The 114951-nt window shown below is 73.3% G+C and carries 98 protein-coding genes, 1 tRNA gene and 4 pseudogenes; 65 read left to right on the top strand and 38 right to left on the bottom strand.

Annotated elements, in window-relative coordinates:
• Positions 1 to 128 precede the first annotated feature (128 nt).
• On the top strand, positions 129 to 3668 hold the full coding sequence (gene dnaE / locus ACZ63H_RS17860) for a DNA polymerase III subunit alpha (protein ID WP_469865993.1): 3540 nt from the start codon (positions 129 to 131) through the stop codon (positions 3666 to 3668).
• 94 nt (positions 3669 to 3762) lie between these two features.
• On the opposite strand, the gene ACZ63H_RS17855 is transcribed toward dnaE, so the two are convergent.
• Entirely contained in the window at positions 3763 to 3930 is a 168-nt protein-coding gene (locus ACZ63H_RS17855; RefSeq protein WP_467934620.1) for a hypothetical protein, read from the bottom strand.
• Positions 3931 to 4153: 223 nt separating this feature from the next.
• Here ACZ63H_RS17855 and ACZ63H_RS17850 point away from each other — a divergent pair, with 223 nt between their 5' ends.
• The 4 genes from ACZ63H_RS17850 (at position 4154) to ACZ63H_RS17835 (ending at position 7976) form a co-directional block, all read left to right on the top strand.
• A complete protein-coding gene (locus ACZ63H_RS17850) occupies positions 4154 to 5374 on the top strand; it encodes an NYN domain-containing protein (RefSeq protein WP_469865990.1) in 1221 nt (406 codons plus the stop codon).
• 62 nt (positions 5375 to 5436) lie between these two features.
• Entirely contained in the window at positions 5437 to 6447 is a 1011-nt protein-coding gene (locus ACZ63H_RS17845; protein WP_467934618.1) for an ABC transporter ATP-binding protein, read from the top strand.
• Between the two features lie 64 nt (positions 6448 to 6511).
• A complete protein-coding gene (locus ACZ63H_RS17840; protein WP_469865988.1) occupies positions 6512 to 7333 on the top strand; it encodes an ABC transporter permease in 822 nt (273 codons plus the stop codon).
• A 34-nt stretch (positions 7334 to 7367) separates the two neighbouring features.
• Positions 7368 to 7976 carry an AAA family ATPase gene (locus tag ACZ63H_RS17835; protein WP_469865986.1) on the top strand — a complete coding sequence of 203 codons (609 nt, stop codon included), beginning with the start codon at positions 7368 to 7370 and terminating at the stop codon, positions 7974 to 7976.
• 14 nt (positions 7977 to 7990) lie between these two features.
• Here the strand turns inward: ACZ63H_RS17835 and ybaK are convergent, their stop codons facing one another.
• The 4 genes from ybaK to ACZ63H_RS17815 form a co-directional block, all read right to left on the bottom strand.
• Positions 7991 to 8491 carry a Cys-tRNA(Pro) deacylase gene (gene ybaK / locus ACZ63H_RS17830; protein WP_469865984.1) on the bottom strand — a complete coding sequence of 167 codons (501 nt, stop codon included), beginning with the start codon at positions 8489 to 8491 and terminating at the stop codon, positions 7991 to 7993.
• 20 nt (positions 8492 to 8511) lie between these two features.
• Positions 8512 to 9252 carry an LON peptidase substrate-binding domain-containing protein gene (locus tag ACZ63H_RS17825; protein WP_469865982.1) on the bottom strand — a complete coding sequence of 247 codons (741 nt, stop codon included), beginning with the start codon at positions 9250 to 9252 and terminating at the stop codon, positions 8512 to 8514.
• Positions 9253 to 9263: 11 nt separating this feature from the next.
• A complete protein-coding gene (locus tag ACZ63H_RS17820; protein ID WP_469865980.1) occupies positions 9264 to 10307 on the bottom strand; it encodes a hypothetical protein in 1044 nt (347 codons plus the stop codon).
• 211 nt (positions 10308 to 10518) lie between these two features.
• Positions 10519 to 12102 (bottom strand): oxidoreductase, encoded by a 1584-nt coding sequence (locus ACZ63H_RS17815; protein ID WP_469865978.1) that lies wholly within the window; start codon positions 12100 to 12102, stop codon positions 10519 to 10521.
• A 276-nt stretch (positions 12103 to 12378) separates the two neighbouring features.
• On the opposite strand from ACZ63H_RS17815, the gene hisD reads away from it, so the two are divergent.
• The 10 genes from hisD (at position 12379) to ACZ63H_RS17765 (ending at position 20078) form a co-directional block, all read left to right on the top strand.
• Positions 12379 to 13704, top strand: coding sequence for a histidinol dehydrogenase (hisD, locus tag ACZ63H_RS17810; protein WP_469865976.1), 1326 nt, complete (start codon positions 12379 to 12381; stop codon positions 13702 to 13704).
• A 14-nt stretch (positions 13705 to 13718) separates the two neighbouring features.
• Positions 13719 to 14825, top strand: a complete 1107-nt coding sequence (locus ACZ63H_RS17805; protein ID WP_469866030.1) for a histidinol-phosphate transaminase — start codon at positions 13719 to 13721, stop codon at positions 14823 to 14825.
• Positions 14822 to 15415, top strand: coding sequence for an imidazoleglycerol-phosphate dehydratase HisB (gene hisB, locus ACZ63H_RS17800; RefSeq protein ID WP_146468424.1), 594 nt, complete (start codon positions 14822 to 14824; stop codon positions 15413 to 15415). Before ACZ63H_RS17805 ends, hisB begins: the two co-directional genes overlap by 4 nt.
• A 3-nt stretch (positions 15416 to 15418) precedes the next feature.
• The gene (locus ACZ63H_RS17795; RefSeq protein WP_030605407.1) at positions 15419 to 15583 is read left to right on the top strand and encodes a hypothetical protein; all 165 of its coding nucleotides are present in this window, start codon (positions 15419 to 15421) and stop codon (positions 15581 to 15583) included.
• Positions 15574 to 16218 (top strand): imidazole glycerol phosphate synthase subunit HisH, encoded by a 645-nt coding sequence (gene hisH, locus ACZ63H_RS17790; RefSeq protein WP_469865974.1) that lies wholly within the window; start codon positions 15574 to 15576, stop codon positions 16216 to 16218. The genes ACZ63H_RS17795 and hisH overlap by 10 nt, the downstream gene beginning before the upstream one ends.
• A gap of 3 nt (positions 16219 to 16221) precedes the next feature.
• Positions 16222 to 16947, top strand: a complete 726-nt coding sequence (gene priA / locus ACZ63H_RS17785) for a bifunctional 1-(5-phosphoribosyl)-5-((5-phosphoribosylamino)methylideneamino)imidazole-4-carboxamide isomerase/phosphoribosylanthranilate isomerase PriA (RefSeq protein WP_469865972.1) — start codon at positions 16222 to 16224, stop codon at positions 16945 to 16947.
• A complete protein-coding gene (locus ACZ63H_RS17780; RefSeq protein ID WP_469865970.1) occupies positions 16944 to 17339 on the top strand; it encodes a RidA family protein in 396 nt (131 codons plus the stop codon). The genes priA and ACZ63H_RS17780 overlap by 4 nt, the downstream gene beginning before the upstream one ends.
• A 6-nt stretch (positions 17340 to 17345) precedes the next feature.
• Positions 17346 to 18101: an imidazole glycerol phosphate synthase subunit HisF gene (gene hisF / locus ACZ63H_RS17775; RefSeq protein ID WP_469865968.1), complete on the top strand. Its 756-nt coding sequence runs from the start codon at positions 17346 to 17348 to the stop codon at positions 18099 to 18101.
• 115 nt (positions 18102 to 18216) lie between these two features.
• On the top strand, positions 18217 to 18804 hold the full coding sequence (locus ACZ63H_RS17770) for an ArsR/SmtB family transcription factor (protein WP_469865966.1): 588 nt from the start codon (positions 18217 to 18219) through the stop codon (positions 18802 to 18804).
• Positions 18805 to 18845: 41 nt separating this feature from the next.
• Positions 18846 to 20078 (top strand): MFS transporter, encoded by a 1233-nt coding sequence (locus tag ACZ63H_RS17765; protein WP_469865964.1) that lies wholly within the window; start codon positions 18846 to 18848, stop codon positions 20076 to 20078.
• 9 nt (positions 20079 to 20087) lie between these two features.
• Here ACZ63H_RS17765 and ACZ63H_RS17760 read toward each other — a convergent pair whose 3' ends face one another.
• Positions 20088 to 20723, bottom strand: a complete 636-nt coding sequence (locus ACZ63H_RS17760; RefSeq protein ID WP_469865962.1) for a TIGR03085 family metal-binding protein — start codon at positions 20721 to 20723, stop codon at positions 20088 to 20090.
• A 130-nt stretch (positions 20724 to 20853) separates the two neighbouring features.
• On the opposite strand from ACZ63H_RS17760, the gene hisI reads away from it, so the two are divergent.
• The 11 genes from hisI to lgt all read left to right on the top strand — a co-directional run bounded on the left by hisI (position 20854) and on the right by lgt (position 29706).
• The gene (gene hisI, locus ACZ63H_RS17755) at positions 20854 to 21255 is read left to right on the top strand and encodes a phosphoribosyl-AMP cyclohydrolase (RefSeq protein ID WP_467934598.1); all 402 of its coding nucleotides are present in this window, start codon (positions 20854 to 20856) and stop codon (positions 21253 to 21255) included.
• Between the two features lie 11 nt (positions 21256 to 21266).
• Positions 21267 to 22745, top strand: a complete 1479-nt coding sequence (locus tag ACZ63H_RS17750) for an anthranilate synthase component I (RefSeq protein ID WP_469865960.1) — start codon at positions 21267 to 21269, stop codon at positions 22743 to 22745.
• Between the two features lie 52 nt (positions 22746 to 22797).
• On the top strand, positions 22798 to 23436 hold the full coding sequence (locus ACZ63H_RS17745) for a TIGR02234 family membrane protein (RefSeq protein WP_469866028.1): 639 nt from the start codon (positions 22798 to 22800) through the stop codon (positions 23434 to 23436).
• A 138-nt stretch (positions 23437 to 23574) separates the two neighbouring features.
• Positions 23575 to 23832 carry an HGxxPAAW family protein gene (locus ACZ63H_RS17740; RefSeq protein ID WP_358689470.1) on the top strand — a complete coding sequence of 86 codons (258 nt, stop codon included), beginning with the start codon at positions 23575 to 23577 and terminating at the stop codon, positions 23830 to 23832.
• A 101-nt stretch (positions 23833 to 23933) separates the two neighbouring features.
• A complete protein-coding gene (locus ACZ63H_RS17735; protein ID WP_469865958.1) occupies positions 23934 to 24443 on the top strand; it encodes a DUF2752 domain-containing protein in 510 nt (169 codons plus the stop codon).
• Between the two features lie 136 nt (positions 24444 to 24579).
• On the top strand, positions 24580 to 25389 hold the full coding sequence (trpC, locus tag ACZ63H_RS17730; protein WP_469865956.1) for an indole-3-glycerol phosphate synthase TrpC: 810 nt from the start codon (positions 24580 to 24582) through the stop codon (positions 25387 to 25389).
• Between the two features lie 20 nt (positions 25390 to 25409).
• A complete protein-coding gene (gene trpM, locus ACZ63H_RS17725) occupies positions 25410 to 25577 on the top strand; it encodes a tryptophan biosynthesis modulator TrpM (protein ID WP_469865954.1) in 168 nt (55 codons plus the stop codon).
• Positions 25578 to 25684: 107 nt separating this feature from the next.
• On the top strand, positions 25685 to 26968 hold the full coding sequence (gene trpB, locus ACZ63H_RS17720; protein WP_469865952.1) for a tryptophan synthase subunit beta: 1284 nt from the start codon (positions 25685 to 25687) through the stop codon (positions 26966 to 26968).
• Positions 26965 to 27783, top strand: a complete 819-nt coding sequence (trpA, locus tag ACZ63H_RS17715) for a tryptophan synthase subunit alpha (RefSeq protein ID WP_469865950.1) — start codon at positions 26965 to 26967, stop codon at positions 27781 to 27783. The genes trpB and trpA overlap by 4 nt, the downstream gene beginning before the upstream one ends.
• A 102-nt stretch (positions 27784 to 27885) precedes the next feature.
• On the top strand, positions 27886 to 28659 hold the full coding sequence (locus tag ACZ63H_RS17710) for a DsbA family protein (RefSeq protein WP_469865948.1): 774 nt from the start codon (positions 27886 to 27888) through the stop codon (positions 28657 to 28659).
• Between the two features lie 81 nt (positions 28660 to 28740).
• Complete coding sequence (lgt, locus tag ACZ63H_RS17705; RefSeq protein WP_469865946.1) at positions 28741 to 29706, top strand: prolipoprotein diacylglyceryl transferase; 966 nt, start codon at positions 28741 to 28743, stop codon at positions 29704 to 29706.
• 121 nt (positions 29707 to 29827) lie between these two features.
• Here the strand turns inward: lgt and rbsK are convergent, their stop codons facing one another.
• Positions 29828 to 30721, bottom strand: a complete 894-nt coding sequence (gene rbsK / locus ACZ63H_RS17700; RefSeq protein ID WP_469865944.1) for a ribokinase — start codon at positions 30719 to 30721, stop codon at positions 29828 to 29830.
• Positions 30718 to 32076, bottom strand: coding sequence for an ADP-ribosylglycohydrolase family protein (locus ACZ63H_RS17695; protein WP_469865942.1), 1359 nt, complete (start codon positions 32074 to 32076; stop codon positions 30718 to 30720). The genes rbsK and ACZ63H_RS17695 overlap by 4 nt, the downstream gene beginning before the upstream one ends.
• Positions 32077 to 32352: 276 nt before the next feature.
• On the opposite strand from ACZ63H_RS17695, the gene ACZ63H_RS17690 reads away from it, so the two are divergent.
• The 3 genes from ACZ63H_RS17690 to ACZ63H_RS17680 all read left to right on the top strand — a co-directional run bounded on the left by ACZ63H_RS17690 (position 32353) and on the right by ACZ63H_RS17680 (position 39592).
• Positions 32353 to 33084 (top strand): VIT1/CCC1 transporter family protein, encoded by a 732-nt coding sequence (locus ACZ63H_RS17690; RefSeq protein ID WP_467934582.1) that lies wholly within the window; start codon positions 32353 to 32355, stop codon positions 33082 to 33084.
• 540 nt (positions 33085 to 33624) lie between these two features.
• Positions 33625 to 38136 (top strand): glutamate synthase large subunit, encoded by a 4512-nt coding sequence (gene gltB / locus ACZ63H_RS17685; RefSeq protein ID WP_469866026.1) that lies wholly within the window; start codon positions 33625 to 33627, stop codon positions 38134 to 38136.
• Positions 38129 to 39592: a glutamate synthase subunit beta gene (locus ACZ63H_RS17680; protein WP_469865940.1), complete on the top strand. Its 1464-nt coding sequence runs from the start codon at positions 38129 to 38131 to the stop codon at positions 39590 to 39592. The genes gltB and ACZ63H_RS17680 overlap by 8 nt, the downstream gene beginning before the upstream one ends.
• 162 nt (positions 39593 to 39754) lie before the next feature.
• On the opposite strand, the gene ACZ63H_RS17675 is transcribed toward ACZ63H_RS17680, so the two are convergent.
• Both ACZ63H_RS17675 and ACZ63H_RS17670 read right to left on the bottom strand, forming a co-directional pair.
• Positions 39755 to 40636 carry a hypothetical protein gene (locus ACZ63H_RS17675; protein ID WP_469865938.1) on the bottom strand — a complete coding sequence of 294 codons (882 nt, stop codon included), beginning with the start codon at positions 40634 to 40636 and terminating at the stop codon, positions 39755 to 39757.
• 64 nt (positions 40637 to 40700) lie between these two features.
• Positions 40701 to 42455, bottom strand: coding sequence for a glycoside hydrolase family 35 protein (locus tag ACZ63H_RS17670; RefSeq protein WP_469865936.1), 1755 nt, complete (start codon positions 42453 to 42455; stop codon positions 40701 to 40703).
• A gap of 127 nt (positions 42456 to 42582) precedes the next feature.
• Here ACZ63H_RS17670 and ACZ63H_RS17665 point away from each other — a divergent pair.
• The 6 genes and pseudogenes from ACZ63H_RS17665 to ACZ63H_RS17640 all read left to right on the top strand — a co-directional run.
• Positions 42583 to 43455: pseudogene (locus tag ACZ63H_RS17665) on the top strand (helix-turn-helix domain-containing protein); the annotation flags it as partial.
• Between the two features lie 51 nt (positions 43456 to 43506).
• Positions 43507 to 43869 (top strand): chorismate mutase, encoded by a 363-nt coding sequence (locus tag ACZ63H_RS17660; protein ID WP_469866024.1) that lies wholly within the window; start codon positions 43507 to 43509, stop codon positions 43867 to 43869.
• 114 nt (positions 43870 to 43983) lie between these two features.
• Positions 43984 to 46476, top strand: a complete 2493-nt coding sequence (pepN, locus tag ACZ63H_RS17655) for an aminopeptidase N (protein ID WP_469865934.1) — start codon at positions 43984 to 43986, stop codon at positions 46474 to 46476.
• Between the two features lie 116 nt (positions 46477 to 46592).
• Positions 46593 to 47420 (top strand): NAD(P)H-binding protein, encoded by an 828-nt coding sequence (locus tag ACZ63H_RS17650; protein ID WP_469865932.1) that lies wholly within the window; start codon positions 46593 to 46595, stop codon positions 47418 to 47420.
• A 173-nt stretch (positions 47421 to 47593) separates the two neighbouring features.
• Positions 47594 to 48970, top strand: coding sequence for a pyridoxal phosphate-dependent decarboxylase family protein (locus ACZ63H_RS17645; protein ID WP_469865930.1), 1377 nt, complete (start codon positions 47594 to 47596; stop codon positions 48968 to 48970).
• Positions 48967 to 50379, top strand: coding sequence for a lysine N(6)-hydroxylase/L-ornithine N(5)-oxygenase family protein (locus ACZ63H_RS17640; protein ID WP_469865928.1), 1413 nt, complete (start codon positions 48967 to 48969; stop codon positions 50377 to 50379). The genes ACZ63H_RS17645 and ACZ63H_RS17640 overlap by 4 nt, the downstream gene beginning before the upstream one ends.
• A 151-nt stretch (positions 50380 to 50530) precedes the next feature.
• Here ACZ63H_RS17640 and ACZ63H_RS17635 read toward each other — a convergent pair whose 3' ends face one another.
• Positions 50531 to 52345 carry a bifunctional metallophosphatase/5'-nucleotidase gene (locus ACZ63H_RS17635; protein ID WP_469865926.1) on the bottom strand — a complete coding sequence of 605 codons (1815 nt, stop codon included), beginning with the start codon at positions 52343 to 52345 and terminating at the stop codon, positions 50531 to 50533.
• Positions 52346 to 52572: 227 nt separating this feature from the next.
• Here ACZ63H_RS17635 and pyk point away from each other — a divergent pair, with 227 nt between their 5' ends.
• The gene (gene pyk, locus ACZ63H_RS17630; RefSeq protein WP_469865924.1) at positions 52573 to 54009 is read left to right on the top strand and encodes a pyruvate kinase; all 1437 of its coding nucleotides are present in this window, start codon (positions 52573 to 52575) and stop codon (positions 54007 to 54009) included.
• A gap of 16 nt (positions 54010 to 54025) precedes the next feature.
• Here the strand turns inward: pyk and ACZ63H_RS17625 are convergent.
• Together ACZ63H_RS17625 and ACZ63H_RS17620 are read right to left on the bottom strand one after the other, a co-directional pair.
• Positions 54026 to 54813, bottom strand: a pseudogene (locus ACZ63H_RS17625) (helix-turn-helix domain-containing protein).
• 84 nt (positions 54814 to 54897) lie between these two features.
• Positions 54898 to 54980: transfer RNA gene (locus tag ACZ63H_RS17620), tRNA-Leu, on the bottom strand.
• A gap of 96 nt (positions 54981 to 55076) precedes the next feature.
• Here ACZ63H_RS17620 and ACZ63H_RS17615 point away from each other — a divergent pair.
• The gene (locus tag ACZ63H_RS17615) at positions 55077 to 55736 is read left to right on the top strand and encodes an ANTAR domain-containing response regulator (protein ID WP_469865922.1); all 660 of its coding nucleotides are present in this window, start codon (positions 55077 to 55079) and stop codon (positions 55734 to 55736) included.
• 210 nt (positions 55737 to 55946) lie between these two features.
• On the opposite strand, the gene ACZ63H_RS17610 is transcribed toward ACZ63H_RS17615, so the two are convergent.
• Both ACZ63H_RS17610 and ACZ63H_RS17605 read right to left on the bottom strand, forming a co-directional pair.
• Complete coding sequence (locus ACZ63H_RS17610; protein WP_469865921.1) at positions 55947 to 56438, bottom strand: PaaI family thioesterase; 492 nt, start codon at positions 56436 to 56438, stop codon at positions 55947 to 55949.
• 48 nt (positions 56439 to 56486) lie between these two features.
• Positions 56487 to 58799 (bottom strand): FdhF/YdeP family oxidoreductase, encoded by a 2313-nt coding sequence (locus tag ACZ63H_RS17605; protein WP_469865920.1) that lies wholly within the window; start codon positions 58797 to 58799, stop codon positions 56487 to 56489.
• Positions 58800 to 59580: 781 nt separating this feature from the next.
• On the opposite strand from ACZ63H_RS17605, the gene polA reads away from it, so the two are divergent.
• From polA to ACZ63H_RS17590, 3 genes are all read left to right on the top strand, one after another.
• On the top strand, positions 59581 to 62307 hold the full coding sequence (polA, locus tag ACZ63H_RS17600; RefSeq protein ID WP_469865919.1) for a DNA polymerase I: 2727 nt from the start codon (positions 59581 to 59583) through the stop codon (positions 62305 to 62307).
• A 346-nt stretch (positions 62308 to 62653) separates the two neighbouring features.
• Complete coding sequence (locus ACZ63H_RS17595) at positions 62654 to 62899, top strand: hypothetical protein (RefSeq protein ID WP_469865918.1); 246 nt, start codon at positions 62654 to 62656, stop codon at positions 62897 to 62899.
• On the top strand, positions 62892 to 63968 hold the full coding sequence (locus tag ACZ63H_RS17590) for a response regulator (protein ID WP_469865917.1): 1077 nt from the start codon (positions 62892 to 62894) through the stop codon (positions 63966 to 63968). Before ACZ63H_RS17595 ends, ACZ63H_RS17590 begins: the two co-directional genes overlap by 8 nt.
• Before the next feature lie 516 nt (positions 63969 to 64484).
• On the opposite strand, the gene ACZ63H_RS17585 is transcribed toward ACZ63H_RS17590, so the two are convergent.
• Positions 64485 to 65372 (bottom strand): DUF4184 family protein, encoded by an 888-nt coding sequence (locus ACZ63H_RS17585; RefSeq protein WP_469865916.1) that lies wholly within the window; start codon positions 65370 to 65372, stop codon positions 64485 to 64487.
• Positions 65373 to 65690: 318 nt separating this feature from the next.
• On the opposite strand from ACZ63H_RS17585, the gene ACZ63H_RS17580 reads away from it, so the two are divergent.
• Entirely contained in the window at positions 65691 to 67496 is a 1806-nt protein-coding gene (locus tag ACZ63H_RS17580; RefSeq protein WP_469865915.1) for a lytic transglycosylase domain-containing protein, read from the top strand.
• A gap of 325 nt (positions 67497 to 67821) precedes the next feature.
• On the opposite strand, the gene hrpB is transcribed toward ACZ63H_RS17580, so the two are convergent.
• On the bottom strand, positions 67822 to 70335 hold the full coding sequence (gene hrpB, locus ACZ63H_RS17575; RefSeq protein ID WP_469865914.1) for an ATP-dependent helicase HrpB: 2514 nt from the start codon (positions 70333 to 70335) through the stop codon (positions 67822 to 67824).
• Between the two features lie 136 nt (positions 70336 to 70471).
• A complete protein-coding gene (locus tag ACZ63H_RS17570) occupies positions 70472 to 71308 on the bottom strand; it encodes a class I SAM-dependent methyltransferase (RefSeq protein WP_469866022.1) in 837 nt (278 codons plus the stop codon).
• Positions 71309 to 71675: 367 nt separating this feature from the next.
• On the opposite strand from ACZ63H_RS17570, the gene rpsA reads away from it, so the two are divergent.
• Positions 71676 to 73169, top strand: coding sequence for a 30S ribosomal protein S1 (gene rpsA / locus ACZ63H_RS17565; protein WP_469865913.1), 1494 nt, complete (start codon positions 71676 to 71678; stop codon positions 73167 to 73169).
• An 82-nt stretch (positions 73170 to 73251) separates the two neighbouring features.
• Here rpsA and ACZ63H_RS17560 read toward each other — a convergent pair whose 3' ends face one another.
• Positions 73252 to 74223 (bottom strand): right-handed parallel beta-helix repeat-containing protein, encoded by a 972-nt coding sequence (locus ACZ63H_RS17560; protein ID WP_469865911.1) that lies wholly within the window; start codon positions 74221 to 74223, stop codon positions 73252 to 73254.
• A gap of 189 nt (positions 74224 to 74412) precedes the next feature.
• On the opposite strand from ACZ63H_RS17560, the gene ACZ63H_RS17555 reads away from it, so the two are divergent.
• The 3 genes from ACZ63H_RS17555 to ACZ63H_RS17545 all read left to right on the top strand — a co-directional run bounded on the left by ACZ63H_RS17555 (position 74413) and on the right by ACZ63H_RS17545 (position 76471).
• A complete protein-coding gene (locus ACZ63H_RS17555; RefSeq protein ID WP_469865909.1) occupies positions 74413 to 75351 on the top strand; it encodes a PAC2 family protein in 939 nt (312 codons plus the stop codon).
• A gap of 72 nt (positions 75352 to 75423) precedes the next feature.
• Positions 75424 to 76041, top strand: a complete 618-nt coding sequence (coaE, locus tag ACZ63H_RS17550; RefSeq protein WP_469865907.1) for a dephospho-CoA kinase — start codon at positions 75424 to 75426, stop codon at positions 76039 to 76041.
• 49 nt (positions 76042 to 76090) lie between these two features.
• Positions 76091 to 76471: a tetratricopeptide repeat protein gene (locus tag ACZ63H_RS17545; protein ID WP_469865905.1), complete on the top strand. Its 381-nt coding sequence runs from the start codon at positions 76091 to 76093 to the stop codon at positions 76469 to 76471.
• A 65-nt stretch (positions 76472 to 76536) separates the two neighbouring features.
• Here ACZ63H_RS17545 and ACZ63H_RS17540 read toward each other — a convergent pair whose 3' ends face one another.
• The gene (locus tag ACZ63H_RS17540; protein WP_469865903.1) at positions 76537 to 76833 is read right to left on the bottom strand and encodes a DUF6343 family protein; all 297 of its coding nucleotides are present in this window, start codon (positions 76831 to 76833) and stop codon (positions 76537 to 76539) included.
• Positions 76834 to 77056: 223 nt separating this feature from the next.
• Here ACZ63H_RS17540 and ACZ63H_RS17535 point away from each other — a divergent pair, with 223 nt between their 5' ends.
• On the top strand, positions 77057 to 77749 hold the full coding sequence (locus ACZ63H_RS17535) for a class I SAM-dependent methyltransferase (protein ID WP_469865902.1): 693 nt from the start codon (positions 77057 to 77059) through the stop codon (positions 77747 to 77749).
• A gap of 146 nt (positions 77750 to 77895) precedes the next feature.
• Positions 77896 to 78351 (top strand): DoxX family protein, encoded by a 456-nt coding sequence (locus tag ACZ63H_RS17530; RefSeq protein WP_469865900.1) that lies wholly within the window; start codon positions 77896 to 77898, stop codon positions 78349 to 78351.
• 113 nt (positions 78352 to 78464) lie between these two features.
• Here ACZ63H_RS17530 and ACZ63H_RS17525 read toward each other — a convergent pair whose 3' ends face one another.
• The gene (locus tag ACZ63H_RS17525; RefSeq protein WP_469865898.1) at positions 78465 to 79166 is read right to left on the bottom strand and encodes an RNA-binding S4 domain-containing protein; all 702 of its coding nucleotides are present in this window, start codon (positions 79164 to 79166) and stop codon (positions 78465 to 78467) included.
• 121 nt (positions 79167 to 79287) lie between these two features.
• Between ACZ63H_RS17525 and ACZ63H_RS17520 the strand changes: the two genes are divergently transcribed.
• Positions 79288 to 79983, top strand: a complete 696-nt coding sequence (locus tag ACZ63H_RS17520; protein WP_469865896.1) for a uracil-DNA glycosylase — start codon at positions 79288 to 79290, stop codon at positions 79981 to 79983.
• A 54-nt stretch (positions 79984 to 80037) separates the two neighbouring features.
• Here ACZ63H_RS17520 and ACZ63H_RS17515 read toward each other — a convergent pair whose 3' ends face one another.
• Entirely contained in the window at positions 80038 to 80505 is a 468-nt protein-coding gene (locus ACZ63H_RS17515; protein ID WP_469866020.1) for a GNAT family N-acetyltransferase, read from the bottom strand.
• A gap of 57 nt (positions 80506 to 80562) precedes the next feature.
• Positions 80563 to 80790 (bottom strand): annotated as a pseudogene (locus tag ACZ63H_RS17510) (Rid family hydrolase); the annotation flags it as partial.
• A 360-nt stretch (positions 80791 to 81150) separates the two neighbouring features.
• Between ACZ63H_RS17510 and ACZ63H_RS17505 the strand changes: the two are divergent.
• The 4 genes and pseudogenes from ACZ63H_RS17505 (at position 81151) to ACZ63H_RS17490 (ending at position 84621) form a co-directional block, all read left to right on the top strand.
• Positions 81151 to 83178 (top strand): FUSC family protein, encoded by a 2028-nt coding sequence (locus ACZ63H_RS17505; protein WP_469865894.1) that lies wholly within the window; start codon positions 81151 to 81153, stop codon positions 83176 to 83178.
• 89 nt (positions 83179 to 83267) lie between these two features.
• Positions 83268 to 83485, top strand: a pseudogene (locus ACZ63H_RS17500) (amidohydrolase); the annotation flags it as partial.
• Positions 83486 to 83619: 134 nt separating this feature from the next.
• Positions 83620 to 84264, top strand: a complete 645-nt coding sequence (locus ACZ63H_RS17495) for a DUF899 domain-containing protein (RefSeq protein ID WP_469865892.1) — start codon at positions 83620 to 83622, stop codon at positions 84262 to 84264.
• Between the two features lie 180 nt (positions 84265 to 84444).
• Positions 84445 to 84621 carry a hypothetical protein gene (locus tag ACZ63H_RS17490; RefSeq protein ID WP_467934536.1) on the top strand — a complete coding sequence of 59 codons (177 nt, stop codon included), beginning with the start codon at positions 84445 to 84447 and terminating at the stop codon, positions 84619 to 84621.
• 15 nt (positions 84622 to 84636) lie between these two features.
• Here ACZ63H_RS17490 and ACZ63H_RS17485 read toward each other — a convergent pair whose 3' ends face one another.
• Together ACZ63H_RS17485 and ACZ63H_RS17480 are read right to left on the bottom strand one after the other, a co-directional pair.
• Positions 84637 to 85119 carry a hypothetical protein gene (locus ACZ63H_RS17485; protein WP_469865890.1) on the bottom strand — a complete coding sequence of 161 codons (483 nt, stop codon included), beginning with the start codon at positions 85117 to 85119 and terminating at the stop codon, positions 84637 to 84639.
• Positions 85116 to 85907: an ATP-binding protein gene (locus ACZ63H_RS17480; protein WP_469865888.1), complete on the bottom strand. Its 792-nt coding sequence runs from the start codon at positions 85905 to 85907 to the stop codon at positions 85116 to 85118. Before ACZ63H_RS17480 ends, ACZ63H_RS17485 begins: the two co-directional genes overlap by 4 nt.
• 188 nt (positions 85908 to 86095) lie before the next feature.
• On the opposite strand from ACZ63H_RS17480, the gene ACZ63H_RS17475 reads away from it, so the two are divergent.
• Entirely contained in the window at positions 86096 to 86956 is an 861-nt protein-coding gene (locus ACZ63H_RS17475; RefSeq protein WP_469865886.1) for a helix-turn-helix domain-containing protein, read from the top strand.
• On the top strand, positions 86957 to 87211 hold the full coding sequence (locus ACZ63H_RS17470) for a DUF397 domain-containing protein (protein ID WP_467934531.1): 255 nt from the start codon (positions 86957 to 86959) through the stop codon (positions 87209 to 87211).
• A 183-nt stretch (positions 87212 to 87394) separates the two neighbouring features.
• Here the strand turns inward: ACZ63H_RS17470 and pdxR are convergent, their stop codons facing one another.
• The gene (pdxR, locus tag ACZ63H_RS17465; RefSeq protein WP_469865884.1) at positions 87395 to 88834 is read right to left on the bottom strand and encodes a MocR-like pyridoxine biosynthesis transcription factor PdxR; all 1440 of its coding nucleotides are present in this window, start codon (positions 88832 to 88834) and stop codon (positions 87395 to 87397) included.
• A gap of 47 nt (positions 88835 to 88881) precedes the next feature.
• Here pdxR and ACZ63H_RS17460 point away from each other — a divergent pair, with 47 nt between their 5' ends.
• Positions 88882 to 89433, top strand: a complete 552-nt coding sequence (locus ACZ63H_RS17460) for a carboxymuconolactone decarboxylase family protein (protein WP_469865882.1) — start codon at positions 88882 to 88884, stop codon at positions 89431 to 89433.
• Between the two features lie 148 nt (positions 89434 to 89581).
• On the opposite strand, the gene ACZ63H_RS17455 is transcribed toward ACZ63H_RS17460, so the two are convergent.
• Positions 89582 to 91069, bottom strand: coding sequence for a glutamate synthase subunit beta (locus ACZ63H_RS17455; RefSeq protein ID WP_469865880.1), 1488 nt, complete (start codon positions 91067 to 91069; stop codon positions 89582 to 89584).
• Positions 91070 to 91704: 635 nt separating this feature from the next.
• Between ACZ63H_RS17455 and ACZ63H_RS17450 the strand changes: the two genes are divergently transcribed.
• The gene (locus tag ACZ63H_RS17450; RefSeq protein WP_469865878.1) at positions 91705 to 92337 is read left to right on the top strand and encodes a nucleoside/nucleotide kinase family protein; all 633 of its coding nucleotides are present in this window, start codon (positions 91705 to 91707) and stop codon (positions 92335 to 92337) included.
• A 73-nt stretch (positions 92338 to 92410) separates the two neighbouring features.
• Here the strand turns inward: ACZ63H_RS17450 and ACZ63H_RS17445 are convergent, their stop codons facing one another.
• Complete coding sequence (locus ACZ63H_RS17445; RefSeq protein ID WP_469865877.1) at positions 92411 to 93538, bottom strand: magnesium and cobalt transport protein CorA; 1128 nt, start codon at positions 93536 to 93538, stop codon at positions 92411 to 92413.
• Between the two features lie 177 nt (positions 93539 to 93715).
• On the opposite strand from ACZ63H_RS17445, the gene ACZ63H_RS17440 reads away from it, so the two are divergent.
• Complete coding sequence (locus tag ACZ63H_RS17440; RefSeq protein ID WP_469865875.1) at positions 93716 to 94510, top strand: methyltransferase domain-containing protein; 795 nt, start codon at positions 93716 to 93718, stop codon at positions 94508 to 94510.
• A gap of 39 nt (positions 94511 to 94549) precedes the next feature.
• Here the strand turns inward: ACZ63H_RS17440 and ACZ63H_RS17435 are convergent, their stop codons facing one another.
• Together ACZ63H_RS17435 and ACZ63H_RS17430 are read right to left on the bottom strand one after the other, a co-directional pair.
• Positions 94550 to 95485 (bottom strand): carbohydrate kinase family protein, encoded by a 936-nt coding sequence (locus ACZ63H_RS17435; protein ID WP_469865873.1) that lies wholly within the window; start codon positions 95483 to 95485, stop codon positions 94550 to 94552.
• Positions 95470 to 96375 carry a pseudouridine-5'-phosphate glycosidase gene (locus ACZ63H_RS17430; RefSeq protein WP_469865871.1) on the bottom strand — a complete coding sequence of 302 codons (906 nt, stop codon included), beginning with the start codon at positions 96373 to 96375 and terminating at the stop codon, positions 95470 to 95472. The genes ACZ63H_RS17435 and ACZ63H_RS17430 overlap by 16 nt, the downstream gene beginning before the upstream one ends.
• Before the next feature lie 99 nt (positions 96376 to 96474).
• On the opposite strand from ACZ63H_RS17430, the gene ACZ63H_RS17425 reads away from it, so the two are divergent.
• Positions 96475 to 96903, top strand: a complete 429-nt coding sequence (locus ACZ63H_RS17425) for a VOC family protein (RefSeq protein ID WP_469865869.1) — start codon at positions 96475 to 96477, stop codon at positions 96901 to 96903.
• A gap of 43 nt (positions 96904 to 96946) precedes the next feature.
• Here ACZ63H_RS17425 and ACZ63H_RS17420 read toward each other — a convergent pair whose 3' ends face one another.
• Entirely contained in the window at positions 96947 to 97501 is a 555-nt protein-coding gene (locus ACZ63H_RS17420; protein ID WP_469865867.1) for a methylated-DNA--[protein]-cysteine S-methyltransferase, read from the bottom strand.
• Between the two features lie 40 nt (positions 97502 to 97541).
• Entirely contained in the window at positions 97542 to 98414 is an 873-nt protein-coding gene (locus ACZ63H_RS17415) for a glycerophosphodiester phosphodiesterase (protein ID WP_469865865.1), read from the bottom strand.
• 277 nt (positions 98415 to 98691) lie between these two features.
• Between ACZ63H_RS17415 and ACZ63H_RS17410 the strand changes: the two genes are divergently transcribed.
• The 5 genes from ACZ63H_RS17410 to ACZ63H_RS17390 all read left to right on the top strand — a co-directional run bounded on the left by ACZ63H_RS17410 (position 98692) and on the right by ACZ63H_RS17390 (position 105019).
• On the top strand, positions 98692 to 99570 hold the full coding sequence (locus ACZ63H_RS17410) for an MHYT domain-containing protein (protein ID WP_469865863.1): 879 nt from the start codon (positions 98692 to 98694) through the stop codon (positions 99568 to 99570).
• 40 nt (positions 99571 to 99610) lie between these two features.
• Positions 99611 to 101749, top strand: a complete 2139-nt coding sequence (gene uvrB / locus ACZ63H_RS17405; RefSeq protein ID WP_469865861.1) for an excinuclease ABC subunit UvrB — start codon at positions 99611 to 99613, stop codon at positions 101747 to 101749.
• 168 nt (positions 101750 to 101917) lie between these two features.
• Positions 101918 to 102496 carry a TerD family protein gene (locus ACZ63H_RS17400; RefSeq protein WP_469865859.1) on the top strand — a complete coding sequence of 193 codons (579 nt, stop codon included), beginning with the start codon at positions 101918 to 101920 and terminating at the stop codon, positions 102494 to 102496.
• 269 nt (positions 102497 to 102765) lie between these two features.
• On the top strand, positions 102766 to 103755 hold the full coding sequence (locus ACZ63H_RS17395) for a TerC family protein (RefSeq protein ID WP_469865857.1): 990 nt from the start codon (positions 102766 to 102768) through the stop codon (positions 103753 to 103755).
• Between the two features lie 163 nt (positions 103756 to 103918).
• Positions 103919 to 105019 carry a calcium:cation antiporter gene (locus ACZ63H_RS17390; protein ID WP_469865855.1) on the top strand — a complete coding sequence of 367 codons (1101 nt, stop codon included), beginning with the start codon at positions 103919 to 103921 and terminating at the stop codon, positions 105017 to 105019.
• Between the two features lie 27 nt (positions 105020 to 105046).
• Here ACZ63H_RS17390 and ACZ63H_RS17385 read toward each other — a convergent pair whose 3' ends face one another.
• Positions 105047 to 106318, bottom strand: a complete 1272-nt coding sequence (locus ACZ63H_RS17385; RefSeq protein ID WP_469866018.1) for an MFS transporter — start codon at positions 106316 to 106318, stop codon at positions 105047 to 105049.
• Between the two features lie 208 nt (positions 106319 to 106526).
• Here ACZ63H_RS17385 and aroQ point away from each other — a divergent pair, with 208 nt between their 5' ends.
• Complete coding sequence (gene aroQ / locus ACZ63H_RS17380; protein WP_469865853.1) at positions 106527 to 107000, top strand: type II 3-dehydroquinate dehydratase; 474 nt, start codon at positions 106527 to 106529, stop codon at positions 106998 to 107000.
• 69 nt (positions 107001 to 107069) lie between these two features.
• Here the strand turns inward: aroQ and ACZ63H_RS17375 are convergent, their stop codons facing one another.
• The 5 genes from ACZ63H_RS17375 to ACZ63H_RS17355 form a co-directional block, all read right to left on the bottom strand.
• A complete protein-coding gene (locus ACZ63H_RS17375; RefSeq protein WP_469865851.1) occupies positions 107070 to 107837 on the bottom strand; it encodes an amino acid ABC transporter ATP-binding protein in 768 nt (255 codons plus the stop codon).
• Between the two features lie 25 nt (positions 107838 to 107862).
• On the bottom strand, positions 107863 to 108789 hold the full coding sequence (locus ACZ63H_RS17370; RefSeq protein ID WP_469865849.1) for an amino acid ABC transporter permease: 927 nt from the start codon (positions 108787 to 108789) through the stop codon (positions 107863 to 107865).
• A complete protein-coding gene (locus ACZ63H_RS17365; protein ID WP_469865847.1) occupies positions 108786 to 109670 on the bottom strand; it encodes an ABC transporter substrate-binding protein in 885 nt (294 codons plus the stop codon). Before ACZ63H_RS17365 ends, ACZ63H_RS17370 begins: the two co-directional genes overlap by 4 nt.
• A 405-nt stretch (positions 109671 to 110075) precedes the next feature.
• Positions 110076 to 110732, bottom strand: coding sequence for an MBL fold metallo-hydrolase (locus tag ACZ63H_RS17360; RefSeq protein ID WP_467934504.1), 657 nt, complete (start codon positions 110730 to 110732; stop codon positions 110076 to 110078).
• Between the two features lie 124 nt (positions 110733 to 110856).
• Positions 110857 to 111543, bottom strand: a complete 687-nt coding sequence (locus ACZ63H_RS17355) for a maleylpyruvate isomerase family mycothiol-dependent enzyme (protein ID WP_469865845.1) — start codon at positions 111541 to 111543, stop codon at positions 110857 to 110859.
• A 224-nt stretch (positions 111544 to 111767) separates the two neighbouring features.
• Between ACZ63H_RS17355 and uvrA the strand changes: the two genes are divergently transcribed.
• Positions 111768 to 114818 (top strand): excinuclease ABC subunit UvrA, encoded by a 3051-nt coding sequence (gene uvrA / locus ACZ63H_RS17350; RefSeq protein ID WP_469865843.1) that lies wholly within the window; start codon positions 111768 to 111770, stop codon positions 114816 to 114818.
• Positions 114819 to 114951 lie beyond the last annotated feature (133 nt).

Raw genomic sequence — 114951 nt, 5'->3', positions numbered from 1 at the left:
CTGCCGACTCCAACGCACGACGGTACGCGCACGTGCCCGGCGACTGTCAGCGGCGAGGCATAGACTTCGACGCTGACCCCAGAACTGTCCGCCAGACCGTCGCCCAGTGTTTCCCCGGAGGCTCAACCGTGTCGAAGCCGCCCTTCACGCACCTGCACGTCCACACCCAGTACTCGCTGCTGGACGGTGCCGCGCGGCTGAAGGACATGTTCAATGCCTGCAATGAGATGGGCATGACGCACATCGCCATGTCCGACCACGGCAACCTGCACGGCGCGTACGACTTCTTCCATTCCGCGAAAAAGGCCGGAATCACCCCGATCATCGGGATCGAGGCCTATGTCGCCCCGGAGTCCCGGCGCAACAAGCGGAAGATCCTCTGGGGCCAGCCGCACCAGAAGCGGGACGACATCTCCGGCTCCGGCGGTTACACCCACAAGACGATGTGGGCGGTGAACAGGACCGGCCTGCACAACCTCTTCAGGCTCTCCTCCGACGCCTACGCCGAGGGCTGGCTGCAGAAGTGGCCCCGGATGGACAAGGAGACCATCGCCAAGTGGTCCGAGGGCATCGTCGCCTCCACCGGCTGCCCCTCCGGCGAGGTGCAGACCCGGCTGCGCCTCGGCCACTTCGACGAGGCCCTGAAGGCCGCCGCCGAGTACCAGGACATCTTCGGCAAGGACAAGTACTTCCTGGAGCTGATGGACCACGGCATCGAGATCGAGCGCCGGGTCCGCGACGGCCTGCTGGAGATCGGCAAGAAGCTCGGCATCCCCCCGCTGGTCACCAACGACTCGCACTACACCTACGCGCACGAGGCGGGCGCCCACGACGCCCTGCTGTGCATCCAGACCGGCAAGAACCTCTCCGACCCCGACCGCTTCAAGTTCGACGGCACCGGCTACTACCTGAAGTCCACGGACGAGATGTACGCCATCGACTCCTCGGACGCCTGGCAGGAGGGCTGCGCCAACACGCTCCTCGTCGCCGAGATGGTGGACACCGCCGGCATGTTCGAGAAGCGCGACCTCATGCCCAAGTTCGACATCCCCGAGGGCTACACCGAGGTCACCTGGTTCAAGGAGGAGGTCCGCCGCGGCATGGAGCGCCGCTTCCCGGGCGGTATCCCCGAGGACCGCCAGAAGCAGGCCGAGTACGAGATGGACACCATCATCTCGATGGGCTTCCCCGGCTACTTCCTCGTGGTCGCCGACTTCATCATGTGGGCCAAGAAGCAGGGCATCGCGGTCGGCCCCGGCCGAGGCTCCGCCGCCGGCTCGATCGTCGCCTACGCGCTCGGCATCACCGACCTCGACCCGATCCCGCACGGCCTGATCTTCGAGCGGTTCCTCAACCCCGAGCGCATCTCGATGCCCGATGTCGACATCGACTTCGACGAGCGCCGGCGCGTCGAGGTGATCCGGTACGTGACCGAGAAGTACGGCGCCGACAAGGTCGCCATGATCGGCACCTACGGCACCATCAAGGCCAAGAACGCGATCAAGGACTCCGCGCGCGTGCTGGGCTACCCGTACGCGATGGGCGACCGCATCACCAAGGCCATGCCCGCCGACGTCCTCGGCAAGGGCATCCCGCTGTCCGGCATCACCGACCCCGCGCACCCCCGCTACAGCGAGGCCGGCGAGGTCCGCGCGATGTACGAGAACGAGCCGGATGTGAAGAAGGTCATCGACACCGCGCGCGGTGTGGAGGGCCTGGTCCGGCAGATGGGCGTGCACGCCGCCGGCGTGATCATGTCCAGCGAGACCATCACCGAGCACGTCCCGGTGTGGGTGAGGCACACCGACGGCGTGACCATCACCCAGTGGGACTACCCGAGCTGCGAGTCGCTCGGCCTGCTGAAGATGGACTTCCTGGGCCTGCGCAACCTCACGATCATGGACGACGCGGTCAAGATGGTGAAGGCCAACAAGGGCCTCGACATCGACCTGCTGTCCCTGCCGCTGGACGACCCCACGACCTTCGAACTGCTCCAGCGCGGCGACACCCTCGGCGTCTTCCAGTTCGACGGCGGCCCCATGCGCTCCCTGCTCCGGCTGATGAAGCCGGACAACTTCGAGGACATCTCCGCCGTCTCGGCCCTGTACCGGCCGGGCCCGATGGGCATGAACTCGCACACGAACTACGCGCTGCGCAAGAACGGGCAGCAGGAGATCACGCCGATCCACCCGGAGCTGGAGGAGCCGCTCAAGGAGGTCCTGGACGTCACCTACGGCCTGATCGTCTACCAGGAGCAGGTGCAGAAGGCCGCCCAGATCATCGCCGGCTACTCGCTCGGCGAGGCCGACATCCTCCGCCGCGTGATGGGCAAGAAGAAGCCGGAGGAGCTGGAGAAGAACTTCGTCATCTTCCAGGCCGGCGCCCGCAAGAACGGCTACAGCGACGAGGCCATCCAGGCGCTGTGGGACGTGCTGGTCCCGTTCGCCGGCTACGCCTTCAACAAGGCCCACTCGGCCGCGTACGGCCTGGTGTCGTACTGGACGGCGTACCTGAAGGCGAACCACCCCGCCGAGTACATGGCCGCCCTGCTCACCTCCGTCAAGGACGACAAGGACAAGTCGGCGGTCTACCTCAACGAGTGCCGCCGCATGGGCATCCGGGTGCTCCCGCCGAACGTCAACGAGTCGGAGGCGAACTTCGCCGCCCAGGGCGACGACGTGATCCTCTTCGGCCTGTCCGCCGTCCGCAACGTCGGCACCAACGTCGTCGAGTCGATCATCAAGTGCCGCAAGGCGAAGGGGAAGTACACCTCCTTCCCCGACTACCTCGACAAGGTCGAGGCGGTGGTCTGCAACAAGCGCACCACCGAATCGCTGATCAAGGCCGGCGCCTTCGACTCCATGGGCCACACCCGCAAGGGGCTCATGGCGCAGTACGAGCCGATGATCGACAACGTGGTCGCGGTCAAGCGCAAGGAGGCCGAGGGCCAGTTCGACCTCTTCGGCGGCATGGGCGAGGAGACCAGCAGCGAGCCCGGCTTCGGACTGGACGTGGAGTTCTCCACCGACGAGTGGGACAAGACCTACCTGCTCGCCCAGGAGCGGGAGATGCTCGGTCTGTACGTCTCCGACCACCCCCTCTTCGGTCTGGAGCACGTCCTCGCCGACAAGGCCGACGCGGGCATCTCCCAGCTCACCGGCGGCGAGCACGCCGACGGCGCGGTGGTCACCATCGGCGGCATCATCTCCGGCCTCCAGCGCAAGATGACCAAGCAGGGCAACGCCTGGGCCATCGCCACCGTGGAGGACCTCGCCGGCTCCATCGAGTGCATGTTCTTCCCCGCCACCTACCAGCTCGTGTCGACCCAACTCGTCGAGGACGCCGTGGTGTTCGTCAAGGGCCGGCTCGACAAGCGGGAGGACGTGCCCCGGCTCGTCGCCATGGAGCTGATGGTCCCGGACCTGTCCAACGTGGGCGCCAACGCCCCCGTGGTGCTCACCATCCCGGCGGTCAAGGTGACCCCGCCGATGGTCAGCCGCCTCGGCGAGATCCTCAGCCACCACAAGGGCGACAGCGAGGTCCGGATCATGCTCCAGGGCCCGCGCAAGACCACCGTGCTGCGCCTGGACCGGCACCGGGTCAAGCCCGACCCGGCCCTGTACGGCGACCTGAAGGTGCTCCTCGGCCCGTCCTGCCTGGCCGGCTGAGGCCCGCACCGGGAACGCGGCGGCCACCGCGGCGGAAAAGGGGCGCACCCGTCACGGGTGCGCCCCTCATATGTGCCCGGGCTCCAACTGCCCTTTAGTTGTGGCCGAAGCTCTTCTGCTTCTTGCGCGCGCCCTCCGCCGGGCCGCCCTGGATGTGGGAGACCGGCGACTCGTGCTCCTCCGCCGGGGGCCGCTGCGGGTGCTCGCCCTGCTGCGCGCGGTTCTTCGGGCCGGCCTGCTTGCGGTTCTTGTTCTTGGCCATGGTGGTGCCTCCTGTGGGGAATCTAGGGGCCAGGGCCGGGACCAGATTCACATATGCCGACAACAGTCGCATGTCGGATAATTACCGTCTGTGACAGGGCGGGTGGACGGACCGGAACCGGAAACGCCACGCCGAAGATCGAGTTCGGGCCGTTAAGCTCCGCGCGGTCGGGCAGACTCGAAGCAAGTCCGAAGCAAAGCCTCCCGGGAAGAGGGTGAGTCGCGTGGACCGCTGCATCGTCCTGGTGGACGCCGGGTACCTGCTGGGCGCCGCCGCCAGCCTCCTCGCGGGTGAGCCCTCGCGGTCCCGGATCACGGTCGACCACACCGCGCTGATCCAGGCGCTGCGCGACCGCGCGGAGTCCGACACCGAGCGCCCGCTGCTGCGCATCTACTGGTTCGACGGCGCCCCCGACCGGGTTCCCCAGCCGGAGCACCGACGGCTGCGGGTGATGCCCCGGGTCACCGTCCGGCTGGGCGCCCTGACCCGCAGCGACGGACGCTGGGCGCAGAAGGGCGTGGACGCCGCCATGCACGCCGAACTGACCGAACTGGCCCGCAACCGCGCCTGTTCCGACGTCGTCCTGGTCACCGGCGACGGCGATCTGCTGCCCGGCATGATGGCCGCCAAGGAACACGGCGTCGCCGTCCACCTGTGGGCCGTGCAGGCCGCCGACGGCGACTACAACCAGTCCGAGGACCTGGTCGCCGAGGCCGACGAACGGCGGGTGCTGGACCGCGCCTGGATCACCCAGGCCGTCCGCGCCAAGGAGCTGACCGGCGTCTGCCCCCCGCCGCCCGCGCCCCGCCCCGAGATCGCCGCGATCCTCTCCGCGCCCCTGCCCGAGTCCGCGCTCACGGCGGCCGAACGGCCCGCCGAACAGCCCGCGCACCCCCCGGCCGCCACGGTGACGCGGAACGGCGCCCCCGAACGGGTCCCCGCCGCCAAGGGCGTGCCCACCCCCAAGGACCTGGCCGCGCTGCGCGCACCCGGCGCCCCGGCCGCGCAGCACCCGACGACCGCGACCCTGCGCTGGTCCTCCGACAAGGGCTGGGTCGACCGGCCGGGGGTGGCCGCCGAGCCCCCCGAGGCCGCCTCCCTGCCCACCCTGGCCCAGCTCACCACCGCCGAACAGCGGTGGGCCGACCGGGAGGAGGACATCACCACCGTCGGCGGCGATCCGTACGAGGTGGGACAGGTCTTCGCCCGCCGCTGGATCTCCCGCCTCGGCGACCAGGGGCACTTGCAGCGGCTGTCGCAGATGTACCCGCGCATCCCGCACCGGATCGACGGCGAGCTGCTGCGGTACGCGGCCCGGTTCGGGCTGCTCGCGCACAAGGACGACCAGATCGACGAGCACGACCGTTACGCCATTCGGGCGGGGTTCTGGCGCGAGTTCGACATCCCGGCGGCGGCCGAACAGCACGCGCCCGCCGCCGACTGAAGCCGCGGAGCCGCCCCCAAAGGCGAGTAAAGCGCCCGGACCCCGTACTCTCGTCCCTTGTGATGACGCGCGCGGGAGAGGCACTCGGGTACGACGCGGTCGTACGCGTGCGCGGGCTCGGCAAGACCTACCCGGCCGTCCGGGGCCGGCGGGGCACCCCCGGCACCCCCGAGGTGCGGGCCACCGACGGGGTGGAGCTGGACGTGCGGCGCGGCGAGGTGTTCGGGCTGCTCGGCCCGAACGGCGCCGGCAAGTCCACCCTCGTCCGGCAGCTCACCGGGCTGCTGCGGCCGGACACGGGCAGCGTCGAGATCCTCGGCCACGACATCGTCCGGCACCCCGAGCGGGCCGCCCGGATCCTCGCCTACCTCGGCCAGGAGTCCAGCGCCCTGGACGAGCTGACCGTCTCCCTCGCCGCCGAGACCACCGGACGCCTGCGCGGCCTGGACGTACGGCGGGCCCGCGCCGAACGGGACGCCGTGCTGGAGGAGCTGGGGCTGACCCCGATCGCCGGCCGGGCGCTGAAGAAGCTGTCCGGCGGGCAGCGGCGGCTCGCCTGCTTCGCCGCCGCCCTGGTGGGCCGGCGCCCGCTGCTCGTGCTGGACGAGCCGACCACCGGCATGGACCCGGTGGCCCGGCGCGCGGTGTGGGCGGCCGTGGACCGGCGGCGGGCCGAGCACGGCACGACCGTGCTGCTGGTCACCCACAACGTCATCGAGGCCGAGACGGTGCTGGACCGGGTCGCCGTGCTCGACCAGGGCCGGGTCATCGCCTGCGACACCCCCGCCGGGCTCAAGGCGCGGGTCGCCGGCGAGGTGCGGGTGGAGCTGGTGTGGCGCGAGCGGGCGCCGCTGGAGGTGCCCGAGGTGGCCGTGCTGCGCGAGCGGGCGGCGGAGTCCGGCCGGCGCTGGACGCTGCGGCTCGCGCCCGAGGAGGCCCGCGCCGTCGTCGCCACGGTGACCGGCGGGGCCGCCTTCGCCGCCCTGGACGACTTCACGCTCGCCACGCCCAGCCTGGAGGACGTCTATCTCGAGCTGGGCGGGGCGGCCCGGCAGGGACTGGTGAGGGCGTGAGCGAACGGACCCCGCAGCGCGTCGGGGTCTGTGCCGCCGCCGTAGGGAAGAGGAGCAGCTCGTCGTGAGTGTCGTACCCGCCGAGGTTCTGCCCGGCGGCCCCCGGGCCGTACCGGAGCCGGCGCCGCACGCGGCCGAGCTCGGGCCGCGTGCGCGGCTGTGGCCGTCGCTGGTGGCCGTCTACCGGGCGCAGCTGTCCCGGGCCCGGGTGGCACGGATCCCGCTGCTGTTCGTGGCGACCTTCCAGTCCGTCGGCATCACCGTGATGATGCGCGGGGTGGTCGACACCGGCCGCGAGGCCCAGTCCGTGGTGGCCGGGTCGTCGGTGCTGGTCGTCGCCTACGTGGCGCTGAACCTGCTGTCGCAGTACTTCGGGCAGCTGCGGGCCAGCGGCGGACTCGACCACTACGCCACGCTGCCGGTGCCGCCGGCGGCGGTGGTGCTGGGCGCGGCGGCGGCCTACGCCTCCTTCACCGTGCCGGGCACCCTGGTCACCGCCGTCTTCGGCTGTGTGCTGTTCGGGCTGCCGCTGGCCAACCTGTGGGTCCTGCTGGCGGTCGTCCCGCTCGCCGGGGCCGCGCTGGCCGGGCTCGGCGCCGCCTGCGGGCTGCTCGCGCCCCGGCCGGAGCTGGCCACGCTGCTCGGCCAGCTGGGCATGTCGGCGGCGCTGCTGCTGGGGGTGCTGCCGGCCGACCGGATGCCCGAGGCGGTCCGGCTGGCCCGCGACCTGCTGCCCTCGACCTACGGCGTGGAGGCGTACGCGCGCACCTTCGGGGACCACCCCGACTGGGCGCTGGTCCTCGTTGACCTGGGCGTGTGCGCGGGCGTCGGCGTCATCTCGCTGGCCGTGGCGACCCGGGCCTACCGCAGGGCCGCCGTCCGGTGACGCGGCGCACGGCGCGACCTGGCACGATGGCAGGGTGACCGCACCGTTGACTCCTCCGCCGCACGACGACTCCGCGCACCAGGTCCGGCAGTCCCCGCCCCCCGCGGGGCACGGGCGGGACGAGGACGGTCCCGGGATGCGGACGGAGCTGCGGGAGGCCGCCGTGATCACGGTGGCGCTGGCGCTCGCCGGGGTGCTGCTGGGGCTGCTGTGGTGGTGGCTGGCGCCGCGGGTGCCGCTGGTCGGCGACGTGCTGGACAAGAACTGGGTCGTCTATCTGAAGGACAGCGAGGGCGAGCAGGCCGTCGGGGTCGACGGAACGTTCACTCTGCTGGGGCTCGGCTTCGGTCTGCTCAGCGCGGTCGTCGTCTTCCTGCTGCGCCGGCGCGGCGGGGTGCCCCTGGTGGTCGCGCTCGGACTCGGGGGCCTGCTCGGGTCCCTGCTGGCCTGGCGGCTCGGGATGTGGCTCGGCCCCGACGCGGACGTGCTCGCGCACGCCCGGGCCGTCGGCAAGGGCGTGACCTTCCCGGCGCCGCTGAAGCTGTCGGCGAAGGGCGCGCTGCTGGCCTGGCCGCTCGCCGCGCTGCTCGCCCACCTGGGCCTCACCGGGCTGTTCGGCCCCCGGGACCCCGAGACGCCGTAGCGGCGCGGCCCCGGTCAGCCCTTCCCGATCGGCGCCAGGACCGCGTCCGTCAGCTCGGCCAGGTCCTTCGGGGCCAGTTCGACCTCCAGGCCCCGGCGGCCCGCCGAGACGCAGATCGTGGGGTGGGCCCCGGCCGAGTCGTCGAGGACCGTGCGGAGCTTCTTGCGCTGGCCGAGCGGGGAGATGCCGCCGCGGACGTAGCCCGTGGTGCGCTCGGCGAGCGCCGGGTCGGCCATCGCCGCCCGCTTGCCGCCCACCGCCGCCGCCAGGGCCTTCAGGTCCAGCGAGCCGGCCACCGGGACCACGCCGACCACCAGGGAGCCGTCCACCTCGGCCACCAGGGTCTTGAAGACCCGGTCGGGGGAGACGCCCATGGCCTCGGCCGCCTCCTCGCCGTAGGAGGGGTGGGCGGGGTCGTGGTCGTAGGCGTGGACGGTGAAGTCCACGCCCGCCGCCGTCAGGGCCACCGTCGCGGGCGTGCCCCCGGACTGCTGCTTCTTCGGCTTCTTCGCCATGCTCGCTCTTTCCGGTCCCCTCAGTTCAGGCTCGTCGGCGTCCGCGTCAGCTCGAACGCGGGCAGCGACGGCAGGCTGCGGATGATCGACGTCTCCGCGCGCAGGAGTCTCAGCTCGTCCCGCAGCCGGGAGGCGGTGTCCGGAGCCTGGAGCAGCCGCTGCTTGGTCGGCGTGTCGTGCACCATGGCCGCGGCCACCAGGTACGACACCACGCCCGGGTCGTCCGGCAGCTCCGTGCCGCCGGACAGCGAGCGTTCCCGGGCACCCGCCAGCCGCTTCTGGTAGCGGCGGAAGGACCGCAGGACGTCCTCGGCCAGCGCGCCGGCCTCGTCCCCGGACTCCTCCGCCAGCTCCTCCAGCTCCGCGGTCAGATACGGGCCGGAGGCGTCCACGGACAGCAGCCGCACCCGGGTCGTGCCGGTCGCCAGCACCTCGAAGGTGCCGTCGGGCCGTTCCCGGATCGTCGCCGCGTCCGCCACACAGCCCACCCCGTGGAAGGCCCGCAGCGGGTCGGCTCCGAAGCCGGCGGCCGGGCCCCGTTCGGGCTGTGCGGTGGGATCGGGCATGCCCGGGGCGCTCGGCGCGACCTCGTGGCCGTCCCGGATGGCGACGACGGCGAACCGGCGCGGTTCCTCCTCGGGGGCCTTCAGCAGATCGCGCATCATGGCGCGATACCGCTCCTCGAAGACGTTCAGCGGCAGCACGAGACCCGGGAACAGCACCGAGTTCAGCGGAAAGAGCGGCAGACGGACGGTGGTCACGGCGCCCCAGCCTAGTGGTCCGCGGCGCGGGCGTGTCCGCCGTGGCCGCCACCGGGCTCCGGCGGCGCCCCCAGCAGCCCGGCCAGGACGCTCCGCGGAGCCGCCGTCTCCAGGTGCTCGCGCAGCCGCAGGAAGTGGCCGAGCGGGTCCTCGGAGAACCGGTCCCAGGGGAACGACGTGGCGTACGGGCCGATCAGCCGGAGCTCGGCGCGGGCGTCCTCGAAGCGCTCCAGCCGCAGCAGGAGGTACAGCAGCTTGTTGCGCACCTCGGCCGGCGCCGGATCGGCCGCCGGCAGGCGCGCGGACAGCGCCATCGCCCGGTCGGCCGCCGCCTCCAGCCGGGCGCGCGGCACCGTCGCGCCGCAGCCGTCGGTCAGATAGCCGAAGGCCGCGCGGGCGGGCAGCGCCTGGACCAGCGAGTCGGCCGGGGCGTCCTGCGCGGCCCGGTCGGCGAAGTCGAAGCACTCGCGGTGCGAACCGTGCCAGGAGGCGGCCAGATAGCGCAGGGCGGCCACGTGGCAGCCGTAGTGGTGCGGCGCGCGCCGGACGGCCGCCTCCCACAGCTCCTCGAAGTAGCGGTGCCCGGCCCGGGCGCCGCGCGCGTGGTCGAGCGCGATCCGCCAGGGCACCGGGTCGCGGTCTTCGGCGCGGGCGGCGGCGGTGATCAGCGGGCTCACCTCGCGCAGCAGCTCGGCCCGGGCCGGGGAGGGCCAGGCCCGGTCCACCGCCAGCTGGGCCCCGACCAGCAGCGCGCCGGCGTCGCCGGGGGCGGCGGCGCGCCACTCCTCGTACCACTCCGGGCGCGAGCGGGCGAAGGCGGCCAGACGGCGGGCGTACCGGTCCCGGTGCTCCCAGTCGGCCGCCGCCCGGGTCTCGGCGAGCAGGCCGGCGGCGACGGCGTACTCGCCCCGGCCGGCCGCGACGAGCGCGGGCGAGAGGCGGTCGTCGGGCGCGTCGAGCACGGCCTCGTCCCCGGCCGGTGGCCGGTGGGCCGGGCGCGCGGGGCGTTTGGTCATCCGGCGGGCGGGGCGGATGAACGAGGGCAGCAGAGCCATGGTGCCGACCATTGAAAGTCCGCAGGTCGGGGCGGCGCCAGAGGGACAAGGCAAGTCGTGGAAGGTTGTACGGCCGACGGTAAAGGTCCCGTAAAGGGTGAATGTGCACCTTGTGCAGAGGTGGTGAGCTTGTGCGGGTGTGGTGAGAGTGACGGGTGGTTTCCGGAGCGGCACACTCCGCCGCCCGCCGGGTCCGTCCGCCGCCGGCCCGTCAGCTCCGGCGCAGCAGCCGGGTCGCGCCCGCCGCCACCGTGGTCGCCAGGACCCACCCGGCGAGGACCATCGCCGTCGCCAGCCACTGCCAGCCGCCGCGCAACTGCCACTGCCCCACCTGGCCGAGGTCGATCACCGGCAGCAGCAGGTCCAGCGTGAACAGCGCCGGGCTCCACTCGGGATGGCCGCCGGAGCTCATCGGCGGGTGGTGGGCGTGCGCGAACGCCAGGGTGCCCGCCGCCCACAGCACCGCCATCCAGACCGCGGCCCGGCCCGGCCGGTAGCCGTAGGCCACCGTCCAGTCCTGCGCGAACCCCCAGACCTTGGCGGCCGGCGGCAGCGTCTCGCGCCGCCGGCGCTGCTTGGCGAGCAGCACCTCGCGCGCGTCCTCGTCCTCCCCGGCGGAGCGCAGCACCGAGGCCAGCCGCTCGTAGGGCTCCGGGGCGTACTCGGCGGTGGCCGCCGCCACCCAGTCCAGGCGCCGGGCCAGCGGGAAGGGGCCCTGCGGCACCAGGTTCTCGTAGCTGAACCCGCCCATGTGCAGACTTCCCGCGTCCGGCCAGCTGCTCGCGCGGTCCACCAGGTTCACCACCCGCGCGCCCGACAGCAGCACCTTGCCGCGCTGCGGCTTGTCCCCGAGGAAGCGCAGCTCCGGCGTCTGCACCCGGCGCAGCGACAGCTCCTGGTCGTCGGTGAGGGAGAACCGGGCCCGCTCCAGGTCGACGGCGTCCCCGAACCGCCCGTCGTCCAGCCGCACCCCGCCCCGGCACTCGAACCGCTGGATGCGCGTCCCGTGCGCGGGCGTGGTGCCGCTCAGCGCCGGGCCGCCCACCCCGGCCGGGGTCAGGTAGAGGGTGCGCTCGACCGTGAGCTGGGGGGCGTTCAGGGCGAACCGGGCGTAGGGGTTGGCGAGTCTCGCGCCCCGGAGGCTGAGCGAGCCGCCGACCTGGGCGCCGCGCAGGCTCAGCTCGCCGTGCGACTCCAGCAGCTCCGCCTGGAGGTCCTGGCCGACGGTCATGCCGTCCGCCGCGATGGACCGGTTGCCGCGGTCGCGGTACACGATCGCCTGGTTGAGCAGCAGGTCGGTGCCGATGTGCGCGTCGGTCAGCCGGACGCCGTTCTGGAACCGGCAGCGCGGCAGGTGCAGATCGCCCTCCGTGTGCACCCGGGCCGCCTCCAGGCGCGGCGCCGCGCAGTCCACCAGGCGCACGGTCGTGAACCGGGCCTCGGGCAGCCGGACCTCCTGGTCGAAGCGGCAGCCCGTCAGCTCGACGTACGGCGTCACCTGGCCACCGGCCAGATCCAGCACCCCGGCGATCCGTACGCCGACGAGTTTCAGCGCGGACACCCGGCCGGCCAGCGCCGGCGGGCCGTCCAGCAGCAGCCAGCAGACGATGCGGGCGCGCACGGTCCGCTCCGGGCCCCAGGGATGCCCGCCGTGCGGATCGTCCGCGGCGAAGTCCCCGCTGCTCAGGTCGTACACGCTGCCGTTGCGGAAGGCCTGCCACATGCCCGCCTCGGCCGCGGTCAGGTCGTCCGGCAGGTCGCCCTCGCTGATGCGGACGCCGGCTCCCTCGGTCACCGCACTCCTCTCTCCGTGCCACGCGTTTCGTACAGCCGTTCATGCCCGCTGCGTGACCTGTCGAACACCGCACGTGAAGGGGATCTTCCGGATTCCGGCCACCCTCTGTACCGGCCATTGGCCCAGGAGAAGCGGGCCCACGGCGTGCGGCGGACCGGTTTCCGGGCCCCGGCGCACCCGTTCCGGCCCACGGTGTGCCAGCCATTGGCCCACGCTCTGTATCAGCCACTGATACGCGCGGACGGGTCGCGACGGCGGTCTGAGAGAATTGGGACTGTGATTTCCCGAATCGATCTGCGCGGCGACGCCCTTCCCGAGGGCCCCGCCCTGCGCGACCTGCTGCCCCGAGCCGACTTCGACGTTCAGGCCGCCCTGGAGAAGGTGCGTCCGATCTGCGAGGCCGTGCATCATCGTGGCGACGCGGCGCTGATCGACTTCGCCGAGAAGTTCGACGGAGTACGGCTGGAAAACGTCCGTGTCCCGGCGCACGCGCTCACCGACGCGCTCGCCGCCCTCGACCCGGGCGTGCGGGCCGCCCTGGAGGAGTCCATCCGCCGGGCCCGGCTGGTCCACCGCGCCCAGCGCCGTACGACGCACACCACCCAGGTCGTCCCGGGCGGCTCCGTCACCGAGAAGTGGGTGCCGGTCGAGCGGGTCGGACTGTACGCGCCCGGCGGCCGCTCGGTGTACCCGTCCTCCGTCGTGATGAACGTGGTGCCCGCCCAGGAGGCCGGCGTCGAGTCCATCGCGCTCGCCTCCCCGGCCCAGGCCGAGTTCGGCGGCCTGCCGCACCCGACGATCCTGGCCGCCTGCGCCCTGCTCGGCGTGGACGAGGTGTACGCCGCGGGCGGCGCCACCGCCGTCGCGATGTTCGCGTACGGCACCGAGTCCTGCCCGCCCGCGAACATGGTCACCGGCCCGGGCAACATCTGGGTCGCCGCCGCCAAGCGCTACTTCACCGGCAGGATCGGCATCGACGCCGAGGCCGGCCCGACCGAGATCGCGATCCTCGCCGACGACACCGCCGACCCGGTGCACGTGGCCGCCGACCTGATCAGCCAGGCCGAGCACGACCCGCTCGCGGCGGCCGTCCTGGTCACCGACTCCGCGGAGCTGGCCGAGGCGGTGGAGAAGGAGCTGGCACCGCAGGTCGCGGCCACCAAGCACGTCGACGACCGGATCGTGCCCGCCCTGGCGGGCCGGCAGTCCGCGATCGTCCTCGTGGACGGCGTCGAGGAGGGCCTGAAGGTGGTCGACGCCTACGGCGCCGAACACCTGGAGATCCAGACGGCCGACGCCGCCGCGGTCGCCGACCGGGTCCGCAACGCGGGCGCGGTCTTCATCGGCCCCTGGGCCCCGGTCTCCCTCGGCGACTACGCGGCCGGGTCCAACCACGTCCTGCCCACCGGCGGCTGCGCCTGCCACTCCTCGGGCCTGTCCGTCCAGTCCTTCCTGCGCGGCATCCACATCGTGGACTACACCCGGGACGCCCTCGCCGAGGTCGCCCACCACGTGGTGACGCTGGCGGAGGCGGAGGACCTGCCGGCGCACGGCGCGGCGGTCAAGGCACGGTTCGGCTGGAAGGTACCCGAGAGCAAGTGACAGGCAACCCCTCTGTGTCCCGCTGGGACGAGCTGCCCATCCGTGACGAGCTGCGCGGCAAGTCCCCCTACGGCGCGCCCCAGCTGGACGTGCCCGTACGGCTGAACACCAACGAGAACCCCTACCCGCTGCCCGAGCCGCTGGTCGAGCGGATCGCGGAGCGGGTGCGCGAGGCCGCCCGCGACCTGAACCGCTACCCCGACCGGGACGCGGTCCTGCTGCGCACCGAGCTGGCCAAGTACCTGACGAGGACCGGCGGACACCCCCTCGGCATCGAGAACGTCTGGGCCGCCAACGGCTCCAACGAGGTCATCCAGCAGCTGCTGCAGACCTTCGGCGGGCCGGGCCGCACGGCCATCGGCTTCGAGCCGTCGTACTCGATGCACGCGCTCATCGCGCGCGGCACCGGCACCGGCTGGATCTCCGGTCCGCGCGGCGAGGACTTCACCATCGACCTCGCCGCCGCCGAGCGCGCCATCGCCGAGCACCGGCCGGACGTCGTCTTCGTCACCACCCCCAACAACCCCACCGGCAACGCGGTCCCGGCAAAGACGGTCCTCGCGCTGTACGAGGCGGCGCAGGCGGCCAAGCCGTCCATGGTGATCGTGGACGAGGCGTACGTCGAGTTCAGCCACGGCGCCTCGCTGCTGCCGCTGCTGGAGGGCCGCCCGCACCTGGTGGTCTCCCGCACGATGTCCAAGGCGTTCGGCGCCGCCGGCCTGCGCCTCGGCTACCTGGCCGCGCACCCGGCCGTGGTGGACGCCGTCCAGCTGGTCCGGCTGCCGTACCACCTGTCGGCCGTCACCCAGGCGACCGCCCTGGCCGCCCTGGAGCACACCGACACCCTGCTCGGCTACGTCGAGCAGCTGAAGGCCGAGCGGGACCGGCTGGTCGCCGAGCTGCGCGCGATCGGCTACGAGGTCACCGAGTCCGACGCCAACTTCGTGCAGTTCGGCCGGTTCGCCGACGCCCACGAGGCCTGGCGCAGGATCCTCGACCGGGGCGTGCTGGTCCGGGACAACGGCGTACCGGGATGGCTGCGGGTGTCCGCCGGCACCCCGGAGGAGAACGACGCGTTCCTCGACGCGGTACGGGAAGTCAAGAAGGAGCAGAGTTCATGAGCCGCGTTGGACGCGTGGAGCGCACCACCAAGGAGACCTCGGTGCTGGTCGAGATAGACCTCGACGGCACCGGCCGCACCGACATCGCCACCGGCGTCGGCTTCTACGACCACATGCTCGACCAGCTCGGCCGGCACGGCCTGTTCGACCTGACCGTGAAGACCGACGGCGACCTGCACATCGACTCCCACCACACCATCGAGGACACCGCCCTCGCGCTGGGCGCCGCCTTCAAGCAGGCCCTCGGCGACAAGGTGGGCATCTACCGCTTCGGCAACTGCACGGTCCCGCTGGACGAGTCCCTCGCCCAGGTCACCGTCGACCTGTCCGGCCGCCCCTACCTCGTGCACACCGAGCCCGAGAACATGGCGCCCATGATCGGCGCGTACGACACGACGATGACCCGGCACATCCTGGAGTCCTTCGTCGCGCAGGCGCAGATCGCGCTGCACGTGCACGTGCCCTACGGCCGCAACGCGCACCACATCGTGGAGTGCCAGTTCAAGGCGCTGGCCCGGGCCCTCAGGTACGCCTCGGAGCGCGACCCGCGCGCGGCCGGCATCCTCCCGTCGACGAAGGGCGCGCTGTAACCCATGACCGGTCTGTCGACCCTCCTGATCGTCGTCGGCCTCTTCCTGGTCGGCGGCATCATCTCCTTCGTCAAGCAGAAGATGCCCACCAGCCTGATCGTGCTGCTCTCGATCGGCGCGGCGCTGTGCCTGGTGGCGGGCGTCATGCGGCTGGAGGTGTGGAATTGAGCACCAAGAAGGTCGTCGTCTTCGACTACGGCTTCGGCAACGTGCGCTCCGCCGAGCGCGCCCTCGCCCGCGTGGGCGCCGACGTCGAGATCACCCGTGACTTCGACAGGGCGATGAACGCCGACGGGCTGCTGGTGCCGGGCGTCGGCGCGTTCGACGCCTGCATGAAGGGCCTGCGCGACGCGCGCGGCGACTGGGTCGTGGACCGCCGGCTGTCCGGCGGGCGCCCGGTCATGGGCATCTGCGTCGGCATGCAGATCCTGTTCGCGCGCGGCATCGAGCACGGCGTGGAGGCCGAGGGCCTGGACGAGTGGCCCGGCACGGTCGAGCCGCTCCAGGCCGACGTGGTGCCCCACATGGGCTGGAACACCGTGACCGCCCCGGCCGGTTCGCGGCTGTTCGCGGGCCTGGACGCCGACGCCCGCTTCTACTTCGTGCACTCCTACGCCGTCCACGACTGGTCCCTCCAGGCCCACAACCCGGTGATCGAGGCCCCGAAGGTCACCTGGTCGACGCACGGCAAGCCGTTCGTGGCGGCGGTGGAGAACGGCGCCCTGTGGGCCACCCAGTTCCACCCCGAGAAGTCCGGCGACGCCGGAGCCCAGCTCCTCACCAACTGGATCGGAACCCTGTAGACCATGGCCAAGCTCGAACTGCTTCCCGCCGTCGACGTCCGTGACGGCCAGGCCGTCCGCCTCGTGCACGGCGAGTCCGGCACCGAGACCTCCTACGGCTCCCCGCTGGAGGCCGCCCTCGCCTGGCAGCGCGCCGGCGCGGAGTGGCTGCACCTGGTCGACCTGGACGCCGCGTTCGGCACCGGGGACAACCGCGCGCTGGTCGCCGAGGTCGCCGGGGCCATGGACATCAAGGTGGAGCTGTCCGGCGGCATCCGCGACGACGACACCCTCGCCGCCGCCCTCGCCACGGGCTGCACCCGGGTGAACCTCGGCACGGCCGCCCTGGAGACCCCCGAGTGGGTCGCCCGGGTCATCGCCGAGCACGGCGACAGGATCGCCGTCGGCCTGGACGTCCGCGGCACCACCCTGCGCGGCCGGGGCTGGACCCGCGACGGCGGCGACCTCTACGACACGCTGGCCCGCCTGGACAAGGAGGGCTGCGCCCGCTACGTCGTCACCGACATCGCCAAGGACGGCACGCTCCAGGGCCCGAACCTGGAGCTGCTGCGCAACGTGTGCGCGGCGACCGACCGCCCGGTGGTCGCCTCCGGCGGCGTCTCCTCGCTGGACGACCTGCGCGCCCTCGCCGGCCTGGTGCCCCTCGGTGTCGAGGGCGCCATCGTGGGGAAGGCGCTGTACGCGAAGGCGTTCACCCTGGAAGAGGCCCTGGAGGCTGTGTCGTCATGACGTCCGAAGCCGTACGGCGTGTGCAGAGCGGAAGTCCCTGGGAAGAGTCCTTCGGTTTCGCACGCGCCGTGGCGGCGGGCGACCGGGTGCTGGTGGCGGGCACGACGTCCTTCAAGGGGACGGTGCTGTACGGCGAGGGCGACCCGTACGAACAGGCCAAGGTGGCCTTCACCAGCGCCCTGGAGGCGATCGCGGAGTTCGGCCTCGGCATCGGGTCCGTGCTCCGTACGCGGATGTACCTGACCCATGCGCGGGACGTGGAAGCCGTCGGCCGGGCCCACCAGGAGCTGTTCGGCTCCGTGCGGCCGGTCTCGACCCTGCTGGTCGTCGAGGGCTTCGTCGACCCGCGCATCCTGGTCGAAGTGGAACTAGAAGCATTCAGAGGAGCCTGAGCAGTCATGACCCTGGCGGTCCGAGTCATCCCCTGCCTGGACGTGGACAACGGCCGGGTCGTCAAGGGCGTGAACTTCCAGAACCTGCGGGACGCGGGCGACCCCGTCGAGATGGCCAAGGTGTACGACGCCGAGGGCGCCGACGAACTGACGTTCCTGGACATCACCGCGTCCTCCGGCGACCGGGAGACGACCTACGACGTGGTGCGCCGCACCGCCGAGCAGGTGTTCATCCCGCTGACGGTCGGCGGGGGCGTGCGTACCGCCGAGGACGTGGACAAGCTGCTGCGGGCGGGCGCCGACAAGGTGGGCGTGAACACCGCCGCGATCGCCCGTCCCGACCTGATCCGCGAGATCGCGGAGCGCTTCGGCCGCCAGGTGCTGGTCCTGTCGGTGGACGCCCGCCGCACCCCCGGGGGCACCTTCGAGGTCACCACCCACGGCGGCCGGCGCGGCACCGGGCTCGACGCGGTGGAGTGGGCGCACCGCGCGGCGGAGCTGGGCGCGGGGGAGATCCTGCTGAACTCCATGGACGCGGACGGCACGAAGGACGGCTACGACCTGGAGCTGATCACGGCGGTGCGCGGGCACGTCACCGTCCCCGTGATCGCCTCCGGCGGCGCCGGCAGGCTCGCCGACTTCCCCCCGGCCGTCGAGGCGGGCGCCGACGCGGTCCTGGCCGCCTCCGTCTTCCACTTCGGCGACCTCCGCATCGGCGACGTGAAGCAGACCCTGCGCGCGGCGGGGCATCCCGTCAGGTAGCGAGAGCGCGACAGGCCCCGGCCGGGTGGCCGGGGCCTCTTCGCGCGCTGACGCGAAAGAAAAATTGCGCAAGAAACATTGCGCAGTTTCTCTTTCGCGTCTAGGGTCCGATGACATGCCACGCGAAGAGAACCGCCGGATCACCGACATCGGGACGCTCAAGGCGCTCGCCCACCCGCTGCGCATGAAGCTCTACCGCCTGCTGTTCGTCTCCGAGGCGGCCACGGCCTCCCAGCTGGCCGAGCAGGTGGACGAGGCGGTCTCCCTGGTCAGCTACCACCTGCGCACACTCGCCCGGCACGGCCTGGTCGAGGAGGCCGAGGGGCGTAGTTCCGACGGCCGGGAGCGGTGGTGGCGGGCCGTGTCCGAGGGGGTCTCCATCCGGGACGAGGACTTCCGGGACGAGCCGGAGAAGGCCGCCGCGCACCTCGCGGCCTCGCGGCTGTTCCTGGAGCAGCGTGTGGAGATGTACCGGACCTACCTCGACGCGCGCGCCCACTGGGGAGCCGAGTGGAACGCGGCCTCCGGTGACACCGAGTCCCTGCTGCGGCTCACCCCAGCGGAACTGGCCGCGCTGCACGAGGACCTGACCGGCCTGATCAGGCGCTACGACGAGCAGGGACGCGCCCGCGAGGCCGCCGGCGACACCGAGGGCCGCGAGCACGTCGCGCTGCACGTGTACGGCTTCCCGTTCCGCCCCTGATCCCCGCCTCCGCCTCCGCGCCCGAGAGGACACCCCCCTCCGTGACCGCCACGCTCATACCGACCGCGTCCGTGCGCGCCCACCGCGACCCCAACGTGCTGCGCTGGCTCGGTGCCTACACCTCCTCGATGCTGGGCGACAACATCTACTACCTCGCCCTGTCCTGGGCCGCCGTCCAGGCCGGCACCCCCGCGCAGGCCGGCCTCGTGATGTCCGTCAGCGCGCTGCCCCGGGCCGTGCTGATGCTCGGGGGAGGGGTGATCGCCGACCGGCTCGGCCCGAGGAGGGTCGTGATCGGCAGCGACGCCGTGCGCTGCGCCGCCGTCCTCGCCGCGGCCGCCCTGCTCTTCCTCACCCACCCCGGCCTGTGGCCCCTCGCCCTGCTCGCGTGCGTCTTCGGCACCGTCGACGCCGTGTTCATGCCGGCCGTGGGCGCCCTCCCGGCCCGGATCACCGGCAAGGACCAGCTCGCCCGCGTCCAGGGCCTGCGCGGCCTCGCCATCCGCGCCGCGAGCGTCGTCGGCGCCCCGCTCGGCGGCCTCGGCGTGGCCCTCGGCGGCGCCCCGGCGGCCTTCGCCCTCGCCGGAGCGCTCATCGCGCTCTCGCTGCCCCTGCTGCTGTCCGTGCGCGTACGGGACCTGCCCGCCGGCACCGAGCGAGGCACCACCGCCTGGGCCGACCTGAAGGCCGGACTGCGCCACGTCCGCCGGCACCGCGTCCTCGGCCCCCTCATGATCGCCATCGCGCTCGGCGACCTCGGCTTCGTCGGCCCGCTGAACGTCGGCCTGACCCTGCTCGCCGACCACCGCGGCTGGGGCGCCGCGGGCATGGGCTGGATCCTGGCCGGGTTCGGCGTCGGCGCGGGCACCGCCTCCCTGCTGCTCGCCGCGCGCGGCCGGCTGCCCCGCGCGGGCCTGCTCACCGGGTGCGCGTGCGCCGCGGGCTCCGTGGCCGTCGGCGCCCTCGGCTTCGTCCCCGGCCTGGCCGCCGCCGTCGGCACCGCCCTGCTCGTCGGCCTGCTCACCGGGCTCAGCGGCGCGCTGTGCGGCGCCCTGCTCCAGACCCAGGCCGACCCCGCCTACCTGGGCCGCGTCACCGCCGTCTCCAGCCTCGTCAGCCTCGGCCTCACCCCGCTGAGCATGCCCTTCGCCGCCGCCGCGGCCGGCGCCTTCGGACTCGGCCCGGTCTACGCCGTCAGCGCCGCCGTCTGCGGAACCGGCGGCCTCGTCTTCCTCGCCGTACCGGCCCTGCGCCGCGCGGAACTCCCCGGCTGACGGGCCCCCTCAGATGCCCAGTTCCTTCGACGCGTGCAGCCGGTCGATCGCGTCCCCGTCCCCGTCCAGCTCCACCCTGGCCGCGCTCTGCCGCCCGTACGCGAACATCAGCAGCTCCGACGGCTCACCGGTCACCGTGACCACCGGCGTCCCCCGGTGCGCCACCACCGTCTGCCCGTCCGGGCGGCGCAGCACCAGCCCCGTCGGCGCGCCCTTGCCCAGCAGCCGCGCGGCCCGCTCCAGCCGCGACCACAGCGCGTCCTGGAACACCGGGTCCAGTTCGCGCCGGGTCCAGTCCGGCTGGGCGCGGCGGACGTCCTCCGTGTGGACGTAGAACTCGATGATGTTGGCCGCCTCGTCGACCTGCTTGAGCTGGAACGGCGAGAACCGCGGCGGCCCGGTGCGGATCAGCCGGATCAGCTCCTCGTACGGCTTCGCGGTGTACTCGGCCATCACCTTCTCCAGGCGCGGCGCGAGCCGTTTCACCAGCGTGCCGCCCACCGCGTCCGGGCGGCGCTCGCGCACGATCACGTGCGCGGCCAGGTCCCGGGTCCGCCAGCCCGCGCAGAGTGTCTCGGCGTCCGGACCGGCGGTTTCCAGGAGGTCGGCGAGCAACAGCCGTTCACGCTGGGCGAAGGTCGACATGAAGCCAGCCTACGACCAGGTGATCGCCCCGCCCACCCGTCACCTCCGGGCGGGGCCCCCGCGGCGCCCCCGTGACCGCCCCGTGGACGCGCCGGGCCCGCTGCCGGCGCGGCGCGGCACAATGGCACGCATGACCAGTACGACCGGCAGCCCCCGGCCCAGCAGCCTCGACCCGGAGATCGCCGCGCGGCTCAAGCGCAGCGCCGACGGGCTCGTCCCCGCCATCGCCCAGCAGTACGACACCGGCGAGGTGCTCATGCTCGGCTGGATGGACGACGAGGCCCTGCACCGCACGCTGACCACCGGCCGCTGCACCTACTGGTCGCGCAGCCGCCGGGAGTACTGGGTCAAGGGCGACACCTCCGGCCACGTGCAGCGGGTCAAGTCGGTCGCCCTGGACTGCGACGGCGACACCCTGCTGGTCAGGGTCGACCAGGTGGGCGCCGCCTGCCACACCGGCGCGCGCACCTGCTTCGACGAGGACGTGCTCCTGAAGGACGCGGATTCCGCCGCTCCGGCGTCCGCTCAGTAAGGTCAGCCGCCATGGATCTCGAGACCTTCCGCAAGCTGGCCGGCGACCGGCGCGTCATCCCGGTCACCCGCAAGCTCCTCGCCGACGGCGACACGCCGGTCGCGCTCTACCGCAAGCTCGCCGCCGAACGCCCCGGCACCTTCCTGCTGGAGTCCGCGGAGAACGGCCGCTCCTGGTCCCGGTACTCCTTCGTCGGGGTCCGCAGCGCCGCCACCCTCACCGCCCGCGACGGGCAGGCCCACTGGATCGGCACCCCGCCCGTCGGCGTCCCCACGGACGGCGACCCCCTCGCCGTCCTGCGCGCCACTCTCCAGACCCTGCACACCCCGCACCAGGAGGGCCTGCCGCCCTTCACCGGCGGCATGGTCGGCTATCTGGGCTACGACATCGTCCGCCGCCTGGAGAAGATCGGCCCCGGCGAGCACGACGAGCTGCGGCTGCCCGAGCTGACCATGCTGCTGACCAGCGACCTCGCCGTGATGGACCACTGGGAGGGCTCGGTCCTGCTGATCGCCAACGCGATCAACCACAACGACCTGGACACCGGCGTCGACGAGGCCTACGCGGACGCCGTGGCCCGCCTGGACGCCATGGAGGCCGACCTCTCCCGCCCGGTCGCCCAGCCCCCCGCCCACCTGCCGCCCTCCGCCCTGCCCGAGTACACCGCCCGCTGGGGCGGCCCCGACTACCAGCGGGCCGTGGAGGACATCAAGGAGCGCATCCGCGCGGGCGAGGCCTTCCAGGTCGTGCCCTCCCAGCGCTTCGAGACCCCGTGCACGGCGAGCGCCCTGGACGTCTACCGGGTGCTGCGGGCCACCAACCCCTCGCCGTACATGTACCTCTTCCGCCTCGACGGCTTCGACGTCGTCGGCTCCTCCCCGGAGGCGCTGGTGAAGGTGGAGGACGGGCGCGCGATGGTCCACCCCATCGCCGGCACCCGGCACCGCGGGGCCACCCCGCAGGAGGACCAGGCGCTCGCCGAGGAGCTGCTCGCCGACCCCAAGGAACGCGCCGAGCACCTGATGCTGGTCGACCTCGGCCGCAACGACCTGGGCCGGGTCTGCGAGCCCGGCTCGGTCGAGGTGGTCGACTTCATGTCCATCGAGCGCTACTCGCACGTGATGCACATCGTCTCCACCGTCACCGGCAGGGTCGCCCCCGGCCGCACCGCCTTCGACGTGCTCACCGCCTGCTTCCCGGCCGGCACCCTGTCCGGCGCCCCCAAGCCCCGCGCGATGCAGATCATCGACGAACTGGAGCCCTCCCGGCGCGGCCTGTACGGCGGCTGCGTCGGCTATCTGGACTTCGCCGGCGACTCCGACACCGCCATCGCCATCCGTACGGCGCTGCTGCGCGACGGCACCGCGTACGTCCAGGCCGGCGCGGGCGTCGTCGCCGACTCCGACCCGGTCGCCGAGGACCAGGAGTGCCGCAACAAGGCGGCGGCGGTGCTGCGGGCGGTGCACACGGCGAACCGCCTCGGGCAGTAGGGCGCTTCTCATGGCAACCCCGGGTGTCGGTTCGCCCGGGGTTCAGGCGATAGTGGAGTACGTGACTGCCGTACCTCACCCCCGTTCCCAAGCCGCCGCACCCGCCCGGTCCGGCCGGCGGAGCCTCGCCGCGGCCCTGCTGTTCGGCGCCCTCGGCGCGGCCGTGGCGCTGCTCGCGACCCGGCAGCGCTGGGCGGACGGCACCGCGACGGTGGCCGGCGGCGCGTTCCCGCTGACGGCCAAGGGCAGCGACGTCACGGGCGTCCCCGCGGCCCTCGCCATAGTGGGCCTCGCCGCGCTCGTCGCGGTCTTCGCCGTCCGCCGGGCCGGCCGCCTCGTCGTCTCCGGGCTGCTCGCGCTGTCCGGCGCCGGCATCGCCGCCGCCGCCCTGGCGGCCGTCTCCGACGGCTCCGCGCTGGACGAGCGGGCCGCCGAGGTCAGCGGCGACAGCTCCGCCACGGTCCACGCGCTCAGCCACACCGGCTGGCCGTACGTCGCGGCCGCCGGCGGGCTGCTGATCCTCCTCGCCGGCCTGCTCGCCCTGCGCTACGGCCGCCTGTGGCCGGCGATGTCCGGCCGGTACGAACGCGGTGCCGCCCGCCCCCGGCGCACCGCCCGCCCGGCCGACCCCGAGCGCCCCGAGGAGATCTGGAAGGCCCTGGACCGGGGCGAGGACCCGACCGGCGCCTGAGCGGTCACGGCCGCCCCGGCGGTGTGGCGAACCAGACGCCACCCCCGCGTCCGGCGCGCCCGGGGCTACGCGACAATGGACGGCGAGCGTACGACGCGTAGGTACGACACGTACATGAGCAACAACGAGGAGCAAGTCATGGCGGGCAGCAGCCACGGCCACGGTCACACCCCGGCCGCCTGGACCGGAAGCATCATCGCCTTCATCGGTTTCTGCGTCGCGGGCGCCTTCATGGTGATGGCCCAGCCCGTCGGTTTCTGGGCCGGCATGGTGCTCACGGTCCTCGGCGGCGTGGTCGGCGGCATCATGCGCGCCATGGGCCTCGGCCAGCCGAAGCAGAACCACGCCGTGCAGCGGACGGCCGCGACCCCCGAGCCGGCCGCCGCGGGCCACTGAGCCCGGGCCTTCCCGACAGGCGGTCCGGCATCCCAGGCGATGCGGACCGCCTTTCGCGTTCCCGGCGGGCGGGGCCGCACCGGGCGGGGCACAATGCCCGCGTGAACGCCGACAGCCGTGCCCTCCCGCCGGAGGCGCCCCGCGGCACCCCCCGCCCCGCGCCGCCCCCCGCCCCCCTCGGCCCACCGCGCCCGGCGCCGGCTCCCGCCTCCCTGCCCCGGCGGCTCGCCGTACCCGTCGGGGTGTTCGCGGCCGTGGCCGGGGCCTTCGGGTACGTCGGCGCGGTCGACCCGAACGAACCCGGCCACTATCCGGTCTGCCCGCTGTACCTGCTCACCGGCCTGTACTGCCCGGGCTGCGGCGGGCTCCGCAGCGCGCACGCGTTCGCCCACGGCGACCTGCTCACCGCGCTGCGCGACAACGCCGCGGCCGTGGCCGCCTACCTGGGCTTCGCCGTGCTGTGGACCCTGTGGACCGCGCGCGCCGCGCGCGGCCGGCCACCGCGCACCGGCACCGGCCCCCGCCCCGCACACCTGTGGACCGCCGCCGCCTTGCTGCTGGCGTTCACCGTGCTCAGGAACCTGCCGTCCGGCGGCTGGCTCCGCCCGTGACGCGTCCGGGACGGATGTCCACGGAGTGGGACCGCCGTCAACCGGATGCGAGGCCACCGCACCGCGGCGGATACCATCGCATTGACCACGGCTTTCAGAGCCCGAAGGAACCACCGTCTGGAAGGGGGCCGCTCGCGTGAGTGTGCTCGACGAGATCATCGACGGAGTCCGTGCCGACCTCGCCGAGCGGCAGGCCCGCGTCAGCCTCGACGAGCTCAAGGAGCGCGCGGCCGGCGCCCCCGCCGCCAAGGACGGGGTGGCCGCGCTCAAGGGCGACGGCGTCAAGGTGATCTGCGAGGTCAAGCGCTCCAGCCCCTCCAAGGGCGCGCTGGCCGCCATCGCCGACCCGGCCGCACTCGCCGCGGACTACGAGGCGGGCGGCGCGTCCGTCATCTCCGTCCTCACCGAACAGCGCCGCTTCGGCGGGTCGCTCGCCGACCTGGAGGCCGTCCGCGCCCGCGTGGACATCCCGGTGCTGCGCAAGGACTTCATCGTCACGTCGTACCAGCTGTGGGAGGCCCGCGCGTACGGCGCCGACCTCGCGCTGCTGATCGTGGCCGCCCTCGACCAGCCGGCCCTGGAGTCGCTGATCGAGCGCGCGGTGTCCATCGGCCTGACCCCGCTCGTCGAGGTCCACGACGAGGACGAGGTGGAGCGGGCGGTGGACGCGGGCGCCAAGGTCATCGGCGTCAACGCGCGCAACCTGAAGACGCTGGAGGTCGACCGCGGCACCTTCGAGCGGGTCGCCCCGGAGATCCCCGACCACCTGGTGAAGGTCGCCGAGTCCGGCGTGCGCGGCCCGCACGACCTGATCGCCTACGCCAACGCCGGCGCCGACGCCGTCCTGGTCGGCGAGTCCCTGGTCACCGGCCGCGACCCGAAGGCGGCCGTGGCCGACCTGGTGGCGGCGGGCGAACACCCGGCACTGCGCCACGGCCGCGGCTGAATCCCGCTAGGCTGGCGCCGATGACGTTCACCACGACGACCCCGGACCGGCACGCGCGCCTGGCGCGCGGCTGCCGTCCGCGCGGCTGCCGCGCGCCCGCGCGCCGCGTCCACGGCCGCCGGGTGAGGTACGTCATCGGTGCCGAACCCGGGCAGGTGAACGGGCGTCGATGGCAGCGCGCCCCTTAGGGGCGCGGGGAACTGCGCGACACGCCACGCACGGCACGCAGCCGGCAGACGACCCGAGCCCCCACGGCGATCAGTTTTTCCCACGAAACTCACCGTGAGGTATCCGCATGCCCAGCGAGTTCTTCATCCCCGACCCGGACGGTCAGGTCCCCACGCCCGAAGGCTACTTCGGCGCGTTCGGCGGCAAGTTCATCCCGGAGGCCCTCGTCGCCGCCGTGGACGAGGTCGCCGTCGAGTACGACAAGGCCAAGCAGGATCCCGAGTTCGCCCGCGAACTCGACGACCTGCTGGTCCACTACACCGGCCGCCCGTCGGCGCTCACCGAGGTCCCCCGCTTCGCCGAACACGCCGGCGGCGCCCGCGTGTTCCTCAAGCGCGAGGACCTCAACCACACCGGCTCCCACAAGATCAACAACGTGCTCGGCCAGGCCCTGCTCACCAAGCGCATGGGCAAGACCCGGGTCATCGCCGAGACCGGAGCCGGCCAGCACGGCGTCGCCACGGCCACCGCCTGTGCGCTGTTCGGCCTGGACTGCACCATCTACATGGGCGAGGTCGACACCCGGCGGCAGGCCCTGAACGTGGCCCGGATGCGCATGCTCGGCGCCGAGGTCGTCGCCGTGAAGTCCGGCAGCCGCACCCTGAAGGACGCCATCAACGAGGCGTTCCGGGACTGGGTCGCCAACGTCGACCACACCCACTACCTGTTCGGCACGGTCGCCGGCCCGCACCCCTTCCCGGCCATGGTCCGCGACTTCCACCGGGTCATCGGCGTCGAGGCCCGCCGCCAGCTGCTGGAGCGCGCCGGGCGCCTCCCGGACGCGGCCGTCGCCTGCGTCGGCGGCGGCTCCAACGCCATCGGCCTCTTCCACGCCTTCATCCCCGACGAGGGCGTCCGCCTGATCGGCTGCGAGCCGGCCGGGCACGGCGTCGAGACCGGCGAGCACGCGGCCACCCTCACCGCCGGCGAGCCCGGCATCCTGCACGGCTCCCGCTCCTACGTCCTCCAGGACGACGAGGGCCAGATCACCGAGCCGTACTCCATCTCGGCCGGCCTGGACTACCCGGGCATCGGCCCGGAGCACTCCTACCTGAAGGACTCCGGCCGCGGCGAGTACCGCGCCGTCACCGACGACGCGGCGATGCGGGCACTGCGCCTGCTGTCGCGCACCGAGGGCATCATCCCGGCCATCGAGAGCGCCCACGCCCTGGCCGGCGCCCTGGAGGTCGGCCGGGAACTGGGCCCGGACGGCCTGATCGTCGTCAACCTGTCCGGCCGCGGCGACAAGGACATGGACACCGCCGCGCGCTACTTCGGCCTGTACGACACCGACGCCGAGGTCGCGGCCGACGCCGCCGACACCGCCGAGATCGAGGGGGACGCCAAGTGAGCGGGAACATCCAGCTGCTGTCGGACACCCTCGCGGGCGCCCGGGCCGAGGGCCGCTCCGCGCTCATCGCCTACCTCCCGGCCGGGTTCCCGACCGTGGACGGCGGCATCGACGCGATCAAGGCCGTCCTGGAAGGCGGCGCGGACGTGGTCGAGGTCGGTCTGCCGCACAGCGACCCGGTCCTGGACGGCCCGGTCATCCAGACCGCGGACGACATCGCCCTGCGCGGCGGCGTGCGGATCGCCGACGTCATGCGCACGGTCCGCGAGGCGCACCGCGCCACCGGGAAGCCGATCCTGGTCATGACCTACTGGAACCCCATCGACCGCTACGGCGTCGAGCGCTTCACCGCCGAGCTGGCCGAGGCGGGCGGCGCCGGCTGCATCCTGCCCGACCTGCCGGTGCAGGAGTCGGCGCTCTGGCGCGAGCACGCCGAGAAGCACGGCCTGGCGACGATCTTCGTCGTGGCGCCGAGCAGCAAGGACACGCGGCTCGCCGAGATCACCGCGGCGGGCAGCGGCTTCGTCTACGCCGCCTCCCTCATGGGCGTCACCGGCACCCGCGAGTCCGTCGGCGAGCAGGCCCAGGACCTGGTCCGGCGCACCCGCGCGACCGGCACCGGCCTGCCCGTCTGCGTCGGCCTCGGCGTCTCCAACCGGGCCCAGGCCGCCGAGGTCGCCGGCTTCGCCGACGGTGTGATCGTCGGCTCGGCGTTCGTGAAGCGGATGCTGGACGCGCCCGACCCCGCCTCCGGTCTCGCGGCGGTCCGCGAGCTGGCCGGGGACCTGGCGAAGGGCGTGCGCGGACAGGCGTGACGGACGGGCACGCGGTGTGCTGTACCGCGTGATCCGATCACTCGAACGGGTGGACCTCGGACCGGGGAGGCGCGCTGCGCCTCCCCGGTTCGTTCTGGGGGTGTGAGCGAGAAGAACCGTGACGGAAAGCGCACCGCCCGGGAGCGGCTGGCGGTCGAGCGCGAGAAGCAGAGGGCCGCGGACAAGCGACGGCGGGCGCTGATCGTGGGCGCGAGCGTCGTCTGCGTCCTGGGCCTGGCGGCGGTGATCGGCGTCGTCGCCGCGAACGCCGGCAAGGACAAGGGCTCCGACGCGGGCCCGGCCGTGGCCCCCTCGGGCGCGCAGGGCAAGGACAGCCTCGCCATCCCGGTCGGCGAGGACGGCGCCAAGTCGACGCTCACCGTCTGGGAGGACTTCCGCTGCCCGGCCTGCCAGGCCTTCGAGGTGGCGTACCGGCCGACGCTGCACGAACTCGCCGACGCCGGCAAGCTCAGGGTCGAGTACCACCTGGTCCGGCTGATCGACGGCAACCTCGGCGGCACCGGTTCGCTGCGCGCCGCCAACGCCGCGGCCTGCGCCCAGGACGCCGGAAAGTTCCGCGACTACCACGACGTGCTGTTCGCCGGCCAGCCCAAGGAGACCGACGACGCCTTCGCGGACAACGACACGCTGATCCGGCTGGCCGGCAAGGTGAAGGGCCTGGACACGCCCGCCTTCCGCGCGTGCGTGAAGAACGGCACGCACGACGGCTGGGTGGACAAGTCCCACCAGGCGTTCAAGTCCGGCGGCTTCGGCGGCACGCCGACCGTGCTGCTCGGCGACAAGAACATCTACCAGGACCGCGCGATGACCCCGGCCAAGCTCAAGCAGATGGTGGAGGCGGCCGACCGGGGCTGAGCGTTTCACCCGCCCTGTTATGGACCCGTAGCCGGGCTGCTTGCCGTCCCCACGGCCCGGCACGGTAGCGTCGGACCTGCCATGAACCTTGCCTACATCCCCAGCCCGTCGCACGGGGTGCTGTACCTCGGCCCCATCCCGCTGCGCGGCTACGCCATCTGCATCATCATCGGCGTCTTCGTTGCCGTCTGGTTCGGCAACAAGCGCTGGATCGCCCGCGGCGGGCAGTCCGGCACGGTCGCCGACATCGCCGTCTGGGCCGTGCCGTTCGGCCTGGTCGGCGGCCGGCTCTACCACGTGATCACGGACTACGAGCTGTACTTCAGCGAGGGCCGTGACTGGGTGGACGCCTTCAAGGTGTGGGAGGGCGGCCTGGGCATCTGGGGCGCCATCGCGCTCGGCGCGCTCGGCGCGTGGATCGGCGCGCGGCGCCGGGGCGTCCCGATGCCCGCCTACGCCGACGCCGTGGCACCCGGCATCGCGTTCGCGCAGGCCATCGGCCGCTGGGGCAACTGGTTCAACCAGGAACTGTACGGCCGGGAGACCCACGTCCCCTGGGCGCTGCACATCACCTCCGCCGAGGGCGGCCGGGTGCCGGGGTACTACCACCCGACGTTCCTCTACGAATCCCTGTGGTGCGTCGGTGTCGGCCTGCTGGTGATCTGGGCGGACCGCCGCTTCAAGCTGGGGCACGGCCGGGCGTTCGCCCTGTACGTCGCCGCGTACTGCGCGGGCCGCGCCTGGATCGAGTACCTGCGCGTGGACGACGCCCACCACATCCTGGGCATCCGCCTCAACGTCTGGACCGCCCTGATTGTCTTCCTGCTGGCGGTGGTGTACATCGTGGTGTCGGGGACGAAGCGGCCGGGCCGGGAGGCCGTGGTCGAACCCGCGGTCGCCTCCGCAGGTCCGGCCGGGGAGACGGACGCGGTCGCCGAGGGCGAGGAGAAGAAGCCCCGGGACGCCGAGGAGTCGCCGGAGAAGCCGTCCGGGGAGTCGCCGGAGAAGTCGCCGAAGGACGAGGCGGAGTCGGCCAAGAAGGTCTGACCCGCCGGTTCCACGACGCCGAGGGCGCCCGGAGTGTTCCGGGCGCCCTCGGCGTGTTCGGGGCAGGGGGCACTCCGTCGTGGGGGCCGGTCCGGTCGTCGCACCGCCGGCGGGCGGGTGTTCAGGTGCCGTAGCGGGCCTCGATCTCCGGGCGGTACGGCATCGACGCGGACGCTCCCTGCCGCTCGACGGAGATCGAGGCCGCGGCGGCGGCCCAGGTCAGGGCCTCGCGTACCGGTTTCTCCTCGGCGAGGGCCACGGCGAGCGTGCCGACGAAGGTGTCGCCCGCCCCGGTGGAGTCGACGGCGCTCACCCGGGGCGCGGGGACCACGAGCGGCTCGGTGCCCCGGGCCAGGTACAGGCAGCCCGTCGCGCCCAGGGTGACGACGACCTCCGGCACCCGCTCCAGCAGGGCCGCCGCCGCCTCGCGCGGGCCGGTGCGGCCGGTCAGGGTGAGCGCCTCGTACTCGTTCGGCACCAGCAGGTCGACGGCGCGCAGCAGTTCGGGCGGCAGCGGCCGGACCGGGGACGGGGTGAGCACCGTGCGGACGCCGTGCCGGCGGGCGGCCTGCGCGCCCGCGACGACCGCCGCGAGCGGGATCTCCAGTTGCAGCAGCAGCGCGTCGGCGGTGGCGATCACCCCCTCGTCGCCGGGGGAGAGGTGGTCGACGGTGCCGTTGGCGCCGGGGATGACGACGATCGCGTTGCCGCCCTCGGCGTCCACCACGATGTGCGCGGTGCCGGAGGGACCCTCCACCGTGCGCAGGAAGTCGGTGTCCACCCCGGAGTGTTCGAGGGTGTCGCGCAGCCGGGCGCCGTGGGCGTCGGTGCCCACCGCGCCGATCATCGAGACGGTCGCGCCGGCGCGGGCCGCGGCGATGGCCTGGTTGGCGCCCTTGCCGCCGGGCACCGTGCGCAGTTCCCGCCCGGTCACGGTCTCCCCGCGCCGCGGTGCCCGGTCGACATAGGTGACGAGGTCCATGTTGGTGCTGCCGAGGACCGCGATATGGGTCATGAGCGGGTCGCCTCCAGACGGGTGAGGTGGGCGAGGGTGTCGAAGCCGGTGCCGTCGAACTCGGCGAGGGCGCTGGCGAGCCGGTTCTTCAGCGGGGCCCGCCAGCGGTCGGGGAGCGCGCCGGGGGCACCGGCGAGCAGCCCGGCGACGCTGCCGGCCGTCGCGCCGGCGGAGCCCGTGCCCCAGCCGCCGGAGACGGCACGGCAGACGGAGCCGGAGAAGTCGCCGTCGGCGTGGGTGAGCGCGGCGGCGATCAGCGCGGTGGCGGGGACGGCGTGGGCCCGGTGGTGGGTGGCGGCGTAGCGGGCGTGGAGCGCGTCCACGACGTCCTCGAAGTCCGTGCTGCGGCGGGCCAGCGCGACGGCGTGGTCGACGGCCGACGCCAGCCGGGAGCGGGGCGGCACCACCGCGCGGCCGGCCCGCAGACAGGCGTGGACGTCGTGGGTGCCGGGGGCGGCGGTGGCGATGACGGCGGCGGTGAACATCGCCGCGTAGACGCCGTTGGCGGTGTGGCTGAGGACCGCGTCCCGGTGCGCCTGTTCGGCGGCGGCGGCCGGGTCGCCGGGGTTGGTCCAGCCGTGCGCGTCGGCGCGGACCAGCGCGCCGGTCCACTCGCGGAACGGGTTGCGGTGGCGGGCGGTGTGCGGGGGCTCGACGCCGCAGAGCAGATTGCGGTAGGCGAGGCGCTCGGCGGCGCGGGTGCGGCCGGGCGGGAGCGCGTCGAGCCAGAGCCGGGCCACGTCGTCGGTGGAGAAGCGGCGTCCGTGGCGCCGCAGCAGCAGGAGGTTGAGGAGCAGGTGGTCGAGCTCGGCGTCCTCGGGCATGCCGTCGATGTTCTCGGCGAGGCAGGCGGCGGAGCGGGGGTCCCAGGGGTGGGCGGCGAGCAGTTCGGCGGGGACGCCCCTGGCGGTGAAGTAGCCGGTGAGCGGCCGGTTTCCGGCCGCCTCGGCGAGGGCGCGGACGCCGTCGGGGGGGAGCTGCCCGACGGGTCTGCCGAGGAGGCGGCCGGCGGCCCGGCCGAGCCAGGCGGCTTCGAGGGCGCGCGGATCCGGCGCGGTGGCGGGCCGGCGCGCGGGCCAGTCGGGGCACAGGGACTTGACGCGGGCCAGGTCGGTCGGCTCGTCCTCGGCGTACCGGCCGGGCAGGTCGGCGAGTTCGTCGAGCAGGTCCGCCGCCAGCAGACGCAGATAGCGGGAGGCGCCGGGCGCAGAGGCGCCCGCCCGCCCCGGCGCCTGCGGGCCGCCGGCCGCCCGCCAGCGCGCCTCGACCGCCTTGGGCTCGCGCCCGTCCAGCCGGGCCTGGCGCAGTTCGTGGCCGAGCAGGTCCTCCGGCTGGACCCAGGTCAGACGGAGCACGGGCGGCCTCCGAACGCGGTGCCCGCCCGTCCGTGCGCGCGGTGGCCATTGCTTTGTTCCGCTGTGGGTGTCATGCCCCGAATCATCCAGCCTGGGGCGGGTCGCACGGGCCTGTTTGCGGATGTGTCCCACGGGAGGGTGCCGACCTGCCCCGGGGTCTCGCTTAGCACAGCCTTTCCTTGCTGGCGAGGGGTCGCGCGAAGGCGTAGGTTTGGATCTGTCGAAAAGTAGAACTCGTCCAAAGTTAGCTTTGGCTAAGCTTTCCTGGGGGCCCGCATGGCGATCATCGAAACCGAGGCCGCGCTGCACGAAGCGCACCGCGACAACCACACCCACCGCGACGTCAGCGGGGGATGGCTGCGGCCCGCCGTCTTCGGCGCCATGGACGGCCTGGTCTCCAACCTCGCCCTGATGACCGGCGTGGCCGGCGGCTCCGTGAGCCCGCACACCATTGTCATCACCGGCCTCGCCGGTCTCGCGGCCGGTGCCTTCTCCATGGCGGCCGGCGAGTACACCTCCGTGGCCTCCCAGCGCGAGCTGGTCGAGGCCGAGCTGGACGTCGAGCGCCGTGAGCTGCGCAGGCACCCGCAGGACGAGGAGGCGGAACTGGCCGCGTTGTACGTCGCCCGCGGGGTCGAGCCGGACCTGGCCCGGCAGGTCGCCCGGCAGCTGTCCCGGGATCCCGAGCAGGCCCTGGAGATCCACGCCCGCGAGGAGCTCGGCATCGATCCCGGCGACCTTCCCTCCCCGCTGGTCGCCGCCGTGTCCTCGTTCGGGTCCTTCGCCCTCGGCGCCCTGCTGCCCGTCCTGCCGTTCCTGCTCGGCGCGACCGCGCTGTGGCCCGCCGTGCTGCTCGCCCTCGCCGGGCTCTTCGCCTGCGGTGCCGTCGTGGCCAAGGTGACCGCGCGGGCCTGGTGGTTCAGCGGACTGCGGCAGCTCGCGCTGGGCGGTGCGGCGGCCGGTGTGACGTACGCCCTGGGCAACCTGTTCGGTACGGCCGTAGGATAGGCCGACCGGTACTTATGCGATGGGCCGCATAGGTACCCGTTACTCCCTGGTTTCGACTGCTTTGCCACGGGGCATGAGCCGTAAGCGCTGTGGGCAATGACGCCTGCCGCGCCCCCGCGGGGCGGGCGATGAAGCCCTCCCCGGCCCCCCTCGGGCCGCCGGACGCCGATCCGACCGATCCTGTCCGTCGCGGTCCCCCCACGACGTCGCCGTCACCGCACGGCACCGCCGTCCTCGTACGGCACCGCGCCGTCACCGCACGGCATGCGCCGCCCTCGCGCGGCACCCTCCGCCGCCACCGCGGCGTCCGCATGCTGGAACGGAGTATCCGGTTCCCGGGAACCGCTCCATCATGTAACCTGCACGAAATTTTGATCTCACCGAAGATCTCACGCAGAGGGCCAACGTCGTCCCTCGGCACCTGCCACATGCCACATGACGACGACGGGAGAGCCGATGCGTACGCCGCGCCAGCCGTCCCAGCACTCCACGAACGGCCGAAACTGGTCGTTCATGGATGCTCGCCCTGCTGCGCAGGGTATGTACGACCCCCGCAACGAACACGACGCGTGCGGCGTCGGTTTCGTCGCCACTCTTACCGGCGAGGCCTCCCACACCCTGGTCGAGCAGGCGCTCACCGTCCTGCGCAACCTGGAGCACCGCGGCGCCACCGGCTCCGAGCCGGACTCCGGCGACGGTGCGGGCATCCTCTCCCAGGTGCCGGACGCCTTCCTCCGTGATGTGGCCGGATTCGACCTTCCCGCCGCCGGTTCCTACGCGGTAGGCATCGCCTTCCTGCCGGAGGAGGGAACCGAGGACGCCGTCTCACAGATCGAGACGATCGCCGCCGAGGAGGGCCTGACGGTCCTCGGCTGGCGCGTGGTCCCGGTCGCCCCCGAGCTGCTGGGCGCCACCGCCCGCTCCACCATGCCGGTGTTCCGCCAGGTCTTCGTGACCGACCGGGCCAGCGAGGGCATCGCCCTGGACCGCAGGGCGTTCGTGCTGCGCAAGCGCGCCGAGCGCGAGGCCGGGGTGTACTTCCCCTCCCTGTCGGCGCGGACCATCGTCTACAAGGGCATGCTGACCACCGGCCAGCTCGAACCCTTCTTCCCGGACCTGTCCGACCGCCGCTTCGCCTCCGCGATCGCGCTCGTGCACTCCCGGTTCTCCACGAACACCTTCCCGTCGTGGCCGCTCGCGCACCCGTACCGGTTCGTCGCGCACAACGGCGAGATCAACACGGTCAAGGGCAACCGCAACTGGATGGTGGCCCGCGAGTCCCAGCTGGTCTCCGACCTGTTCGGCCCGCAGGAGAAGCTGGACCGCCTCTTCCCGGTCTGCACCCCGGACGCCTCCGACTCCGCCTCCTTCGACGAGGTCCTGGAGCTGCTGCACCTGGGCGGCCGTTCGCTGCCGCACTCCGTGCTGATGATGATCCCGGAGGCGTGGGAGAACCACGCCTCCATGGACCCGGCCCGGCGCGCGTTCTACCAGTACCACTCCACGATGATGGAGCCCTGGGACGGCCCCGCCTGCGTCACCTTCACCGACGGCACCCAGGTCGGCGCCGTGCTCGACCGCAACGGCCTGCGCCCCGGCCGCTACTGGGTCACCGACGACGGCCTCGTCGTCCTCGGCTCCGAGGTCGGCGTCCTCGACATCGACCAGGCCAAGGTCGTCCGCAAGGGCCGCCTCCAGCCCGGCCGGATGTTCCTCGTCGACACCGCCGAGCACCGCATCATCGAGGACGACGAGATCAAGGCGTCCCTCGCGGCCGAGAAGCCCTACGTCGAATGGCTGGAGGCCGGCGAGATCGAGCTGAGCGACCTGCCCGAGCGCGAGCACATCGTCCACACCCACGCCTCGGTCACCCGCCGCCAGCAGACCTTCGGCTACACCGAGGAAGAGCTGCGCGTCATCCTCGCGCCGATGGCCCGCACCGCCGCCGAGCCGATCGGCTCCATGGGCACGGACTCCCCGATCGCCGCCCTGTCCGAGCGCCCGCGGCTGCTCTTCGACTACTTCACCCAGCTGTTCGCGCAGGTCACCAACCCGCCGCTGGACGCGATCCGCGAGGAGCTGGTCACCTCCCTGCGCAGCTCGCTCGGCCCGCAGGGCAACCTGCTGGAGCCGACCGCCGCCTCCTGCCGGTCCGTCGTGCTGCCCTTCCCGGTGATCGACAACGACGAGCTGGCCAAGCTCATCCACATCAACGCCGACGGCGACATGCCCGGCTTCAAGGCCGCCACGCTCTCCGGTCTGTACCGGGTCTCCGGCGGCGGCGACGCCCTGGCCGCCCGCATCGAGGAGATCTGCGCCGAGGCCGACGCCGCCATCGAGAACGGCGCCCGGCTGATCGTCCTGTCCGACCGCCACTCCGACGCCGAGCACGCGCCGATCCCGTCGCTGCTGCTCACCGCGGCCGTCCACCACCACCTCATCCGCACCAAGCAGCGCACCCACGTGGGCCTGCTGGTCGAGGCCGGCGACGTCCGCGAGGTCCACCACGTCGCCCTGCTCATCGGCTACGGCGCCGCCGCCGTCAACCCGTACCTGGCGATGGAGTCGGTGGAGGACCTGCTGCGCGCGGGGACCTTCCTGAACGGCATCGAGCCCGAGCAGGCCATCAAGAACCTGATCTACGCCCTCGGCAAGGGCGTGCTGAAGGTCATGTCCAAGATGGGCATCTCCACCGTCGCCTCCTACCGCGGCGCCCAGGTCTTCGAGGCCGTCGGCCTGGACGAGGGCTTCGTGGCGAAGTACTTCAACGGCACCGCCACCAAGATCGGCGGAGTCGGCATCGACGTCATCGCCGAGGAGGTCGCCGCCCGCCACGCCAAGGCCTACCCGGCCTCCGGCATCGCCCCGGCGCACCGCGCGCTGGACATCGGCGGCGAGTACCAGTGGCGCCGCGAGGGCGAGCCGCACCTGTTCGACCCGGACACGGTCTTCCGCCTCCAGCACTCCACGCGGACCGGCCGCTACGACATCTTCAAGAAGTACACCTCCCGGGTGAACGAGCAGTCCGAGCGCCTGATGACGCTGCGCGGCCTGTTCGGCTTCAAGTCCGACCGCGAGCCGATCCCGGTCGACGAGGTCGAGCCGGTGAGCGAGATCGTCAAGCGGTTCTCCACCGGCGCCATGTCGTACGGCTCCATCTCCAAGGAGGCGCACGAGACCCTCGCCATCGCCATGAACCAGCTGGGCGGCAAGTCCAACACCGGTGAGGGCGGCGAGGACCCCGAGCGCCTGTACGACCCCGCGCGGCGCAGCGCCATCAAGCAGGTCGCCTCCGGCCGCTTCGGCGTGACCTCCGAGTACCTGGTCAACGCGGACGACATCCAGATCAAGATGGCCCAGGGCGCCAAGCCCGGCGAGGGCGGCCAGCTGCCCGGCCACAAGGTCTACCCGTGGGTCGCGAAGACCCGGCACTCCACGCCGGGCGTCGGCCTGATCTCCCCGCCGCCGCACCACGACATCTACTCCATCGAGGACCTGGCCCAGCTGATCCACGACCTGAAGAACGCGAACCCGCGGGCGCGGGTCCACGTGAAGCTGGTCTCCGAGGTCGGCGTCGGCACGGTCGCGGCCGGTGTGTCCAAGGCGCACGCGGACGTGGTGCTGATCTCCGGCCACGACGGCGGCACCGGCGCCTCCCCGCTGACCTCCCTCAAGCACGCGGGCGGCCCCTGGGAGCTGGGCCTGGCCGAGACCCAGCAGACGCTGCTGCTGAACGGGCTGCGCGACCGGATCGTCGTCCAGACCGACGGCCAGCTGAAGACCGGCCGGGACGTGGTCATCGCCGCGCTCCTCGGCGCCGAGGAGTTCGGTTTCGCGACCGCCCCGCTCGTCGTCTCCGGCTGCGTGATGATGCGCGTGTGCCACCTGGACACCTGCCCGGTCGGCATCGCCACCCAGAACCCGGTGCTGCGCGACCGCTTCGCCGGCAAGGCCGAGTACGTGGTGAACTTCTTCAAGTTCATCGCCGAGGAGGTCCGCGAGCTGCTGGCCGAGCTGGGCTTCCGCTCCATCGAGGAGGCCGTCGGCCACGCCGAGGTGCTGGACGTCGAGCGCGCGGTCGGCCACTGGAAGGCGCAGGGCCTGGACCTGGAGCCGCTGTTCCACGTGCCGGACCTGCCCGAGGGCGCCGTCCGCCACCAGATCGCCGCCCAGGACCACGGCCTGGAGAAGGCCCTGGACAACGAGCTGATCAAGCTCGCCGCCGACGCCCTGGCCGCGGACGACGCGACCGAGGCCCAGCCGGTGCGAGCCCAGGTCGCCATCCGCAACATCAACCGCACGGTCGGCACCATGCTCGGCCACGAGGTGACGAAGAAGTTCGGCGGGGCGGGCCTGCCCGACGACACCATCGACATCACCTTCACCGGCTCCGCCGGCCAGTCCTTCGGCGCGTTCCTGCCGCGCGGCATCACGCTGCGCCTGGAGGGCGACGCCAACGACTACGTCGGCAAGGGCCTGTCCGGCGGCCGGATCGTCGTCCGCCCGGACCGGGCCGCCGACCACCTCGCCGAGTACTCGACCATCGCGGGCAACACCATCGCCTACGGCGCCACCGGCGGCGAGCTGTTCCTGCGCGGCCGTACCGGTGAGCGGTTCTGCGTGCGCAACTCCGGCGCGCTGGTCGTCTCCGAGGGCGTGGGCGACCACGGCTGCGAGTACATGACCGGCGGTCACGCGGTCGTCCTCGGCCCGACCGGCCGCAACTTCGCGGCGGGCATGTCCGGCGGCATCGCCTACGTCGTCGACCTCGACCGCGACCACGTCAACGCCGGCAACGCCGGTTCGGTCGAGGCGCTGGACGAGACGGACAAGCAGTGGCTGCACGACGTGGTGCGCCGCCACGCCGAGGAGACCGGCTCGACCGTCGCCGCGAAGCTGCTGGCCGACTGGGACACGGCCGTGGAGCGCTTCAGCAAGATCATCCCCAGCACGTACAAGGCAGTGCTCGCCGCCAAGGACGCCGCCGAGCGAGCCGGTCTCTCCCAGACCGAGATCACCGAGAAGATGATGGAGGCGGCGATCAATGGCTGACCCGAAGGGCTTCCTGAACCACGGCCGTGAGGTCGCCAAGACCCGCCCCGTCGCCGAGCGGGTCAAGGACTGGAACGAGGTCTACGTCCCCGGCTCCCTGCTGCCGATCATCAGCAAGCAGGCCGGCCGCTGCATGGACTGCGGCATCCCGTTCTGCCACAACGGCTGTCCGCTGGGGAACCTGATCCCCGAGTGGAACGACTACGCCTACCGCGAGGACTGGGGCGCCGCCTCCGAGCGGCTGCACGCGACCAACAACTTCCCGGAGTTCACCGGCCGGCTCTGCCCGGCCCCGTGCGAGTCGGCGTGCGTGCTGGGCATCAACCAGCCGCCGGTCACCATCAAGAACGTCGAGGTCTCGATCATCGACAAGGCGTGGGAGACCGGGGACGTCGCCCCGCAGATCCCCGAGCGCCTGTCCGGCAAGACGGTCGCGGTCATCGGCTCGGGCCCGGCCGGACTGGCCGCCGCCCAGCAGCTGACCCGGGCCGGCCACACGGTCGCCGTCTACGAGCGCGCCGACCGCGTCGGCGGCCTGCTGCGGTACGGCATCCCCGAGTTCAAGATGGAGAAGCGACACATCAACCGCCGCATCGAGCAGATGCGCGCGGAGGGCACCCGCTTCCGCACCGGTGTGGAGATCGGCCGCGACATCAAGGCGACCGACCTGAAGAAGCGGTACGACGCGATCGTGATCGCCGCCGGCGCCACGACCGCCCGTGACCTTCCCGTCCCCGGCCGGGAGCTGAAGGGCGTCTACCAGGCCATGGAGTACCTGCCCCTGGCCAACAAGGTGCAGGAGGGCGACTACGTGGCGGCGCCCGTCTCGGCCGAGGGCAAGCACGTCGTCGTCATCGGCGGCGGCGACACCGGCGCGGACTGCGTCGGGACCGCCCACCGGCAGGGCGCGGCCTCCGTCACCCAGCTGGAGATCATGCCCCGCCCGAACGACGAGCGGCACCCGGTGGACCAGCCCTGGCCCACCTTCCCGATGCTCTACAAGGTCACCTCGGCCCACGAGGAGGGCGGCGAGCGGGTCTACTCCGTCTCCACCACCCACTTCGAGGGCGACGAGGACGGCAACGTCCAGTGGCTGCACCTCACCGAGGTGGAGTTCGTCGACGGCAAGCTGACCGCGAAGCCCGGCACCGAGCGGAAGATCCCGGCCCAGCTGGTCACCCTCGCCATGGGCTTCACCGGCACCGACCGGGAGAACGGCCTGGTCGAGCAGTTTGGTCTGGACCTCGACGCACGGGGTAACATCGCCCGCGACGCCGACTTCCAGACCAACGTGCCGGGTGTGTTCGTCGCCGGTGACGCCGGCCGCGGCCAGTCCCTGATCGTCTGGGCGATCGCGGAGGGCCGCTCGGCCGCCCGCGGAGTCGACCGCTACCTGACCGGGGCCAGCGACCTGCCGGCCCCGATCCGCCCGACGGACCGCGCCCTGGCGGTCTGACGCGCGACCCACCGGACCCGAGGTCCGCAACAGACGTTACGTACAAAGGCGTACGGAACACAGACGGCGCCTGCCCGCCTGTCCCCGACCGGACACTGGGCAGGCGTCGTTGCACGTCCGCCTCCCGGGGGCTCTTCAGCGCGGCCCGCCCGGGGGCCGGGGCTACGTGTCGCACTCCAGTACGGTCCGGCACAGCCCGCACCGGGCCCGTACCCGCCCCCGCACCGGCACCCGGATCCGCTGGTGGCAGGTGGGGCAGGGGAAGGAGACCCGCAGCCCGCCGGCGGGGTCGGCGGCGAAGGCGTACGGGGTGGCCGGCGGGCCGGCGCCGGCGTGCCGGCGGTCGTGGGCGTAGCGGCGGCGGCCAGCCCAGCCGGCGGCGGCCAGCGGCGGCTGCCGCCCGTCCTGGCGGGCCCGGTCCCTGCCCCTGGCGTAGGCGGTGAAGGCCTGCGGGCTGGTGAACCACGGCGACGGGTCCTCGCCGAACAGCAGCGCCCGCTTGGCCAGGACGTACCCGAACTCCTCCGGGGTGAGATAGCCGAGTTTCCGGGAGGAGACCGCGTCCTCCCGGTAGGCGTCCAGCAGCAGCCAGCCCGCGCCCAGGTACGTCGTCGCCGTGTCCGTCAGGATCTCGTTCTCCGCCGTCGTGGGGAAGGCGAGACCCAGGCGGTGCAGATAGACGTGCGCCACCTCGTGGGCGAGGGCCGCGCCGATGTCGGCGCGGTGGGTGCGGAACCGGTCGTTCAGCTCCACGAAGTACTCCGGGCCCGCCGTCAGTTCGACGTTCGCCGCGTGGGTCATCTCCCGGAAGCCGACGATCAGCCGCGCGTCCGGCAGCCGGAAGTGCCGCACGATCTCCCGGGCCACCCGCTGCGCGCCCAGATGCAGGTCGTCGGTGTCGCCGAACGCCACGTCGGCGGGGGCCACGCTGAGAGGGAACGTCTCGATGGTGTCGCGCGACAGCCGCCGGTACAGCGCGGTGACGGCGGCCCGCACCGTCTCCAGATGCGGGTAGCCGTGCTCGACCGGTCCGCCATCTCCCACGCCGGCACCCCCTGAAGCCGCCGGAACCCCCCTCCACTGTAGGCGGGCGGAAGCGTGGGCGGTCCTACACCGGCAGCAGGCGCGGAGCCCCCGCGTCCGGATCCCCCGCGTCCAGGTCCAGCACCCACACCTCGTTCTCGCCCTCCCGCAGCACCGGACCGGGCACGTACAGCGACCGCTGCGGGCCCGCCGACCAGTAACGGCCCAGGTTGAAGCCGTTGATCCAGGCGAACCCGCGCGTCCGGCCGGGCAGCTCCAGGCGGGCGTCGCCGGCCCCCCGGACCGTGACCGAGCCCCGGTACAGGCCGGGCGCGTGCCTGCCCGGCGGCGGGCCGAAGGGCACCGCGGCCACGCCGTCGGCGAACGCGTCCAGATCCAGCCCCCGCGCGCGCACCCCGTGCAGGTACTGCCGCTCGTGCAGGACGCCGCCGGTGATGCCCTTCGGCTCGCCCAGCCGGGGCCCGTAGTTCACCCGGCCCAGCGACTCCACCCACAGCTCCACGCGCGCGGGCCCCGCGACCGGCTCCGGCAGCCGCGGCTCCCGTTCCGTGAGCACCCCGGCCCGCTCCCCGTCGACGTACACCACGGCGAGGTCGCGCAGCCCGCGCACGCTCAGCGGGTACGGCCGGCGCGGGCCGGGCACCTCGACCTCGTAGCGGACCAGACCCCGGGTGACCCCCAGCTCCTCGAACGTCGGCGGCACCGGCGTGACCGTCTCCCGGCCGCCCAGCGCCCCGAGGACCGCGGCCGGGGACGCCCAGCCGGTGAGCCCGGCCGCGGCCGGGGCGCCCAGCACGGGGGGCCGCGGCGGCGGCGCGGGCAGCGGAGCCGGCCCGTACCCGGCCAGCACCTCGCGCAGGCGCCACCACTTCTCCGTCGGCCGGCCGTACTCGTCCACCGGCGCGTCGTAGTCGTAGGAGGTCACGTCCGGCTCCAGCGGGCCCCCGTGCAGCGCGCCGCCCCGGTTGGCGCCCGCCCAGCCCCCGAAACTCGTCCCGCCGTGCGCCATGTACAGGTTCACCGACGCCCCGCACTCCAGGATCTCCCGCAGCACCCCGGCGGCCTCGGCCGGATCCCGTACGGCGTGCTCGCCGGCCCAGTGGTCGAACCAGCCGCACCAGAACTCCATGCACATCAGCGGGCCCGTGGCGCGATGGCGGCGCAGCGTGTCGAAGGCCACGCGCGCGTGGGAGCCGAAATTCACCGTGGCGAGCACCCCGGGCAGCGAGCCCCCGGTCAGCATGTGGTCCTCCGGGCCGTCCGAGGTGCACAGCGCGGTGGTGACCCCCTCGGCGCGCAGCAGACCGGCCAGCTCCTCCAGGTAGCCGCCGTCGCTGCCGTAGCTGCCGTACTCGTTCTCCACCTGGACCATGACCACCGGGCCGCCCCGGTCGAGCCCGCGGGGCACGACCTCGCGCAGCAGCCGCCGGAACCAGGCCCGGACGTGGCCCATCCAGCGCTCGTCACGCGTACGCGCGCGCGTGCCCACCTCGCCCGTGAGCCAGGCGGGCAGCCCGCCGTTCTCCCACTCCGCGCAGATGTACGGGCCCGGCCGCACGATCGCCCACATGCCCGCCGCGCCGACCGCGTCCAGGAACCGGCCGACCGCCCCCACGTCCCTGAAGTCCCCCGGCCGCGGCTCGTGCAGGTTCCACGGCACGTACGTCTCCACGCAGTTCAGCCCCATCGCCCGCAGCATGGCCAGCCGGTGCCCCCACTGCGCCTCGTGCACCCGGAAGTAGTGCAGCGCCCCCGACAGCAGCCGCACCGGCCGCCCGTCCAGCAGGAACCCCGTTTCCCCCACCGTCAACCCGCTCAAGCGCCCTCCCCGCCGCGACCCCGTCCGTCCACCCCAGCCTCGCCCCCTACCGGCGCCCGGCGCCATGGACGAAGATCGGCGCTGCTTGGACAAAACCGCGCCGCGCGGCACGCCGGGAGGAGCACCGATGTACCGGACCTGGATGCGGTTCCTCACCCCCGGCCCCGCCCACCACCGCCTCGGCCTGGTCTGCCTCGGCGTCGGCCTCCAGCACGGCGCGCTGCCCACGGTCGGCCCGCGCGCCCTCGACCACCACGTCGCCGTCGTGATCAGCTCCGGCGGCGGCTGGTACCGGGGCGCCGACGGCCGCCGCACGACCGTCACCGCGCCCGCCCTTTTGTGGCTCGCCCCCGGCGTGTCCCACCACTACGCGCCCGACCCGGACACCGGCTGGGACGAGGGCTTCGTGGACTTCACCGGCCCCGCCACCGCCGCCTACCGCGACCTCGGCTACCTCGAACCCGACCGGCCCGTCGTCCCCCTCACCGACGCCACCGGCCCCCGCACCGTCATCGCCCGCATCGCCCGGGCCGCCCGCCCCGGCAACCCCCTCCTCCACGTCGAGACCGGCGCCGCCGTCCACGAACTCCTCGTCGCCCTGCGCCGCGCCCGCGCCGACCTCGCCCCCGACGGCGACCGGGTGCTCACCGCCCTCGCCCGGGACGCCTGCACCCCGATGACCGTCGCCGACCACGCCGCCCGGCACGGCATGACCCCCGCCGAACTGCGCGGCGCCGTCCGCCGGGCCGCCGGCTGCAGCCCCAAGGACTACCTGCTCGGCATCCGCCTCGGCCGGGCCAAGGAACTCCTCGCCGCCACCGAACTGCCCGTCGCCGCCGTCGCCCGCCGCGTCGGCTACGACGACCCCGCCTACTTCTCCCGGCTGTTCACCCGGCGCGTCGGCCTCGCCCCCGTACGCTTCCGCGCCCAGCAGGGCCGGACCGTGCCCGGCGGCTGGAGCGACCGCGTCCCCGACCCCGGCGATCCGCCGCTGATCCAGTCCTCGGACACCCCGTGGACGCACCCGGCACAGCGCATAGGGTTGGCCCCCATGACCACCAGCAACACCGGCCCCGGTGCCACGGACCCCGAGGTCCGCCAGGAACTGGAGCGGCTGCGCGACAGCATCGACAACATCGACGCGGCCGTCGTCCACATGCTCGCCGAGCGCTTCAAGGCCACCCAGCAGGTGGGCCGGCTCAAGGCGGTGCACCAGCTGCCGCCCGCCGACCCGGCCCGCGAGGCCCGGCAGATCGCCCGGCTGCGCCGCCTCGCCGAGAACGCCAAGCTCGACCCCGCCTTCGCCGAGAAATTCCTCAACTTCATCATCGCCGAGGTGATCCGCCACCACGAGCGGATCGCCGAGCACAGCCAGGGCGGACAGCCCGCGCACGACGCCCCGGCGGGCGACTGAGCAGGCGCCGCACCGGGCCACGGGGCGGCGGCCGGGCCGGGCGCGCACGGGAGACGAGGGCGATGTACCCCTCCGCCCTGTGCGCTGCCCGTCCCATCAGGCAGCATGGCCTCCATGTCCGTACTCACGCGCGACGAAGCGCAGCTCCGAGCAGAGATCCTCGACGTCCACCGGTACACGGTCGAACTCGACCTGACCACCGGTGACGAGACCTTCGACTCCCGTACCGCGATCCGGTTCACCGCCCGGTCCGACGGAGACACGTTCGTCGAGCTCAAGCCCGCCGAGCTGCACAGCGCCACGCTCGACGGACAGCCGCTCGACCCGCGGACCCTGACCGAGAACCGGCTGCCGCTGAAGGACCTCGCCGCCGGCGAACACGAGCTGCGCGTCCACGCCGCCATGCGCTACTCCCGCACCGGCGAGGGCATGCACCGCTTCACCGACCCCATCGACGGCGAGACGTACGTCTACACCCAGCTGTTCATGGAGGACGTCCAGCGCGTCTTCACCGCCTTCGACCAGCCCGACCTGAAGGCCGTCTTCGAGGTCCGGGTCAAGGCGCCCGAAGGCTGGACCGTCCTCGCCAACGGCATCACCACCCGCCGCGCCGACGGCGTCTGGCAGGCCGCCCCCACCCCGCTGATCTCCACCTACCTGGTCGCCGTCGCCGCCGGCCCCTGGCACTCGGTGCGCACCGAACACCGCGGCCTGCCCTTCGGCATCCACTGCCGCCGCTCCCTCGCCCCCCACCTCGACACCGACGCCGACGAGATCCTCGACGTCACACGCGCCTGCTTCGACCGCTACCACGAGAAGTTCGAGGAGCCCTACCCCTTCGACTCCTACGACCAGGCGTTCGTCCCCGAGTTCAACGCCGGCGCCATGGAGAACCCGGGACTGGTCACCTTCCGCGACGAGTTCGTCTACCGCTCCGCCGTCACCGACACCGAGCGGCAGACCCGCGCCATGGTCATCGCGCACGAGATGGCCCACATGTGGTTCGGCGACCTCGTCACCCTCAAGTGGTGGGACGACATCTGGCTGAACGAGTCCTTCGCCGAGTACATGGGCTACCAGACCACCGCCGAGGCCACCCGGTTCACCGGCCCCTGGACCGAGTTCGGCGTCACCCGCAAGGCCTGGGGCTACGACGCCGACCAGCGGCCCACCACCCACCCGGTCGCCCCCGACGACGTGCCCGACACGGCCTCCGCCCTGCTCAACTTCGACGGCATCTCCTACGCCAAGGGCGCCTCCGCGCTGCGCCAGCTCGCCGCCTGGCTCGGCGAGAAGGACTTCCTCGCCGGCATCAACACCCACTTCGCCCGGCACAAGTTCGCCAACGCCACCCTCGCCGACTTCATCGACTCCCTCGCCTCGGCCACCGACCGCGACGTCCACGCCTGGGCCGACAGCTGGCTGCGCACCACCGGCGTCGACACCCTCACCCCGGTGATCACCGCCGCCGACGGCACCTGCGCGCTCACCGTCGACCACGCCGGCAGCCGCCCGCACCGCCTCGCCGCCGGCCTGTACGACCACGACATCGCCGACGAGGGCCGCCTCGTGCTGCGCGAGCGCGTCGACCTCGACGTCCCGCGGACCGCCCCGCAGCCCATCGGCAAGCGCCCCGCCCTCGTCCTCCTCAACGACGGCGACATCACCTACGCCAAGATCCGCTTCGACGCCACCTCGGCCGAGACCCTCCGCACCGGCCTGTCCAAACTGCCCGACCCGCTCACCCGCGCGGTCGTCTGGAACGCCCTCCGGGACGCCGTACGCGACGGCGAACTCCCGCCCGCCGCCTACCTGGAGACGGCCCGCGCCCACCTGCCCCGCGAGACCGACCTGGCCGTCGCCCAGGGCGTCCTCGCCTTCGCCGCCGGCCAGCTCGCCGAGCAGTACCTCGCCCCGGCCGACCGGCCGGCCGCCCTGGCCACCCTCACCTCCCTCTGCCGCGACCTGCTGCGCCGCACCGAGGACGGCGACCACCCCGGCCTGCGGCTGATCGCCGTGCGGCACCTGATCGACGTGACCGCACACCCCGAGCCCATCGCCGCCTGGCTCGCCGACGGCACCGTGCCCGGCGGACCGGAACTCGACCAGGAACTGCGCTGGCGCGTCCTCGCCCGGCTCGCCGTCCTCGGCGCCACCGACGAGGCCGCCATCGCCGCCGAACTGGCGGACGACCCGAGCGCCACCGGCCAGGAGGGCGCCGCCCGCTGCCGCGCCGCACTGCCCGACCCGGAGGCCAAGCGCGCCGCCTGGGAGGCGATGTTCGCCGGCGACGACCTGTCCAACTACCTCTTCACCGCCACCGCCCAGGGCTTCTGGCAGCCCGAACAGGCCGAGCTGGTCCGCCCGTACGTACCGCGCTTCTACGCCGACGTGGCCGCCGTCGCCGCCCGCCGCGGCCCCGCCATCGCCGTCGCCGCCGGCCGCTGGTGCTTCCCCGCCCACGCCGTCGACGCCGAGAACCTGCGGCTCGGCGAGGAGTGCCTGCGCGCCGACGACCTCACCCCGGCGCTCCGCCGCACCCTCGCCGACCGCCTGGACGACCTCGCCCGCGCCCTGCGCGTCCGCGGCGTGCGCACGACGCGGTAGGCAGGCGTACGTCCGGCGACGTAGGGCGCGGCTGGTCCCAGCCGACGATGCGGTGGACGGACCGGACTTCCTAGGCTCGGGCGGTCAGCGATCGACCGAGCCCTGGAGGCAACACCGTGATCGTAGTGACCGGAGCGACCGGCAACGTGGGCCGCGCCCTCGTCGACCGACTCCTCGCCGCGGGACAGCCCGTCCGGGCCCTGAGCAGGGACCCGCGGCGGGCCGCCCTGCCCGAGCGGGCCGAGGTGGCGCGGTTCCGCCCGGACGACCCCGCCGCCCTGTTCACCGGGGCCACCAAACTCTTCCTGTACGCCCAGGCCGTCACCGCCCCGCTGCTGGCGGCGGCCCGCGAACACGGCGTGCGCCACGCCGTCCTGCTCTCCAGCGGCCTCGTCCGGGAGGGCGCCGACGAGACCCACCCCATCCACGTCCTGCACGCCACCGCCGAGCGGCACATCCGCGACAGCGGGCTCGCCTGGACCTTCCTGCGGCCCAACGCCTTCGCCACCAACGCCCTCCAGTACGCCCCGCAGATCCGCGCGGGCGGCGACACCGTCCGCGGCGTGTACGCCGAGGGGCTGTCCGCGCCCATCCACGAGGACGACATCGCCGCCGTGGCCGAACGCGTCCTGCTCGACGACGGCCACCAGGGCGCCGCGCACCGGCTGACCGGACCCGCGGCGATCAGCAACGCCGGCCAGGTCGCCGCCATCGGCGACGCACTCGGCAGGAAACTGACGTTCACGGAGGTCGACCCGGCCGAGGCCGGCCCGGAGCTGTTCCCGTTCGTGCCGCCGCAGATGCTCGGCCGGCTGCTGGAGACGTTCGCGCAGACCGTCGGCGTGCCCCCGGAGATCACCGGCACCGTGGAAGAGATCACCGGCACCCCGGCCCGCGCCTTCGACCGCTGGGCGCGCGACCACGCCGGGGACTTCCGGGCCTGACCGGCCGGCCCCCGCCGTCCCTCCCGGCACGGCAGTACACACTTTCGGGTTCCGTTCGCCGGGCTTGCGGGACACGGGGCTCTCCTCCGGTACAAGCTGGGCACTCCACCCACACGCCATGTGCCCGGGCCCGGCGGGCCCGCCCGGCGTTCCCGTGCCCCGGAGGAGAGCCCATGACCGCCGAAGCGGCCCTGAGCACACCGCCGCTCGCCTCCGGCCCCGGCGGCCCCGAGGCCCTGCGCCCCCTCCTCGCCACCGTGCTCGACGCGCTCGCCGCCGGCGCCGCCGAGCGCGGCGGCCCGCTGCCCGCCGGCGGCCCGCGAGCCGTCACCGCACGCGTCGCCGCCGCCCTCGGCGACCCCCTGCCGGACACCGGCGACCCGGACGCCCTGCACACCCTCGTCCGCGCCCTCGCCGCGGGCGCCGCCGACCCCGCCGACCCGCTGTGCGCCGCCCACCTGCACTGCCCGCCGCTCGCCGTCGCCACCGCCGCCGACCTCGCCGCCAGCGCCCTCAACCCCTCCCTCGACTCCTGGGACCAGGCCCCGGCCGCCTCCGCCCTGGAAGCCGCGGTCACCCGCGCCCTCGCCCGCACCGCCGGCCTCACCGACGCCCTCGTCACCACCGGCGGCACCGAGTCCAACCAACTCGCCCTGCTGCTCGCCCGCGAGGCCCACGGCAGCGGCGTCCGCCTCGTCTGCTGCGCCGGCGCCCACCACTCGCTGCCCCGCGCCGCCTGGCTGCTCGGCCTGCCCGCCCCGGTCGTCCTCCCCGCCCCCCGCGGCACCCTGGACCCGGCCGCCCTCGCCGAGACCCTCACCACGCTCCCCGGCCCGCTGCTGGTCGCCGCCACCGCCGGCACCACCGACGCCGGCCTCGTCGACCCCCTGCCCGAGATCGCCGCCCTGTGCGCCGCCCACGGCGCCCGCCTGCACATCGACGCGGCCTACGGCGGCGGCCTGCTCTTCAGCGACCGGCACCGCCACCTCCTCACCGGACTCGACGCCGCCCACACCGTCACCCTCGACCTGCACAAACTCGGCTGGCAACCGGCCGCCGCCGGCCTCCTCGCCGTCGCCCGCCCCGACGAGCTGACCACCCTCCACCAGCGCGCGGACTACCTGAACGCCGCCGACGACACCGAGGCCGGCCTGCCCGACCTGCTCGGCCGCTCCCCGCGCACCACCCGCCGCCCCGACATCCTGAAGATCGCCGTCACCCTGCGGACACTGGGCCGCGCCGGCCTCGGCGCCCTGACCGACCAGGTCTGCGCCCACGCCCGTGAACTCGCCGCCCTGATCGACCGGCACCCCGGCTTCGAGCTGTACGACCGCCCCGTCATCAGCACCGTCCTGTTCCGCCCCGCCGGAGCCGACGACGACGCCGTGGCCGCCGTCCGCCGCGGACTCCTGCACGAGGGCCGGGCCGTGCTCGGCCGGGCCCGGCTCGCCGGCCGGCTCTGGCTCAAGGCCACCGTCCTCAACCCCCGAACCCGGCCGGACGACCTGGCCCGCCTGCTCGCACTCGTCGAAGGAAGCACCCCCGGATGACCCACCCCCCACGCCACGAGCCGACCTCCCCACGCGACCTCGTCGGCATCGGCATCGGCCCCTGCAACCTCTCCCTGGCCGCCCTCGCCCACCCGCTCGCCGAACTCGACGCCGTCTTCTACGAACAACGCCCCGGCTTCGCCTGGCACCCCGGACTGCTCATCGAGGGCGCCACCCTCCAGGTGCCGTTCCTCGCCGACCTCGTCACCCTCGCCGACCCCACCAGCCCCTGGAGCTTCCTCAGCTACCTCAGGCACCACGAACGCCTCTTCCCCTTCTACTTCGCCGAGCGCTTCCACATCCAGCGCGCCGAGTACGACGCCTACTGCCGCTGGGCCGCCCGGCAACTGCCCGGCCTGCGCTTCCGCCACCAGGTCGACGCCGTCCGCTGGAACCCCGAACGGGACGTGTTCGAGGTCGACTTCACCCAGCTCGGCGCCGACGGCGAGGCCGAGGCCCTCGGCCGCACCCACACCCGCAACATCGTCCTCGGCATCGGCACCGCCCCCCACGTACCCGACGCCCTCCAGCCCCTGGTGGACGCGCCCGGCGTACCCGTCCTGCACGCCGCCGACTACCTCGACCACCGCGACACCGTCCTCGCCGCCGGGCACGTCACCGTGGTCGGCTCCGGACAGTCCGGCGCCGAGGTCTTCCTCGACCTGCTGCGGCACCGCCCGGCCGGCCGGGAAGGACTGCACTGGATCGGCCGTACCGAGGCGTTCGCCCCCATGGAGTACTCCAAACTCGGCCTGGAGCACTTCACCCCCGACTACACCCGCTACTTCCACGCACTCGCCGAACCCGTCCGCGACCGCCTCCTCGCCGCCCAGTGGCAGCTGTACAAGGGCATCGACGCCGGCACCCTCGCCGCCATCCACGACGAGCTGTACCGGCGCACCCTGGACGGCGGCTGGCCCGACGCCGTCCTCACCCCCGGCGTCCGCGTCCGCACCGCCGGCCGGATCGCCGCCACCAGGATCGAGCTGCACCTGGAACACCTCCAGCAGGGCAGCCGCTCCCGGCTCGCCACCGACGCCGTCGTCCTCGCCACCGGCTACCGCGAACGCCCCCTCGGCCGCCTCCTCGCCGGACTCGACCCCTACATCCGCCGCGACAGCAGCGAACGCCCCCGCGTGGACGAGGAGTTCCGCCTCGTCCTGGACCCCTCGGTCACCGGCTCGGTCTACGTCCAGAACGCCGAACTGCACACCCACGGCGTCGGCGCCCCCGACCTCGGCCTCGCCGCCTGGCGCAGCGCCGCCATCCTCAACTCCCTCACCGGAAAGGAGACCTACCCACTGCCCTCCCGGACCGCCTTCACCTCCTTCGGTCTGGAGGACCCCGCGGACCGGGTGCCACAGGCCCGGCAGCCCACGCGGCTCACCCCGCTCGTCGACGGACCGTGACCGGCCGGAACGCGCCACCCCGCGACGCCGCTGGGGCCCACCACGACCACCGCCCGGACCGCCCGGCCCCGTCCTCGACGCCGGCGCCAAGGCCATTGCCGACGCCGACGCCGTCGACCTTTCCCTGCTGGAGCCGTGGACGGAGCGGCGCCTAGAACACCGGCGTGCCGCCCCGCACCAGCCTCCAGTCCACCGACGCGAAGTCCTTCGGGTCCAGCACTCCCTTCGCGGTCACCCACTCCGCGATCCGGGTGCGGATCTCCGTCGACTCCGACCACAGCTCCTTGGCCGTGGCGACGTGCGGGAAGGCACCGCCGCCATTGGCCCGGTAGTTGTTCACCGCGAGCACGAACCGCTGGGCGTCGTCCAGCGCGGCCCCCTGGAAGGTCAGGTTCCTGATCCGCGAGCCGGCCGGCTGGGCGATGTCGATGTCGTACGACAGACCCGACACATAGTCGTAGTTGTAGTCCGGCCGCCCGCCGGCGTTGGTCAGCTTCTCCACGTCGACCGCGGCACCGGGGGCCGTCTGGACGTAGTACTCCGCCGAGTACTCCAGGTACGCACGGACCTGCGCACCCGTCAGCAACTTGGCGACCAGCGTGTTGTCGTAGACGTACAGGCTCGACAGGTCCCGGATCGTCACCTCGCCGGCCGGGATCTGAGAGGTCCGGGAGAACGGCGAGGCCTGGGCGATCACCGGCAGCGACGCGTACTCCGTGCCCGCCAGCGCCGCCTTGACCACGTCCTCCTGGACCTTGGTGATCAGGTCGATGATCGGGACGTCCTTGTAGCGGGCCTCGACCGTCGTCAGCGTCTCGGTCGCCCGGCCGACGACCTGGTTGACGTACGCGACGACCTTCTTGTGCTGGTCGGCGAGCAGCCGGGTGATCTCCGGGTCGTCGGCGACGGTGCCGGAGTCGCGCAGGGACGCGGAGACCGACTCGACCTCCCAGCGGCCCTTGCGGAACACCAGCTCGATGTCGAAGAGGGTGAGCCGCTCGGCGTAGCACAGCGGCTCGGACAGGACGACGGTCCTGCCGGTCTCCTCGTTGACGACCTTCAGCTCCGGGATCTCCACGTGCGCGTGACCCACCAGGATCGCGTCGATCCCCGGCACCTTCCGGGCCACCTCGGCCGCCGCGTTCTCCAGGTACGGCACCTGGTCCCCGTACGAGGAGGTGCCCGAGGTACCCGAGTGCGCCGAGACCACGACCACGTCGGCGCCCATGGACCTCAGCTTCGGCACCCACTTGGCGGCCTGCTCCTCCAGCCCCGGGAACGCCAGTCTGCCCTGGACGTAGGCCTTGTCCCAGATCGCGATGCCGGGGTTGGTCAGGCCGAGGACGGCGACCTTGACCGGCATGGCGCCGGGCACGTGGAAGGTCTTCATGAAGTACGGCGGGAAGGCCGGCCGCAGCGTCTTCGCGTCCACCGCGTTGGCGCCGAGCAGCGGGAAGTCCAGCTGGTCCTCGAACTTCCGCAGCGTCTCGATGCCGTAGTTGAACTCGTGGTTGCCGAGGGCCGCCGCGTCGTACCCGATCGCGTTCATCGCCCGCGCCATCGGATGCACCGGGCCGCCCTTGGCGGTGATCGGGTCGACCTTGGCGTAGTAATAGGCCAGCGGGGTGCCCTGGATGGTGTCACCGGCGTCCAGCAGCAGGGTGTTGCGGCGGCCCTTCTCCTCGCGCACCTGGTTCACCAGGGTGGCGACCCGGGCGAGGCCCATCGCGTTGCCCGCCTTGTCGGAGTACTCCGCGTCCTTGAAGTAGTCCCAGTTGAAGACGTGACCGTGCAGGTCGGTGGTGCCCATGACGGTCAGCGAGTGCCGCTTCAGGGGGTGCCCGGGACGTCCGGGACCGTGCTCCTGCGCCGCCTCGGCCGCCGGGGCCGCCGCCGCACCGGCGACCGCCACTCCCGCTCCGGTGGCGGCGGACTTCTTCAGGAACTTGCGGCGGTTCAACGGCATCTCTCGGTCTCCTCGGCGGTGTGGACAACGCGCGTAGATTCTGACCTGAGCACCACTTACGGCAACAGGGCCGGAAGGTTGCGATCTGGTGACCTGTTCACCGGCCACGCTCATCGGAGCGACTTCCCGCACAGTTAAACACTTGTCAAAAACCCTTCGCCCAAAGTCCGTTGAGTAGTCATACGCCGCCAATTCCCTACCCACCGGTAAGCCCTAGGCTCGGACTCATGCGCCGAGCAAAGATCGTCTGTACATTGGGGCCCGCCACCGACTCGTACGACCAGATCAAGGCACTGGTCGAGGCCGGAATGGACGTCGCCCGGTTCAACCTCAGCCACGGCACGCACGCCGAGCACGAGGAGCGCTACCGGCGGGTGCGCAAGGCGGCCGACGAAACCGGCCGCAGCGTCGGCGTCCTCGCCGACCTTCAGGGCCCGAAGATCCGGCTCGGCCGCTTCGCCGAAGGGCCGGTACTCCTTGAACGCGGCGACACCTTCACCATCACCGTCGAGGACGGCGTCGAAGGCGACCGCCACCGGTGCGGCACCACCTACGCCGGCCTCGCCGCCGACGTCACCCCCGGCGAACGCGTCCTCGTCGACGACGGCAAGGTCTGCCTGGAGGTCACCGAGGTCGACGGCCCCCGCGTGCACACCCGGGTGATCGAAGGCGGCGTCGTCTCCGACCACAAGGGACTGAACCTCCCCGGCGTGGCCGTCTCCGTCCCCGCCCTGTCCAAGAAGGACGAGGACGACCTGCGCTGGGCGCTGCGCACCGGCTTCGACGTGGTCGCCCTCTCCTTCGTCCGCAGCGGCGACGACGCCCGCGACGTGCACCGGATCATGACCGAGGAAGGCCGCCGCCTCCCGGTCATCGCCAAGATCGAGAAACCGCAGGCCGTACGGAACCTCGACGGCATCGTGGCCGCCTTCGACGGACTGATGGTCGCGCGCGGCGACCTCGGCGTGGAAATGCCGCTGGAGCAGGTGCCGATCGTCCAGAAGCACGCCATCACCCTCGCCCGGCGCAACGCCAAACCCGTCATCGTCGCCACCCAGATGCTGGACTCGATGATCGAGAACTCCCGGCCGACCCGCGCCGAGGCCTCCGACGTGGCCAACGCGGTCCTGGACGGCACGGACGCGGTGATGCTCTCCGGGGAGACCAGCGTCGGCAAATACCCGGTCGCGACCGTCCGCACCATGGCGAAGATCGTCACGGCGGCGGAGGAGGACATGCTGGCCGAGGGGCTGCCGCCGCTGACCGAGCGCAGCAAGCCGCGCACCCAGGGCGGCGCGGTCGCCCGGGCCGCCGCCGACATGGGCGACTTCCTCGGCGCGAAGTTCCTGGTCGCGTTCACCCAGTCCGGGGACACCGCCCGCCGGCTCTCCCGCTACCGCTCGCCCATCCCGCTGCTCGCCTTCACCCCCGAGCCGGCCACCCGCTCCCAGCTCAGCCTCACGTGGGGCGCCGAGACCTTCCTCGGCCCGCACGTGGACTCCACGGACGCCATGGTCGACCAGGTCGACGAACTGCTGCTGAAGTACGGCCGCTGCCGGAAGGGCGACGTCGTCGTCATCACCGCGGGCTCCCCGCCCGGCGTCTCCGGCTCGACCAACATGGTCCGGGTCCACCACATCGGCGAGGACGACAGCCCGAAGTGACCCCCGGGGCCCCTGCTCAGTACTTGGGGCCCACGTGGGTGTCCATGAGGGCTACGGAGGCCCTGCGGGCGATGGAGATGCCGAAGGGGTCGTCGCCGCGGGCCAGGACGGTCCACTCGACGCCGACCAGGTCCAGGGCGTCCGTGAAGAGCCTCCTGATGTCGTCCGACTTGTTGGAGAAGAAGTAGCGCGGATACTCGTACCGCTTGCGCTCCCCGGCGACCGTGCGGGTCGTCCGGTTGGTGACACGGCAGCCGTCGGAGTGGATGAGGCCGCGGACGAACTCCCAAGGGTGGGCGCCGATTACGGCCCGCTGCCAGGGTTCGAGGATGATGGAGCGCTCGTGCTTCTTGCCCGCGCCGTGCTGAGGGAAAAGGCAATGCAGGTGCTGCGAGTAGACCTTCACGTTGTGGCAGCCCTTTTTCCGGACACGGCAGACCGAGTTTCCGGGAAACACGGCACGCATGGCGCGCTCGCACGCGTCCATGAGGCCGGCCCACGCGTCCGAGCAAGTGATCATGAGGTTGGGCGTTCGGTGCCCGGAGCAACGGCTGACGTGGCCGTCGCCGAGATAGAGCCCCAGCAAGTAGCTGTAGGCCGCTTCGTCGAGCGGGCGGCCGTCGCAGCGCGGGCAGCGGGGACGGTGCCGTCCCGGGCACTCCCCGCGCCGGGCCCGGTCGAGATGCTTCCAGTAGCTGATCGTTCCGTGGGCACGTTCAGCTTCCGCGCCACGTCCGCGTTCTTCGCGCCGGCGCGAAGGAGCACCAGGGCCTCGTGTCGCACATCGGTGCCATGGAGATGCATACGGACACTCTGAGTGAGCGTCCCCTCGTCGGCGCACAGCGAAAAGCGGAGAATCACGCGAACGTGAGTCTCCGCTTCGAGGGGTGCCGGGTGCGGGATTCGAACCCGCAAGCCCTTTCAGGCAGAGGTGTTTGAGACCTCCGTGTATGCCGTTCCACCAACCCGGCAGGCACTGCGCAGAGTGTACCGGGTCATCGTACGCCGTCGCTGCTAGGTAGGCTCTTGAGGAGCAGTACCTGCCTGCCCTGGACCAAGGAGCCTCAGTGACCGCCCCCGAGTCGCCCCAGCCCGTAGACGTGACCGACGACGACAAGTCGCACGTGCCTCCGCTGACGACCCGTGTCGTCATCGCCGAGGACGAGGCCCTGATCCGGCTCGATCTCAAAGAGATGCTGGAGGAGGAGGGGTACACCGTCGTCGGCGAGGCCGGAGACGGTGAGCAGGCCGTCGAGCTGGCCCGCGAGCACAAGCCCGACCTGGTCATCCTCGACGTGAAGATGCCCAAGCTCGACGGCATCTCCGCGGCCGAGAAGATCGCCGAGGAGTCCATCGCGCCCGTCCTGATGCTCACCGCCTTCTCCCAGCGCGACCTCGTGGAGCGCGCCCGGGACGCCGGTGCCATGGCCTACCTGGTCAAGCCCTTCAGCAAGAGCGACGTCGTCCCGGCCATCGAGATGGCCGTCTCGCGGTTCGCGGAGCTGAAGCAGCTGGAGCAGGAGGTCGCCGACCTCAGCCAGCGGCTGGAGACCCGCAAGCTGGTCGACCGGGCGAAGTCCATCCTGCAGACCGAGTACGGCCTGACCGAGCCGGCCGCGTTCCGCTGGATCCAGAAGACCTCCATGGACCGCCGCATGTCGATGCAGCAGGTCGCCGAGGCGGTCATCGCGGACAACGAGGAGAAGAAGGCGGCCAAGAAGGGCTGAGCGCCTCCGCCGCGGCACGGCCCGCGTCCCCGGGGAGGGGGCGCGGGCCTCGTCGTGTCCGGGCGGCCCGGTCCTCACCCGGGCACGCCTCGCGTACCGACGCGTCGTGCGGCGGGTTCCGGCCCGGCGCGGTGGAGGCCGGAGCCGTGCGGGAGGGGGCGGGAGCCTTCCTCGGCGCGGGCGGGGCGGCCGGGCGGGGAGGGGCCGGGGTCAGCTCGTGGCCGGCCGGGCGGAGGGTTCGTCGGCCGGGCGGGCGTCCCGGAGCAGGCAGGTCAGGCGGGCGGAGCAGACCCGGCGGCCCTGCTCGTCGCTGATCACGATCTCGTACGTCGCCGTCGAACGGCCCCGGTGCACCGGCGTCGCCACGCCCGTCACCAGGCCCGAGCGGACCCCGCGGTGATGGGTGCAGTTCAGGTCCACACCGACCGCTATCTTCGAGACGCCCCCGTGCAGCATGGAGCCGACCGAGCCGAGCGTCTCCGCCAGCACCGCGGAGGCGCCGCCGTGCAGCAGGCCGTACGGCTGGGTGTTGCCCTCCACCGGCATGGTCCCGACCACCCTGTCCGCCGAGGCCTCCAGGATCTGCACGCCCATGCGCGTGCCGAGGTGGCCGGCCGAGAACAGGGCGGGCAGGTCCACGCCGAGCGCGGCGTACTCGTCGACGACCTGCTGCGGGAACTTCACTTGCTGCTGCTCACCCATGGGCCCGGCTCCGTCCGTCGTCCGCCACTCTGCTCGCTGAGCAAACGCTCACTCGGCCGCCGATTGTTCCAGACGGCCGGCCGCGTCCCCCGTGTGGGCTTCGAGGCGGACGACGACGGACTTGCTGGCCGGGGTGTTGCTGGTGTCGGCGGTCGCGTCCAGCGGCACCAGGACGTTCGTCTCGGGGTAGTACGCCGCCGCGCACCCCCGGGCCGTCGGGTACGGCACCACCCGGAAGCCGGGCGCCCGCCGCTCCACCCCGTCCTGCCACTCGCCGACCAGGTCGACGTACGCCCCCTCGGCGAATCCGAGCGCCCGCGCGTCCTCGGGGTGCACCAGCACCACCCGGCGCCCGCCCTTGATGCCGCGGTAGCGGTCGTCCAGGCCGTAGATCGTGGTGTTGTACTGGTCGTGCGAGCGCAGGGTCTGCAGCAGCAGCCGGCCCTCGGGCAGTGCGGGGTATTCCACGGGCGCGGCCGTGAAGTTGGCCTTGCCGGTGGCGGTCGGGAAGCGGCGCTCGTCGCGCGGGGCGTGCGGCAGCGCGAAGCCGCCGGGCCGGGCCACGCGCGCGTTGAAGTCCTCGAAGCCGGGGATCACGCGCGCGATGCGGTCCCGGATCGCGCCGTAGTCCTCGGCGAACTCCTCCCACGGCACGACACTGCGCGCGCCCAGCACCCGGCGCGCCAGGCCGCAGACGATGGCCGGCTCGGACCTCAGGTGCGGGCTCGCGGGGGCCAGGCGTCCGCGTGAGGCGTGCACCATGCCCATGGAGTCCTCGACCGTCACGAACTGCTCGCCGCCGGCCCGCACGTCGCGTTCGGTCCGGCCGAGGGTGGGCAGGATCAGCGCCCGGGCGCCCGTGACCACGTGCGAGCGGTTCAGTTTGGTCGACACGTGCACGGTCAGCCGTGCCCGGCGCATGGCCGCCTCGGTGACCTCGGTGTCGGGGGAGGCGGACACGAAGTTGCCGCCCATGGCGAAGAAGACCTTCGCCGTGCCGTCGCGCAGCGCGCGGATGGCCCGGACGACGTCGAGGCCGTGCTCGCGCGGCGGCGTGAACCCGAACTCCTTCTCCAGGGCGTCCAGGAAAGCCGGGGCGGGCCTTTCGAAGATGCCCATGGTGCGGTCGCCCTGGACGTTGCTGTGTCCGCGCACCGGGCACACGCCCGCGCCCGGGCGGCCGATGTTGCCGCGCAGCAGCAGGAAGTTGACCACTTCCCGGATGGTGGGGACCGAGTGCTTGTGCTGGGTGAGGCCCATGGCCCAGCACACGATCGTCCGCTTCGAGGCCAGGACCATGGCGAGGGCCCGCTCGATCTCCGCGCGGGTGAGGCCGGTCGCGGTCAGCGTCTCGTCCCAGTCGGCGGCACGCGCGGCGCTCGCGAACTCCTCGAAGCCGTGGGTGTGCTCGCGGACGAACTCCTCGTCGACCGCGCCCTTCGTCTGCAGGATCAGCTTGTTCAGGAGCCGGAAGAGGGCCTGGTCGCCGCCGATGCGGATCTGGAGGAAGAGGTCGGTGAGGGCGGCGCCGCGGAGCACGCCCTGCGGGGTCTGCGGGTTCTTGAAGCGCTCCAGGCCCGCCTCGGGCAGCGGATTGACGCTGATGATCTTCGCGCCGTTCGCCTTGGCCTTCTCCAGCGCGGAGAGCATGCGGGGGTGGTTCGTGCCCGGGTTCTGGCCCGCCACGATGATCAGATCGGCCTGGTACAGGTCCTCCAGCAGGACGCTGCCCTTGCCGATCCCGATGGTCTCGCCGAGCGCCGACCCGGACGACTCGTGGCACATGTTCGAGCAGTCCGGCAGGTTGTTGGTGCCCAGCTCGCGCGCGAAGAGCTGGTACAGGAACGCGGCCTCGTTGCTGGTGCGGCCGGAGGTGTAGAAGACGGCCTCGTCCGGGGAGCCGAGGGCGGCGATCTCCTCGGCGATGATGTCGAAGGCCCGCTCCCAGGAGACCGGCTCGTAGTGCGTGCCGCCCTCGGGGAGGTACACGGGGTGGGTGAGCCGGCCCTGCTGGCCGAGCCAGTAGCCGCTGCGGCCGGACAGGTCGGCGACGGAGTGGGCGGCGAAGAACTCCGGGGTGACCCGGCGCAGCGTGGCCTCCTCGGCGACCGCCTTGGCGCCGTTCTCGCAGAACTCGGCCGCGTGCCGGTGGTCCGGCTCCGGCCAGGCGCAGCCCGGGCAGTCGAAGCCGTCCTTCTGGTTCACGCGCAGCAGCGTGAGCGCGGTGCGCTTCACGCCCATCTGCCGCTGGGCGACGCGCAGCGTGTGCCGGATGGCAGGCAGCCCCGCCGCCGCGTGCTTCGGCTCCGCGACCTGCGGCGCGTCCTGGACCGGATCACCCTTCGGCGGCTTCGTCGCCATCGCGCGCTCCCCTTCGACTGCGTGTGAGAAGTACCGCCGACGATCCTCCCACGGGGGACCGACATCGATACCGGCCGGGCGTGCGAAGGCGGTGTTCCTCGCGAGCGCGCGCACGTGCCCTGCACCACCCCTTGCCGACGGCCGGCCCCGCCGGCCCCGACCCTCCTCCGGTACTAGCGGCCCCGGGGCCCCACCACCGCCGCCGGCACCGGTCCGGCGCCGCCCGGCGCACCCCCGCACCGCCTCGGCACGGCTTGCCGCCGTCCCTGTACGGCGGCACCGCCGGCCCCCCCCGGGCCCCCGGCCCCCTCGGCACCGCCGGCCTGGGCACCCCTTCCGCACCGGTCCGGCGCCGCCCGGCACACCCCCGCACCGCCCCGGCACGGCTTGCCGCCGTCCCTGTACGGCGGCACCGCCGGCCCCCCCCCGGGCCCCCGGCCCCCTCGGCACCGCCGACCTCGGCACCCGTTCCGCGCCGGTCCGGCGCCACCCGGCGTACCCCCGCACCGCCTCGGCGCGACCTGGCGCCGTCCCTGTACGGCGGCACCGCCGGCCCCCGGCCCCCCTCCGGCACTACCGGCCCCGGCCCCGCCGCCGGCACCGATCCGGAACCGCCGTCGGCACCGGCCCGGCGCACCCCCGCACCGCCCCGGCACGGCCTGGTGCCGCCCCCGTACGCTCCCGCGCCGTCCCGTTCCCCGGGGCCGTGCCCGCACCCGTCGCGGGCGGGTGGTCCGGTGGGCGGTCCGGGTTGTCGGTGGCTCGTGGCAGGATCGGTGGCGTGGCAGAGACAGCACCGAAGCAGACCGACAAGACCCCCGGCGGCACCCGTCCCCGGCTGATGCTCATGGACGGGCACTCGCTGGCCTACCGCGCGTTCTTCGCGCTGCCCGCGGAGAACTTCACGACCGCGACCGGCCAGCCGACGAACGCGATCTACGGCTTCGCGTCGATGCTGGCCAACACCCTGCGTGACGAGGCGCCCACGCACTTCGCGGCGGCCTTCGACGTCTCCCGCAAGACCTGGCGCTCGGAGCGGTTCACCGAGTACAAGGCGAACCGCTCCAAGACCCCGGACGAGTTCAAGGGCCAGGTCGAGCTGATCGGCGAGCTGCTCGACGCGATGCACGCCCCGCGCTTCGCCGTCGAGGGGTACGAGGCGGACGACATCATCGCCACCCTCGCCACGCGGGCCGAGGCCGAGGGCTTCGACGTGCTGATCGTCACCGGCGACCGCGACTCCTTCCAGCTGGTCACCGAGAACATCACCGTGCTCTACCCCACGAAGGGCGTCTCGGAGCTGACCCGGTTCACTCCGGAGAAGGTTTTCGAGAAGTACGGCTTGACGCCCGCCCAGTACCCGGACTTCGCGGCCCTGCGCGGCGACCCGTCCGACAACCTCCCCGGCATCCCCGGCGTGGGCGAGAAGACCGCCGCGAAGTGGATCAACCAGTTCGGCTCGTTCGCCGAGCTGGTCGAGCGCGTCGACGAGGTCAAGGGCAAGGCGGGCCAGAACCTCCGGGACCACCTGGAGTCCGTCAAGCTCAACCGCGTCCTCACCGAGCTGGAGCGGCAGGTCGAGCTGCCCGGGACGGTCGCCGACCTGGAGCGGGCCCCGTACGACCGCAAGGCCGTGTCGATGGTCCTGGACACCCTGGAGATCCGCAACCCGTCCCTGCGCGAGCGCCTCTTCGCCGTCGACCCCGGCACGGAGGAGACCGAGACCGCCCCGGTCACGGCCGACGGCGTCGAGATCGACGGCACGATCCTGCGCACCGGCGAGCTGGCCCCCTGGCTCGCCGAGCACGGCGCCGGGCCGCTGGGCGTCGCCACCGTCGGCACCTGGGCGCTGGGCACCGGCTCGGTCGCCGAGGTCGCGCTCGCCGCGGCCGGGGGAGCGGCGGCCTGGTTCGACCCGTCGGAGCTGGACGAGGCCGACGAGAACGCGTTCGCCGCCTGGCTGGCCGACGCCGGCCGGCCCAAGGTGTTCCACGACGTCAAGGGCGCCATGCGCGTCTTCGCCGAGCACGGCTGGCGCGTCGAGGGCGTCGGCATGGACACGGCGCTCGCCGCGTACCTGGTCAAGCCAGGCCGCCGCTCCTTCGACCTGGACGCGCTGTCCCTGGAGTACCTGCACCGCGAGCTGGCGCCCGCCGCCGCGGCCGACGGCCAGCTGGCCTTCGGCGCCGACGAGGGCGCCGAGGCGGAGGCGCTGATGATCCAGGCCCGCGCGGTGCTGGACCTGGGCGAGGCGTTCGAGGAGCGGCTGGCCGAGGTCGGCGCGGCGGACCTGCTCCGGGACATGGAGCTGCCCACCTCCGTGCTGCTCGCCCGCATGGAGCGGCACGGCATCGCGGCCGACCGGGCGCACCTGCAGGCGATGGAGCAGATGTTCGCGGGCGCGGTGCAGCAGGCCGTGAAGGAGGCGCACGCGGCGGCCGGCCGCGAGTTCAACCTGGGCTCGCCCAAGCAGCTCCAGGAGGTCCTCTTCGGGGAGCTGGCGCTGCCGAAGACGAAGAAGACCAAGACCGGCTACACCACCGACGCCGACGCCCTGGCCTGGCTCGCCACCCAGACCGACAACGAGCTGCCGGTGATCATGCTCCGCCACCGTGAGCAGGCGAAGCTCCGGGTGACCGTCGAGGGCCTGATCAAGACGATCGCGGGTGACGGCCGCATCCACACCACGTTCAACCAGACGGTGGCCGCGACCGGGCGCCTGTCCTCCACGGACCCGAACCTGCAGAACATCCCCGTGCGCACCGACGAGGGCCGGGCGATCCGCCGGGGCTTCGTGGTCGGCGAGGGCTTCGAGTCGCTGATGACCGCGGACTACAGCCAGATCGAGCTGCGCGTGATGGCCCACCTGTCCGAGGACGAGGGCCTGATCCGGGCGTTCACCTCCGGCGAGGACCTGCACACCACGGCCGCCTCCCAGGTGTTCGGGGTCGAGCCGGGCGCGGTGGACGCGGAGATGCGCCGCAAGATCAAGGCGATGTCGTACGGCCTGGCCTACGGCCTGTCCGCGTTCGGCCTGTCGCAGCAGCTGAACATCGACGCGGGCGAGGCCCGGGCACTGATGGACGCCTACTTCGAACGCTTCGGCGGGGTGCGGGACTATCTGCGCCGGGCGGTCGACGATGCCCGCGCCACCGGTTACACGGCGACGCTGTTCGGCCGCCGCCGCTACCTGCCCGACCTCAACAGCGACAACCGCCAGCGCCGCGAGGCGGCGGAGCGCATGGCCCTCAACGCGCCCATCCAGGGCACGGCGGCGGACATCGTGAAGATCGCCATGCTGAAGGTGGACGACGCGCTGCGGGCGGCGGACCTGAAGTCCCGCATGCTCCTCCAGGTCCACGACGAAATCGTGCTGGAGATCGCCCCCGGCGAGCGAGCGGCCGCGGAGGAGCTCGTCCGCCGCGAGATGGCGGACGCCGTCCACCTGAGGGCGCCCCTGGACGTCTCGGTCGGCGTCGGCCCGGACTGGGAATCGGCGGCGCACTGATCCACGGCGGGCGGCGGAGAACGGGCTCACGACCGGAGCACCCACACCCCGGTCCGGGCGTCTTCTCCGCCGCCGCGGCCGCCGCGCCCGTCCGCACGTGTTGCCGAAGGGCCGCGGCGTTGCGGAGCAACGCTGCGGCAACGCGCCGGCCGTCAGTCCCCTGACCGGCCAGGACCGCGGCACGGCCGGCGGGAAGCCGCGTGCAACGGGCGGTCCGCGCTGATCCGCTTGCGGATCCCGGGCCGCAACACCCTCGCCTTCATCCATTCTGGTCCCACCGTCCGCGATCGGCCGGACGGGCGCCAAGTGCCGTTGTACAATGGCGGGTTGGATGAATGGAGCACACGTGGACCGTCCTCTGCTGTCCTTGAGATCGGCCTTGGTCTTTCTGCTCGCCCTGCTCACCGGCGCGGCGGCCGGCGGGCTGACGGTCGCCGCCGGGGAGGGAACGGCACGCGCCCTGCTCGCCGGCCTTGCCTGCGCCGGCGCGGCCGTGCCGTTCTTCGACCGCCTCATCGCCGCCGAGGACGGCGCCGCCCGGCCGACGGCCCCCGTGGCCGCCGGCCCGGCCGAGGGGGAGAGCGATGGGTGAGCTGCGGCCTCTGGGGGACGACCTCAACGGGGCTTCCCGGGCCCTGGCCGAGGCGCTGCGCGAGCTGTTCGAGAGCCTTCACGTGTCCGTCCGCCGGTACGCGGCCCGGCGCCGGATCGACCCGGGCACGGTCTCGCGCTACCTGAACGGCACCCGGCTGCCGCCCTGGCAGGTGATCAGCGACCTCTTCGCGGACGTCGCCGAGCACCGGGGGACCGCGGTCACCACCGAGGCCATCGAGCTGGTCCGGGGCCTGTACGGGTCGGCGGTGGACGCCGCCTCGTCGCCCGGGCACGCGGTGGAGATCCTGGAGCGGCAGCTGGCCGACGCCGACCACGTCTCCCGGCGGTCCAGCGTCCGCGGTGACGTCCTGGGCGACGCGCTGCTGGACCGGACGCAGCGCATCGCCGACCTGGAGACCCGGCTCAACCAGCTGGAGGCCGACCGCATCGCGGAGCGGAGGCGGGCGGACGAGTTCGCGAAGGCGCGTCCGGATGTCCACGGCCTCATCCAGGAACGCGACACGCTCCGGAGGGAGGTCGAGCGCCTCGGCGCGGCCCTGTGGGAGGCCCGGGTCCAGCGTGCCGCGGCGGAGGACCGCTGCACGCTGCTCGAACGCCAGCTGGACGCCGTGGAGCAGGCCGCGGAGGCCGTGCTGCCGGCGGGACGGCAGGGCATGCCCAAGATCCTCGTCGTCGACGACCAGCCGGACAACCTGCTGGCGATGACGGCGGTCCTGGCGACGCTCGAACAGGAACTCGTCACCGTCTCCTCCGGCCGGGAGGCCCTCAAGGCCCTGCTCGACCACGACGACTTCGCCGTCATCATCATGGACGTGCAGATGCCGGAAATGGACGGCTACGAGACGTGCGCCCACATCAAACGCCGCCGCAGGACCCGGGACGTGCCCATCATCTTCCTGACCGCGATGGGCACCGGATCCGAACACTCCGCCCGCGGCTACGCGGCCGGCGCCGTCGACTACATCAGCAAGCCCTTCGACCCATGGGCCCTGCGGGCCAAGGTCGCCGTGTTCACCTCCATCCACCTGGAGCGGCACGGCCGGTAGGCCCCGGCCGGGCACACCACCCGGCCCGGCCGGAAAGACCACGGCCGCGCACCGGGGGGACAGCGACCGCCGCCCGGCTCCGTCCCGGGGGAGGGAGAGGCCGCCGGCCGCGTCCGGCGAAATCCCCGGAGGGCCCCGTCACTCTCGTGGCCCCCGTCAGAACGCCCCCCACCGCCCGCAGCCGCAACACTGCGGGCATGGGTATACGCATGCTCCACCGCCGGACGCCCGAGGCAGCCGCCGGGGCCTGGGCGGGTGCCGCCTCGGCGCAGGCCGTGCCCGCCGCGCCGGTCCCGGCCCTCGCGGCCGACGCAAGCACCGCCCGCATCCCGGCCGATCCGGCCACGACCGTCCGCGGCGTCACCAGGCGCCTCGGCCGCGGGCTCGCCGCCCGCCCGGCCGGCGTCCCCGACTGGCGCCCGTGGGCCGATCTGGCCCGCGGCTACCTCGCCCTCGCCCTCACCCTGATCCCGAGAGCGCGCCCCCGGCGCGAGCTCACGGTCTTCGTGGCGTCCCTCACCGAGCGTCCCGCCGCCCGCCGCCCGCACCGGCCACCGCACCGTGATCCCCGTGGCCCCCGGGACCCGTGCGATCCCCGGGACCGGCGGCCGGGTGCCGGAGCCTGACCCCCACGGCGTACACCAGCAGCCCCAGCACCACCCCGGCGCCCGCCCCGAAGCACAGGGTGGGCACCAGCTCCCACGGCCGCACGCCCGTACCGCCCCGCTCCCGCCACAGCGCCGTCCGCCGCACCGCCCCCGCCGTCGCGCAGCCGCCGATCACCGCGAACGCCCACCACCGGTCCCGCACGGACAGCGCCGGCACCCCCGCCGGCGGCCCGCCGGGCAGCCGTCGCAGCGCCCGGGCCGCGAACGCCACGATCAGCACGGCACCCGCCGCCGACGACCCGTACTGCAGCCAGGTGTACAGCGGTACGCCCGCCGGGCCCGCCCGCCCGGCCGCCGGGAGCAGCCGCGTGCCCCACCGGTCGTGATGGGTGAACGCGTCCCACACCACATGGGTCAGCGCGCCGAGCGCCGCGGAGCCGTACCACCGGGCCACCGGCGCGGCCCGCACGCGCGCGCGGAGCGCCCCGCAGCGCAGCAGGGCGGCCGGCCGTCCCTGCCACGCCCGCGGCAGCAGCGCGAGCAACGGCTCCCGGGCCAGCAGCCACAGCCCCGCGAGCGCCCAGGCGAGCGGCACGTCGACCGTGACGACCCCGGTGAACGCGTGCGTGACCGCGCCGGCCGCCATCCCGCCCGGCAGGACATCGGCCGCGTAGTAGGGCATGTCCGGCGCGCAGGAGCCCGCCACGAGCACCGCGGGCACCAGCCGGCCCCGGCCGCTCCCGTCCCGGCGGACCGCGGGCAGCACGGCCGCCGCATGGCTGAGCGTGAACGGCACCAGGAGCCTCCGGGGCGTACGACGGCACCCGCTTCGGACGCCGGGGTGCGGATCCGGCCAGTATGCGGGACGCCGTCCGAGGTCACGCGGGGCGGCGACAGGTGGCCGCCCGGTGAATTCCGGGCGTCAACGGGTGCCCGCTCACAGCAAGTTGCCGTAGGGTCGCCTCGGTCCCCTTGCCGGGCGCACGGTGACACCCGCGGCTCGGACCCATTTGGGCAACAGGGGCAACCAGAGCACCGGGTCGATCGTCACACCAGAGCGAGGCGGACAGCGACGGAGACGGACGCGCGGGCGTCCACGGGAGGGGTTCACTCTATGGCGGCGCATTTCGGCAGGCGGCTGCGCAAGGGGGCGGCGGGCACCGCCGTGGCCGCGGCGGCGGTCGCGGCTCTCTCCGCGTCCCAGGCTCCGGGAGTGGCCGGCGAGGACAACAGACCCACGACGGCCGGCGCCACGGCCTCCGTGCCGGACGGCGCCATCGCCGGTGGTGCCAACGCCACCGGCAACTCGCCGTACTACACGGACCTCCCGCCGCTGAAGAGCCCCGCGCCCAGCCCCTCGGCGCCGGTCGGCACGCCGGTCGTCCGGGGCGACGGGGAGGCGGGCATCCCGGCGACGGTCCTGGACGCCTACAAGAAGGCCGCGGCCGAACTGCGCACCTCCAAGCCGGGCTGCAACATGCCCTGGCAACTGCTGGCCGCCATCGGCAACGTCGAGTCCGGGCACGCCCGCGGCGGGCAGGTCGACGCCGACGGGACCACGCTCCGGCGCATCCTGGGCCCGCAGCTCGACGGCCGGGGCTTCGCGAACATCCCGGACACCGACGGCGGCGCGTACGACGGCAACAGCACCTACGACCACGCCGTCGGGCCGATGCAGTTCATCCCGTCCACCTGGGCCTGGGCCGGCCGCGACGGCAACGGCGACGGCAAGAAGGACCCGAACAACGTCTACGACGCCGCGTTCGCCGCGGGCCACTACCTGTGCCGCAACGACTGGGACCTGTCCCGCGAGGCGGACCTGCACAGCGCGATCCTCAGCTACAACAACTCCCAGGACTACCTGAACCTGGTCCTGAACTGGATGGAGTACTACCGCGAGGGCACCCACTCCGTCCCCGACGGCACCGGCGGCGTACCGGACAACCGCAGCGACGACGGCTCGCCGCACACGGCGTCCCCGCGGCCGACGGACCCGCCGGCCACCGAGCCCGCCCCGAAGCCCCACGAGCCCGGCGGCCACGGGGACAAGGGCGGGAACGGCGACGGCGGCAAGGAGACGCCCGCCCCGAAGCCTCCCAAGCCCCCCAAACCCGCGCCGAAGCCGCCCGTCCCGCCGACGCCCCCGCAGACGCCCACCGACCTCGTGGACCACCTGACGGGCACGGGCACGGGGAAGCTCACCGCGATGGCCGGCGACACCTTCGCCGAGCGGATCGGCGTGCGCGCCGAGACGAAGGTCGGCAAGTCCGTCGCCAAGGTCAGGGTCAGGTTCACCCTCACCGGCGAGACCGACGCCACCTTCGCCGGCGGCGAGACCGTCGCGACGGTCGCCACCGACGCCAAGGGCATGGCGCTCGCCCCGCCGCTCCAGGCCGGCGAGAAGACCGGCGACTTCAAGGTCACCGCGGCCGTCGTGGGCCGCCAGGTCAAGGGCGTCGACTACACGGCGACCGTCACCGCGCGCGCCGCCGACACCCTGGCCCGCACCAGTGACACCCCGCTGACCTGCACCGCGGGCGGCGAGTTCGCGCAGCAGGTGCAGGTGAAGGCGACGTACCAGGGCGCCGTCGCGGACAGGGTCGCGGCCACCGCCACGCTGGTCGAGTCGGCCACCGACGCCACGGCGAACGACAAGGGCCCCTACTTCAAGGACGCCGCGGGCAAGCCCGTGCGCACCCTCGCCGGCCTCCAGACGGACGCCAAGGGACTGCTCACGCTGCCCAAGCTGTACGCCGACGGCACCACCGGCACCTTCCTGCTCCGCATCACCACCACGGGCGGCGCCACGCTCACCGTGGAGCTGAAGGTCGAGGCCGCCGCCGGCATCCCGGTCATTCCCACGCCGGAGCCGGCCGCCACCTCGCACAGCCCCGCCCCGGACCCGACCGCCTCCTCCTGAGAGCGGCACCAGGGCGCCCTCCCCACCCACCGGGGAGGGCGCCCCCGGCCGTGTGCGCGACACCGCTCCGATCCCGCCCGCGCGTTGCCACGACACCGGACCCGACGAGCCGTCAACAGCCGGGCGCCCGGCCGGGAATGCGGCCGTACGCCGCGACGCCCCGCACGCGCGCCCCGATCGCCGCCGCGCCCGGTCCCGCCCTCGCCGCCGCCCCGGCCGGGCCCGACCGCACCCTCGTGCCCGCGCCCACCTCGTACGCCCCGTGGGGCTCCCGCGGCCCCGCACCGCTGTTCCCCGCCCTCCTCCGGCCGCGGGCCCGTGCCGGTCAGCGCCCGAGCCGCGCGTTGGTGTGCCGGGTGGGCTCGGCGGCCGCCGGGTCCTCGGGCCACGGGTGCCTGGGGTAGCGGCCGCGCAGCTCCGCCCGTACGGCCCGGTAGCCGTCCCGCCAGAAGGAGGCGAGGTCGGACGTGACGGCGGCGGGCCGTCCCGCGGGGGAGAGCAGGTGCACCAGCAGCGGCACCCCCGCCACGGACGGCGTCTCCCGCAGCCCGAACATCTCCTGGAGCTTCACGGCGAGCACGGGCCGCTCCGGGTCCCGGTAGTCGATCCGGATCCTGGACCCGCTCGGCACCGCGATCCGCTCGGGCGCCAGCTCCTCCAGCCGGGCCGCCTCCCCGCTCGCCCAGGGCAGCAGCCGCGCGAGCGCCTGGCCGGCGTCGATCCGGGCGAGGTCGGCCCGCCGCCGGGCCCGGCCCAGCTCCGGCTCCAGCCACTCGTCCACGCGCGCGTGCAGCGCGTCGTCCGACACGTCCGGCCAGGGCTCCCCGAGGCGCGCCCGCAGGAACGCCAGCCGCTGCCGCAGCCCCCGCGCCTCCGGCGACCAGCGCAGCAGCCCGAACCCGTCCTCCCGGAGCCCGTCGAGCAGGGCGGCGCGCACGAGGGCCGGGCCGGCGTCCCTCAGGGGGCGTGCGGCCAACTCGACCGCCCCCAGCCGCTCGACGTGCCGGGCCACGACGTCCCCGCCGGCCCAGCACACCTCGTCCCGCTCGCCGAACAGCGCCCCGGCGGCGGCCCGCGCCACGTCCTCGTCCACGGCCGCGCCGAGCCGCACGCGCGCGTGCCCCGTCCCGGTCGGCCGGTCGGCGACGGCCACGACGATCCACGGCGCACCGCGCAGCGCCGACCCCTCGGCCGGCTCCGCCCGCGTCCCGGACACCATCAGGTACGACCCGCCGTCGAGCTTGGCGACCCGTTCCGGAAACGCCAGCGCGGCGACGATCCCGGCCAGCCGGTCGTCGCGTGCGTCCGGCCCGACCCGGACGGCCCCCTCCCGCGCGGGCGGGCGGGCGGAACCGGCCGAGACCGCGCGCAGCCGCCGTACCTCCGCGGCCCACCGCGCGCCGTACGCGTCACCGCCGGCCCGGGCCCGCCGCAGTGCCCCCGCCAGGTCGTCGCCGTACTCCCGCGGCACCTCCTCGGACAGCAGCGCGACGACCGGGGCGCCCTCCCCGCCCGTGTCCAGCAGTGCCCGCCCCAGCCGCGGGTGCACGCCCAGCCGGGCCAGCCGCGCGCCGGTCTCCGTGGCCCGCCCGGCCGCATCCACCGCCCCCACCGCCGTCAGCGCGGAGCGCGCCGCCGCCATCGCCCCGCCCGGCGGCGGATCCAGCAACGCCAGCCCGGAGGCGTCCGGGTCGCCCCAGCAGGCCGCCTGGAGGGCGAACGAGGTCAGATCGGCCACCTTGATCTCGGGCGCCGGAAAAGCCGGCAGCCGGCCGTCCTCGGCCTCCGCCCAGCACCGGTACACCGCTCCCGGCGCCTCCCGCCCGGCCCGCCCCGCCCGCTGCCGCCCCGCCGCCCGCGACGCCCGCACGGTGGTCAGCCCGCTCAGCCCGCGCGCGTGATCCACCCGCGGCTCCCGGGCCAGCCCCGAGTCGACCACCACCCGCACCCCGGGCACGGTCAGCGACGACTCGGCCACGGACGTGGCCAGCACCACCCGGCGCCGCTCCCCGGCCGACAGCACCGCCTCCTGCACCGCGGCCGGCGCCCGCCCGTGCACCTGGAGCACCTCGACCCCGCCCAGGTCTCCCAGCAGCCCCGCCACCCGCGCGATCTCGCCCACGCCGGGCAGGAAGCACAGCACGTCCCCGTCCCGCTCCGACAGCGCCCGCCGCACCACCGACGCCACGTGCGCCAGCTGCGCCGGATCCACCCGCGTCCCGTGCGGCGGCCGCACCGGGCGGGCAGGCGGGGCCCACACCACCTCCACCGGATGCGCCACCCCCGCAGCCTCCACCACCGGCGCCCCGCCGAGCAGCCGCGCCCACCCCCCGGCGTCCGTGGTCGCCGACGCGGCCACCAGCCGCAGTTCCGGACGCAGCGCCTGCCGCACGTCCCACAGGAACGCGGCCACCGTGTCCGCGTCCAGATGCCGCTCGTGACACTCGTCCAGGACGACGACGTCCACCCCGGCCAGCTCCTGGTCCCGCTGGAGCCGCTGGAGCAGGACACCGGTCGTCACGACCTCCACGCGCGTGTCCCGCCCCACGGCCCGCTCGCCGCGCACCGTGAAGCCGACGCTCCCGCCGGGGCTCTCGCCCAGCAGCCACGCCATCCGGCGGGCCGCCGCCCGCGCCGCGATCCGCCGCGGCTCGGCCACCACGACCCGCCGCGCTGGACCGTCTCCGACCAGCCCCGCCAGCACGAGCGGCACCAGCGTCGTCTTGCCGGTGCCGGGCGGCGCCACGAGGACGGCGGTCCCCGCGCCCTCCAGGGCGTCGGTCAGGGCGGGCAGGGCGGAGCGCACGGGCAGCGCGTCCAGGGCGTCGTAACGGATCACGCCCCCAGTGTCGTACGACCGGACACGACGGCCGCACGACGGGGAGCCGGGGCCGGACGGCGGGAACACGGCCCCTTGCGCGGGCGCGCGTCCGCCGCGGCATGCGCGCGGGGCCGCGGACGGTTTTCGGACGGGTTCAGTCCCGGTCGCACACGAAGATCGCCGTGCCCGGGATCAGGTTCCCGCGCAGCGGCGACCAGCCGCCCCACTCCGCGGTGTTCCAGGCCGGCCACTCCGGCTCCACCAGGTCCACCAGCCGGAAGCCGGACGCCGTGATGTCCCGCACCCGGTCGCCGAGCGTCCTGTGGTGCTCCACGTACACCGCGTGACCCCGCTCGTCCTGCTCCACGTAGGGCGTGCGGTCGAAGTAGGACGCCGCCACCGACAGGCCCTGCGGACCCGGCTCGTCCGGGAACGCCCAGCGGATCGGGTGCGTCACCGAGAACACGAACCGCCCGCCCGGCCGCAGCACCCGGCGCACCTCGCGCAGCACCAGTCGCGGGTCGGCCACGAACGGCAGCGCCCCGTACGCGGAGCACGCCAGGTCGAAGGAGCCGTCCGCGAAGGGCAGCGCGCCGGCGTCGGCGCAGACCAGCGGGAAGGCACCGCCGATCCGCAGCGCGTGCTGGAGCTGGCGGTGCGAGAGGTCCAGGGCCACCGGCCGCGCGCCCTGGGCGGCCAGCCAGCGGGCGCACTGGGCCGCGCCCGCGCCGATCTCCAGGATGTCCCTGCCCTTCAGGTCCGCCGGCGCGCCCAGCAGCCCGGCCTCCGCCTCGTCCAGGCCCTCCGGGCCCCACACGAAGCGGTCGTCGCCGAGGAACGTGCCGTGCTCGCTCTGGTACTCGTCCGCGTTCCGGTCCCACCAGCCCCGGCTGGCCCGGCTGCTCTCCGCGACGCTCGTGTCACGCCGGGTCGCTTCCGGCTCGAACCCTTCGGACCGCTCGGGGTCGTACGCTTCCGGCTCTTGGATGATCGGCTCCCTCGTCGTACTCTTCCGTCCAACCCGCCGGAGGGGTCCCCGTGGGAGGGGTCCCACGGGTTCCGTGCGCGCTGTCGAGGTATTTCTTCTGCCGGGTTTGCGGCGATCCGCCCGGGGTGTCCGCCGTCGCGCATTGACCCTGTCCGGCTGCCCCCGTATGCTACAAGTTGCGCTGCGGGCCTGCGCACCTCAGACGTAGCAGGCTGCGCTCGCATCTGTTGTATGTCCCCTCGGTTGTCGAGGCGCCATCACCAGCAATGGTGGGGCGCTTCCTTGGCTGTCCGGCTTCTGCAGAGCGAAACGGGCTCCCGGCGTAAGCAGTACCTACGACTTCAATGTCCGTACCGGAGCCCTTTCCCACATGACGAGCAGCACCGAGACCACCGCCACCACCCCGCAGGTAGCGGTCAACGACATCGGTAACGAGGAAGCATTCCTCGCAGCGATCGACGAGACGATCAAGTACTTCAACGACGGCGACATCGTCGACGGCGTCATCGTGAAGGTCGACCGGGACGAGGTCCTGCTCGACATCGGTTACAAGACCGAAGGTGTCATCCCGAGCCGCGAGCTCTCGATCAAGCACGACGTCGACCCGAACGAGGTCGTGGCCGTCGGCGACGAGATCGAGGCCCTGGTCCTCCAGAAGGAGGACAAGGAAGGCCGCCTGATCCTCTCGAAGAAGCGCGCCCAGTACGAGCGTGCCTGGGGCACCATCGAGAAGATCAAGGAAGAGGACGGCATCGTCACCGGTACCGTCATCGAGGTCGTCAAGGGTGGTCTCATCCTCGACATCGGCCTCCGTGGCTTCCTGCCGGCCTCCCTGGTCGAGATGCGCCGTGTCCGCGACCTCCAGCCGTACGTCGGCAAGGAGCTCGAGGCCAAGATCATCGAGCTGGACAAGAACCGCAACAACGTGGTCCTGTCCCGCCGTGCCTGGCTGGAGCAGACCCAGTCCGAGGTCCGCCAGACGTTCCTCACGACCCTCCAGAAGGGTCAGGTCCGCTCCGGTGTGGTCTCCTCGATCGTCAACTTCGGTGCCTTCGTGGACCTGGGTGGCGTCGACGGTCTGGTCCACGTCTCCGAGCTGTCCTGGAAGCACATCGACCACCCCTCCGAGGTCGTCGAGGTCGGCCAGGAGGTCACCGTCGAGGTCCTCGACGTCGACATGGACCGCGAGCGCGTCTCCCTGTCGCTGAAGGCGACCCAGGAAGACCCGTGGCAGCAGTTCGCCCGCACCCACCAGATCGGCCAGGTCGTGCCCGGCAAGGTCACGAAGCTGGTGCCGTTCGGTGCGTTCGTCCGCGTGGACGAGGGCATCGAGGGTCTGGTCCACATCTCCGAGCTGGCCGAGCGCCACGTGGAGATCCCGGAGCAGGTCGTCCAGGTCAACGACGAGATCTTCGTCAAGGTCATCGACATCGACCTCGAGCGTCGTCGCATCAGCCTCTCGCTGAAGCAGGCCAACGAGTCCTTCGGTGCCGACCCGACGGCGGTCGAGTTCGACCCGACCCTGTACGGCATGGCCGCGTCCTACGACGACCAGGGCAACTACATCTACCCCGAGGGCTTCGACCCCGAGACCAACGACTGGCTCGAGGGCTACGAGAAGCAGCGCGAGGAGTGGGAGCGCCAGTACGCCGAGGCGCAGTCCCGCTTCGAGCAGCACCAGCAGCAGGTCATCAAGTCCCGCGAGGCCGACGCCGCTGCCGCGGCCGAGGGCGGCGAGGCTGCGGCTCCGGCCGCGACCGGCGGTGGCTCGTACTCCTCCGAGGGCGCCGACACCTCCGGTGCGCTGGCCTCGGACGAGGCGCTGGCCGCGCTGCGCGAGAAGCTGGCCGGCGGCCAGAGCTGATCGCTGCCGCTGAGGCCTAGGCGATAGTCGCCACTGAGGGGCCGTACCTTTCGAGGTGCGGCCCCTCAGGGTTTTCCGCCCCTCAGGGCGTCACCGGGACATTGGTCAGGCCCCTGCCGCCCGTGACCGTGTTGGTGCTGTGGACCGTGGTCAGGCAGGCGGCGCCGTAGTTGGTGACGTCGATCGCCAGGCGGGTCGCACCGGTCGCGCCCGTGAGTGTCGACTTGTTTCCCTTGAAGACCGTGCCGCAGCCCCAGCCGGGTTGCTGGGTGTGGGTCTGGTAGCCGTCATTGGTGGTGGCGGTGCCGGTGTTGTCCTGGACGAGCACGTCGTTGCCCTTCACGTCGACCCAGGAGTCGTCGTAGTTGGCGCCGGTCAGTCCGCTGCCGTCGAAGGTGTTGCCGACGATCCGCGCGCCGGTCGTGCCCTCCTTGATGTCGACGTTCTCGCCGCCCACGTCCGGGCCGATCGTGTTGTTCAGGATGCGCACGCGGTCGCTCCGGTCGGTCAGCGTGTTCGCGGTGCCCACGTACACGCCCTCGCCCATGCCCCGGCCGTCGTTCCCGGTGTCGTAGATCCTCGAGTTCTCGATCACGCCGTCCGTGCTGGAGTTGCGGAAGTGCACGCCCTCCATGTCCACGCCGTGCACCGTGACACCGTCCACGACGACGCCCTCGGCCGCGTCGATCATGATGCCCTTCTGGCCGCCGGTCACGGTCAGGCCGCCGACCGTCCAGTAGGAGGCGCCGTTCAGGTGCAGCCCGTAGCCGCCGCCTGCGGTGAGCACGGCGCCCCGGGAGCCGGTCAGGGTGATGCGGGCGGCGGCCGTGGCCGGGACGGTCGCCTTGAAGTTGCCGGTGTACGTGCCGTCCGCCAGGTGGATCGTGTCGCCCGGCCGGGCGGCGGCGAGCGCGGTCTTCAGCTGGGCGGCGGTCGTGACCTCGACGGTCGCGGCGGTCGTGGCGGCGGCCGAGGCCGGTCCGGTGGCGGTCAGGGTCACGCCGGCGGCGACGGCGGTGGCGAGCAGAGAGGTGAGCGGCATGCGTATGCGCATCGACGTGCCTTCCCGTCTTCCCGTACATGAACGACGATCGTCACTGTGAACTCGACGTCCGAGAAGGTACGGACCAGGTGACGGGCCGTCAAGGTGCCCGGCAAGGGATCGCCGGCGAGCGGTGCGTGGCGGGAATTCCGCTGTTCCGGAGCGCGTTGTCCACGAGGAACACGAGGAGGAGCGGTCACAGTGCTTGATCCGCAGGGTTTGTACGCATGGGAGCCGAAGGGCCTCGCCGTGGTGGACATGGCGCTCGCCCAGGAGTCGGCCGGCCTTGTCATGCTCTACCACTTCGACGGATACATCGACGCGGGCGAGGCCGGCGACCAGATCGTCGACCGGCTGCTCGACTCGCTGCCCCACCAGGTCGTGGCCCGGTTCGACCACGACCGGCTCGTGGACTACCGCGCCCGCAGGCCCCTTTTGACCTTCAAGCGGGACCGCTGGACCGACTACGAGACCCCGGCCATCGAGGTCCACCTCGTCCAGGACACCACCGGCGCCCCGTTCCTGCTGCTGTCCGGCCCCGAACCGGACGTGGAGTGGGAGCGGTTCGCGGCGGCGGTGCGGCAGATCGTGGAACGGCTCGGCGTGCGCCTGTCCGTGAACTTCCACGGCATCCCCATGGGCGTCCCGCACACCCGCCCGGTGGGCCTGACCCCGCACGGCAACCGCACCGACCTCGTCCCCGGCCACCGCAGCCCCTTCGACGAGGCACAGGTGCCCGGCAGCGCCGAGTCCCTGGTCGAGTACCGCCTCATGGAGGCCGGTCACGACGTCCTGGGCGTCGCCGCGCACGTCCCGCACTACATCGCCCGCTCCCCGTACCCGGACGCCGCGCTGACCGTCCTGGAGGCCGTCACGGCCGCCACCGGGCTGGTGCTGCCCGGCGTGGCCCACGCGCTGCGCACCGACGCCCACCGCACCCAGACCGAGATCGACCGGCAGATCCGGGAGGGCGACGAGGAACTGACCGCGCTCGTCCAGGGCCTGGAGCACCAGTACGACGCGGCGGCGGGCGCCGAGACCCGGGGCAACATGCTGGCCGAGCCGGTGGACATCCCGTCGGCGGACGAGATCGGGCGGGAGTTCGAGCGGTTCCTGGCGGAGCGGGAGGGCGACACCTGAGGCGGGGGAGCGGGCGCCGCCGGCCCGCACCTGCCGTACCGGCCCCCGGGGCGAGCGTCTAGGCTTCCGCTCATGCTGACAGTGGGCCTGACCGGCGGGATCGGCGCCGGCAAGAGCGAGGTGTCGCGGCTGCTCGTGGAGCACGGGGCCGTCCTGATCGACTCGGACCGCATCGCCCGCGAGGTCGTGGCGCCCGGCACCCCCGGCCTCGCCGCCGTGGCCGACGCCTTCGGCCCGGACGTCCTGGCCGCCGACGGAAGCCTGGACCGGCCCCGGCTCGGCTCCATCGTGTTCGCCGACCCCGAGAAGCTCGCCGTCCTCAACTCGATCGTGCACCCGCTGGTGCGCGAGCGCTCCCGCGAGCTGGAGAGCGCCGTGCCCGAGGACGCCGTGGTCGTCCACGACGTGCCCCTGCTCACCGAGAACGGTCTCGCACCGCTCTACGACGTCGTGATCGTCGTGGACGCGAGCCCCGAGACCCAGCTCGACCGGCTGGTACGGCTGCGCGGGATGACCGAGGCGGACGCACGCGCGCGCATGGCCGCGCAGGCGACGCGCGAGCAGCGCCGGGAGATCGCGGACATCGTCGTCGACAACGACGTGCCCCTGGACGCGCTGCGCAAGCGGGTCGCCGAGGTGTGGGACGGCCTCGCCCGCCGGGCACGGCAGCGGGCCGCCGGCGCGGAATAGCCGGCCGCTTCGGGGCGTTGAACCGCTGGAGCAAGGGAAGGACTCAGCCGTGCCCGAGACCAGCGGTTCCACCGGACGTACTCCGGAGACGCACGTCATCGACTTCCGCGCCGCCGAGCAACTGCTCAACGCGCGGGACCCGCGGGGCGCGGTGAAGCTGCTCGACAGAGTCATCGCCGCGCACCCCGAGAACACCGCGGCCCGCCTGCTGCGCGCGCGGGCCTTCTTCGCCGCCGCGCAACTGCGCCCGGCCGAACTCGAGTTCACCATCGTGCTGGAACGCGAACCGGACAACGCGTTCGCGCACTTCGCCCTGGCCCGCACCTATGAGCGCCAGAACCGCCCCGACCAGGCCAAGCGCCACTTCCGGCTGGCGGCCGCGCTGGACCCCAACCCGCAGTACCTGAAAGCGGCACGCTTCGACGCGTGACGGGGGCGCCGGCAGTCCGGGAGGGTGCCGGTGAGCGTCCGGCCGGGGGGACGGGGGCGCCCGGCTCATGGATGCCGGTGCCTGGGCGGTCCCGGGTAGGGCGGTCCGTTCTCCGGCGGCGGGTACGGCGGTATGTCGCGGCCCGGCTGGTAGTGCGGGCCCTGCCGGATGTGCCGCAGGACGACGGCCAGGTCCACGGCGCCCACCAGCCACAGCGCCGCGCACGCCGCCGCCCAGCCCGGCCGCCCGGCCAGCGCGAAGACCGCCGTGCCGAGGGCCGCCCAGCCCAGCCCCCACACGCACAGCCAGAACCGTGCCCGCAGGGCACTGCGCGCGGTCGCCGGTTCACTGCCCGTACGCATCGGCACATCACTTCCTCCCTGCAACGTACTCTTCGCCGGCGCCGGGCGGCAACGCCCGGCGGGCCGGCCTGCGAGGTGCCCCGTGCGGGCCCGCAGCCCCCCTCCCCGGCCGCTGGACCCGGGCACCCCGGGCGCGGACGTTCCCCTTCCGGCGGGGATGACTCGAACGAGTGAACCCGAAGGGGAGGGGAACGGACGTACGGGCGTGGGCCGTTGTCGGGGCATGAGCATCGAGAGGCGTGAGGGTTACGAGGGCACGGGACCGGGGGCGATCACCCCGGACGGCTGCGCGGTCGAGCTGTACGCACGGCTGCCGGTGGGAGACGAGCCGGACGTCATCGCCGCCGCGGTGCCCGCCGGGGCGCACATCCTGGAGCTGGGCAGCGGGGCCGGCCGGGTCACCCACCCCCTGCTCGCACGCGGCTTCACGGTCACGGCCGTGGACGAGTCCCCCGGCATGCTGGCCCGGGTCCGCGGGGCACGCACGATATGCGGACCCATCGAGACCCTGGACCTGGGCGAGCGGTTCGACGTGGTGATGCTCGCGTCGTTCCTGGTGCACGCCGGGGACGAGGAGGTGCGCAGGGGCCTGCTGCGCACCTGTGCCCGGCATGTGGCGGAGGACGGCTGCGTGCTCGTCCAGCGGGAGGGCGCGGACTACCACACCGACGTGCCCCGGAAACGGGTCGATCCGAGCGGCTTCACCGTCCGGATCACCTCCGTCGAGCCGGCCGGGGACGGGGTGGACTCGGTCCACGCGGAGTATGTGTTCCCCGACGCGGTGTGGACCCAGACGTTCCGGTCCAGGCCCCTGACGAAGGAGCGGTTCGAGTCGGCGCTGGCGGAGGCGGGACTGGAGGTGGACGCCTATCTGACACCGGACGGGATGTGGGTGAGGGCGGTACCGGCGCGGTGATCGGGCACCGGGCCCGTGCGTCCGCAGGGCGGCCCGCCGCCCGGTCCGTCCCCCGTTCCGTCCTCCGTGCCGCGGAGCGATGAGTTCTGGGTCCCCGGCCGGTCTACCCGGTGAAAGCCATCAGGACCGCTCACCAGGAGACCTCCATGTCCCGCACCACCGCCCCCGCCGGCCCCCGCTCCACGACGTCCGCGTCCTGTGCCCGCCCCCGTACGGGCCGTGCGCGCGGGGCCCTGGTCGCCCTGCGGGTCGTGCAGGTGCTGCTGGCCCTGTTCTTCGGCCTCGCGAGCGCCCTGCCCAAGCTCATGGCGCACCCGACGGCCGTCGAGTCCTTCGACACGATCGGCTGGGGCGACGGGGCCATGTACACCATCGGCGCGCTCGAACTGGCCGGGGCGGTCGCGCTGCTGATCCCGGCACTGCGGTTCCTGGCGGCGATCGCCCTCGGCGCGCTCATGGTGGGAGCGTTCATCGTGCAGCTCACCGCGTTCGACGGCCACAACGCGGCGACCCCGCTGGTCCTGCTCGTCCCCCTCGCCCTGATCGCCTGGACCCGCCGCTCCGACACGACGGACCTGCCGCGCCTGCCGAACCGCCGCTGACCCGGCCGTGGCCGGGCTGCCACCAGGGCACCCGCCCGGCGGGCGGCCGGCGCCATAGGCCCGCCGGCCGTCACGGGTGGGCGGCCGTCGGCGCACCGGTCACATGGAGGTTCTCAGTCGCCGCCGGGTCCGGTGCCGGAACCGCGTTCTCCGCCCCGGCCCCCCGATCCGCCCCTGCCCCTGCGACCGCCCGGTCCTCCGGTCCCCCTGCCTCCGCCCGTGCCCGTGCCGCCCGGGTTGCCGAAGCCGGGGGAGGGGCCGGAGCCGGCGAGGCCGGCGTAGCCGCCGGAGCTGCCGAGGGCGAGGCCGCGGAGGCGTTCGAGTTCGCGGCGGTCGCGCTTGGTGGGGCGGCCGGTGCCCCGGTCGCGCAGACCGGCGGGGGCGACGGCCTGGCGGGGCGGGGGCGGAGGGGAGTTGTCGACGTAGCACTGCACGGCCACCGGCGCCCCGACCCGCTTGCGGATCAGGCGCTTGACGATCACGACCCGTTCCCGGCCCTCGTGCCGCAGCCGCACCTCGTCGCCGACGCGCACGGAATACGCGGGCTTCACCCGCTCGCCGTTCACCTGCACATGCCCGCCCCGGCAGGCGGCGGCGCCCAGGGAGCGGGTCTTGATCAGACGGACGGCCCAGATCCAGCTGTCGATGCGGACGGTCCCGCCGCCTGCCGGCCCGGCGGCCTCGGCGGCGGCCACCGCGGCGGCTGTCTTCGGGTCGAGCGGCTGTCCGGCGGGGGCGGACACCGCCGCGTCGGGCCCGCCCGTCCCCTCACCGGTCCCACGGTCCACGTTCTCGTCCGCATCCTCGGAAGCCATGCCCCGACCTTAACGCGCCGGGGGCACGGAGCCGGAAGCGTTTTCCCGGCCCCCGCCCGGGCACCCGCGGACCCCGGACCACCCCGTACCCACGCGCCCGCCCCCGACTTACGGTGACCGTATGGACAACACCAGCGCCCTCGCCCGGCTGGACCGACGTGTCGCCGGGTGCCGGGCCTGCCCCCGGCTGGTCGAGTGGCGGGAGGAGGTGGCCCGAACGAAGCGGGCCGCGTTCGCCGACTGGACGTACTGGGGGCGCCCGGTGCCCGGGTTCGGTCCCGCCGACGCCCGGCTGGCGATCATCGGGCTGGCCCCCGCCGCGCACGGCGGCAACCGCACCGGCCGGATGTTCACCGGCGACCGCTCCGGAGACGTGCTCTACCAGGCCCTGTACGACGTCGGGCTCGCCTCCCAGCCCACCTCCGTCGGTGCCGACGACGGTCTGGAGCTGTACGGAGTGCGGGTCACCGCCCCCGTGCACTGCGCCCCGCCCGCCAACAAGCCCACCCCGGGGGAGCGCGACACCTGCCGGCCCTGGCTGGTCCAGGAGCTGACGCTGCTGCGGCCGACGCTGAAGGCCGCCGTCGTCCTCGGCGCCTTCGGCTGGCAGGCCGCGCTGCCCGCGTTCGCGCAGGCCGGCTGGACGGTGCCGCGGCCCCGCCCGGCCTTCGCGCACGGCGCCCGGGTCGCGCTGGACGGCCTGGACCTCTTCGGCTGCTTCCACGTCAGCCAGCGCAACACCTTCACCGGCCGGCTCACCGCCGAGATGCTGCGGGAGGTCCTGCGCACGGCGGCGGACGCGGCCGGACTGCCGTAGGGAACCGGCCCGGCCCCGGCACCCCGCCACGCCGGACCCCGCTGGTCATCCCCTTCAGGGACGCCAGTCGTAACGGACGTCCGGTTCCCGCTCCTCGTTGCGGCTGCCGTCGGTGGAGTCCACGGCGGTGAAGCCGTGCCGCTCGTAGAAGCGGTGGGCGGGCCTGTTCGCCTGGAACGTCCACAGGGTGAGCCCGCCCGGGCTGCGCTCCTTGGCCAGTGCGACGAACCGGTCCCCGATGCCCCGCCCCCGCCAGGCGGGGTCCAGGTACAGCTGGTCCAGCGTCTCCCCGTCCAGCACCATCAGGCCGACCACTCCGGTCCCGGCCGCCTCCGCCACCCAGGTCTCCCGCGCCGGCACCACGACCTCCCGGAAGTAGTACCGCACCTCGTCGTCGGTGTGCGGGCGCACGACGTCCGGCAGCGCGGCGCGGAAGGACCGCAGGTAGACGTCGGCGACGGCACCGGCGTCGGCCGCCACCGCACGGCGCAGCACCACCGGGTCCGCCGCCGGCTCCGGCACCACGGCCGTGGCCGTGATCTCCACGAGCTGGCCGGGGTACCCGAGGCAGGACACGCCGAGCAGCGTGGAGGAGTGCGGGCCCGCGCTCAGCCCCGAGGACTCCACGACCCGCCACACCGCGGACAGCGCCGCGGTGTCGCCGACCACGTACACGTCGGTCACCAGGACGTGCTCCAGACCGCTGCCGACGGCCCGCAGCTGCTCGCGCAGATTGGCGAGCACCTGTCCGGCCTGGCGCACGGGATCCCCCGGACCCACCAGCTCCCCGTCGGCGGTCAGCGGCACCGCCCCGGCGAGGAACGCGAGTCTCGTCCCGGCCTCGACGACCGAGGCGTGCGCGTAGGCGGGCGGAGGGAACAGGGCGGGGACGGTCACACGCCGGATCACGGAAGCTGCTCCTACAGGGGGGTGGGCGGACGGCCTCCCGATGATCCGGTCCGCCCGGTGCCGCCCGCACCCCAATTTCGGGCGCCGAGGAGACCGCCGGGCGTTGCGTTCAGAAAGAAAACGGCCGTCGAGACAGGTTTCACACGGGCGAAACGTGAGTGTTCCGTTCGCGAGGGGAACGGGATCTACCCTGGAACCACCTCCACCGGCCACCGTCGTCCGAAGGCCCACCCCCGCCCTCGTATGGACAGGAGCCCCGTGTCCCGGCCCGCAGTGCCCGCCGTACCCCCCTGGCTCGCCCACGCCTTCCGCGCCCAGCGCGAACCCGTTCCCTGGAGCGCGGTGTGCCGGGGCGCCCTCGCCGCCGGGCCCGCGCTGCTCGCCGGGATGCTCCTCGGCCACACGGCCCTCGGGGTGCTCGCCGCCATCGCAGCGATGCTCGTCGGCATCAACGACCGGCCGGGCAGCCGGCGCGCCTCGGTGCGCCGGCTCGGCGTGCCCGCGCTGGCCGGAGCGGCCGGACTGCTCGTGGGCACGTACGCCGGGCACGGGCTGGCCGCCGTACCGCTGACCCTGGCGCTCACCGCGCTGGGCCTGGCCGCCGGCGCGGTCAGCGCCGTCGGGCCCGTGGCCTCCGCCGCCGGGACCCAGCTGCTCGTCGCGGCGGCGGTCGGCGCGGGGACGCCGGCGGCCGACCCCGGCTGGCAGGGCGCCCTCGCCTTCCTCGCCGGGGCCGGCTGGCTGCTCGTGCTGCGGCTCGTCCTGCCCACCCCCGGCTCGCTCGCCGGGGACTTCCGCTTCGACGGCGAGCGGGCCGCGGTCGCCGGCGTGTACGACGCGATCGCCGCGCTCGTCGAGGCCGCGGGCGGCGAGCACGCCACCGCCCGGCGGGCCGCGCTGACCGCCGCGCTCGACCACGCCCAGGACGCCCTCGCCGGACCCCGGCTGCGCGGGTACGCCGGCTCCGCGGCCGAACGCCGGCTGCACGCGCGGTTCGCGGCGGCACTGCCCCTCGCCGAGGCCGCCACCGCCCTGTGCTGGGCCGGGGAGCCGGTACCGGCGCGGGCGGCGCAGGGCCCCCGGCGGCTCGCCGAGGCCGTCCGCCGCGACGGCGGCCCCGGCCCGCTGCCCGCCCCGCACCCGACCCGCGACCGGCTCCGCGCCGGCGAGGAAGCCCCCGTGCTCCCCGCCCTGCGCGCCCTGGACGACGCCCTGCTGCGCGCCGCCGAGGCCTTCGACCGGGGCGAAGGCGCCCACCGCGGGCTGCTCGGGCGGCGCCGCGGCCCACGGCACGCGCTGCGGGCGGCGCTCGGCGCCGGCGGGCGCGAGTACGGCCTGCGCGTCGCCCTGTGCTTCGGCGCCAGCGCGGGCATCGCCCAGGCCCTGCACCACGCCCGCTGGTACGGGCAGCACGCGCACTGGTACTGGCTCCCCGCCACCGCCGTCTTCCTCGTCAAGCCCGACCTCGGTCCGCTCGCCTCACGCGTGCTGTGCCGGGCCGCCGGGACCGTGTTCGGCGCGCTGGTCTTCGCCGGGCTCGCCGCGCTGCTGCCCCGCCCGGCCGGGCTGATCGCGCTGGTGGCGGTGTGCGGTGCGCTCATACCGGTCGCCACCCGGCACTTCGCGGCACTGACCGCCGTCGCGACCGTCCTCGTCCTCGCCCTCGTCATGGCCGGCGGCGAACCACAGGCCTCGGTCAGCCGGCTCGGCGAGACCCTGCTGGCCTGCGCGCTCGTCCTGGTCGTGGGGCACCTGCCGATGCCGGGCAAGCGGGGCGGCGGCGTGCGCGACCGGCTCGCGACGGCCGGCGGCGCGGCCCACGCCTACCTGCGGCACGTCCTGGGCGGCCCCGGGGACGGGCACGCCGCCGAGCCGGGAGCACGTGCCGGGCGGTGGGCGCTGCCCGGGGAGAGCGGGCAGGCGTGGTGGGCGCTGCCCGGGGAGCCCGGGGCCGGGGCCCGGCCGCGCACGCCGTCCGGCGCGCCCGGGGACCGCGCCGAGCGGTGGGCGCTGCGCCGGGAGGCCTACCGGGCCCTCGCCGAGGCCCGCACCGCCATCGCGGTGGCCGGCGCCGAACTGCCCGCCCTCGCCCGGCACACCGAGGGCACGGACGCCGTCGCCGAGGCGCTGGAACGGCTGGTGGACACCACCACGGCCTGCGCCGTGCACCTCGACGACACCGGCCGGCTCACCCCCCGGCACGTCCGCCGGCTGCGCGAGGCGCTGGGGGAGCTGGAGCGGCTGGAGCAGCGGGGCGTACGGCCGCCGCTGCCGGCGGCCGCGTAGCCGTACCGAGCCGCCGTAGCCGTACCGAGCCGCTGTAGCCGCAGCCGTCCGTAGCCGTAGCGCGGGGATCGGTTCCCTCGCGCCCGGCCGGCGCGCACACCCGGCCGGTCCACGACCTCGCCGCCACCCCGGTGCGCAGTGCCCGCGCGGCCGACGTCCGTACGACGATCGTCGACGACCGCGTCCTGATGCGGGACCGCGTCCTGCTCACCTCGACGTGGCGGACGTCGTACGGGAGTTGACGGAGCGGCTGCCCGGACCGGCCGCGCGCGGCCACGGACGGCGCATCCAGGAGTACGACACCTGACCCGGACGCCAGCCGGAACGCGGCGGGCATCGGGGCCCGCCGAGACTGGCCGAAAAACTCCCCGTCCACGGCGATGAGTTCCGTACCCGACGACGGTCAGCACCCCGAACGGACCGTCGGACAGGAGGGCTGGGATGTCGTTTCCGGAGATCGTCTCGCGCGAGCGGTGGCGCGCGGCGCGCGAGGAGTTGCGGCGCAAGGAGGACGCGGTCAGGCGGGCGCGCGAGGCCCTGGCCGCCGAGCGCCGGAAGCTGCCCGTGGTCGAGGTCGACCCGGAGTACGTCTTCGAGGGCGGCGACGGCAAGGCCACCCTCCTCGACCTCTTCGAGGGCCGGGCCCAGCTCGTCGTCCACCACTTCATGTTCGCGCCGGAGTGGGAGACCGGCTGCCCGTGCTGCGCGGCCTTCCTGGACCAGGTCGGCCACCTCGCCCACCTGCGCGCCCGGAACACCGCCTTCGCGGCCGTCTCCCGGGCGCCCTTCACCCGGATCCTGCCGTTCAAGGCGCGGATGGGCTGGGCGGTGCCCTGGTACTCCTCGGCGCACAGCGACTTCAACCGCGACTTCCAGGCCACCGTCGAAACGGACGGCGAGCCGGTCGAACGCCCGGGCGTCAGCTGCTTCCTGCGCGACCACGACCGGGTCTTCCACACCTACTCGCTGTACGACGACGGGCTGGACGTGCTGGGCACCACCGCGGCCCTGCTCGACCTCACCGCGCTCGGCCGCGATCCCGCGGGCAGCGACCGGCTGCGGCTGCACGACGAGTACGACGTGTGACGACTGCCGGCGGGCGTACCGGGGCCGGCTCGGAGCGTGCGGTCCGTGTCACGGGGTGAACGGATCCTCACGGTCCGCGCCGAACCGGTGTCGGCAAGGTCTCAGTACGGTCACCGGCCGGGGCTTTCCCCTCTCCAGGGCGTTCACTCCTTACACGTACGACGCTTCTGGAGGTGCGAGATGGTGAACGGGCGAACCGTGCTCGAACGCTTTCCCGCCGGTGGTCCGCGCGGCTCCTGGCCGGCGGAGGAGTTCGCCCACGCGCGACGGCTGGAAGGCCTGCCCGCCGAGGTCGTCATGGACCTCGCGACGGACACCTTCCTGGTGATCGTGCGCGGCGCCGGGACGATCGGGTGATCCGGCCGGGCGGGGTCAGGCCGATACCGCCCGCGACCAGTCCGGAGCCGTGCCCGTGACCCGGCACAGGGCCAGGTACAGCGGGATCGGCGGGGTGTACGGGACCGTGCCCGCCGGGCGGTGGATCAGCCGGGCGGAGCCGGTGACCAGGGCGCCCGTCGTGTAGCGGGCCGGGGACGGCCAGGGCAGGGCGTAGTCGGAGTCCGACGGCACGATCCACCACCACTGGGAGCCGTCGGTGTACACGCATCCCACCCGCGGCAGCAGGGGCACGACCAGCGGGCCGAGGCGGTCGGGCACGGCCACGGCGTCGCAGCCGAGCGGCGCGGTCATGCCGTCCGGAAGCGACAGCGGGTGGCCCGGTTCCGGCTCCGGGGCCGGCCGCCGGCGTTGCAGCCGGACGAGCGTGTCCAGGCCGAGGGTGTCCAGGCCGGGGGTGTCCGGGCCGGAGGTCTTCTCCTGGCCGCCCTCTGCGCCGGGCCCGGCGGCGCCCGTCACGGCCGCTCCCCGTGACATCGCTGCTCGGGCGCGCGGTGCGGGTGTTGCTCCGGCGCGGCGCGGTGCTGCCGCCCGGGCTGGGCGGGGGAGCCGTCGTACCGCTCGGGGAGCGAGGGCCCGCGGTGCCGTCCCGCCCCCCGGTCCGCCGTGGCCCGCTGGTCCTCGCCGGAGTCGTCCGGGCGGCCCGGCTTGGGGCGGGCGCCCCAGCCCAGGTCGGCACACGGGACGGCCGGATCCCCGGCGGCATCGGCGGTGCGGGGCAGTTCGGCCCAGACCAGCAGGCCGGGGCCGTGCTCCTGGGCGCCCCAGGCCCGGCACAGCGCGTCGACGAGAAGCAACCCCCTCCCGTGCTCCTCGTCGGGACGCTGCGGGGACGGGTGGGGCTCGCCAGGAGCACAACCCTCGTCTCGGACGGCTATGCGGACCATGCCGTCGTGGTCGTCCAGCTCGCACACGACCCGGCTGCTCGCGGTGTGCACGATGGCGTTGGTGACCAGCTCGGACATGACCAGGGCCGCGCTGTCACAGGTGTCCGCGCAGACCGACCAGCCGGACAGCCGGGCCCGGGTCAGACGTCTCGCCCGGGCGACGGAGCCCGGGTGGGCGGCCAGCTCGAAGCGGAACCTGCGTCCGGCGGCGCCTCCTTGGAGGGACGCCCCCTCCACCAGGCCCGAACCGGCTCGCGCGGGGATACCCCCCTCGGCCCCACGGCCGGCGGCGGCGTCTGTTCCTAAAGGCGCGGACGGAATCACGTCTGCCACTATCGCCCTGGCGTGGACACTTGGCAAGAGTCACTCTGAAAAATGCAGAGTGTTAGGGACTCTGTCAGGGAGCGTGGCACACTGCTCGCAACAGCACCACGCGCGGCGCCAATTGAAGTCGTCGGAGATCGGGCCCGGTCTTCGAATGAACCTTCGAATGGCGCCGTAGGGCTGTCGGGAAACTTTCGGTGGAGGCTTTCGGTGGAGGTGGGAGCGTGAGCGAACCGCGGTCCGCGCCGACGGTGGGCCAGGTGGTCCTCGGCCGGCGCCTGCAGGACCTGCGGGAACGCGCCGGGCTGAAGCGCGAGGAGGCCGCCCGGGTCCTCCACGTCGCCCCCGCCACCGTCCGCCGCATGGAGACGGCGGAAGTCGCCCTCAAAATCCCGTACCTGCAACTCCTGCTGAAGGCCTACGGCGTCCCCGACGACGAGGCCGACGTCTTCCTCCGACTGGCCGAGGAGGCGAACCGGCCCGGCTGGTGGCAGCGGTTCCACGACATCCTGCCGGGCTGGTTCTCCATGTACGTCAGCCTGGAGGGCGCGGCCGCCCTCATCCGCTCCTACGAGCCGCACTTCGTCCCCGGCCTGCTCCAGACCGAGGACTACGCGCGCGGGGTGCTGAGGTCCGGCGCCATCGGCCAGACCAGCCCCGAAGACATCGAACGCCATGTCGCCCTGCGCATGCAGCGCCAGGAGCTGCTGACCCGGCCCGACGCCCCCCGCTTCTGGGCGGTGATGGACGAGACCGCGCTGCGCCGCCCGGTCGGCGGCCCCGCGGTCATGCGCGCACAGATCGACAAGTTGCTTGAGGCCACGGAGTTGGCCCATGTGACGCTCCAGGTCGCCCCGTTCGCCAACGGGCCGCACCCGGGGACGTACGGGCCCTTCGTGCTGTTCCGATTCGCCGTGTCCGAACTGCCGGACATGGTCTACAGCGAGTACCTGACCGGCGCCGTCTATCTGGACGCGCGCACCGAGGTGGCGACCCACCTGGAGGTCATGGACCGCATGGCGGCGCAGGCCGCTACGGCACAACGCACGAAGGAGATCCTCCGGGATCTCCGCAAGGAGCTGTGAATGGACCGCATCACGCCGCGCGGACGCGTCTACAACGGCATGCCCGCGCGGGAGTTGGGCAGCGAGGGGTGGCACAAGCCCTGGAGCGGCGGCAACGGCGGGAACTGCCTGGAGGCGATGAAGCTCTCCGACGGCCGGATCGCCGTACGCCAGTCGACCGATCCGGACGGGCCGGCACTGATCTACACCATGGACGAGATGACGGCGTTCATAGAGGGCGCCAAGGCGGGGGTGGCCGACTTCCTGCTGTCCTGAACGCACCGGCGGCCCGGCCCGGCGCCCGCCGAAGTCCCCGGGCCCCCGGCGTGCCGCGTCTGTCATGAACCCGACTTGTTCGTGAGGCGCGTCCGGTGCCGCGGAGCGCCCCGCCGCCGACGGCGGGCGCCCCGGGGGCGCCGGGACCGGCACCGGCGCGCCGCATCCCGAGCGGCACGGGACTCAGCCCGGTGCGAGCACCTCGCACAACGCCTCCAGTGCCGCCCCGTAGGCGTGGTCGGCCGGGGCCGCGTACCCCACCACCAGACCGTCACCGGCCGCCGCCGGGCTGTCCGGGTGCCGGAACGCGGCGAGACCGTCGAGGGCGACGCCCCGCCGCGCGGCGGCCTCCACCGCCTGTCCTTCCGTGCCGGGCGGCAGCCGCAGCACCGCGTGCAGTCCCGCCGCGATGCCCGTCACCCCGATGTGCGGCGCCCGCTCGGCCAGCGCGGCGACGAGCCGGTCACGCCGTCGCCGGTACCGCTGCCGCATCCGCCGCACATGGCGGTCGTACGACCCGCAGGCCACGAAGTCCGCGAGCGCCAGCTGGTCCGGCACGCTCGCCCATCCCTCCCGCTCGCCCTTCGCCGCCAGCACCGGCTCCACGTACCGCTGCGGCAGGACCATCCAGCCCAGCCGCAGTGCCGGTGACAGGCTCTTGCTGACCGACCCGATGTGGATCACCCGCTCCGGATCGAGACCCTGGAGCGCGCCGACGGGCCGGCGGTCGTAGCGGAACTCGCCGTCGTAGTCGTCCTCCAGCACCACCGCTTCCCGCGCGCGGGCCCAGTCGATCACCGCCGCCCGGCGCTCCGGACGCAGCGGTCCGCCGGTCGGGAACTGGTGCGCGGGCGTCAGCAGGACGGCCCGCTCCCGCCCGAGCGCCGCCACCCGCGCCCCGTGCTCGTCCAGCGGCAGCGGAACGGTGCGCACACCGGCGGCCGCGAGCAGCTCCCGGTGGAAGCCCAGGCCGTACGCCTCCACGCCCAGCGGACCGCGCAGCACCCCGCCCCCGGCCAATTCGCCCGGCGCCTCCCGGCCGAACAGAAGCCGCAGCGCGTGCGCGAAACCCGAGCAGATCACGATCCGGTCCGGCTCGGCCCGCACCCCGCGCGCGCGTGCCAGGTACTCCGCCAGCGTCTCCCGCAGCTCCCGGCGCCCGGCGGGGTCACCCGGCCCGAACGCCTCGCTCGGCGCCGCCTGGAGGGCCCGGCGGTACGAGGCGGACCACGCCGCGCGCGGGAAGGCCGACGCGTCCGGTCTGCCCTGCCGCAGATCGTGCCGCGGGCCACGCGCGCGGGACGGCGCCGGGGCCGGCGCGGGCACGGTCCTGCGCGGCGCTCGCGCCCGCTCGGCGACCCGGGTACCGGAACCCTGCCGGGCGGTCAGCCAGCCCTCCGCGACCAGTTCCGCGTACGCGTCGGCCACCGTGTTGCGGGCCACGCCCAGGTCCGCGGCGAGCGACCGGTACGGCGGCAGCCGGGTGCCCGGGGCCAGCCGGCCGCCGCGCACCGCATCCCGCAGCGCCCGGGTCAGCGCGGCCCGCCGGCCACCCGGCCCGGACAGGTCCAGATGCAGGTCGACGCCGATCCGCTCCGCGGAATTGACCCACGATTCCGTCATGGAAATGCACCCTACAACCGGTCTTTCCGGCTCCTACGGTGGAGCACATGACGACGGACACGAACACCACCGCCACCTTCGACCCCGCCACCTTCGACCCCGCCACCTTCGACCCCGCCGCCGGAATCGCCGCCGCGGAGGCCGCCCGCACCCGCCTGGACCTCGCGAAGGCCGCGCCGGAGGTCTACCGCGCGATCATCCGCCTCGACGCCGCCGCCCGCGCGGGCCTCGATCCGGCCCTGGTCGAACTGATCCAGATCCGCGCCTCCCATCTCAACCACTGCGCCTACTGCCTGCACATGCACACCAACGACGCCCGCAAGGCCGGTGAGAGCGAGGACCGGCTCCACCTGGTCGCCGTCTGGCGCGAGGCCCGGCACTTCTTCACCCCGAGGGAGCAGGCCGCGCTGGCCCTGACCGAGGCGGTGACCCTGGTCGCCGACGGCGGCGTGCCCGACGCCGTCTACGCCGAGGCCGCCGCCCACTTCGAGGAACGGGAACTGGCCCGGGTCCTGTCGTTGATCCTCACCATCAACACGTGGAACCGAGTGGCCCTGGCCACGGAGAAGACGGCGGGCACGGACGAGCGCACGGCCTGAGACCCGGGGCGTGACCCTGCGCGGCGCAGTCGGTGATGCCCGCCGGCCGGGTGTCCGCCTGGCCGGATGCCCGCCGACCGGATGCCCGCCGACCGGATGCCCGCCGGCCGGATGGCCGTGGGGCGAGGACGGCCGGTGCGGCCGCCGTTCAGACGGTCATCGGCCGGTCCGTGGGCACGATCGGGGCCGGGAGCCGGGTACGTCCCGTCAGATAGCGGTCGACGGCCGCCGCGACCGCCCGGCCCTCCGCTATCGCCCACACGATGAGCGACTGCCCGCGTGCCGCGTCGCCCGCGGCGAACACGCCGGGGACGTTGGTCGCGAAGCCGTCGTCCCGGGCGAGCGTGCCGCGCGGCCCCAACGCCAGCCCCAGCTGCTCGATCAGCCCGTCCTCCCGGTCCGGTCCGGAAAAGCCCAGGGCGAGCAGCACCAGGTCGGCCGGGAGCGTCCGCCCGGTGCCCGGCACCGGAAGCCGCCGCTCGTCGACCTCCACCAGATGCAGTGACCGCACATTCCCCCTCCCGTCTCCCGTGAAGCGGAGCGTGGACGCCGCGAACAGCCGTGCGTCCGCGTCGGCCGCAGGCGCCGTCCGCAACTCCCGCGCCTCCTCGTGCGCGGCCGACAGCCGGTAGATCTTCGGGTAGGTCGGCCACGGCTCGGTGTCCTCGTCGCGTTCCGCACCCGGCTGGGCGTAGATGTCCAGCTGGGTGACGGACGCCGCGCCCTCGCGCACCGCCGTGCCCAGGCAGTCCGCCCCGGTGTCCCCGCCGCCGACGATCACCACGTGCCTGCCGGCGGCCGACAGCGGCGAGACCTCCAGATCCCCCTCGCGCACCCGGTTGGACAGCGGCAGGTACTCCATCGCCTGGTGTATCCCGTTCAGCTCCCGTCCGGGCACCGCGAGTTCCCGCCACGCCGTGGCACCCGTGGCGATCACCACCGCGTCGTACCGGCTCCGCAGCTCGTCCGCCGGGAGGTCCCGGCCGACCGCCGTAGAGGTACGGAACTTCGTCCCCTCGGCCAGCATCTGCCCGATCCGCCGCTCCAGATGCCGCTTCTCCATCTTGAACTCGGGGATGCCGTACCGCATCAGCCCGCCGATCCGGTCGTCCTTCTCGTACACCGCGACCGTGTGCCCGGCCCGGGTCAGCTGCTGCGCCGCTGCCAGCCCGGTGGGCCCGGAGCCGACGACGGCCACCGTCTTCCCGGACAGCCGCTCGGGCGGCCGGGCCGCAGTGAAACCCTCCTCCCACGCCCGGTCGGCGATCGCGCACTCGACGTTCTTGATGGTGACGGCAGGCTGGTTGATCGCCAGCACACACCCCGCCTCGCACGGCGCCGGGCACAACCGGCCGGTGAACTCCGGGAAGTTGTTGGTGGCGTGCAGCCGGTCGCTCGCCGCCCGCCAGTCCTCCCGCGCGACCAGGTCGTTCCACTCGGGGATGAGGTTCCCGAGCGGGCAGGCCTGGTGGCAGAACGGGATGCCGCAGTCCATGCAGCGGTCGGCCTGCTCGCTGATGACGGGCAGCAGCGCGCCGGGGACGTACACCTCGTCCCAGTCCCGCACCCGCTCCCCGACGGGCCGCCGCGGCCACTCCTGGCGCGGCGTGGTCATGAACCCCTTGGGATCGGCCATGGCTCTTCCTCGCGTACGGGGCACCACAGGCGCCGGGTGTACGAAGGTCCGTGCGTCGTCGGGCAGTACTCTTCCGGCCACGATACGTCCCCCGGGGCGCCCGCGCAGAGCGGCGGACAGCGCTTTCCGAACGACCCGGCCGGCGAGCACGACCAGCGGCAACGGCCGCTCGACGGCCATGCCGATCACTTCCGTCCGCATGCCACCCTCCTCGTGCGACAGCGCCGCTTCCTCACCGCTCCCTCCCCGGTCCGCATCCTCGCGACCTCGGCCTCCCGCCACCTCCTCCCCGGCCCGCGCCGCCGCCGGCCTCCCCCGTGGCACGCGCCGTGCGGCCGGCGTGATCCGGTTCCGTGTCCCGTGCCGCGGCACCCCGCTCGTCGGAATCCGGGCGTACGAGGCGTCCGCATGCCGTACGCCCGCCACGCCCGCCGAGTCCGCCGCCCCCTCGGTCACCGCCCCCTTCGGCCGGGGGCGGTCCGACCGCGCCGGGCACGACCCGCCCGCTGCCCGCCGGCCCGCACCGACACGTGCGCCGCGCACACCCGCACCCGCTCGGCCGGGCGACCGGGGGCGGCCGGTCCGGGGCCCGCCCTTCTCGCCGCCGCGCCGGGCCACCCGGCATCATGGGGGCCGTGCGACTCGAAGCGATCACCTGGGACCGGTTGGCCGAGCGGTTGGCTGACCGGCTGGCCGACGCGGCGCCGGCCGGCCCAGGGACCTGGCCGCGCGTCGGCATCGACGGCGCCCCGGCCGCTCGGCCGGGAGACCTCGCCACGCGGGTCGGCGAGGCGCTGCGCCTACGCGGCCGTGCCTCCCTCGTCGTCGGCACCGAGGGGTTCCTGCGCCCGGCCTCGCTGCGCCTGGAACACGGCCGGCGGGACGCGGAGTCCTACTACAGCGGCTGGTACGACACAGGTGCCCTGTGGCGGGAGGTCTTCGGCCCGCTGGACCCCGGGGGCAGCGGGCGGATCCTGCCCGACCTGTGGGACCCGGTCACCGACCGGGCCACCCGCAGCCCCTACGTCCACCTCCCGCCCGGCGGGATCCTGCTGCTCCACGGCCCCCTCCTGCTGCGCCACTGGTTCCCCTTCGACCTGACCGTGCACCTCCTCCTCTCCCCGGGTGCCCTGCGCCGCCGCACCCCCGAGGCCGACCACTGGACCCTCCCCGCCTTCGAGCGCTACGAGGCCGAAGCCGACCCGGCCGGCACGGCGGACGTCCTGGTCCGCGCCGACGACCCGCGCCACCCCGCCTGGAGCGGCTGATCCGGTCCGCCGTTCCCGGGTCCGCCCGGTGATCCGGCCGGCCCGCGCACGGGGCCGGGAACCCGCCCGGCGCTCAGAGCCAGCCGTTGCGCCGGAAGCCCCGGTACAGCAGCAGGCAGCCCGCCGCCATCACGGCCATGACCAGCGGATAGCCGAACCGCCACCGCAGCTCCGGCATGTGGTCGAAGTTCATGCCGTACACCCCGCACACCATCGTCGGCACGGCGATCACCGCGGCCCAGGCCGTGATCTTCCGCATGTCCTCGTTCTGCGCGACGGTCACCTGCGCCAGATGCGCCTGGAGGATGGAGTTGAGCAGTTCGTCGAACGCGGCGATCTGATCCCTGGCCCGGATCAGATGGTCGAGCACGTCCCGGAAGTACGCCTGTATCTCCGGGTCGACGACCCGCAGGGGCCGGGTCGCCAGATCCTCCACCGGGCGGCCCAGCGGGACCACCGCCCGTTTCAGCTCCAGCAGTTCACGCTTCATCTGGTAGATGCGGCCGGGGTCGAGCCGCGCGCCGTTCTCCGAGAACACCTCCGTCTCGACCTGGTCGATGTCACCCTGCACCGCGTCCGTGACGTTCAGATACTCGTCCACCACATGGTCGGCGATCGCGTGCAGCACCGCCGCCGGCCCCTTGGCGAGCTGCCGCGGATCCGTCTCCAGCTCCTCGCGCAGCGGACCGAGCGAGCCGTGCCGGCCGTGGCGCACCGTGATCACGAAGTCCCTGCCGACGAACACCATGATCTCGCCGGTGTCCACCACCTCGCTGGTCGCCGTCAGCCGTTCGTGCTCCACATAGCAGACGGTCTTGAACACCGCGAAGAGCGTGTCCCCGTAGTGCTCCAGCTTCGGCCGCTGATGTGCCTCGACCGCGTCCTCCACCGCCAGCGGATGCAGGTCGAACAGGTCGGCGACGCCGGCGAACTCACGCTCCGTCGGCTCGTGCAGCCCGAGCCAGACGAAGCCCTCGCCCGACGTGCGCACCAGCCGCACGGCGTCCACCAGATCGGCGCACCCGGCGACGCGCACACCGTCCTGATACGTCACGCAGTTCACCACCGAGGAACCCAGGGGCGATCTGGCGGGATGGCTCAGGTCCACGCGCGGCCGGCGCCGGGCCAGCCGCGCCACCTTGCGCAGACCGCCGACCCTGTCCAGCCCCGTGACCTTCCGCAGATTCCCTGCCATGGACATCTGGATCTCCTCGCGTGGATCTCCGAGCTCAACGCTTGCCGCGCCCTGCTGCGCAAGTCTGCCAGTCGTGGGCAAGGCGTGTGGGGGCCTGTGGGAACAGGGAGTTCCGCTTTGTTCCCGCCTGTGGACAACGGCCGGCCGCGCCCGCCGGCCCGGGCGGCTGTAAGGATCGCGGGCGTGACGCCATCCGACGGTTGTCTCCTGGACAACCGGCAGAACGAGGCGGCCCGGCGCTTCGACGCCTTCGCCGCGCTCTTCGACCCGGCCACCTTCCGGTACCTCGAAGCACTCGGCGCCGGACCAGGCACGCGCTGCCGGGAAGTCGGGGCCGGCGGCACCTCCGTCGTGACCTGGCTCGCCGAGAGGGCGGGGCCCACCGGGCAGGTCGTCGCCACCGACATCGACACCTCCCGGCTCACCCCCGCGGCCCGCCCGCCGGTACGGGTACGCGTCCACGACGTGGGCGCCGACGAGCCGCCGGGGGAGGGGTTCGACCTGGTCCACGCCCGGCTCGTCCTCGTCCACGTACCCGACCGGGAACGGGCCTTGCGGTCGATGATCACATCCTTGCGGCCCGGCGGACGGCTGCTGATCGAGGACGCCGACCCCGCCCTCCAGCCCCTGCTCTGCCCCGACGGGTCCGGGCCCGAGCAGCGGCTCGCCAACCGGCTGCGCCACGGCTTCCGCGCACTGCCCGCCGACCGCGGCGCCGATCTGTCCTACGGCCGCAAGCTCCCCCGGCTGCTCCGCGAGGCGGGGCTGCGCGGCGTGGCGGCCGACGCGTACTTCCCCATGACCTCAGCCGCCTGCACCGCCCATAAGGCCGCGACGGTCCGTCAGATCCGCGGCCGGCTGGTCGCCGCGGGCCTCGCCACCGACGCGGAGACCGACCGGCACCCGGCTCACGTGGAGTCCGGCGCCATGGACCTGGCCACCGCCCCGATGATCTCGGCCTGGGGCTGCAAGGCATAGCCGCCCGTAGCGGGAAGGCGCGCCCGGTGGCGACCGGCCCTAGCCTTCGCCGTCCCGGTGCGGTGGTCTGCCGCCGATCCGCCGGACCGCCTCCGCGCCCGCCCGGCAGCCCCGTGCCGCCGCCGCTTCCGGGGTCGCCCCCGCCAGGAGCGCGGCGAGGAACGCTCCGGTGAAGGCGTCACCCGCGCCCGTGGTGTCCCGGGGCGCCACCGGCACGGCCGCAACCCGGGCCGGCGCGGCGCCGCGCCGGGCCACCAGCGCCCCGTCCGCCCCCGCCTTGAGCACCACCAACGGCACGAGACGGCACAGCTCGGCCGCCGCGTCCGCCGGATCCGGCAGCCCGGTCAGCACGTACGCCTCGTCCCGGCTGGGCAGCAGCACGTCCAGCCCCTGCGCGAGCGCCGGGAAGTGCTCCACCCCCGACTCGGCGAGGAAACCGGCCGACGCCGGGTCCAGGCTGACCGGCACGCCCCGCGCGCGTGCCGCCGCGAGCGCCGTTACAGCCAGCGCCCGGCTCGACTGCGTGAACAGCAGATAGCCCGACAGGTGCAGCCGGCCCACCCCGTCGAGCAACGCGTCCGACCAGTCGGCGGGACCCAGCCGCAGGGACGCCCCACTGTCCGTCAGGAACGTCCGCTCGGCCGCCGCTCCGCCGTCGACGAGGCAGATCACCGTCCCGGTCGCCGCCTGCGCGTCCACCACCAGCCGGGGCCGCACCCCGGCCGCGACCAGCTCCCGCTCGTGCCACGCCACGGAATCCGCGCCGACCCGCCCCAGCAGCCGTACGTCCGCCCCGCCCGTGTACGCCGCCCAGCACGCCACGTTGGCGCCCGCGCCACCCGGCAGCGTCCGGATCGCGGCGGTCGTGTCGGTGCCGGACGCGAGCGGCCCCCGGTGCCGGGCGACCACGTCGGTCATCACGTCCCCGACGACCAGCAGCGCTGCGTTCCGCCCCGCGCTCACCCCCTGGCCCATGCCGTGGCGATCCGCGCCGCCAGCCGTACGTTGCCGCGCACCGCCGCCAGGTTGGCGCGCAGCGAGGCACCGTCGGTGTGCCGGACCAGGTAGTCCAGCAGGAACGGTGTCACCGCCTGCCCGGTGACGCCCCGCTCCGCGCAGGCGCGCAGCGCCTCGGCGAGCACGCGCGCGTGCAGAGCCGGATCGAGCTGTTCCGCCTCCGGTACGGGACGGGCGACGATCAGCGCCGACTCCATCGCACCCAGCGCGTCCTGGGCTCGCATGGCGGCGGCGACCTCCTCCGGGGCGTCCAGCGTCCAGTCGACGGGATGTCCCGAGTCGGCCAGGTAGAAGCCGGGGAACCGGTCCGTGCCGTACCCGGCGACGGCCACGCCCAGCGTCTCCAGCCGTTGCAGGGTCGCCGGCACGTCCAGGATCGACTTCACGCCCGCGCACACCACCGTGATCCGGGTCCGCGCCAGCAGCCCCAGATCGGCCGACTCGTCCTGGGTCACCGTCCATTCCCGGTGCACACCGCCCAGCCCGCCGGTGGCGAACACCCGGATGCCCGCCAGCGCGGCCAGCCGCGCCGTCGCCGACACGGTCGTCGCCCCGCTCGCCCCCGCCGCCACGGCGAGCGGCAGGTCGCGGTGGCCCAGCTTGCGCATGTCCTCGTTCGCGACCCGTTCCAGCTCCTCCTTGCCCAGACCGACCCGGGGCCGCCCGTCGAGCACGGCGATCGTCGCGGGCACGGCACCTTCCCGCCGCACCGCCTCCTCCAGTTCGAGCGCCACCCGAAGATTGCGGGGGCGGGGAAGGCCGTGCGCGATGATCGTGGACTCCAGAGCCACCACCGGCCGCCGCGCGCCGATCGCCTCCCGGACCTCTTCCGACACCACCAGCACCATGTGCCCGCCTCCTGTCCGCCGGTCCTTCCTCATCTCTGGCGGGCGCCGGTCACGGCTAAACGCTTGTGGGCCGTGGGGGAGGCCAGCAGCCTGGGTCCTATGACGACAAACAGCACGCGTCTCGACCACGTGGTCCTGTGGGTGGCCGACCCGGTCGCCGCGGCCTCCTTCTACGCCTCGGTCGTCGGCCTGGAACCGGTCGGGGTCGCCGAGTACGCCGAGGGGAAGGTGTCCTTCCCCTCCGTGCGCGTCAACGAGGAGACCCTCCTCGACCTCGCCCCGCACAGCCTCGCCGCACGGATGAAAATGCTGCCCGGCTCGGCCGGCAGCGCGGGCCACCCGGTCAACCACGTCTGCCTGGCGCTGCCGGCCGACGGCTTCGACGCCCTGCGCGCCCGCCTGGAGGAACACGGCGTCCCCGTGTCCGGCATCGACCCCGGCCTGTCGGGCGCCCGCGGCGACGCCACGCGCAGCTTCTACTTCCGAGACCCCGACGGCAACGTCTTCGAGGCCCGCCACTACGACTAGCCGGGTCCGGGGCGGCGCCGCCTACGCCGTGGGGCGCGGCCGGTCAGAACAGCGGCTCCGGCAGCACACCCTCCAGGGCGAGCAGCCTCCGCTTGGTCTCCAGCCCGCCCCCGAAGCCGCCGATGCCGCCGTCACTCTCCACCACGCGGTGGCACGGCACCACCACCGGCAGCGGATTGGACCCCATGGCCACGCCCACCGCCTGAGCCCCGCCGGGCTGTCCGACGCGCCCCGCCAGATCGCCGTACCCGACCACGCTGCCGAACGGCACACCGGCCACCAGCTCGCGCAGCACCTGCCGGTTGAACCCGGAGATCAGCGACCAGTCCAGCGCGAGGTCGAAGTCGTGCCGCTCGCCCGCGAAATACGCCCGCAGCTGCTCTATCGCCTCCGCCAGCAGCGGGGAGTCCGGATCCTCCACGGGCCGGCGGCCCAGCCGGGCGGCCAGCCGCTCCAGCGCCCGGTCACGCACCGCGTCCGAGGCGTGGAAGACCACGTTGACCAGGCCGTCCCTGGTCGCCGCCAGCATCAGTGGGCCGATGTCCGTGCCGATCACGGCCCACACGACCCGCTGCTCGTCCTGCCCAAGGCTGTCCATACGCCCACGGTACGGCCCGCCACTGACAACGCCGGCCCGTTCAGTCCGATTCGAGGGCGGCGCGCACCACGTCCGGCTTGTTCGTGATGATCCCGTCGACCCCGTAACCGGCGACCCGGCGGGCGGTGGCCGCGTCGTCCACCGTCCAGGCGAACACGCCGAGCGGCCGGCCGTGCGGCCCGTCGAGGCCGTGCACCGCCGAGACGTACTCGCGGGTGAGCGATCCGTGCGCGGGGTTGACCAGGTCCGCGAAGTCCGCGAGCCGGTCCAGCTCCGTCACGGCCGGCGTGCCCAGGCAGGCGGTGGTGACCGCCGGCTTCAGCTCGTGGACGGCCCGCACGCTGTCGGCGCCGAAGCTCTGCACGACCAGCCGGTCCCGGTGCCGGCCGTCCAGCCAGCCCTCGTTGCCGAGGAGCTTCAGCGTCTGCTGCTCGATGCCCGGGTACAGCTCCGGATTCTTGATCTCCAGGAGCAGCTTCTCGTGGTTGTGCTCAATCCGGCGCATGTACTGCTTCAGCGTCGGTACGCGCGCGCCCGCGTACGCCGGGGAGAACCAGCTGCCCGCGTCCAGCCGGGCGATCTCGGCGGCGGTGAAGTCCCGCACCTTCCACGGGGCCCGGTCCGGGAAGACGTCCTCGACGTCGGTGGTGCGCTGGAGGCTGTCGTCGTGGATGACCACCAGCTCTCCGTCCCCGGTGCGCTGGACGTCGTTCTCGACCCAGGAGAAGCCCAGCTCGGCGGCCTTGTCGATGGCGGCCAGCGTGTTCTCGGGCGCGTAGGCGGAGGCACCCCGGTGGGCGATGACGGCGGGCCTGCCCGTGCCGCCCGCCCGGGCGTCGGAACCGGGGCCCAGCAGGACCGCCGTCGTTCCCAGGGCCGCTGCGACCGCGCCGGCGACTACGCGCGCGTACATCCGTGCTCCTCCCGTCGGGGGATACCGACGGCACCAGATTGACAGCCGGGCGTCAACGGCGCCCGGCCGCACGATGGCCACAAACCGAAGGGAGACGTTCCGACTCCGCACACCGGTGACGCACATCTGCGGCAAGGGCGTGTTTCTTTGCCGGAAAGTCGTTCGACCATTCCGGTGGGAGTCATACTCTCTGCGACACCCTGACCGCCCGCGCGGTCCTGGGACGGGGGCACATTCAGGTATTCCGGGACGCAAGAAGGCGGAAGGGCAGCCGCGGATGCAAGGCACGATCGACGGATTCAGCTACGGAGCCGTCACCCCGTTGGTGGCCTATCTGATGGCCTGCCTCGGTGGTGCCCTCGGCCTGCGCTGCACCACACGGTCCCTGCTGGTCACACACTCACGGCGCCCCGCCTGGCTGGCCCTCGGCTCGGCGGCGATCGGCTCCGGCATCTGGACCATGCACTTCGTCGCCATGATGGGCTTCTCCATCAAGGAGGCGCCGCTCCACTACGACAAGCCGATCACCTACGCGAGCCTCGGCCTCGCCATCGTCATGGTCGGCGTCGGGATCTTCATCGTCGGCTACCGGGGCGCCACCGGCACCCCGCTGTTCACCGGCGGCACGATCACCGGCCTCGGCGTCGCCTCGATGCACTACCTCGGCATGGCCGGCGTCCGCTTCCACGGGCGGTTCACCTACAACACGCTCACCGTCTCGATCTCCGTCGTCATAGCGGTCGTCGCCGCCACCGCCGCCCTGTGGGCCGCCGGGCAGGTGCGGGGCTTCATGTGGAGCGTGGGCGCCAGCCTCGTCATGGGGCTCGCGGTCAGCGGCATGCACTACACCGGGATGGCCGCCGTCGGCGTCCACCTCGACGGCGCCCCCCACCCCGCGGGGTCCGGGGCCGCGGCGTCCGCGCTCGCACCGATGCTGATCGGCCCGCTCGCCTTCCTGCTCATCGCTGGCGTCGTCGTGGTCTTCGACCCGCTGATGGTCGTGGGCGGCCCCGACTGGACGCCCGTCGAGCAGAAGCCGGGTGTACCGGCCGCCGCCGTCGCCTCCCACGAGGTCGGCCACCCCGCCCCGCACCAGGCGCACCGCCCGGTCCACCGGACCGGGCACCACCGCACCCGCACCCCGCAGAACCGCTGACCGGGACCGGTTGTCAGTGCGGGGTCGTACGGTGGATGACATGCGGCCCGTTTCCCACATCGAACGCACGGTGGCGCCCTTCGAGGTCGTCAGCCCCTACCAGCCCAGCGGCGACCAGCCGACGGCCATCGCCGACCTGGCCCGGCGCATCCAGGCCGGTGAGAAGGACGTCGTCCTGCTGGGCGCGACCGGCACCGGCAAGTCCGCCACCACGGCGTGGATGATCGAGAAGCTCCAGCGCCCCACCCTCGTGATGGCGCCGAACAAGACCCTGGCCGCCCAGCTCGCCAACGAGTTCCGTGAGCTGCTGCCGAACAACGCGGTCGAGTACTTCGTGTCGTACTACGACTACTACCAGCCCGAGGCGTACGTCCCCCAGTCGGACACCTACATCGAGAAGGACTCCTCGATCAACGAGGAGGTCGAGCGGCTGCGCCACTCGGCCACCAACTCGCTGCTCACCCGCCGCGACGTCGTCGTGGTCGCCTCGGTCTCCTGCATCTACGGCCTCGGTACGCCGCAGGAGTACGTGGACCGCATGGTCCCGCTCAGGGTCGGTGACGAGATCGACCGGGACGAGCTGCTGCGCCGCTTCGTGGACATCCAGTACACGCGCAACGACATGGCGTTCACCCGCGGCACCTTCCGGGTCCGCGGCGACACCATCGAGATCTTCCCGGTCTACGAGGAGCTGGCCGTCCGCATCGAGATGTTCGGCGACGAGATCGAGGCGCTGTCCACGCTCCACCCGGTCACCGGCGAGATCATCAGCGACGACCGGCAGCTCTACGTCTTCCCCGCCTCCCACTACGTCGCCGGCCCCGAGCGCATGGAGCGGGCCGTCAACGACATCGAGAAGGAGCTGGGGGAGCGCCTCGGCGAGCTGGAGAAGCAGGGCAAGCTCCTGGAGGCCCAGCGGCTGCGCATGCGCACCACGTACGACATCGAGATGCTCCGCCAGATCGGCACCTGCTCCGGCGTGGAGAACTACTCGATGCACTTCGACGGGCGTGCCCCCGGCTCCCCGCCCAACACCCTGCTGGACTACTTCCCGGACGACTTCCTGCTCGTCATCGACGAGTCGCACGTCACCGTCCCGCAGATCGGCGCGATGTACGAGGGCGACGCCTCCCGCAAGCGGACCCTGGTCGACCACGGCTTCCGCCTGCCCTCCGCCCTGGACAACCGCCCCCTGAAGTGGGAGGAGTTCCAGGAGCGCATCGGGCAGACCGTCTACCTGTCGGCCACCCCCGGTGCCTACGAGCTGTCCCGCTCGGACGGCGTCGTGGAGCAGATCATCCGCCCGACCGGCCTGGTCGACCCGGAGGTCGTGGTCAAGCCCACCGAGGGACAGATCGACGACCTGGTGCACGAGATCCGCAAGCGCACCGAGAAGGACGAGCGGGTCCTCGTCACCACGCTGACCAAGAAGATGGCCGAGGACCTCACCGACTACTTCCTGGAACTCGGTATCCAGGTGCGCTATCTGCACAGCGACGTCGACACCCTGCGCCGCATCGAGCTGCTGCGCGAGCTGCGCGCCGGTGAGTACGACGTACTGGTCGGCATCAACCTCCTGCGCGAGGGCCTCGACCTGCCCGAGGTGTCGCTGGTGGCGATCCTGGACGCCGACAAGGAGGGCTTCCTGCGCTCCGGCACCTCGCTGATCCAGACCATCGGCCGCGCGGCGCGCAATGTCTCCGGCCAGGTCCACATGTACGCCGACAAGATCACCCCGGCGATGGAGAAGGCCATCGACGAGACCAACCGGCGCCGGGAGAAGCAGGTCGCCTACAACAAGGCCCACGGCATCGATCCGCAGCCGCTGCGCAAGAAGATCAACGACATCGTCGCGCAGATCGCCCGCGAGGAGGTCGACACCGAACAGCTCCTCGGCTCCGGCTACCGCACCACGAAGGACGGCAAGGGCGCGAAGGCCCCGGTCCCGTCGCTCGGCGACAAGGCGGCCAAGGGTGCCAAGGCCGCGAAGGGCGCCAAGGGCAGGGCGGTGCCCACCGACCGTCCGGCGGCCGAGCTGGCCGGGCAGATCGAGGAGATGACCGAGCGGATGCGCGCCGCCGCCGCGGAGCTGCAGTTCGAGGTCGCGGCCCGGCTGCGCGACGAGGTCTCCGAGATGAAGAAGGAGCTGCGGCAGATGCGGGAGGCCGGCCTCGCCTGAGCCCCTCACCACCGCCGACCTCGGCATTTGTGTGTCAAGTGTTGCAACACCGACACAAAGCGCGAGCCGGGGTCGGCGGTGCCGGCAGCCCCTGCGTAGGGTTCTGGACAACCGCGTCGCGCGACGGCTCGGCGCGGCAGCAGGGGACTGTCGAGAGGGGATTGAGCCGTGTCGGTCAACTTGTCCAAGGGTCAGGCCATCAGCCTGGAGAAGAACGACGGGGCCTCGCTGAGCGCGGTCCGCATGGGGCTCGGCTGGCAGGCGGCCAAGCGGCGCGGCCTGTTCGGCTCCCGCACCCGCGAGATCGACCTGGACGCCTCGGCGGTCCTCTTCGCCGGCCAGGAGCCGCAGGACGTCGTCTTCTTCCGCCACCTGGTGAGTGACGACGGTTCGGTGCGCCACACCGGCGACAACCTCGTCGGCGGCGCCGGCCAGGGCGGCGACGACGAGGCGATCCTGGTGGACCTCCAGCGTGTCCCGGCCCGCATCGACCAGATCGTCTTCACGGTGAACTCCTTCACCGGCCAGACCTTCCAGGAGGTGCAGAACGCGTTCTGCCGCCTCGTGGACGAGACCACCGGCCAGGAACTCGCCCGCTACACCCTGGCCGGCGGCGGCGACCACACCGCCCAGATCATGGCCAAGGTGCACCGGGCGGGATCCGGCTGGACGATGACCGCCCTCGGTGCCCCGGCCGACGGCCGCACCTTCCAGGACCTGCTGCCGGCGATCCGCACGCACCTCTGAGCACGGCGGCCGGTTAGCCCACCGGACCCGTGCCAAGCACTGGTAAAGCGGCACTGACCTGCTGACTTGGGATTTACTTTACTTATCTCTTTACTGTTCCTTGGTGGTTGGGGTACTGTCTTCCGTACGGAGGGGAGTACTCCCTTGCTGCGGCGCACCCGTCAATACGGACCGGTTCGAGTCCCGGGGCGCCGGCCCTTCACGGGCGGAAGAGACCTCCGGCAGCGACAACGCTGATGTGTTCACCGTCACGCAATGCCGGAGGTGCAGTGGAAGTCTCCATGGGCCTGTGGGTCCTCACCATCGTGGGTCTCGCCGCTCTGATCGCGGTCGACTTCTTCATCGGTCGAAAGCCGCATGAGGTGTCGGTCAGGGAGGCGGGCGTCTGGACGGTCGTCTGGATCACCCTGGCCGGCCTCTTCGGCCTCGGCCTCCTCGTCTTCGGCGGCGGCCGGCCGGCCGGCGAGTTCTTCGCCGGCTTCATCACCGAGAAGTCGCTGAGCGTCGACAACCTCTTCGTCTTCGTCCTCATCATGGCGAAGTTCGCGGTGCCCACCCGGTACCAGCAGCGCGTCCTGCTCGTCGGCGTCCTCATAGCCCTGGTCCTGCGGGCCGTCTTCATCGCCGCCGGGGCCGCGATCATCACCAGCTTCTCCTGGGTGTTCTACCTCTTCGGAGCCTTCCTGATCTGGACCGCCTGGAAGCTCATCCAGGAGGCCCGCGGGGAGGAGCACGACGAGGAGTACGAGGAGAGCAAGCTGCTGAAGGCCGTGGAGCGCAGGTTCGGCGTGGCCGACCGGTACCACGACACCAAGCTGTGGATCCGGCAGAACGGCAAGCGCGTCATGACGCCGATGCTGGTCGTGATGCTGGCCATCGGCACCACGGACGTGCTCTTCGCCCTGGACTCCATCCCCGCGATCTTCGGCCTGACCCAGGACCCGTACATCGTCTTCACCGCCAACGCCTTCGCCCTGATGGGTCTGCGCCAGCTCTACTTCCTCATCGGCGGACTGCTCAAGAAGCTGGTCCACCTGTCGTACGGGCTGTCGATCATCCTCGGCTTCATCGGCGTCAAGCTGGTGCTGCACGCCCTGCACGAGTCCGGTGTCCACGTCCCCGAGATCAGCATCCCGGTCTCGCTCGGTGTGATCTGCGTGGTCCTCGCCGTCACCACGGTCACCAGTCTCCTCGCCACCAGGAAGCAGGCGGCGCACACCGGCGACGAGGAGTCCCGGAAGGACCCCGTCGACGTGTGACGGCGCCTTCACCCCCTGGCGGGGGCCCGGTTCCACCGGCGCCGGGCCCCCGCACCGGCGGCACTCGGCGCGCCGGGTGTCACCGGGTCCCGCACCGGAAAGGACGAGAAGGATCCGAAAAGAACGGAATGCGAATCCTGTATGCCTCTGCGACCATCACCGCATGATCACTCGGCTCCGGTCGCTCACCCGTCAATGGACGATCCTCGTTCCGGTGCTCGCGGTCGTCCTGCTGGCCCTCACCTGGGGACGGGGCTTGCCCGGCCCCGTCGTCGCCCTGGTGACCGTGATCCTCGCCGGTTCCGTCCTGGCGGCGGTGCACCACGCCGAGGTGGTCGCCCACCGGGTCGGCGAGCCCTTCGGCTCCCTGGTGCTCGCCATCGCCGTCACGATCATCGAGGTCGCCCTGATCGTCACCCTCATGGCCGACGGCGGCGACAAGAGTTCGACGCTGGCGCGGGACACCGTCTTCGCCGCGGTGATGATCACCTGCAACGGCATCGTCGGAATCAGTCTGCTCGTCGCCTCCCTGCGACACGGCACGGCCCTCTTCAACCCCGAGGGCACCGGCGCGGCCCTGGCGACCGTGGCGACGCTGGCGACGCTCAGCCTGGTGCTGCCGACCTTCACCACCAGCAAGCCCGGCCCCGAGTTCTCCACCGTCCAGCTGACCTTCGCCGCGCTGTCGTCACTGATCCTCTACGGCCTGTTCGTGACCACCCAGACCGTGCGGCACCGTGACTACTTCCTGCCCGTGACCCGGCAGGGCGCGGCCGTCAGCGGCGACGACCATGCGGCGCCCCCGTCCGCGCGCACCGCCTGGTTCAGCCTGGGCCTGCTCGGCCTGGCCCTGGTGGGCGTGGTCGGCCTGGCCAAGGGCGTCTCGCCCACGATCGAGTCGGGCGTGGCGGCGGCCGGACTGCCGCACGCGGTGGTCGGCGTGATCATCGCCCTGCTCGTCCTGCTGCCCGAGACGATCGCCGCGCTGCGCGCAGCCCGCCGGGACCGGGTGCAGACCAGCCTCAACCTCGCGCTCGGCTCCGCGATGGCCAGCATCGGCCTGACCATTCCGGCCGTGGCCCTCGCCTCCGTCTGGCTGTCCGGGCCGCTCGTCCTCGGCCTCGGCCCGACCCACATGCTGATGCTCGCGCTGACGGTGGTGGTCAGCTCCCTGACCGTGGTGCCCGGCCGGGCCACCCCGCTCCAGGGCGGCGTCCACCTGGTGCTCTTCGCGGCGTACCTGGAGCTGGCGGTCAACCCCTAGCCGGCGGCGCGTGCACGGCGCGTCCGGTCAGCCCGTGACCGGTTCCGCCGCCGCCACGGGCACCGGACGCGTCTCCGGCAGCAGCGCGAAGCACACCATGCTGACCAGCGCGATCCCCGTCAGATACGCGCCCACGCCCCACGGCACCGGCCCGCCCCGCTCCGCGAGCGCCGTGGCCACGATCGGGGTGAGGGCGCCGCCGAGGACCCCGCCGAGGTTGTAGCCCACGGCGGCGCCCGTGCAGCGCACCCGCGGCTCGTACAGCTCCGGCAGATAGGCGGCGATCACCGCGAACGCGGTGACGAAGGAGAGCAGGGCGCCCAGGATGCCGAGGAACATCAGCAGCGGCTCGCCGGTCGCCAGCAGCGCGACCATCGGAAGCATCCACAGCGCGGAGGCCGCGCACCCCGCCAGGCACATCGGCCGGCGTCCGAACCGGTCGGCGACCAGCGCCACGAGCGGCACCAGCGCGCCCTGCACGAGCACCGCGCCCATCACACACGTCAGCATGACCGTGCGGCTCACCCCGAGCCGTTCCGTCGCATAGGACAGCGACCAGGTCGTCACCGCGTAGAACACCGCGTAGCCCACCGCGAGCGCCCCGGCCGTCAGCAGTACCAGCCGCCCGTGCTGCCGGACGACCTCGAAGAACGGCACGCGCGCGTGATCGTCGATCTCCAGGAAGCGGGGGCTCTCCGCGAGGGACGAGCGCAGCCACAGACCGGCCAGCGCCAGCGCCCCGGCCGCCCAGAACGGCACGCGCCAGCCCCAGCGCGCGAACTCCGCGTCGGACAGCGCCGCCGACAGCGCGAGCACCACTCCGTTGGCCAGCCCGAACCCGAGCGCCGGGCCCACCTGCGGGAAGCTCGACCACAGGGCGCGCCGCCCGGCCGGGGCGTGTTCGGCGGTCAGCAGCACCGCCCCGCCCCACTCCCCGCCGAGCCCCAGCCCCTGCAGGAAGCGCAGCACGAGGAGCAGGACGGGCGCGGCGACGCCGATGGCGCCGTAGGACGGCACACAGCCGACCGCGACCGTGGCGAAGCCGGTCAGCAGCAGCGAGCCGACGAGCACCGGCCGCCGTCCGCGCCGGTCCCCGAGGTGCCCGAACAGCACCGACCCCAGCGGCCTGGCGATGAACCCCACCCCGAACGTCCCGAAGGCCGCCAGCGTGCCCGCCAGGGGCGAGAACGTGGGGAAGAACAGCGGCCCGAGCACCAGGGCCGCCGCCGTGCCGTAGACGAAGAAGTCGTAGAACTCGATCGCCGTCCCGGCGAGCGAGGCGGCGGCGAGCCGCGGCATGGACGGCCTGTTGACAGTCTGTACATCACGCATGATGGGTCAACTACCCACCGTGATCACGAGTTACGGGGGCGTGCGGAAGTGATCACGCGGCCCGGATGCGCGCCGTGGAGACCGGCGCGCACGGCCGGCCGCCCACCCGGAACGGCGTGATAGACCGGGGTGAGCAGCGGCCGCAAGGCGCCGCCACCGACGGACCGGAGGAACCGTGCCCCGCACCCTGGCCAACGCCCCGATCATGATCCTCAACGGGCCCAACCTGAACCTGCTCGGCCAGCGCCAGCCCGAGATCTACGGCACGGAGACACTGGCCGACGTGGAGGCGCTGTGCGCAAAGGCGGCGGCCGCGTACGGCGGCACGGTGGACGCCCGGCAGTCCAACCACGAGGGCCGGCTGGTCGACTGGATCCACGAGGCCCGGCTCGGCCACTGCGGGATCGTCATCAACCCCGGCGCCTACTCGCACACATCGGTCGCCATCCTCGACGCGCTCAACGCCTGCGACGGCATGCCCGTGCTGGAGGTGCACATCTCCAACATCCACCAGCGCGAGCCGTTCCGGCACCACTCCTACGTCTCGCAGCGCGCCGACGGCGTCATCGCCGGCTGCGGGGTGCAGGGCTACGTGTTCGGCGTGGAGCGCGTCGCGGCGCTGCTCGGGGCGGCGCGGGCGGACGCGTGACCCACGCGCGGGGGAGCACCGCGCGCGGCCGCCGGGCGGGTCGCCGCCGACGTGACCCCGCGCGCGGGACTACAGCCGGCCCGCCTCCACGATCCGGCGCAAGAAGCGCCGGGTGCGCTCGTGCCGCGGCTCGCCGAAGACCTGCTCGGCGCCGCCGCGCTCCAGCACCACGCCGCCGTCCAGGAAGCACACCTGGTCGGCGACGTCCCGCGCGAACCCCATCTCGTGCGTCGCCAGCACCATGGTCATGCCCTGCTCCTTCAGCCCGCGGACGACGTCCAGCACCTCGCCCACCAGTTCCGGGTCGAGCGCGGCCGTGATCTCGTCCAGCAGCAACAGCCGGGGCCGCACCGCGAGGGCCCGCACGATCGCCACCCGCTGCTGCTGGCCGCCGCTGAGCCGGTCCGGGTAGGCATCCGCCTTCCCGGCGAGCCCCAGGCGCTCCAGCAGTTCCCTGGCCCGCTCCTCGGCCTCCGCGCGGGCCACCCCGTGCACCCGGCGCGGCGCGAGCGTGATGTTGTCGAGCACGCTCATGTGCGGAAACAGGTTGTACGCCTGGAAGACGACCCCGATCCGGCGCCGTACCGCGTCCTGGTCCACCCGGGGGTCGGTGATCTCCTCGCCGTCCAGCCAGATCGCGCCGTCGTCGATCTCCTCCAGCAGGTTGGCACAGCGCAGCAGCGTCGACTTGCCCGAGCCGGAGGCGCCGATCAGCGCGGTCACCGTGTGGGGCGCGACCTCCAGATCGACGTCCCGCAGGACGACCGAGTCGCCGAAGGTCTTGCGGACCGACTCCATCCGCAGGACGGGCGCGTCGCCGGCGGGCGTGTTCTCCATGCTCACAGCGATCCTCTCCGGGGGCTCACAGGGACCCTCCCTGCGCGCGCCGCCGGTCGGTCCGGGCCGTCACCCAGTCGGTGAACCGGGTCATCGGAATGGTCAGCGCGACGAACGCCAGCCCCGCGACGATGTACGGCGTGTAGTTCAGACTGCGGCCCACGATGATGTCGGCCGCCCGTACGGCGTCCACCGCGCCGCCGATGGAGACCAGGCCGGTGTCCTTCTGCAGCGAGACCAGGTCGTTGAGCAGCGGCGGCACCTGGCGGCGCACCGCCTGCGGCAGGACGACGTGGCGCAGGGCCTGCCGGTTGGTCAGGCCCAGCGAGCGGGCCGCCGCGCGCTGCGAGGGGTGGACGGACTCGATGCCGGCCCGGAACACCTCCGCCACGTACGCGGAGTAGGTCAGCGTCAGCGCCGTGCCGCCGAGCAGCACCGGGTCGACCGTCACGCCCTGCAGCCGCAGCGCCGGCACGCCCAGGACGACGATCATCAGGTTGATGATCAGCGGCAGGCCGCGGAAGAAGTCGGTGTACGCCGCCGCCAGCACCCGCAGCGGGAAGAACACCGGGCCGCGAAGGGTCCGCGCGACGGCGATCAGCATGCCGAGGACCAGGACGGCGACGCCGCAGACCAGCAGCAGCCGGAGGTTCAGCCACAGCCCTTCGAGGATCTTCGGGAACGCCTCGCGCGCGTAGTGCGCGCTGAAGAACGTCTCCTTGGTGCGCGGCCAGCCGGGGGCGCTGACGACGACCAGGTAGAGCAGCGCGGCCGTGACCAGGGTCGACAGGGCCGCGATCGCCGTGGCGCGGCGGGCCCGCGCGCGGCGGTGGCGTTCCCGCGCCAGGCGCCGTTCGGAGGGCGCGTAGCCGTCGTCGTGGGGGCCGGCGGCGGCCCGGTCACCGGCGTCGTCCGCCCCCTCCCGGGCCGGCTCGCCCTTGACGACCGTCACTTGAGCACCGGGGCGTCGACGGCGTCGGAGAGCCACTGTCGCTCGATCCGGGCCAGCGTGCCGTCCTTGCGCAGGGCGTCGACGGCGGCGGTCACGCACGGGGTCAGCGCGCTGCCCTTGTCCAGGACGAGCCCGAACCGCTCGGGCGTGCCGCCCTGGTGCTCGAACTGGCCGACGATCCTCGCGTTCGTGACCTCGGCCCCGGTGATGTAGAAGGCCGTCGGCAGGTCGGTCACGATGGCGTCCACCTGACCGTTCTTCAGGGCGGACTTGGCCTGGTCGTTCTTGCCGAAGACGGCCGGCTGCCCAGTCGGTTTCACCAGGTCGGTGATGTAGTCGAGGCTCGTGGTGCCCACCTGGGCGCCCAGCTTGAGCTTCCGCAGGTCGGCGATGCCCGTCGCCCGCGCCGCCTTGCCGCCCTTCAGGGCGATGACGGCCTGCCGCACGTCGTAGTAGCCGGAGGAGAAGTCCACGGCCTTCTTGCGCTCGTCGCTGATCGACACCTGGTTGATGTCGAAGTCGAAGCTCTTCACCCCCGGCGCGAACGCCTTGTTGAACGGGACGCTCTGCCACACGACCGCGTTCTTGCCGTAACCGAGCCGCTCGGCCACGGCATAGGCGACCGCCGACTCGAATCCCTTGCCGCTGGCGGGCTTGTCGTCCTTGAACCAGGGTTCGTACGCCGGTTCGTCCGTCGCGATGGTCAGCTTCCCGGACGTCTTCGTGGCGAGCCCGCCCTTGGCGCAGCTCTTCGCGGCCGGCCCGGACGGGGCGGTGGACGCCTTCTCCTCGGGCTGCGGCGCACAGCCGACAGCGGTGGCGAGCAGGGCTACGGTGGCGGCGACGACCGCGCTGCGCAGGGTGCGAGGGGCAGGATGCATGGCGGGAGAGTGGCAGCGAACGCCGCATCTGTCCAGGTCACAGCGGTAGTTGTCCGCATAGTGGGAACGGGTGTTGCGGCTGTGTGAACGGGCCGCCGCACCTCACGCGCGCGTGGGCGATGCCTGGGCCGCCGGCCGAGGGCGGTGGGTTGGAGACCGGCGGCCCTGCCCCGCAGGCGCTGTCGTCCTGCGCGGGCTGCTACCAGTTGACTGCGCGGAGCCGTTCTCCGGGAGTACGCACGGGGGCTCGGTACGTGCGAACGCATCACACAGGGCGCGTACGGGGGTGGTGCGCGCCGGGAGCAGGCGTGGTGCGAGGTGTGCGCCCGGCGCGCGTACGGCCTGTGCGCCGGAGCGCGGCTGCCTCCGGCGACGTGTTCGTCTGACCGCGGCGCCCGCCCCCGCTCACCACCCGCGCGCGTGCCACTCCGGCAGATGCGGCCGCTCCGCGCCCAGCGTCGTGTCGTTGCCGTGCCCCGGGTAGACCCACGTCTCGTCCGCCAGCACGTCGAAGAGCTTGGTCTCCACGTCGTGGATCAGGCTGGCGAACGCCTTCGGGTCCTTGTGCGTGTTGCCGACGCCGCCGGGGAAGAGGCAGTCGCCGGTGAAGACGTGCGGGTGGCCGTGCGGGTCGTCGTAGACCAGCGCGATCGAACCGGGCGTGTGCCCGACCAGGTGGCGCGCGGTCAGCTCCACCCGGCCCACCGTGATCACGTCGCCGTCGTCGACGAGGACGTCGGTGGGCACGGGGATGCCGGCGGCGTCGTCGCGCCCGGCGTACGTGCGCGCGCCCGTGGCCGCGACGACCTCGGCGAGGGCCTGCCAGTGATCCCCGTGCCGGTGGGTGGTGACGACGGACGCGATGCCGTCGTCACCGATCATGCCGAGGAGCGTCGGCGCCTCGTTGGCGGCGTCGATCAGGAGCTGCTCGTCGGTGGCCCGGCAGCGCAGCAGGTAGGCGTTGTTGTCCATCGGGCCGACCGCGATCTTGGTGATCATCAGGTCTTTCAGCTCGTGCACATCCGCCGGTCCGCCGACCTTGACCTCTCCGGTGTACGTCATGTCGGCAGCCTATAGCGGGACGGCCCCCGCGCACGCCCGCCCGGGACGGGCCCGCGGACGGCCGCGGCCCGCGGTCCGGTGACCGGGGCGGGGCAGCCTTCGGCGGCTCCCCGCGGGCCGGTGCCTAGAGCGGGGGCAGCTTCGGCAGCTCCCCGCCGTCCACCTCCAGCGCCGCGCCGTCGCGTCGGCCGGCGAGCCAGCCCAGCAGGTCCGCCGGCCGGCCGGTGACCGTGATCCCGGGCACGCCGGCCTCGCGTCCGGTGGTCCACACGCGCGTGCCGTCCGTGAGGCGGGTCGCCGGGACGTCCGGGTTCCCGGAGAACCGGTCCGCGAGGAAGCCGGTCTCCCGCTCCAGGAACTCGGCCGGCAGGTCCTCCAGCTCGTACCCGGTCCCGAGGTCCACGTGGTGCAGCTCCACCTCCGCCCACCGGCGCAGCGGCACCCGCGCCGCGGAGTCGGTGACGCCGTTGCGCAGCTCGACCGTGCGCGTCCAGTCCGCGGGCGCGGCCCCGGCGTCCTGGAAGCGGGCCGCGCTCTCCCGGACGTCGGCGACCTGCACGTCCAGCGGACGCGGGGCGCCCCGCTCGATGTCGGTGTCCCGCGCCTCGGCGCTCGCGTACATGGGACGGCCCTGAAGGACGTTCACGAGCGCGTCCGCGTTCCGGGCGAGGTGGGCGAGGACGTGCCCGCGGCTCCAGCCCGGAAGCCGTGACGGCTCGGCGAGCGCGGCGTTGTCCAGTGCGGCGAGCGCGGTGAGCAGCCGATCGGTCGCCTCACGTACACAGGCCAGGTCATGAGCGTGATCCATCATGGCGCCGACCCTAGCCCGGCCACACGTTCGGGTGAAGGTGACCAACCTCGCCCGCAAATCGAATGTACGTGCTATATCGTCGGTGGCGGCGTCGGGCATGCTTGATGGCCGGGGGTTGTTATGCAACCGGGCAATCCGACCGACGTTGTCAGTGGCTCCCCCTAGTCTGAAGAAGCACGGGGGCCCCGCCCCTGTCACTTCTCCCAAGAAAGGTGCGGACCGGCGTGGCCGACCGTCTCATCGTCCGTGGCGCGCGCGAGCACAATCTCAAGAATGTCTCGCTCGACCTGCCTCGTGACTCGCTCATCGTCTTCACGGGCCTGTCCGGGTCGGGCAAGTCCTCCCTGGCCTTCGACACGATCTTCGCGGAGGGCCAGCGTCGTTACGTGGAGTCGCTCTCCTCGTACGCACGGCAGTTCCTCGGGCAGATGGACAAGCCCGACGTCGACTTCATCGAGGGCCTCTCCCCGGCCGTCTCCATCGACCAGAAGTCCACCTCGCGCAACCCCCGCTCGACGGTCGGCACCATCACCGAGGTGTACGACTACCTGCGTCTGCTCTTCGCGCGCATCGGCAAGCCGCACTGTCCCGAGTGCAGCCGCCCGATCTCGCGCCAGTCGCCGCAGGCCATCGTGGACAAGGTCCTGGAGCTGCCCGAGGGGAGCCGTTTCCAGGTGCTCTCCCCGCTGGTGCGCGAGCGCAAGGGCGAGTTCGTCGACCTCTTCGCCGACCTGCAGACCAAGGGCTACTCCCGCGCGCGGGTGGACGGCCAGACCGTCCAGCTGTCCGAACCGCCGGCCCTGAAGAAGCAGGAGAAGCACACCATCGAGGTGGTCGTGGACCGCCTCACGGTGAAGGACTCCGCCAAGCGGCGCCTCACCGACTCCGTGGAGACGGCCCTCGGCCTGTCCGGCGGCATGGTCGTGCTCGACTTCGTGGACCTCCCCGAGGACGACCCCGAGCGCGAGCGCATGTACTCGGAGCACCTGTACTGCCCGTACGACGACCTGTCCTTCGAGGAACTGGAGCCCCGCTCCTTCTCCTTCAACTCGCCCTTCGGCGCCTGCCCCGAGTGCACCGGCATCGGCACGCGCATGGAGGTCGACCCCGAGCTGATCGTCCCGGACCCGGACAAGTCCCTGGACGAGGGCGCCATCCACCCCTGGTCGCACGGCCACACCAAGGACTACTTCGGCCGTCTGATCGGTGCCCTCGCGGACGCCCTCGGCTTCCGCACGGACATCCCCTTCGCGGGCCTGCCGCAGCGTGCCAAGAAGGCCCTGCTCCACGGCCACAAGACCCAGATCGAGGTGCGCTACCGCAACCGGTACGGCCGGGAGCGGGTCTACACCACGCCGTTCGAGGGCGCGCTGCCCTTCGTCAAGCGCCGGCACAGCGAGGCCGAGAGCGACGCCAGCCGCGAGCGCTTCGAGGGCTACATGCGCGAGGTGCCCTGCCCCTCCTGCGAGGGCACGCGCCTGAAGCCGATCGTCCTCGCGGTCACGATCATGGGCAAGTCGATCGCCGAGGTCTCCGCCATGTCGATCAGCGACTGCGCGGACTTCCTGGGCGAACTGAAGCTGAGCGCCCGCGACAAGAAGATCGCCGAGCGGGTCCTGAAGGAGGTCAACGAGCGGCTGCGCTTCCTGGTCGACGTCGGCCTGGACTACCTCTCGCTCAACCGCGCGGCCGGCACCCTCTCCGGTGGCGAGGCCCAGCGCATCCGCCTGGCCACCCAGATCGGCTCCGGCCTCGTCGGTGTCCTGTACGTCCTGGACGAGCCGTCCATCGGCCTGCACCAGCGGGACAACCACCGGCTGATCGAGACCCTGGTCCGGCTGCGCGACATGGGCAACACGCTCATCGTCGTGGAGCACGACGAGGACACGATCAAGGTCGCCGACTGGATCGTGGACATCGGCCCCGGCGCCGGCGAGCACGGCGGCAAGGTGGTGCACAGCGGCTCCGTGAAGGAACTGCTCGACAACGCCGAGTCGCAGACCGGCGCGTACCTCTCGGGCCGCAAGGCGATCCCGCTCCCGGACGTGCGCCGCCCGCGCGACCTGTCGCGGCAGCTCACCGTGCACGGCGCCCGCGAGAACAACCTGCGGGACATCGACGTGTCCTTCCCGCTGGGCGTGTTCACGGCCGTCACCGGCGTCTCCGGTTCCGGCAAGTCCACGCTGGTCAACGACATCCTGTACACGCACCTGGCCCGCGAGCTGAACGGCGCCCGGGCCGTCCCCGGACGGCACACCCGTGTCGACGGCGACGACCTGGTGGACAAGGTGGTGCACGTCGACCAGTCGCCGATCGGCCGGACCCCGCGGTCCAACCCGGCGACGTACACCGGCGTCTTCGACCACATCCGCAAGCTGTTCGCCGAGACCACCGAGGCGAAGGTCCGGGGCTACCTGCCCGGCCGCTTCTCCTTCAACGTCAAGGGCGGCCGCTGCGAGAACTGCTCGGGCGACGGCACGATCAAGATCGAGATGAACTTCCTCCCGGACGTCTACGTCCCGTGCGAGGTCTGCCACGGTGCCCGGTACAACCGGGAGACCCTGGAGGTCCACTACAAGGGCAAGTCCATCGCCGAGGTCCTGAACATGCCGATCGAGGAGGCCATGCACTTCTTCGAGGCGGTCCCGGCGATCTCCCGCCACCTGAGGACGCTGAACGACGTCGGTCTCGGCTACGTCCGCCTCGGTCAGTCCGCCACCACCCTCTCCGGTGGTGAGGCACAGCGCGTCAAGCTCGCCAGCGAACTGCAGAAGCGGTCCACCGGGCGCACGGTCTACGTCCTGGACGAGCCGACCACCGGTCTGCACTTCGAGGACATCAGCAAGCTGCTCAAGGTCCTCGGCGGACTGGTCGACAAGGGCAACACGGTCATCGTCATCGAGCACAACCTCGACGTGATCAAGACCGCCGACTGGCTCGTGGACATGGGCCCCGAGGGCGGCGCCGGAGGCGGCCTGGTGGTCGCCGAGGGCACGCCGGAGGAGGTCGCCGGGGTCCCGGCGAGCCACACGGGCAAGTTCCTGCGGGAGATCCTCGGAGCCGACCGCGTCAGCGACGCCCAGCAGGTCGAGGCGCAGCGCGGCGGCACGACGCGGAAGACGGCCGCGGCCAAGTCCCCGGCCAGGAAGACGGTGACGGCCAAGGCCGACGGCGCCCCCGCCAAGTCCGGGGCCAGGAGCGCCACGACCAAGAAGGCCGCGGCCACGAAGAAGGCGACGCCCGCGAAGAAGACCACGCGGACCCGCAGCTCCTGACCCGGCCGCCCCCCCAGGACGGTCAGGGCGGCCCGGCCCGGCCGGCCTGACGCCCCGTCACGGAACCGGGGGGGGGGGGGGGGGGGGCGGGGGGGGGGGGGGGTGCCTCCCCCCACACCGGGTCGGGGGGTAT

It is taken from the genome of Streptomyces sp. NPDC104831, from assembly GCF_055583025.1.
The sequence above is the reverse complement of the archived record's forward strand: the minus strand, read 5'-3'. Positions and strand labels throughout refer to the sequence as shown.

Excerpts from the sequence above, each read along its gene's own strand:
- ACZ63H_RS17660 (WP_469866024.1), top strand. The coding sequence starts at position 43,507 with ATGACCACCAGCAACACCGGCCCCGGTGCCACGGACCCCGAGGTCCGC.
- ACZ63H_RS17375 (WP_469865851.1), bottom strand. The coding sequence starts at position 107,837 with ATGGAGAACACGCCCGCCGGCGACGCGCCCGTCCTGCGGATGGAGTCG.
- hisB (WP_146468424.1), top strand. The coding sequence starts at position 14,822 with ATGAGCCGCGTTGGACGCGTGGAGCGCACCACCAAGGAGACCTCGGTG.
- ACZ63H_RS17410 (WP_469865863.1), top strand. The coding sequence starts at position 98,692 with ATGCAAGGCACGATCGACGGATTCAGCTACGGAGCCGTCACCCCGTTG.
- ACZ63H_RS17645 (WP_469865930.1), top strand. The coding sequence starts at position 47,594 with ATGACCGCCGAAGCGGCCCTGAGCACACCGCCGCTCGCCTCCGGCCCC.
- ACZ63H_RS17690 (WP_467934582.1), top strand. The coding sequence starts at position 32,353 with ATGGCGATCATCGAAACCGAGGCCGCGCTGCACGAAGCGCACCGCGAC.
- ACZ63H_RS17605 (WP_469865920.1), bottom strand. The coding sequence starts at position 58,799 with ATGGCGACGAAGCCGCCGAAGGGTGATCCGGTCCAGGACGCGCCGCAG.
- ACZ63H_RS17760 (WP_469865962.1), bottom strand. The coding sequence starts at position 20,723 with ATGTCGACCTTCGCCCAGCGTGAACGGCTGTTGCTCGCCGACCTCCTG.
- ACZ63H_RS17580 (WP_469865915.1), top strand. The coding sequence starts at position 65,691 with ATGGCGGCGCATTTCGGCAGGCGGCTGCGCAAGGGGGCGGCGGGCACC.
- ACZ63H_RS17415 (WP_469865865.1), bottom strand. The coding sequence starts at position 98,414 with ATGTACGCGCGCGTAGTCGCCGGCGCGGTCGCAGCGGCCCTGGGAACG.
- ACZ63H_RS17390 (WP_469865855.1), top strand. The coding sequence starts at position 103,919 with ATGATCACTCGGCTCCGGTCGCTCACCCGTCAATGGACGATCCTCGTT.
- rbsK (WP_469865944.1), bottom strand. The coding sequence starts at position 30,721 with ATGACCCATATCGCGGTCCTCGGCAGCACCAACATGGACCTCGTCACC.
- ACZ63H_RS17740 (WP_358689470.1), top strand. The coding sequence starts at position 23,575 with ATGGCGGGCAGCAGCCACGGCCACGGTCACACCCCGGCCGCCTGGACC.
- ACZ63H_RS17635 (WP_469865926.1), bottom strand. The coding sequence starts at position 52,345 with ATGCCGTTGAACCGCCGCAAGTTCCTGAAGAAGTCCGCCGCCACCGGA.
- ACZ63H_RS17530 (WP_469865900.1), top strand. The coding sequence starts at position 77,896 with ATGTCCCGCACCACCGCCCCCGCCGGCCCCCGCTCCACGACGTCCGCG.
- ACZ63H_RS17590 (WP_469865917.1), top strand. The coding sequence starts at position 62,892 with ATGGGTGAGCTGCGGCCTCTGGGGGACGACCTCAACGGGGCTTCCCGG.
- pepN (WP_469865934.1), top strand. The coding sequence starts at position 43,984 with ATGTCCGTACTCACGCGCGACGAAGCGCAGCTCCGAGCAGAGATCCTC.
- ACZ63H_RS17495 (WP_469865892.1), top strand. The coding sequence starts at position 83,620 with ATGTCGTTTCCGGAGATCGTCTCGCGCGAGCGGTGGCGCGCGGCGCGC.
- ACZ63H_RS17430 (WP_469865871.1), bottom strand. The coding sequence starts at position 96,375 with ATGGTGCTGGTGGTGTCGGAAGAGGTCCGGGAGGCGATCGGCGCGCGG.
- ACZ63H_RS17520 (WP_469865896.1), top strand. The coding sequence starts at position 79,288 with ATGGACAACACCAGCGCCCTCGCCCGGCTGGACCGACGTGTCGCCGGG.
- ACZ63H_RS17535 (WP_469865902.1), top strand. The coding sequence starts at position 77,057 with ATGAGCATCGAGAGGCGTGAGGGTTACGAGGGCACGGGACCGGGGGCG.
- ACZ63H_RS17560 (WP_469865911.1), bottom strand. The coding sequence starts at position 74,223 with ATGCGCATACGCATGCCGCTCACCTCTCTGCTCGCCACCGCCGTCGCC.
- ACZ63H_RS17540 (WP_469865903.1), bottom strand. The coding sequence starts at position 76,833 with ATGCGTACGGGCAGTGAACCGGCGACCGCGCGCAGTGCCCTGCGGGCA.
- ACZ63H_RS17445 (WP_469865877.1), bottom strand. The coding sequence starts at position 93,538 with ATGTCCATGGCAGGGAATCTGCGGAAGGTCACGGGGCTGGACAGGGTC.
- hisF (WP_469865968.1), top strand. The coding sequence starts at position 17,346 with ATGACCCTGGCGGTCCGAGTCATCCCCTGCCTGGACGTGGACAACGGC.
- ACZ63H_RS17470 (WP_467934531.1), top strand. The coding sequence starts at position 86,957 with ATGGACCGCATCACGCCGCGCGGACGCGTCTACAACGGCATGCCCGCG.
- ACZ63H_RS17780 (WP_469865970.1), top strand. The coding sequence starts at position 16,944 with ATGACGTCCGAAGCCGTACGGCGTGTGCAGAGCGGAAGTCCCTGGGAA.
- ybaK (WP_469865984.1), bottom strand. The coding sequence starts at position 8,491 with ATGGCGAAGAAGCCGAAGAAGCAGCAGTCCGGGGGCACGCCCGCGACG.
- pyk (WP_469865924.1), top strand. The coding sequence starts at position 52,573 with ATGCGCCGAGCAAAGATCGTCTGTACATTGGGGCCCGCCACCGACTCG.
- ACZ63H_RS17420 (WP_469865867.1), bottom strand. The coding sequence starts at position 97,501 with ATGGACAGCCTTGGGCAGGACGAGCAGCGGGTCGTGTGGGCCGTGATC.
- trpM (WP_469865954.1), top strand. The coding sequence starts at position 25,410 with ATGACGTTCACCACGACGACCCCGGACCGGCACGCGCGCCTGGCGCGC.
- ACZ63H_RS17640 (WP_469865928.1), top strand. The coding sequence starts at position 48,967 with ATGACCCACCCCCCACGCCACGAGCCGACCTCCCCACGCGACCTCGTC.
- ACZ63H_RS17845 (WP_467934618.1), top strand. The coding sequence starts at position 5,437 with ATGACGCGCGCGGGAGAGGCACTCGGGTACGACGCGGTCGTACGCGTG.
- ACZ63H_RS17770 (WP_469865966.1), top strand. The coding sequence starts at position 18,217 with ATGCCACGCGAAGAGAACCGCCGGATCACCGACATCGGGACGCTCAAG.
- ACZ63H_RS17855 (WP_467934620.1), bottom strand. The coding sequence starts at position 3,930 with ATGGCCAAGAACAAGAACCGCAAGCAGGCCGGCCCGAAGAACCGCGCG.
- lgt (WP_469865946.1), top strand. The coding sequence starts at position 28,741 with ATGAACCTTGCCTACATCCCCAGCCCGTCGCACGGGGTGCTGTACCTC.
- ACZ63H_RS17435 (WP_469865873.1), bottom strand. The coding sequence starts at position 95,485 with ATGGGCCAGGGGGTGAGCGCGGGGCGGAACGCAGCGCTGCTGGTCGTC.
- ACZ63H_RS17795 (WP_030605407.1), top strand. The coding sequence starts at position 15,419 with ATGACCGGTCTGTCGACCCTCCTGATCGTCGTCGGCCTCTTCCTGGTC.
- ACZ63H_RS17385 (WP_469866018.1), bottom strand. The coding sequence starts at position 106,318 with ATGCCGCGGCTCGCCGCCGCCTCGCTCGCCGGGACGGCGATCGAGTTC.
- hisI (WP_467934598.1), top strand. The coding sequence starts at position 20,854 with ATGACCAGTACGACCGGCAGCCCCCGGCCCAGCAGCCTCGACCCGGAG.
- rpsA (WP_469865913.1), top strand. The coding sequence starts at position 71,676 with ATGACGAGCAGCACCGAGACCACCGCCACCACCCCGCAGGTAGCGGTC.
- uvrB (WP_469865861.1), top strand. The coding sequence starts at position 99,611 with ATGCGGCCCGTTTCCCACATCGAACGCACGGTGGCGCCCTTCGAGGTC.
- trpB (WP_469865952.1), top strand. The coding sequence starts at position 25,685 with ATGCCCAGCGAGTTCTTCATCCCCGACCCGGACGGTCAGGTCCCCACG.
- ACZ63H_RS17490 (WP_467934536.1), top strand. The coding sequence starts at position 84,445 with ATGGTGAACGGGCGAACCGTGCTCGAACGCTTTCCCGCCGGTGGTCCG.
- ACZ63H_RS17360 (WP_467934504.1), bottom strand. The coding sequence starts at position 110,732 with ATGACGTACACCGGAGAGGTCAAGGTCGGCGGACCGGCGGATGTGCAC.
- ACZ63H_RS17610 (WP_469865921.1), bottom strand. The coding sequence starts at position 56,438 with ATGGGTGAGCAGCAGCAAGTGAAGTTCCCGCAGCAGGTCGTCGACGAG.
- ACZ63H_RS17355 (WP_469865845.1), bottom strand. The coding sequence starts at position 111,543 with ATGATGGATCACGCTCATGACCTGGCCTGTGTACGTGAGGCGACCGAT.
- pdxR (WP_469865884.1), bottom strand. The coding sequence starts at position 88,834 with ATGACGGAATCGTGGGTCAATTCCGCGGAGCGGATCGGCGTCGACCTG.
- gltB (WP_469866026.1), top strand. The coding sequence starts at position 33,625 with ATGTACGACCCCCGCAACGAACACGACGCGTGCGGCGTCGGTTTCGTC.
- ACZ63H_RS17680 (WP_469865940.1), top strand. The coding sequence starts at position 38,129 with ATGGCTGACCCGAAGGGCTTCCTGAACCACGGCCGTGAGGTCGCCAAG.
- coaE (WP_469865907.1), top strand. The coding sequence starts at position 75,424 with ATGCTGACAGTGGGCCTGACCGGCGGGATCGGCGCCGGCAAGAGCGAG.
- ACZ63H_RS17425 (WP_469865869.1), top strand. The coding sequence starts at position 96,475 with ATGACGACAAACAGCACGCGTCTCGACCACGTGGTCCTGTGGGTGGCC.
- ACZ63H_RS17750 (WP_469865960.1), top strand. The coding sequence starts at position 21,267 with ATGGATCTCGAGACCTTCCGCAAGCTGGCCGGCGACCGGCGCGTCATC.
- ACZ63H_RS17820 (WP_469865980.1), bottom strand. The coding sequence starts at position 10,307 with ATGGCTCTGCTGCCCTCGTTCATCCGCCCCGCCCGCCGGATGACCAAA.
- ACZ63H_RS17455 (WP_469865880.1), bottom strand. The coding sequence starts at position 91,069 with ATGGCCGATCCCAAGGGGTTCATGACCACGCCGCGCCAGGAGTGGCCG.
- ACZ63H_RS17525 (WP_469865898.1), bottom strand. The coding sequence starts at position 79,166 with ATGGCTTCCGAGGATGCGGACGAGAACGTGGACCGTGGGACCGGTGAG.
- ACZ63H_RS17365 (WP_469865847.1), bottom strand. The coding sequence starts at position 109,670 with ATGCATCCTGCCCCTCGCACCCTGCGCAGCGCGGTCGTCGCCGCCACC.
- ACZ63H_RS17460 (WP_469865882.1), top strand. The coding sequence starts at position 88,882 with ATGACGACGGACACGAACACCACCGCCACCTTCGACCCCGCCACCTTC.
- priA (WP_469865972.1), top strand. The coding sequence starts at position 16,222 with ATGGCCAAGCTCGAACTGCTTCCCGCCGTCGACGTCCGTGACGGCCAG.